The organism is Acinetobacter sp. YH12128 (genome assembly GCF_013418655.1).
GTDB lineage: Bacteria > Pseudomonadota > Gammaproteobacteria > Pseudomonadales > Moraxellaceae > Acinetobacter > Acinetobacter amyesii.
Genome location: NZ_VPBO01000005.1, coordinates 1 through 115,343 on the forward strand (window position 1 = coordinate 1; position 115,343 = coordinate 115,343).

The window sequence follows — 115,343 nt, forward strand, 5'->3', positions numbered from 1 at the left end:
GAGGAATTGCCACAAGATACGATAAGCTAAAACGTAACTATCAAAGCGCTGTTGCTTTAGCTTGTATATTTATATGGTTGCCTCTTTAGCTCAATTTATCGGCTGTAAATGTCAACACACCCTAATAATTTAGTTTTTGAAAAAAAGGAAGATTGGATCATAAAAAGAAATGAACTAATCGTTGATTTAAAAGATCTATATAAAGACAGTGGAAAAGTTTCTCTTTTACTTGGAGCTGGGGTTTCGTGTAGTGCTAATCTACCAAGTTGGGATGAGTTAATTTCAAGTTTATTTATCACCTACTTAGTTAATAGTAGTAGTGATAATAAAGAATTAAGCACTATGCGTGCAGGTGAATATGTTGAAATCATTAAACATATAAGTAAAACCTTTTCAGAAAAATATTTAAAATCTGCTTTACTTTCAGCTCGATATTTACGCACAGGATTCTCTACTCAGAATCAAGATTCAAAAAGCTTTATGAAGGAATTACAAAGAACTCTTTATAATAAAGAAAGAAAACAATCTGAATTAATTAGTACAATCGGAAAATTGTGCATTCCGACTAGAACTGGTGCAAAAGTTAAATCTATTATTACTTATAATTTTGACAACTTAGTTGAACAACATTTATATAATATTAATTTAAAATATAAATCAATCTATCTTGATAACGATAAATATAGTAATGAACAATTACCCATATACCATGTTCATGGATTTATTCCAGAGAATATAGAATTAGAAAATGATGACTCATTCGAAAAAATGGATCTAATTTTTTCAGAAGAAGGTTATCACCGCATGTACTCCAACCCCTATCATTGGTCAAATTTAATCCAATTATCAATATTAAAAGAAAATACATGTATGATGATTGGCTTATCAATGGATGACCCAAATCTAAGACGATTACTCGAAATTGCACAAGCAGGCAATGAAAACATTCAACATTTTGCCTTTTTAAAACGTATTAGCATTTCTGAAATTTCAAAAAAAACTAAGAGTTCATCACCATTAGAATCATCATTTCTCGAAAGACATCATAATTTACAGGAATTAATGTTCTCTGAACTAGGAGTAAATATTATTTGGTTTGAGAAATTTGAAGAACTGCCTGAACTTCTGAATCAACTTTTAAATTAACTTACCTCCTTGCGAAGCAGTGCTTCTCATCCAATGAGGGAGCGTCACTTGAACTTATATTTGCATGAGTTTAGTAATGAATATTCCCTCTCCTTTTAGGAGAGGGTTAGGGAGAGGTTTGTTTTAATTCAGAACATCTCCGCCACAAATCATCCAACACCATATCCGTCCCACCCAACACATCATGGTTCCAATACCGAATCACCTTTAACCCCAAAGCCTCTAAAAACTTAGTACGTTCAGCATCATATTCAATCGCATCATCCATTCCATGCTGACTGCCATCCAACTCAATCACTAAACCAATTTCATGACAGTAAAAATCCACAATATAAGGTTTGATCACATGCTGACGGCGGAATTTAAGATTCATAAAACGCTTGGCACGGAGTATTTGCCACAACAGGTTTTCTGCATCGGTGGCGGTATGGCGCATGGTTTTGGCGAATTCTAATAATGCAGGGTCTATTTTCATTTTTTATTTTTCTCTTAATTATATTGTGAATATGTGATACGCAAAGAAATTCCCTCTCCTTCCAGGAGAGGGCTAGGGAGAGGTGCTTTTAAATATTTTTCATTATAACTTCAACCCTCACCCCGTCCCTCTCCCAAAGGGAGAGGGAGAAAAGCAAAATCTAAAGCACCCCATTCTCCAACAACACCTCCAACCCTTTCACCTTCTCCATATATTTCAAACGTTCCTTTTCCCATTTCACTTGCTCTTTCAATACCGAAACATCGCCATCAATCACCTTATACACATCTTTCACCTGCATATTTTTCGGCTTCGGTTTTTCACTCCAGTGAAAGCTATCCGTGATGTCATCAATCTGACTGGCTAGGCGTTGGCTTTGTGCTTCTAGCGCCATTTGATAAAACTTTAAATGTTCATCAGTTAAGGCTTTAGGGCTTTTGCCTTTATTGGTTTCAAGCTGTAATTGCAGCTTTAATAAATAAAACAAATCCTGTGCTTCATGAGCTTGGTTCACCACTTGCAGCAACTCTGTTTTTTCTGCTTTTTTAGCTTCATCAGGCTCACGGTCAGGGTGAATCATGGCAGTGATTTTTAAATACACAGTTTTCAGTGATTGGTTCACTAACTTTTCAGCTTGCTCACGTTTTTGCGCAAGTCGTTTACGCTGATGCTCTTTTTTCTCACGTTGATATTGTTCGCTGTCCCATTCTTCATAAGACTCATGTTGTTCTGCAGCGTCCAGTTCTATATCAACATGACTATTTGTGTTTAGCTGTTCTGCTTGTGCTGACTTGCCCTTTTTATTTGGCTTTTGATTATGTGCATGATGCTGCTGATAAAAAGCATCTACTTCAGTGACTTTTTCAAGTTCGGCTGTATTTAAGTAATTGGATTTTTTCAACTGCTTTGCCAATTTCGCAAGCTTCACATCGAGCTGAGCTAAATCCGCTTTAGCAAAGTCTTCTTGCTGTAGATGCTGCCAAAGCTGCCCAAGCTGACGAAAGTAGACTACATGCAAATCACGATAGATCGGCACAAGTTTGAGTTGAATATAACTCTGAATTTCACTTTTGGCATTTTTCCAAAGCGTTAAATCTTGTTTTTGCTGTTCAATTTGCTCAATCAGTTTATTCAGCTTTTTATGCTGTGGGGATAAAGCTTCAGCACTCGGGAGTAGACTGACTTTTAGCTCAAAAGACATAAGCAAATTTAACGCAAAAAGAAAATTATAGCCGATCTAAGCACTAAACTTATGAGCACCTTGTATAAATCAACAATGGACTTTTATCCATTAACGCTCAAACCGTTGTAAATATTGACTCAACTCTTCTCGAACAACCACCTCATGTCCTGCATGACTTCGACTTTGCTCCAAGAGATGCTCTGAGTCGATCACTGCCACGCGATGACCATCTGCAATTAAACGATCTACGCCTTCAAAGAGCATTCGAACACCAACATCGTGTATCAAAGAAATATTGGTCAGGTCTAAAACGATATGGTTCTTCGCAACAGGTTCATTCTGCAATAGTCGCTGCCTCATTACAGATGAAGCGCTGTTGAACACATTTTTGTACCCACGCCGCTAAGCCATGATCAAAATGAATATTCCGTTGCTCAGTCTGAAAGTGGAGCTGCGCTAATCCGAGCTGAAATTGTAATTGCTGCATCGCTATCTTTTAAGTTTTTAATCTTCTGCCAAGTTTAACTCACGAAAGCTACGCACTTGGTTACGTCCTTGTTGCTTTGCCATGTACAGCGCTTGATCGGCCATACGCGTGACCACAGCAGACGGTGTCCCCTCAATCGCAGTTGCTACACCGAAACTTGCACTAATCTTCAACATTTGATGGTTGGCTATCATAGTTTCAGCTTCAGAAATGGCCAATCGACAGCGTTCAGCGACCTCTATCGCCTGCTCTAAACTCTGATTTTTTAGAATTAAAATGAATTCTTCACCGCCATAACGCCCAACCACATCTTGTACACGAGTATTGTCATTTAAAATTTGAGCAACACGTTGTAAAACGGCATCTCCTGCATCATGTCCATATTGGTCATTGATCAATTTAAAATGGTCGAGATCAAGCAAAACGACTGCAAATTCAGGCCGTGTCTGTTTGCTGAGCGTATCAAGTTCATGACTGACATAACGACGGTTAAACACATTGGTCAGGCCATCGACACGGCTGAGGACTTCCATCTTTTGTTCACGGTGTCGCCACTGTAAAAGCAAAATCTGAAAAAACACTGCACTCACAATCAATATGGGTAAATACAACTCCGCCATACTCATGAGCCAAAAGGCATTGTCGTAAAACTCACTCTGTTTTAAAGCCGGGCTGAAAATCGGTGCATATTCTAGATGGTCAATCGAAGTTTGATAGCAAATGTAGCCAATAAACAGTGTGATCGGAAATGTAATACTGAGCATAATTGCAGGACGATAAAAAACTAAACCGACCATCAACAAATTGACTGTTCCCGCCATGGTGGCAGGACTATAGATCCCGATCATATAGCCACCATAGATCATGCCGATCCCAAACAGGACGGGCGCAAAATAGCTAAAAAACAGTCTAAAATTTAAATATTTTTTGAAATAAAGACTGAGTACTGCCAATACGCCATAACTGAGTAGGACTATACAAGCGACGATGATCCTGAACTTGAGTTCACTCGGATTAAACCAAATCCGATTGGTCGAATAATAAAAATTCATGATGCACCACTTCAACACGCTAACTTGACTCAGCATGCCAAAGATGAGAAGTAAACGCCCTTTATCGTAGTCAGACCAATTGATAATGAGATAGTCCGATTCAAACAAAAGATGCTTCAACTTACGCCATTGTACGCCCCATTTCGTACAGACAGCATTGCCCCAATTTTTCCCCATTAATCTTCTTTTTTATTTTATTATTTCGCTAGTTATACAAGGTTTTAGCTTCAAAAAGAAAGCCTATTTCACAGTTATAAGTGCAACATTTGAAGCCTTTAAACTTCACTTGCAACACTATTCAAATTACTTTTCCGCTATTTTTTTAGCTCAATTGGTCATTTTTATATTTTGAAATAACATGGTTTATTATTCTAAACGCTCGGTGAATAAAATCCCATTCAGATGATCGACCTCATGCTGTACGATCCGTGCGGGAAAACCATTCAGGGTTTTCTCTTTGACTTCACCTTGAAGCGTCAAATATCGCACGTGAATTTGCTCGGCTCTCGGGACTTGTCCTCGTGCATTCGGCACACTTAAGCAGCCTTCTTCACCCAAAACCGTGGTCGTAGATCGAGATGTAATCACTGGATTGACCATCACGATCGCCTCCATTTCAGGCGCATCGGGATAGCGTAAATTTGCACGTGAAGCCACGATAATCACCCGCTTAGAAACATAAATTTGCGGCGCCGCAATGCCTACGCCTTGACGCTCAAGCATGGTGGCATGCAGTGTTTCGCTCAATGCAATTAACCATGCAGAACCTATTTCAGACGCTTGCACCTCTGCGGCAGTTAGCGTCAAAATCGCTTCTCCACGCTGCGCAACAGCAGCAATATGACTCATGTATTTATCCTTTTTTAAGTCTAGCGGGCTTAAATTATTTAACTGATGTAACGCACGTAAAAGTAATTTCACAATTTTAAAATGATATTTAAGTTTATTCGACGGAGTCTTACATCTAGGATTTAAATAAAGGGATTAGCCTTCGGCTGGAGGTACTCTTACGAAACGTTGTTTCTCATTCGGCAAAATGAGAAGCAAAGCTTCGCAAGGAAACCATCTTGCGGTGCAATGCACCTCACCGACAAAACTCGTTCACTAGTATCAAATTATTCAAAGTATCGCAAAAACTTTTTTGATTAGAAGGAGTCCTGTCTCAAACACTTGCGGATGACGTTACCGCTTATCATTCTTTCATTTGAATCAAATTACGCTTCTGATGTTACTGCGTAACATCAGTTATTTAAAAAAAAACAACCATGCAATATGCATTATTATCGGTTCTGAGTATAAAACAACGGCATGCTATGGCTTTGAATCTTTTATGGTTTATATAGAGCACAAAGTAAAATAGCAGATCACACCGCCCTATACTATTGATATTTATCATTTATATTCCAAGATTTAACGCCATCCATCACCAATCATTCTTTAAGTTAATGCGACTTTATCTATATTATTTTGTTCTTAATTCACGATATTTTCATAACTATAAGTTTTTAATAAGGCAACAAAGTTTGATTATTCAATAAAAATTTGAATCACTAAAATCCTCAAATGCTATTTGCTGCTGGAAAATATTTGCATGGAAGCTCAGCCACGCCTGACTCGTCAAGATAAACGTACCCTCGGACTGTCATCCCTCGGTGGCGCACTCGAGTTTTATGACTTTGTCATTTATGTGTTTTACGCCAAAATTATTTCGGAACTGTTTTTCCCCACTGGACTCAGTCCATTTTGGGCGATGCTGAATACTTACGGTATTTTTGCAGCCGGATATTTTTTCCGCCCATTGGGTGGTGTGGTGATGGCGCATTTTGGCGATTTGATTGGTCGTAAGCGTTTATTTAGTTTGTCTATTTTACTCATGGCTCTGCCTACACTGATGATCGGTGTGATGCCAACTTTTGAAAGTATTGGCTATGCAGCACCACTTTTGCTCCTACTGATGCGTGTGATTCAAGGCATCGCGATTGGTGGTGAAATCCCTGCGGCATGGACTTTTGTTTCAGAGCATGTGCCTGAGCAAAAAATTGGGATTGCCAATGGTCTACTCACTGCCGGCTTATCTTTGGGTATCCTATTGGGCGCACTGATGTCATTGTTTATTTCATTACAATTTACAGAGTCAGAAATCCATGACTGGGCATGGCGGATTCCATTTATTCTAGGCGGGATCTTTGGTTTTGTTGCGCTCTATCTCCGCAGTTATTTAAAAGAAACGCCTGTATTTAAAGCCATGCAAGAAAAGAAACAATTGGCTAAAGAGCTTCCAGTAAAACAAGTGCTGCAACAACACAAAACAGGCGTTGTGATTGGTATGCTGTTTACATGGTTCTTAACCGGCTGTGTTGTTGTGCTGATTTTAGCGATGCCAAATTTACTCACGGGCGCCTTTGGTTTTGAGCGTGCCGATGCCTTTAAAATGCAAAGTGCCGCTATTGTGATGCAAATGGTCGGTTGTATCTTGGCAGGTCTTTTGGCAGATCGCTTCGGTGCGGGTAAAGTGATGCTGTTCGGTTCACTCCTTGTCGCAATAATCGCGGGCGTGTTCTATAACAGCTTGGGTCATGTGGCAGCATCGACCGTGTTTGCGCTCTATATGCTGCTCGGTTTGGCATCAGGTACGGTTGGTATGGTGTCTTATAGTATGGTGAAAATGTTCCCTGCACAGATTCGTTTCTCGGGCATTTCATTTTCATACAATTTGGCCTATGCCATCGCGGGTGGTATCACCTTGCCATTGGTTCAATGGTTGAGTTTATACAGCAACATTGGCGCCATGTATTATATTTGGACCGTCTGTTTGGTGACCTTCTTTACTGCGATGCTCTATCGTCAACGTTTTGAAAAAACATCTCATTAAAATAATAAAAAAAGCGGTCAATGACCGCTTTTTTTAAATCTCTTTCAAATCAATTCAGGCTTTTAAATTTTTACGCAATTCATCTTCTACAATTTCAATCTCAAGCTGACTAAAACGACGAATTTCACCTTCTGCATGTTTTTCAAGTAATCCACCAATCAGTGGAACTTTGACTTTCACCGTCCAGTCCAAATTGAAACTCACTTGTGTTGCATCACCACTGACACTTCGTTTACAACTGGCTTCGAGCGGTAGGTTCGGATCTAGTTTGACGTCAGATGTTAATGCCGCCAAATTACTAATATCCGTACGTTTCAGACGAAACGCATCTTTTAAAAACTTCTTGGCAATATCTGGAATATTTACATCAAGGTTATAGGCACGTTTTAAGGTATACATATCGCCTGTTTTTTTTGATTCTAAAATTTCTAGATTTTCACCCGGTATGCGTTTGCACACCGCTTCATGCAAGCTGATATCTGCGGCTAGTCGTTTAAAATCTTCAAGTGAAACGCCATGAATTGTGGCATTGACGGTAAATTGATGTGCCATTCTCGTAATCCTTAAGGTCAATATTGGTTTTATTGTTTTATTTCGCCCAGTCTACAGTTGCTAAAACTGTGCTTTTAATTAAATCGAAAAGCGTTATGGCTGTCATTGACCTGAAACCAAGCTAGAAAAACAGAATTGCCATACAGCAACTCATTGGACTCTGCCTTAAAGGACTTTTTAATAGATTTGCCCATGCTTATCTTTAAACTCGAGCTGAAATTCCCAGCCCGCATCGATTTTTAAATACATCCCTGCATAGGACAACTTTGCGTACCAATGACCGAAGCCGAGGCTAAAAATATCAAAGCTGGCTTGTTCAGGCAGCTGTTGTATTGGTTTTGCATGTATCAAAGCGCTGGGTTCATAAGACGTGCAGTGCGAGCCATAATGATGAAAAAGTTCAATACATAGCTGATTAACTGATGTTATGCAGTAACCATCAAAGCGCAATTTACTTCAAATAAAAGAACGATACGCGGTAAGGTCATCCGCAAGTGTTTGAGACAGGACTACTTCTAATCAAAAATGTTTTTGCGATGCTTTGAATAATTTGACGGTAGTGAACGAGTTTTGTCGGTGAGGTGATTGCACCGCAAGATGGTTTCTTTACGAAGCACGCTTCTCATTTTGCCGAATGAGAAACAATGTTCCGTAAGAGTACCTCCAGCCGAAGGCTAATCCCTTTATTCAATCTTTAGATGTAAGACTCCGTCGAATAGACTTAAAAATCATTTTAAAAGTGCATAAGTACTTTTACGTGCGTAACATCAGTTGTTAATTTAAGATCATGCTATGCACCACACCATCCCGATCACGGTGTACCAATTTGATTACTTGTGAATAATCGATCAAAACGCTTTGGTGTTTGTAACTGATTTGGATGCCGTATTCATCTGCACCATCATCCAAACCGCTGATGCTACATTGCGTGCCTTGTGGAAATGCATTGAGCCATTCAGCGTTATACACATCTGCTATTTGTTCAAACTGAAAAAAGCTCGCTTTTTGCTGCAATAGAAACCCAGCTTGTCGATCAAAACGCAGTTGCTGCTCAAGTTGAAAGTCGATAATCATGACTCTGCACGCTCTTTACTTATTCATCGGGTTCGGAATCGGCTATTAAAAGTAGCTTTGCCATCACCCAATGATCCTTATAAAGCTTTCATCGCCTGTTGCTGCTGTTTATTTTTGACTTGTGTCCATTGCCACCAACCAAATGCCGCCAAGCCCACAAAACCAGCATACAACGCCGCAGTGAGATACAGGTCTTTGTATATAAACATACCCACATAGATAATATCGACAAATACCCAAAGCACCCAAGTGGCAATATGTTTCCGACTGGTCCAATACGTTGCAAGTAAGCTAAATGCGGCCAATTGTGCATCCAAAATCGGCACGGCTGCATCGGTAAAATAGTGCAGGCTTAAACCAAAAATCAAACCGCCCACCGCAGCTAAGAGCATTTGAACGATCACAATTTTGGTCGCAATCGGTTCAATACGAATGTCGTGGTCTTGTTGTTTGCCCTTCAACCAATGATAAAAACCATAGAAGTTCACCACTACAAAGAAAAACTGCAAAATGGTTTCGCCATAAAGTTTGTAGGTATAAAACAGGTAGGCATACAGCAAAAAAGCTGCAAAGTTAAACCACCAACACCACATATTTCGCTTAATGGTTAAAGTCACCCCGATTAAGCTAATAATGACTGCAAAAATTTCTAAGTTTGACATGGTTGATTGGGCCTTAAAAAAGCTGCAGCTATTATGGAAAAAATCAGCCCAAAGGCAAGCTCTACCCCACACTATTTCATATCAACTCTGTAAATTTTAAATCAAACCATTCATCCAACTTACTTTGATTTTGATGTATTGAACGCATCAGTTTTGACAGTTTTCTAACAATCGTTTAAAAACTTAGGTATGCCTAAAGAATAATCAGAAGGAATCATCCAAATGTCAGAACAACAAGGTCGTGTAAGTCGAGAAATCCATGGTCATCTTTATTTAATCGGTTTGGACCGTGCAGATAAACGAAATGCGTTTGACAGTCATTTAATTCATGACCTTTCACTGGCGCTCACTGAATATGAAGATGATCCAAATTTACGCTGTGCAGTGATTTTTGCTCATGGTGATCATTTTACTGCAGGTCTAGACTTGGTCGAACTACAACCCAAACTTGGCAGTGGACTGTTTAATTTTCCTGATCAGCAAATTAATCCGTGGGGAACCAACTCACGACAACGAAAAAAACCAGTTGTGGTCGCGGTACAAGGGTTCTGTTTTACAGCGGGTATTGAACTCATGCTGAATGCCGATATCGTGATCGCACAGCGTCACACGGAGTTTGCTCAAATGGAAGTGCAACGTGGCATTCTTCCCTTTGGTGGCGCAACAGTTCGCTTTGTGCAAGCAGCGGGTTGGAATAAAGCCATGCGCTATTTACTCACAGGTGAACGTTTCAATGCGCAAACGGCATATGACATGAACTTGGTGACTGAAATCACTGAGCAAGCGCCCTTATCTCGTGCAATAGAACTTGCAGAACAAATTGCACAGGCTGCACCACTGGCGGTTCAGGCAACACTCGCTGCAGCACAGCAAGGGGTGCATTTGGGAGCCGATGCTGCCTTTGCTCAATTGGATCAGCACTTACAACCACTACTAAAAACACAAGATGTACAAGACGGTGTGATGGCCATGCTACAACGTCGCGCAGCCAATTTTCAGGGCAAATAACCCTTTATTTAAACTGAATAAACCCTTTACGTCCTGCCTATCAAGAGAAAAATTATGTCAACGGATTTAGAACCAGCAGCGCAAGAAATACATAGTACACCCGTGAGTTTCCCTGCAACCGATGGTTATACGCTTTCAGGCGTTGAATATCGGCCTAATACTGCCGCTAAGGCCAATATTATTATTTCAAGTGCGACAGGTGTACCTCAACAATTTTACCGTCGTTTTGCCGAGTATGCCGCAGGACTCGGTTATCAAGTACTGACTTTTGATTATCGTGGTATAGGACGTTCTGCACCGTCAAAACTTAAAGGCTTTAAGATGTCTTATCTTGACTGGGGACGTTATGACCTTTCTGGTGCCATAGCTTATATGCAACAACACGGTCAGGAAACTTTTCTAGTGGGACACTCCTATGGCGGCCAAGCACTAGGACTTACCTCAAATCATGATCAGATACGTGCCATGTATTGTTTTGGCACTGGCGCAGGTTGGCATGGCTATATGCCCTTTAAAGAAAAAATGAAAGTTCATGTGATGTGGAATATCGTTTTTCCGCCGATGGTTGCCATCAAAGGGTATTTGCCTTGGAGCAAACTCAATATGGGCGCTGACCTTCCTGTCGATGTCTATAAACAATGGCGCCGTTGGTGTAAAAACCCAACCTATTTCTTTGCCGACCCTGAGCTGAGTGAGCTATCTCAACAATATGCTGCAGTTCAAACGCCGATTTATGCGGTCGCTGCACTTGATGATGACTGGGCATTACCTAATTCACGACATGCTTTTATGCAACATTATGCGCAAGCATCAATGCACTATATCAATATTGAAGCGCAAGATTATGGTCTAAAACAGATTGGTCATATGGGATATTTCCGCAAAGGTGCTGAACCCTTATGGCAGGAAGTGATTGGACGGTTTGATGAACTATTAGTCGCCTAGAGCAATTTACTTTATACACATCATATTGATTTATTCGAATAGAGAGATACATGCGTCCACGGAAAAATACCTCAGAACATCTATTACTACAGTCAGCACACGCCTTTAAACGCTATGGCTATATGGGCTGTAGCATGGGGAAATTGGCCGAAGCCTGTGGACTTTCAAAAGCTGCGTTTTATTATGACTATCCGAATAAAGACGCTTTATTAATGGAAATTTTAAACCTGACGCATGTAAAGTTACAACACAGTATTTTTCAGCAATTACAACAATCCACTACATCCCCTCAACAGACTTTCCCGCAAATCCATCAACTAGCCATCCAGTTTTTTAGCCAAGGCGGATTAGGTTGTTTGGTCGGGATTTTAAGTATGGAACGTCAACATTTGCCTACCGAGATTTTTGCAAAATTGCAGTCCATCTTTCACGAGTGGCAACTCGCCTTTGAAGTGTTTTTTCAGCGATGTATGAACATCGAACATGCCGCGCAACTTGCCAAAATCAGCTTGGCGGATTATGAAGGCGCAATTTTAATGGCTCGAATGAGTGATGATTTGAGTTATCTCGATTTAGTCCGAGACCGCATTTTGCTTCAACTTGCAGAGTCTTGATAGCGATATTCTATTTTATGTTCTTCGCCAAAACGGTCGACATGTGTATAAAACTCGCCGTATCGACCTAAATAATACTCGAGTGATTGATTGTAAAAATTCCAATAAATCGACCATTCATTCAGATCTAATTGTCGAATTTGAGTTTTACAATTCACTGGCATGCGACGTAAAAAGACTTCTTGTAACTGCTCGGCTGCCTGTAGCGAATCTAATTTGTATTGTTGTTGAAAGAAAATTTCCGCAATATCATCAAAAAGTTGCTGTTCATATTCATCAACTTCAATGACTTGATCGACTTGGCGTATAGCATCATCATTCGATGCCAAAGTGATACTGTTCGATTTTTCTGGTGCTTGATAGCGCGAATATTTTTGACGATATTTTTCTGTTTTTAGGATTTTTTTGACCACAATGCCCGCTGCAGACAACGCCATCAGAATACACAGCACAATGAGAAAATTAACCATAATGACAACCTACTGCCGATGACACGCCTTTACATCTTGAGCCATCGAATATTTTTATGAACTAATATAACGCACAATAACGCTTAAAATTCATACAGAATTATTTTAAAGCTGAAATCTGGCCTATTTTCATCGTTAATTTATTTCAAATTATTACTCCTTCTGCATTCATTGAATATGTATAGATTCATGTTGCATCTACTTTTAGTTTTAAAATCAGTATGAATGGATGAATTTATGTCGATTTCTCTCTGTATTTAGCGATTAATCCATAAATATACATTTGTAAATTTTGCAACAATTTTGAAATAAAAACCCAACCCAACGGCGCAATGGCAGCAAAAAAACATAAAACGCAACAATAAGCCTCTTTAAGCACAGGTCGATATCTTCTGAAATGGCAGGCTGTTGGAGTTTTTATAAAAAGAAAAAATTATGATACGCGAAGCACAAATCCAGGACATACCCGAAATTATTCACGTGATTCACAACAGCATTCGTTCATGTATCCAGGACCATCAACGTAATGAAAGTGTGATTCAAGCTTGGCTTGAGGAGGCAAATCAATCGAATATTTTAATGTGGATGCTTTACAACGACAGTTGGGTCTACGTCAGTGACAATCGAGTGGTCGGCTTTATTTTAGTCAGTGATCAGGGACAAATTTTACTGAACTATATCTGCCCTGAACGTCAGTACCAAGGCATTGGTAAGGCGTTATTGTTAAACATGATGCACTGCGTCCAGAAAAAGAATATTACCGAGATCAGTCTAGAAAGTACCCATACGGCACTCGCCTTTTACCAAAAATATGGCTTTGTCGCACATCAGGATTTTGAGCCTACTGATGTTCCGCTTAAATTGGTCAAACAACTCTGCTAGTAGAGAGATAAAGTTCGTAGAGGGATAGATTTTCAAATAAGATGATTGTATAGATGAATTTAAAGATAAATGAATCTAAATAAGTATTGGCAATGGATACTACCGATACCTCCACAAAGTTTTAAACCGTTTACGACTAGGTATCAAGGCTTAAGTTGATCGCGTCCTGCCTGTTTGGCCATATATAAATAATGGTCTGCATGTTTCATTAAAGCTTCGATACTGTCAAAGTCATTTTGCTTATCCATCCATGCCATGCCCAAACTTAGAGTGACGTAATTTTTGTCATCACCCCGATTAACATGTTCAAGCTGTTCATTACGCATGGCTTCGAGTACCAATTGTAATTGCTCTTGGGCAATCGCATACGGAACATCATGCATCAATATGGCAAACTCTTCTCCCCCGTAGCGAGCCACATAGGCTGAACTTGGCAGGGTATTTTGCATGGTTTTCACGATCTGCTGTAACACCTCATCGCCTTTGAGATGTCCATAGTGGTCATTATAATTTTTAAAATAATCAACATCTAACATGGCAAAGACCAGTGTTCGATGGCTATGAAAACGGACTTCCGAATATAAGCGTTGAATTTCAGCATTCAGTGCACGGCGGTTGAATGCCCCCGTTAAGGCATCAATACGAATTTGTAGCTCTAGCTTTTTATTCAGCTCGTGAAGCTGTAAGGTGCGCTCTTTGACTTTCTGATCGAGTGAACTGTTTAGCTCAAGCAAACTATTATTCAACTGTTCCGTATGCATCGACTGCTGTGCATAATGATGCGATTGCTGAAACATGATCAACAAGGCATACAAACTGGTTGAAATGAACGATAAATTGACTGAATCAATCAAATTCATCATCAGCAAAAAGTCGTTTAAAAAGGTAATGCACAGGAAAATAACCGCGATTAAATTTAATTTTGAATACGGTTCTTTCTTTTTCAGTGTTAGGTAAAAACCATAAGCAAAATTACTCAGAACAACGATCACATAAGCAAAGCTGTAGGTTGCCAAAGGCTGAAAAATCTCAGGCGTCGAAACAAAAGTCACTGAAATATTCAAAGACAATAGCAACATCGCGATCTGATAATTTAAGGTAAATAAATAGCGACGACTGAGCAAGTGGATATAACTTAAAAAGAAAATCGACGCCAAATAAGTAAATAAATATTCTAATCGCGTGCCCCACAACCAATTGATATCGGTAAAAGTGGTATAGGCATAAGGTGCTGAAAATAAATTATGGAATGCTAAAAAGACAATAAATAAGCCAAACACCAAATTACTTCGGCTATTGCGACCGCGTAAACCTCGGAAAACAGAAAATAGGATCGTAAATAGTCCCACACCCAAGACGGCGCCCGACACCATTCCAATACTCATCATTTGTTGTTGGAATTGGCGGTTTACTGTCTTAGCAATACCAATACGCATCGGGTTTTCAAACCCGCCGTGCATACTGTTAAAACTCGAAGCTTGAATGGTTAAAGTGAAATATTCATCTTGTGCCACAAAATAGGCAATTCGCGGTGCATTCTCCGTTTTTTGTTCTGCTTCAGTACGCCCCACCTCGCCCAAACGAACGATCACATCACCATTTAAAAATACCCGATACGCACCGTACTGATTTGGAATCAATACCGCGATACGTCGACCAATAAATTGTTTAGGGATTTGGAAATGTCCAGTAAATGTCCCAAAACCTTTACTGTCCCCTGTGATGTCTTTAAATGATGCAGGCAGATAGACCGTTTGACCGACTAGAACCGAACTCGGAGACGTTAAAAATTGATTTGGATAAAACAACCATTTGCCTTGTAAGAGGCTACTGGTGTCTTCCGTGAAGTAGATTTGGTTAACTTCGTTTTGATATTTTAAATAAAACGATTTAGGAGCAGTTTCATACTGTGCTTGAGCAGTCGATACAGTAAATGCCAGTGTAAAAATAATAAAGGTAAAAACCCAGAACAATCTGGTACAAGGCAACTGTAAATACAATGGCTTTGATTCCTGCGTTTATACTCGAGTAATTATTCTAATCTACGGTAAAAGACAAAAATAACAACTACTATTTTATCAAATTGATCAATAACGTCCATGTCATTGATCTAAAACTATTGATCTATTAATCGCGAGTTTTTACGTCATACAATTCAATCTCAAAAATAAGATTTGAATTGGCAGGAATTACATTACCCATTTTACGCTCACCATAAGCCAAATGTGATGGTACGATTAACTTACGTTTACCACCGACTTTCATCCCCATGATGCCCTGATCCCAACCTTTAATTACACGGCCTGTACCAATCACCGTTTCAAAATAATTACCACGATCCAATGATGAATCAAATTTAGTACCATCTTCTAACCAACCAGTATAGTGAGTTGTAATCAAAGCACCTTTAACCGCCTCTTTACCTTCGCCTACCACTAAGTCAATAATTTCTAATTCTTTGCTCATGCTCTCAACCTCAAATGCCGCAATCTAAATAAAGCACTATTATAAACAGGATTACTTTGGATGCCGTAGTAAATACGCTGTTAAAAATTGAGCTCCAGAATATCCTGATCATTCATTAGATCTTGAGTTAATTTTCTATGGTTTGTCGCAGAGCCAATTAAGATCCAACGCCCACTGATTTTATGTTCAGTTTTATGTCGCACACTACGAACCACTTGCATTTGATAGGTTTTAAACAGCTCTTCATAGTCATCCAGCGTTTGTTGTCGAAAGTGACAAACGATACGATAACTCCGTGCTTGGTTTTTCGCTTCAATCCACGCTTGAATATAAATCAAAACAATTAAAACGATCAGCACAATCACCGTACCAATCAAGCTCAGCATGACATAGCCCGCTCCCGCAGCCATGCCTAAGGCAGCGGTCATCCAAATGGTAGTTGCTGTGGTAATGCCTGAAATTCGATTTTCATCTTTAAAAATTACCCCCGCACCCAAAAAGCCGAGGCCAGTCAAAATATTGGCCGCAATTCGATCATGACTATCAACGCCGATACGTAACGATAAGATAGTAAATAAACATGAACTTAAACTGACCATAATCATGGTGCGCAGACCTGCCGACTTACTTCGGTACTCACGTTCCGCACCAATGACAGCGCCAATCATAAGCGCCACAAATAACAAATAAAAATCAGGGTACATCGGCTGCTCCCCATCTTTAAAATTTTCTCATTGTTTGTAGATATACCGAATTTTATAGTCAGGATGCAAGCCTAAACTCACACCCATCATGAAGAGTTAAATCAAATGATAAACTTATTGCAATTGTGTCCATTCAATAACAGCTTGAGCTTTATCACCTATCAAAGTCCATTCGCCGTCCATTACGTTTAATTGTAAAGACATGGTTCGTTCGGATAACTCTTGAATGGCAGCTGTACTCGCTTCAGATAATTGCCAAATCTCAACATTCTTCAGTGTTTTCAATTTGCTGTTGCGTTTATACCATTCATCTACTGATGAACCATAAGTAATCACAGCAACGTTTGGGCAACGTGCACTGGCTTTTTTGACTTTGTCTTCGTCAGGACAGCCAACTTCAATCCATTTCACCAATTGGCCTGTTAAATCTTTTTCCCACAGCGCTGGTTCGTCTGTTTCGAAAAGATCTTTGGTAAATTCTAAGGCTTCATCTGCATAGCGTGCATATGCCAAGACACGTACCATCAAACGTTCAATCGTTTCAGAAGGATGCAAAGCCATTGTCAATTGATAATCACCATATTGGTGTACATCCATATTGGCAATGTTCAAATCTGCTTTATAAATTGTAGCTTTTAGCGCCATAGTAAAGTCCTCAAATTTGGCGCCTAGCATATAAGATTTAGCAAGCTTTTGCTGCGCTGATTTACTTATTTCTCAGCTTTCTCGGCATCGATACGACACTGCATTAAACGATCTTCAAATTCGAGCCATTCACGTTCAGTCTGGTAAATAATTTCGACACGATTATCGATACTTTCCTCGCTCGACTGATAATTAAACTGATCGGGATTAAAGTTAAAGGTTTTCCACCCTTGGTCTGTCTGAAAAATACCTTTGATCCGTAGCCAATCTTGCTGCTCACAGAGTAAATCTAACAGCTCAAAAAAGTCGAAAATCCATCGTTTTGGGAGTTTCCAACCTGCGACACTATAGCCCTGAGCGGATTCAACATAATGATAAGGCAACTGTTTAATTTCTGTGGGTACATCGACCAACGTTTGCTTTTGTATCGCCAATAAAGGCTGAATTTTACGAGGACTTCCCACATAGGCGAGATCAATATTTGCCAATTTTAAATCACCTTTGACGACATTGATCCATTGCTGCTGATACGGTAAATACGTTTGTTTGAGTCGTTCCAAACCAGCTTGATCGGCATCACTCATGCAATCGACATGAGACACCACAACGATTTGTGCCACTTTGAGTTGATCGGCATACAGATTTTGCGAAGTCCACTCTTGATCATGTAAGCGTGAGCCATCAACCACGGTTACCAATGCCCGCATGGCTAAATGCGGATGCCAATGTGGCTCGGTCAATTGCTCCAATAGTTGTCCCGGATGCCCTAAACCTGTCGGCTCAATAAACAGTCGGTCGGGTTTCACCTCTGACAATAATCGTGACAACGCAATTTGCATCGGCAGTTGGCTGCTACAACATAGACATCCACCCAATAATTCCTTCACCGCAAAGCCCTGATCTTGCGGCAACATCTGTTGATCGACCCCGATTTGCCCAAACTCATTCATCAGTACGGCCCAAGTTTCGCCCGCTGGCTTTTGCTTTAATAACTGCTGTAAAACTGTGGTTTTACCCGCACCTAAAAAGCCAGAAATAATATGAACCGGAATCGCACCGTGGGTAGAAACTAATTTCAAAAGTGAGTCACTCAAATAAATAGCCAATGATTGATGGCCTTTACCATAATGATTTCAAAAAAATGCTGCAAGCCTAGTCTTCATTTCTCCGTCTTCATTTTCCTAAAGCATAGATCAGCCTAGTATCCGAGGCATTGAATGATGATCTGGCTGTTAAACAGCCTATTTATTCCATTTGCATGAATGCATGACATATCTGGTCACATTTTATTGGCAAAGTTAACTCTTATATTTAAAAAAATAGCCATATCGAAAAGAATCCTTACATTTGGATTTTAGTGAAAATTCTGGATTCAGCTTAATTACGACTTCGATGTAATCATCATGTAAACAATGAATGAATCATGAAGTCGATTTGGTCATTTTTTCTTGCAAAGTTAAATGAAGATTCCGATATTTTTTTACATTTAAAACACAGGATGGACGGTTATGTATTCATCCAGTTAACCAGTCTGTTTCACTTTGTTGCTCGCATTGATCACTCGGTTTTCTCGATTTAGCATGAGTTCTCTCCTGATGGACGTGATGATCTTTTCAGGACTTACTAAAATATATAAGGATGCTCAAAATGAAATTAACTCAAATTTTACTTGCTTCTACTCTAGCTGCTGCAGCTGCAACAAGTTTTGCTGCCAGCAAAGATAAACAAGAAGCACCTGAACAAGAAAAAGTAGTGGTTAGCACTCAAGAACAGCCAGCGACTGAAACAACTGCTGCTGAAGGTACTGCTGCTCAACCTGCTTCAGAAGCAAATGCTGAAGGTTCTGCACCAGCTCAACCTGCTCAGTAATAGACGGATAGCGTACTCCACACGCTAAATTCATTTAGTCTGCTGCTCAACATTTATCCCTCATTAATAGAATGTTGTGCTAAATGAATTAAAGTCGCCGGATCATTGAAAAATGGTTCGGCTTTTTTATGCTCAAAGCCACTGATTAATAGATTTTAATGATCGATAAATCATTCAAAATGATTGATGATTTTCATATAAATAAATATATATCATTCACTTAAAATAAAACCCTGCAAAAAACACGACAATTCGATTCATCGTTTCGACTTATGCCTAGCTTGTTGAAAGTCTCTGTTTAGAACTTAATAGTGGCATATGTGAAGTGATTGGATGTTTACGCATGAGCAATAAAGCAAATTACACAACGGAAGTTGCCATTCTGGGCGCAGGTCCTGTCGGCTTAACCATTGCAAACTACTTAAGTAAGCAAGGCGTCAATGTCACTGTGATTGAACAACTGGACAGCCTGATTGACTACCCACGTGCGATTGGTATTGATGATGAATCATTACGTACCATCCAATCATTAGGTTTAGTGGATCAAGTATTACCACATACAACACCGAACCACGCGATGCGTTTCTTAACCCCTAAAGGTCGTTGTTTCGCTGACATTCAACCGCTCACTCGTGAATTTGGTTTCTCACGTCGTAATGCCTTTATTCAACCACAAGTCGATAATGTACTACTACAAGGTTTAAAACAGTACGAAACCACAAATGTTTTATTCTCTCGTCAATTGTCTGATTTTAGCCAAGATGCCAATGGTGTAACGCTCAATATTCAAAATAAAGACGGTGAAGCTGAAAAAATTCAAGCGCAGTATTTGATTGCTTGTGATGGTGGTAACTCAGTGGTACGTCGTACCCTCAACATCGGCTTCGATGGTAAAACTGCACCGAACCAATGGATCGTGATCGATATCAATAATGACCCACTCGCAACGCCACACATTTACCTATGCTGTGACCCTGTGCGTCCTTATGTATCTGCTGCGCTTCCACACGGTATTCGTCGTTTCGAATTTATGGTGATGCCTGGGGAGACTCAAGAAGAATTAAGCAAACCTGAAAACATTGCCAAACTTTTGTCGAAAGTACTTCCAACGACCGATGGTATTGAAGTGATTCGTCAGCGTGTTTATACCCACAATGCGCGTATTGCAGATAAATTCCGTGTAGACCGTATTTTACTTGCAGGTGATGCTGCGCACATCATGCCAGTATGGCAAGGTCAAGGGTATAACAGTGGTATGCGTGATGCATTCAACCTTGCGTGGAAAGTTGCAATGGTTGTACAAGGTAAAGCTGGCCCTGCACTTTTAGATACGTACCAAGTTGAACGTAAAGATCATGCAAAAGCGATGATTGATCTTTCTGTAATGGCGGGTCATGTCCTTGCTCCACCGAAAAAATGGCAAGGTTTCGTCCGTGATGGTATTGCCTATGCACTCAATTACATCAAACCGATCAAGCAATATCTATTGGAAATGCGCTTCAAGCCAATGCCGAAGTACAACGACGGTGCATTGATCAATAACGGTGTTAAAGACTCACCTGTAGGTAAAATGTTCATTCAGCCACATGTGCAACTTGAATCTGGTGAGAAAGTCCTACTCGATGAAGTCATCGGTAACGACTTTGCAATCATTGCTTGGGGCGTCGATCCGAAATGGGGTCTGTCAGATGCGACCATGAAAAAATGGCAAAAATTGGGCGTTAAATTTATCCAAGTATTGCCTGCTGTTCAGCTCAGCAATGAAAATCGCACCAAGTACGACAATGTGATTACGATTGGTGATATTGGTACCGATATTCGTGGTTGGTTTGGTAAAACCACTGAATCTGTTACGATTCTTCGCCCAGACCGTTTTGTTGCAGCGATTGCAATTCCACAAACTTTAGACAGCGTGAGCCAACAATTGTTTGCAAAATTGCATGCTTAATAATCTAAATAGATCTGCAAGAATTAAAAATCACCATGCATAAAGCATGGTGATTTTTTCTATAATCACTATAAACATCGCATGCTATAATCGTTCAATACATAATTATAAGCTTCGCAAAATGCAAAAAAGATTTCAGAAATTATTCATTTATAGTTTGTTGGGCTTTATTTTTATCTGTTCACTCATTTTCGTAGAGATACATCATTTTCATGCCAATAGTTGGTTAGCTATTTTCGTTTTTTGCCTCTGTTTTCTTATTTCTTTGAATTGCTATTTATTACGCTTAGAAAAAGATGTGAACAAAAACGAAGAATCTAATTTTTTGTCCTTCCATTTATACATTTCATTTTTTTATGCAGTCATTGCCAGCTTTTTTCTCACCACAGTGATTCTTGCTTTATTTGCATTACAAACTCAATATTTTGGTCAAGATAAAAATATCATTCTAAAAGGCCAAGTCTATTCACCCACATTTACACTAGAAAAGAAGCCCTGCCGAACTCGCCTTAAATTTCCCGAAAGTGGTTGGTCTACCTTCGCCTATCTCTGTCTAGATACCAAGAAACACAACTTTTATGGTTATTACAAACTCCATTTGAAAACCAGTTTCGCCGGGTCTACGATTCAGGATTATGATTGGATTGATGATCAATTAACATATCAGCAGCATCGTGCCTTAGATATGGATCCACATCAAAAAAGACTGCTTGAAATATATGCCAAACTTGAAAGAGATTTAGGCCCACCTCTATCTGATGATGAAGCCGATGATTTTTTAAATAGACCCAACAACGATTGAGTCTATTTAATTTAGCGCAATATATGCCATACATTATCTAGGCAATAATTAAAATCGCTTTATCATCTTAGTGATTGATATTTAAAACTCTTTCTTTTTAATTCTCAAAGAAAGAGTTATATGAATAGACATATAGCAATACCACGTTCAGCCAACAATCAAATAAGCATCCAAGTTAAACCGACTGAAACCAATGCACATCTTTTACCGATTCACGTTGCTGAATCTGCTGAATAAAAGGTTTAAATTCATCTAAATATGGCAATATTTTGAATGAAATTGCATACACCATCCAATAAGCTAAATACAAATCTGCTGCGCTAATTTTATCCCCCAACAGATATGGCTGGACCTGCGCAAGCCCTGTTTTAATAAAATCTAAAAGTATTTTTTCATTACCAAAACTCAAACTGCCACGTTTTTCATCCATCAACTCTGTGCTAATGCCGACATTTTTCATGTCCATATATTCAGTCAGCGGACCATGACAGAAAAACATCCATTTCAAATATTCACCACGTTTTGGATTATCCAAGGCGGGTGCTAAACCTTTGTCACTGAATTTATCGGCTAAATAACTAAAGATGGCTGCAGTTTCACTGATCACGGCAGTACCATCGACCAAGCAAGGAACTTTGCCCATGGGGTTAATCTTGAGATATGCCGCTTGATGCATCTCTTCATATGGCACTTCAATAATGTCAACTTCTGACTCGATGTCTAATTCTTTTAATAAAGGCAGAATGGTATTACTGCGTGAGCGTGGATTGCTGTAGAGTTTCATTGCTGGGTTCATTGTAGATATCCTTATTTTCATCCTTGTTGTTCTGTCTATTACTATACGCGGCTTTATGTAGAATTATGTTGCGTTCATCCGTGCTTTAAACACTTTCCGATACAATACGCCCGACTAATAATTACGCTAAATTTGAATTTATATTTAAAGCAAAAAGTATTTACTCCGACTTTCTGATAATCAAACAATTGAGCTCTACATCGATGAAAAATAAATATTTAATTGCCATGTTTACGGTGATTTTAATTTCAGGCTGTTCCAAGAAAACCGAAGAAATGGCAACTGAAGCCAGCGCAGATGCACAACCTGCTCAAGTCAGTACACAGCAAGATCAAGCAGCGGAAAGCACTTCCAATGAGCCGTCTACCACGCCTGCAACAACACAAAAACCTGAAACTATTTTAAATGAGCAGGTCAACCCAGCCGAAGCCTCACGTAAAATGGTACGAGAAGCCAATGTCAGTTTTGAGTCGAAAGATGTCGTTAAAACGGCCTTAGAAATTGAAAAACTGACGCTAAGTTTAGGCGGCTTTATTGAACAGAAAAATATCGACTTTATGGTGCAAGAGAGTCAATCCTACCCGATTGCTGACGGCAAAATTAAAATCTTCGAAAAAGTAAATCCGCAAGCGGAAATGATCATTCGTGTGCCAAGTGAAAAAGCTGCACATTTCGTCAATCAACTGTTACCACTAATGCATTTTTTGAACCGTCAGCAATATTCGGCAAAACGCTATGAGCTAAAACTACTCGAAGAAAAAATGTCGCAAACACAGGTCGTGCCCGACCATGTTTCTGCAGCGCAAGTCAATGAAATCTCACGCCTGACCCGCTTAGAAGTTCAAGATCGTGTCCGCTATAGCACGATTGTGATTAGCTTTACTCAACCTGCCACTGTCCGTGAACATATCGATATTAACCTTGATGCTGTTGCGCAGTTAAATGGCGATAGTTTCTGGCAAAGAGCATGGTACGGTATACAAAAAGGGTAGCAATTTGTGTTGAGCCTGTTGGTTGTTCTCATTACGATTTGGCCACTCTATCTGATTATACTCATCGGTTTGATTGCCTACCGCGTGATGAAACCCTATTTACAAAAATGGTTTAAATAAATCAGAGTGACAAAGGCTATGTATCATTGAGTCTTTGATTAAAAATACGATAAATAAAAAAATCCCGAAACTCTTAATTCGAGATTTTTTGTTTAACTGATGTTACACACGTAAAAGTACTTTCGCATTTTTAATATGCATTTTAAGTCTATTCGACGGAGTCTTATATCTAGGGATTGAATAAAGGGATTAGCCTTCGGCTAGAGGTACTCTTACGAAACATTGTTTCTCATTCGGCAAAATGAGAAGCGAAGCTTCGCAAGGAAACCATCTTGCGGAGCAATGCTCCTCACCGCAAAACTCGTTCACTACCGTCAAATTATTCAGAGTATCGCAAAAACTTTTTGATTAGAAGTTGTCCTGTCTCAAACACTTGCGGATGACCTTACCGCGTATCGTACTTTATATTTGAATCAAATTGCGCTTCTGATGTTACTGCGTAACATCAGTTATTTAGATCTTACGGCAATATGTAAAAGCTTAGAAAAAGCCCATATAGAACTGCTCTTTTAAGACTTTTAAAATCAATTCGATTGCATCATTTTTACGATCTTTTCGATAGCTCGCATACAAACCAATGGTCGGCAAAGGTTCAACCGTACTTTTAACCAATATTTTATCACCGAGCAATGGAATGACATAAGACGGTACCAAACTCCACCCCACGCCCATACCGACCAAATTGACATTTAACAAAATATTGGTCGAATGCTGTACCAAGTTCACATTCAGTTTATTTTGCTTAAAGAAATCTTGAATAATTCGGTATAGCTCAGGTGATGAATGTTCATCACTAATAATAAAATCCTGATTATTCATGTTTTTAATGCTAATGTGCCGCTGTTCTGCCACAGGCGAATTTTTCGGTACAATCAGCGCCAAAGGCTCAGTAAAAATCTGAACAGATTCTATATCAGGGCTTTCTTCGACATAACGGGTAAAGGCAATATCAATTTCCCCTTTACGCACTGCACTGATCTGATCGACATCCATTAAACTATGAAAATGAATTTTTAACTCAGGAAACTGAGCACGGATATTCGGCATGATATAAGGAAAGACCTTCATTTCAGCCACAGGAACAAAGCCGATATTCAGTTGTTCTTTACTGAGCTGCGCAATTTGACGCGCATCTATCATGGCTTTTTCAGCATGTTCTAAACTCAAACGCGCTTCTTTTAAAAAGGCCTGACCTTCTGCAGTCAACTCAACTTTTCGGTTGGTTCGCATCAATAATTGCACCCCAACTTCCTGTTCTAAGTCTTTAATTTGCTGACTTAAAGAAGGTTGCACAGTACACATTCGCTGCGCAGCCTTGGTAAAATTTAGCTCTTCGGCAACCGCAACAAAATATCGTAGATGTCGTAATTCCATTATTCAGCTCCTAAAGCACTGCGTTTAAATTGGTTTGCCACGAATAGACGATACATCCACAAAGTGAACAGCACCATCACTGCACAAAATAAATAGGTTGCCTGAAATCCAAAGTATGCAATCAGCACACCCATAATGACCGAACCGACAGCAAGGCCAATATCAAACAAGGCAAAAAAGGTGGATATTGCATGTCCCATTCGGGCTTTTTCTACCGTTTGAATCGCGACCGTTTGCAGGCATGGGAACACTGAACCGTAGCCGATGCCCATAAAAACTGCCGATATCCAAAGCAGCCATTGATTCGTGAGAAAACTAACAATCACCAAACCAAGGGCAAAGCAAATAAAGGATGGATAGATGACTGCGCTCGGGCCTTTACGATCATAAACTTTGCCAACCCAAGGACGGACGATCAACATCGATACGGCAAAGACAATAAAAAAGATAGTGGTATAAGCAAGTAAATGCTTCAGTTCAGCATAAGCAGTGATAAAACTCATCACACTCGAATATGCAAATGCGGTCAGCAATGCCACAAAACTGATGGCAAGTACCCGTGTTTCGATCACATCACGCCATTGGATGGCTGCGGATTGGCTCGCTTGATCACTTGATTTAAGCTGTACGTGTTCTTGTATTTGAACTAACCACGTAAAAATATAGCCCACTGCAACCAATAAGGCTAATACTGCAAATAAGGTACTAAAACTGCTGAATTGAATCATACTCAGCGCTAAAAATGGCCCGATCACCACGCCTAAGTTGGTCGACATGACAAAGTAACCCATGCCTTCGCCTTTTCGGTGATCTGGGATGTAATCATTTACGATGGGAACATTGACCGTGGTTAATATACTGAACCAAAAACCATGTAAAAAACGAATGACCAACAACGACCACATGCTGTCAATCCACAAATAACTCAGCGCAAAAACAACAAAAATAAAGCCTGAAATACGTAGAGAATTGGCTTTACCAAAACGCTCAATGATCATGCCGGAAAAGGGGCGAATCGCAATGGATGACACCAAAAACAGCGTCAAAGCCATACCCGCTTGCTGAATCGAACCACCCAATTCTTTCATAATATAAATGGGTAATATGGTCAGCAGCGCAAAGTAATAGCTAAATAAAAACAAGTTATTACACAGACAAAAAACAAAAGACTTGTTCCATAACGATGCCTGATGTTGAGTAGTCATGAGGTCATTGCCTCGCTGCTACGCGTGGCTTGGTGCTCCGTAAAAATCGGGTTTAGCGCCAACTGCACCAGTCGCTTGATATAGTCTTCATCTGGCTGGGTATTAAAGAAAATGATCTGATAATGAATCGGGCCATACAACATATCCAACATGAGTTCGAAAGGATAATCCGCGCGAATTTCGCCTCGTTGAATGGCCAATTGGATCAGCTCACGTGTCGCTTCACGTCGAGGTAACAAATACTGTTTAAAAAACTCACCTGCTGCTTCACGATGCTCTGCCAAAACCACTAGCAATGCTCGACCCACGTGCTGATTTAAAGCCCGTGATAATTTGAGCAATTGTTGATTTAGATTGAACTCTAAACTTTGTGATAAATCGAGTTCAAACACCGAGGCGGTGTGCGCTTTAAAAGCATCGAAAACCAGATCGGACTTATGCTTCCACCAACGGTAAATCGTCGATTTTCCAACGCCTGCGCGAGCGGCAATATCTTCAATGGTCATGCTTCGATAATCACTTTCCGCCAAAGCATCTGTGACCGCTTGTAAGATACATTGCTTACGCCGAGAAGTTTTTTCAGTTTCACTCATAATTTAAAAACGAAACGCTACGTATCGTTTTATATTAAACAGTATTGGACTGAATGACTATCATTAACTGAGCTGTGAAGAATAAACTTTAGTCGCACACTCGGAATTCAAATCCCAACTGCACTCTCCAAACGAATTTCAGATTAAAAAAAGATCGCCTAAGCGATCTTTTCAAATATTCAGCCACCCAAGCGATTAGCTTTGTGTCGATTTTTTATAAATACTGCAAGAAGGATGATGATTTTCCTGTAAACGTGCCACTTTACGATGTTCCGCAGCTTCGAAACGACAACGTTTCCAGTCATTATCTAAATTCAATGCCGGAATTTGTTTCGGTTTACCTTGATCATCAACAGCGACCATTGTGAAATAGCAACTATTGGTATGACGCACTGTACGTTTTTGAATGTTCTGCGCTTCAACACGAATACCAATTTCCATAGAAGTACGACCTACATGGTTCACACTTGCAAGGAAAGTCACTAACTCACCCACGTGAATTGGTTCTTTAAAATTCACTTTATCAACTGATAGTGTCACCACGTAGCTACCAGAATAGCGACTTGCACAAGCATACGCGACTTGGTCTAACAATTTTAGAATCGTTCCACCATGCACATTACCCGAAAAATTCGCCATGTCAGGAGTCATTAAAACTGACATCGATAATTCTGACTGGTCGTCTAGTGCATTCGCAATTTGATCTAATGGGGACATCTTGTTTCTCTAGACTCGTGATATAACAATGATTAATGTGATTATTATATAGATTTTAATCAAAATTAAATGTTCAAATCGGCAAAAAAACCATCATTATTATTTATAGTGATCATACCATCATTCAGTAAAATATATATTGATAACGATATACACCCGATAAACAAGTAGTTATCGCGCTATCTATCAATTTTTTTTAATCCAAGCTATGCTGTGTTTTATATTTAAAACATATTCATTAAAACGCGTTGTTCATCGATTCAACATAGCACGGCATTAAACTTAATCTTCTAAGACTTTTAACATCTCGAAAGATACGTTGTCATAGCTGGTTTTTTGTCCACCATCATTGGTACTTTCTAGCGTGTAAGAGTTATCTACATGTACATGAGTGACAATAAATACGCTCTCTTCCATCATCGCAAGCTTTACTTTTTGTCCTACATCAAGCGTTTTCATCTACAGCCACCTTTAAAATATTTATTGGTTTTAAGTATTAATAACCTGATGATATTCTAAACACTTCAACAGTATTGGTAAACGTAAGCACATGAATAAAAACGCTAATATAGGTATATACTCTTAAAATCTACGTAAAACCAATTAATATGATTTTCTTAATTAATTTCAAATAATTAACTGTATATTTTCTTATTATTACGATTTTTATATTTGGCAAATCTTTTGATTAAGACCTAAAACCAATCAACATCCAATATATTAATGATTACTAGATACTATTGAGCATGGGAAGAGCTGAGAGCAAAAATTAAAATGCTTAGCTGAAATAAAAATGCACCCTGCTAGGTGAACAGGATGCATGTCAATTTACGGATCGTACCAACCTAGTCTTTGGCTGCTAAATAAGGAATATGATGTCCCTTGCTATATTGATGTTCAGCATAAACCCGAGAAATCTCTCCAAGTTTTTCTAAGGTTGCCTCTTCACCTGCAAGCATCGTCGCTTCACGACCTTTTACATCAAATATATGTGCTTTTTCACGTAAATCAGGTTGAATCACAATGTCTGCTCGCTTGAGTTCTTCTTGAGCTAAACGATTTTGCATAATATTGATATTTTGGTTAAACAAGCCCCAAACATTCGACGTTTCGGTATGAATCGGTCGTGCCAAAATATCCACCGCAATAATAATATCCGCCCCTAAATCGCGTGCAACGTCCACAGGAACAGGGCTGACCAAGCCACCATCGACATATTCTGTGTCTTCAATAATCGTTGGAATAAACATGCTCGGAATCGACACCGAAGCACGAACAGCCTGCCCCGTATTGCCATAGTTGAACACGACTTTTTTGCCATTCTTTAACTCGGTTGCCACCACATACATTGGGGTTTTTAGCAACTCTAAAGGCACGTCATCAACTTGCTCATTGATATAATCTTCAACTTTTTTACCGTCAAAAAAGCCTTTTTTGTCCAAGCGTATTTCTCGAACATCATTGGCTTTCATATTTAAGGCGATATCTCTTAACTCATTGGCACTTTTACCTGATGCATAGATTGAACCCACAATGCTACCCGCACTGGTTCCAACAATGAAATCTGGGTGTATTCCCTGCTGTTCAAGTATCTGAATGGCGCCAATGTGTGCATAACCACGTGCCCCACCACTCCCTAAAACCAAAGCAACAATCGGACGCTTTTCCTGCTTTTTCACTTTTTTAAAGTCAATGCGGTTATTCGCCACCTGTGCAGGTGCTGCTGTATAAGTCCGAATTTGTGCGGTTGTTTCAGCGCTGACCGTTTTTGAGCCCACACTTTGACAACCCACAAGGCTGATTGCGAATGCAGTCATCAAAACAGTTATGCTTTTCATTGAGAGATATTCCAAATGCAACTCGATATTTGAAGAGAAAAAGTAGTCTAATCAGTCCGCATTCACGTCACTGTTATTATTCGTTAATGCCTCTGACCGATGCACATTATATTGACATACAACCTAGAAAGTCATTGGCTGTCAAAATTTCAATGTCTAGCAGAATTTCCACATCAGGATTCAAGCCCTTATCTAGCAAAAAAAGCCCCGACAACGGAGCTTTTTAAAGTTAATTTTTGACTTTACCAAATATCGGAATTAACACGATCCTTATATTTTGGATGTTCATCCATCTTAAACACTGGCTCTTTTACACCACGTTTTAACTGTGAGGTGTAGTCTTTCATCAACATCAATAAGAATGGAGTCAGCAATAAAATTGCAAAGAGGTTAATACTCGCCATCACGCCCATGAAGAGATCCGCTAAGTTCCAAATCAGAGGCACACTCATGATTGAGCCAAAGTACACCATCATCAGGACGAATACACGGAATACAAACATGACCTTAGGATTGTTATTGATAAACTGCACATTACCTTCAGCATAAGCATAGTTACCGATTACTGAAGAATAAGCGAATAAGAACAAGATAATAGCAAGGAAGTCATCTCCCCATGCGCCAATCTGGCTTTCAAGCGCCATTTGCGTCAAAGCAACGCCTTCAAAGCCTGCATTTTCATACAAGCCAGATGCCAAAATAATGATCGCCGTACAGGTACACACGACAAATGTATCGACAAAGACACCGAGCATCTGAACTAGGCCTTGATTGACCGGGTGTTTAACATCTGATGCTGCCGCAGCATTCGGAGCAGAACCCATACCCGCTTCGTTTGAGAATAATCCACGCTTAATGCCTTGCATCATCGCCATAGAAACCATAGCACCGAAGAAACCACCAGCTGCAGCATCAAACTCAAATGCTTTGCTGAATATTAACTGGAAAATATCTGGGAGAATCGCAAAGTTAGCAAATGCAACATAGAAAGCAACTGCGAGATAAAGCAAAGCCATAAAGGGCACAAATCTTTCTGCAACTTTGGCGATCCGTTTAATCCCGCCAAAAATAATCAGCGCAGTTATGAGCACCAAGAATAAGCCCACCCAAGAGATTTCAAAACCGAAACCACCTAAGTCTAAAATGATGTTGGCTTTATCCCAGCCCCACGCATGTGAGGTCGCACCTGTAATCGCATTGGCTTGCACCGCATTAAAGACAAAACCATAGGTTGAAATCAGCGCGATGGCAAAAACCACACCCAACCACTTTTGCTTTAAACCTTGTGTAATGTAATACGCTGGTCCACCACGGAATTGCTGATTTTGCGTATCACGCACTTTAAAGAGCTGTGCAAGTGAAGATTCCACAAATGCTGAACTCATGCCTAAAAATGCGGTAAACCACATCCAAAACACCGCACCAGGCCCACCAATCGCAATCGCAATTGCAACACCTGCAACGTTACCTACACCGACACGACTGGCTAACCCTGTCACAAAGGCTTGGAATGGTGTAATCCCATGTTCATCATCGCCTTCTTTACGGCTAGATTTCATCACTTTAATACTATGAAAAAATAGACGAATCTGGACTGCGCCAGTGATTAAGGTATAGAAAATACCAACAGCCACTAAAAATACGACTAAGAAATCCCAAAGTGGATCATTAAAAACTTTGACCCAGCCCATGAGAGTTGCATTTAATTGTTCATCCATAATCAATACCTAAAATGCGAATACAAAAACAAAGGCTCTAATTTAGAGCCTTTGTAGAATTAAGCGAAAAATTTGAGAATTAACTGAATAACCGTCGCATTAATTAAGTCAACAAAGAATGCACCACATAGCGGTACAATTAAAAATGCCTTATGTGAAGGGCCATACATATTTGTAACCGCTTGCATATTTGCCACAGCCGTCGGCGTTGCACCCATACCAAAACCACAGTGACCTGCTGATAAAACAGCAGCATCATAGTTTTTACCCATGACACGGAAAGTCACAAAAGCAGCATACAAAGCCATCGTCAGCGTTTGTGCACCCAAAATGACTACAAGTGGGCCAGCGAGATCGGATAATTGCCATAACTTTAATGACAACAATGCCATCGCCAAATACAAAGATAGAGATGCATTACCAAATACATCGATAGCGCGGTCGAAAATTTGTATACGGAAAATACCTTCCAGTACATTTCGCAAAATTACACCACCAGCCAGTGCCCAAACAAATGTCGGTAATTCAAATACAGTACCTTTACTAAAACCTGTCATGAAGTCCGCAAATGCTAAACACCCTGCAAATAAACCTAATGTGGTAATTGCATTATCTGCTGTAATAAGACGAACTCGATGCGGATATTCAAACGGTACATATTCTGTTGAATTAATATCAGCTAGTGGTGTGTTATCACTACGCTCAATTTGCTCATTCGTGCGCGGAGTTGCTAGGCGATAACGATTAATTAGCAACTTAGCTAATGGGCCACCAATAATACCACCAATGATTAAACCAAAAGTTGCACTTGCCATACCTAAAGCTAATGCACCTTGTATACCGTGTTCAACTTCAAGAATTTCACCCCATGCACCAGCTGTACCATGACCACCTGTCAACGTAATTGAACCTGCAATCAAACCAATCAGTGGATCAATACCCAATAAAGTGGCAAGACTGATACCAACGACATCCTGCACAACAATGAAAGAAGCAACGGCTACCAGAAAAATAACAAGACCAATTCCTCCTTCTTTCAATTTGGCAAAGTTTGCGCTTAAACCAATGGATGCAAAGAAAATCAGCATGAAACTCGTTTGTAATTCACTACTCGTTGTAATGCTATAGCCCCAAAGACTGTGCACTACTAAAGAAATAATCGCTGCAACTAAACCACCGGCAACAGGCTCTGGAATGTTATATCGGCCTAAAAAACCAATACGATTAACAAGAAACCGTCCCAACAAAAGCACAATTACCGCTGCGATTAAGGTATAAAACGCGTTAAAACTAAATTCCATATAATTTGTCCAAAATTATTTGAATATTTTTAAAGCTCTTCTATCAGCATTAGCTGCCTTTATGGTCTGAAATACAACTACATTTTGTAATTTCAAATCAATAATGCAATTAAACGACTCAAGCTAAAGAGTTTGAAAAATATTCATCATCTGATTCAAATAAGTAAGTCTGAGCTTTAAAAATCAACTCAAAATGACTAACAAATCGCTAAAAGTTTTAAATTGAGAAACAGCCTCAAATGAAGCAAATTTAATGACAGAACATTGTGTATGTCTGTACTGTTTCGCACTATTTCTGAAAAGTCGCACATTATGCAGCCTGAACAATAAAATTTCAGTACTTTTTATTACAAAAAGTTAATTTTTCTATAATTTAAAGTTATATCCAATTGTTTTTATTTAAATGCATTCGTATTTTTTATCTATATAAAATATTAAACATTTAAGCGTGATCTATACACTGTACGTGGTTCAACGCCTGCCTTAACCAGTACGACATCATGACTCAGGCGATTTCGTGAATCCATCTACTTAGTACTGTGAGTTCATTTGCGTTGAAACATCCACCTTTTTAAACAAAAAAAGCCTGAACTGAGTCAGGCTTTTTTGATCGATTAGAATCGGAATTTGAGCTTAGAAGCTATATTTAGCCATTAAGCCAACGCGGTTATCTTTATATGTTTTCCCTGTAAACGCTTCACGTTTACCATTCACATATTCAACACCTAAATCAATTGGTTTCACTGGTGTATAAATCACATTTAACCAAGCTTGCTGTACTTCTTTGTTTGCAGAGTTATTTCCAACATCTTTAAATGCTTTTGCATAATCTGTATCTTCATCAGCAAATAATGCACCATAAGCTAAAGTTGAACGCAACTTTTCATTAAACTTATAGGTTGCACCGATTTGTACTGCGGTAAATTTATTCTGCTCAATATCCCCATTAGCATCAACAACATATGCGGTATTTGAGCCATATAAATAGTTGCTGTTCCCTTCTACATAAGATACATCACCATTAATTTTTAGCTGTTTCGTCACATCAAACGTTGTACCAGCTGCCAAACCCCACCCTAATTCATCATCATTACCGCCTTGAACTTTATGATGTTCCACAAGCGCACGTGCAGATGCATTCCCCTTACCATCCGCATAACCTTGAGTCAGTTTAGCTGTCAACGCTGGTAAGCTATATTTGACTGTTGAATCCTCAAGCGTTGTATTACTTACAGGAGGCGTGCCCGCTGTTTTGGTAGTCAGTGCTTGAGCTTTACTATCACCTTCTTCAGCAGCTACAAATAATTGTGTTTGCGGTGCAAGTTTTACGTTGTAACGCACTTGTGGCAAACGAGTTGTACCACCGCCCACGTTAGTAGCAAAATCAATCATTTCTGGTGCATGGCTAGACAAGAAGTTTGATGTGGTCTGACCAAATAACCAGTTGTTAAAGGTTAAATAACCATGACGTAGACGAATAGTTTCGCCACTTCCATTGAAATCGACCTCGATTTTACCGCCCACTTTATCATCACCACCGACGGGTGCTGTAAAATCTAAACCAAAACGTGTGGTTTTTGCTGTCGCACGTAGTTTATCTTTTGTATTGCCATCTGTAGACGCAATTTTGTTGAAGTCATCATCAGCACCTTCGATGATGTAGTTCGCATCACCACGAACAAAACCGTAAAGACTTACATCTGCACCTGTTTTAGATTTTAAGCTTGCAGCTGGAGTAGCTGGTGGTGATGGTGGTGCAACAGGACGCGCTTTAACTTGCTGAATCTCTGTTTGTTGCTGTTGTTGAACTTGCTGCTGCGCTTTAATCAAACTTTTCAGTTCTGCAACTTCTGCACGTAATTGTTCAATTTCAGAAGTATTGCTGCCTGCATGAGTCATTGAGACCGTTGCCAAACTCATGGCAACAACAAGGGTTTTCATTGGGTGGAATACAGTTTGAGTTTTCATCCTAAGCTCTCTATTGTCCTGTCATTGTTGTATGCCCTAACTCTGGGCGCTTTGTTATTCGCCTATTTGAGCGGACAAATTTCAAGCTGCATATCCGTGCTTTAGTCGCATTAAAGTCCCAACTTGCAGCCCTTAATAACGAAATACTTGAAAGCAAAAAGCAAAAACGCTGAATCCATCACTGAAAATAGACTGAAATATTTAGTTAAAATTCAGACTTAGCCGATTCAGATGGCAAAAAAGCTCAACCCCCATACCTTAAAGGTAAAAATCCATACCCTATAGGTATGTCATAAAAACGATAAAATCCGACATATTACCGATAGAAACATTCACAATATATTGATTCAGCATAAAGCACTGTGTTTAATGCAAATAATACTTATTTATCAGTTGCTCTATTTCATTCGAGTGGGACAACAGCGATCCACCGTTTCACTTTTTATTTTCAAGTGGATGATGGTTTAGAGATAAATTTCGAGCAAACAGCAATTGAGCTCAAGGTGCGATAAATAGCGCCCTCATTGAAAGTTATGAATGATGAACATTTATAATGAGTGACGCGGATATTTGATCAATAATACACGTACGTTGATGACCGACGTTTAAGTCAGACCTGCTAAACGTCATCACCTGCATTTAGTTCAACCCATGGCTGAAGCTTTTAAACTACGCATGGTGAACATTGCAACAACCACAAATAGCAGCATAATCAGAGCCATATTGATTAGCGCTGACCATACTAAAAAGTTCAAAAACACTCCGGCCAATAGACCACAGGCAAATTGCATACTTCCCATGATTGCACTGGCTGTGCCAGCTCGTGAGCCTTGTTCAGACATCGCCAATGCCATCGCATTTGGACCAGTGAAGCCGATTGAAGCAACACATAAGAACATGCCCAACATTACAACAATGATAGAGGAAAGATTAAATAATCCTGCCGCCAATAAGATCAGCACACCACACAATTGGAGTGCATTACCCAATTGCAAACGATGGCGAACATCCAGTCGATTTGCAAGTTTCTTATTGAGGGTTGAAAACACCATAATCCCTAAAGCATTCGCCCCAAATACATAAGCAAATTGCTGTTGGCTCAGACCATAACCATCCATTAAAATGGCAGATGAGCCACTGATATAACAAAATAAAATTGCGCCAGAAAAACAGCCTGTGAGCATCGGTTTACGGAAAGTTTCGTCCTGTACAATCGCACCATATAAACCTAAGACTTGTTTCAAACTTAATTTTAAGCGTCGCTCAACAGGCAGGGTTTCTTGAAAGAAAAAATGTACGCAGAAAAGACAAAAAATACCGACAAGTACCAATACCGCAAATATGTATTGCCATTCAAACACCTGCAATACCCATGCGCCTAAAGTAGGTGCAATGATCGGTGCAATTGTTGTCACGATCATCATACTGGCAAAGGCTTGAGCAGAAGCTTGCATACTTAAGCGATCACGAATTGCTGCACGGGCAATCACCACACCAACACAGCCACCCAAGGCTTGCAAAACGCGAGCCGCGATCAAGCTCCATTCACTTTTGGCAAAGACACACAGAAAACTGGCACAAATATATAAAACCAAACCGAAATATAGCGGTGTTTTACGCCCAATACGGTCGCTGACTGGCCCATAAATTAACTGCCCAATCGCCAAACCCAAGAAATACGCAGGAAGACTATTGGCCACTTGTTGGGTTGTGACACCAAAATCATCGGCCATTTGAGGTAAAGCAGGCAAATACATATCGATTGAAAGTGGCCCCAAAGCAGTCAGCAACGCCAATAAGACGATCCAGCGTTGAGAAAATTCCTTTTGTGATTCGACGCTTTTCATAAGAATAATTCATTTATCGCAAGCAAGTTTTGCAGACAAGTTTACACTGCACATAGTATTATTTCTTGGCTTCAATGTGAAAATTCACACGATACACATTGCTTACTGTCCCATCGCTTTAGCAAAGGAAAAATTTTGAACGCCTGGCTCGCACGACTGAAACAAGCAACCTATAACACGACCTTTATGTATAACTTGCGCATGGTCATTGCCTTCGCAGGAACAGCCTTTGTCCCATATTTTTTAGATCAGCAATTGATGACCATTCCCCTCACTTTGGGTGTGGTTGCCGCAGGTCTAAGTGATATCGATGACCGCTTTTCAGTCCGCGTGCTCAATCAAATTTATACCTATATTGGGTTCTTTGTTACTGCGGTATCCATTTATCTGTTGTTCCCGCATCCGATTTTATTTGCTTTGGGGCTGATCGTTTCTTGTATCGGTTGGATTCTTTTGGGTTCATTGGGTCGTCGCTATGCCACCATTTCTTATGGCTGTTTGGTGATCTCCGTGTATTCCATGCTTGGGGTCGAACTTTTTGAAAATTGGTATACACAAGCAGGTTTATTGGTCATCGGTGCGATCTGGTATGGACTGCTCTCTACCTTGAGCTTTCTACTGTTTCCTGTACGCCAAGTTCAGGACAAATTGGCGCAAAGCTATTCGTCTCTGGGTGACTTCTTATTTGCAAAATCTAACTTGTTTGATGTCGATATGACACCGGAAAGTTATCAGCAAAGTTTGATTGAGCTATCGCTAGAAAATGGCAAATTAATTGGCATTTTCAACGATATGAAAACGGCCTTATTAACGCGTTTAAAAGGTGACCGTGGACAAAAAGATACGCGTCGTAGCCTGCAATATTATTTTGTAGCGCAAGACATTCATGAACGTGCCGATTCCGCACATATTGATTATCAAAAATTGACCCGTATTTTTGAACATAGTGATATTTTATTTCGCTTTCAACGCGTGCTCTCGATTCAAGGCAAAGCCTGTAAAGATTTGAGTATTAGCATCTTACAGCGAAAACCCTATCATCATAATCAACGCTTTAAACATGCATTCCACAATCTAAAACTGTCACTCGAAAAGCTGCGTGAAGAGCAAAAATATGATGAAGTTTGGATCAACTCTTTATTTGCTTTATACCAAAACCTAAAAGGCATCGATGCGCAATTACGTAATGTCGAAACCGAGCGTTATATTGACCGACAAGCCCTGATTGAAAATCGTTTAAAAGATGATGATTTAAAAGGTTGGGACGACATCGTCATTCGATTCAAACAACATTTGAGCCCTGAATCGGTGCTGTTCCGTCATGCTGTGCGTTTATCGACCGTGTTATTTATTGGTTATATTTTTGTCCAAGTGACCAATATCAGTTATGGCTATTGGATTTTATTGACTGCCCTGTTTGTCAGCCAGCCGAACTTTAACGCCACCAAGCGCCGCCTCTATTTACGTATCATTGGCACATTGGTCGGGATTATTTTAGGTTATTCAATTTTATATTTTGTCCCTTCTGTCGAAGGTCAGTTATTACTGCTCATTTTAAGTGGCGTGCTGTTTTTTGAATTACGCAGTAAGCAATATGCACAAGCCACTGCGTTTATTACGATTTTGGCGCTGATCAACTTTAACTTAGATGGCATGGGTTTTGCCGCAGCTATGCCGCGTATGATTGATACACTGATTGGTTGTGCCTTGGCATGGTTTGGTGTGAGTTTCATTTTCCCAGATTGGAAATTCCGTCGCCTGCCTCGAACCATCAGCCGTTCGATTCAAGCGCAGTGTGATTATTTGGTCGAAGTGGTTGAACAATACAAATCTGGTCGTAATAACGGGTTGAATTATCGTGTGGTCCGTCGTGCAGCCCACAATACAGATGCAGAAGTGGCTTCACTGATTTCCACTTTAGCCACCGAACCCGATACCGATCCGACTCAAAAAGCTTTGGCCTTTGAGTTTTTGTGTCTCAATCATACCTTTATTAGTTATATCGCAGCCTTAGGTGCGCATCGTGAAAAAATTCAAGATCAACAGGTCTTAAATTTGCTGGATAAAGCCACGGATGACATTCAAGGTGCATTACTGCGAGACGAAGTACCGGACTTAACGGCGCAAAATATGTTGCAAGAAATCCGTCAGCGGTTGTCACAAAATAGTGAGGAAGATCAAAAATCCTTGATCGTGCTACAACAGCTTTCGTTGATGTTTAACGTGTTGAACCAATTTAGCCAATTGAAACAAAATCTCAGTCATGAGCATGATCAAGCATCGACTGAACTGGCTTCGCTATAATTTGGATGATTTTGGAACAATATACTCACTGAATTGGTATAAATAATGCTAAACTTTTTACAGTTTTAAATCTGTTACTTTCACTATGACCGCAAAAAATTTATACGCCTACACGCTAGAGCCAGTGGCTTATGAAATTTCTGAAGAAGAACAACGCTATGCTCAACTTGTTCTGTCTCGCAGTAACTTCAAAATTGGCAAAAAAGCATGGCTAATTATGGGTGCCATTCTTACACTGGCACTCTTGGGCCTCATCTTTATTAAGAACTATTCAACAGTATTTTGCTGGGTAGCTATTGTCTGTGTTGTGATTTACTTCCTTGTGCGTAAATTCGGTATCGAATGGTATGCGAAACGCAAACTGAATGAAGTCCCTGTACAAGAAATCAAAGGCATTCGTATGGGTGTTCAGCCGCATGGGATCTCTATGCAGCAACGTATGGGCGCAAACATGGGGACGATGACTGTCGGTTGGAAAGACATTCATGAATGGTATGACACCAAAGACTTCATCCTTTTAAACTTTAAAGTGAAGGGTCAAGACGGTGCATACATCTTGCCTAAACGTATGGATAGTAAGAAGTTTCCATTTTCAACCATTCGTAAGCACTTAAATGAAACTGTAGGCCCTGCTAAAGCTATTTAAGCCAAACAGACATTTGTGTATAAAAAACCTCCGTTTTTTGGAGGTTTTTTTATCTGTTTAATTTTCAAATGATCATTGATAATTACAATAATGAGAATGAATATTACTTACTTTTTCCACATTCTCTACTACATCATCGTTTATAATTCGTCGCAATTCAGCAACCTTTTATCAATATTAAATCCATCATGTTTAAGAAAACCCTTTTCCAGATTCACTGGTTCTTGGGGATTAGTGCCGGCTTAATACTCTCGCTCATGGGGGTTACAGGTGCCATTTATTCCTATGAACAGCAAATACTTAAAGCAATCAATCAGGACAGCTATGTGGTTCAGGCTCAACAGCAGCCCAAACTAACCCCTGCTGAGCTTTATCAGCACTTTAGTCAGTCTGATCCTGACATGAAAATTAACAGCATCTCTATTGCCTCAGATGCTACCGCCTCAAGTACCGTGAATATTGTCAAAGAAGGTGCTCGTCGTGGCTATAACATGATGGTTAACCCCTATACAGCCGAAGTTTTACCTGAAATCAAAGGTCAAAAATTCTTCCAGTTTGTACAGCAACTACACCGTAATTTAACTGTTGGCCCTGTTGGTAAACAAATTACCGGCGCATGTACACTGATGCTGATTTATTTTGTATTGAGTGGTTTATATCTGCGTTGGCCAAAGAGACATTCTGTTAAACAATGGCTTGCAGTTAAACCAAAGCTCAAAGGACGTAATTTCCTATGGGATTTACATGCTGTCGTCGGCACATGGGTGATTGTTTTTTATCTCATTTTGGCATGTACAGGCCTGTACTGGTCTTATGACTGGTGGCGTAATGGCATGTTTAAAGTCATGGGCGTTGAACGTCCACAGCCGCAATTACAAGAACGTCCAAAACCGAATGGACAACCTGCTGAACAGGCGGGTGCAAAGCAAAGTGGTGAAAAACAAGCCACTGAGGCAAAACAAACTCATGGCGAACACCAAGCACGTTCTGAAAGCAATCCTGCAACGTCAGGTCTCTCTGAACATGGCGCTCAAGAAAATAAACATGGTGCTGAAGGTCGCGGAGAAAAACGTGGTCTAAAACCTAAACAAGTAAATATTGCTCTTACGCAAAGTTGGAACGGCTTTAATCAAAATATTGGTCGTGAATACTCAAGTGTCACTTTTAATATTCCGAAAAAAGCCAATGGTGAATTAGAGATTAACTTCGTCGATGCAGTCCCTCAACATGAGCGTGCTCGCAACAAAGCGACTTATAACTACCAAACGTCTGCACTCACCGATATCGAGTTATACGAAGATAAAAAGTTGAATGAAAAAATCATGACCAGCATGTTGCCTGTGCATCGTGGTAGTTTCTTCGGACCGATTTATCAGTTCTTTGTGGTTATTGCATCCCTCATGATGCCGCTGTTCTTTGTCACAGGATGGATGCTCTATCTCAAACGTCGTAAACAGAAAAAACTGACACAGCAAGCCCGTCAAAGCTTAGCACCAGTTACCATCGACCCAAATGCACAGCCTTGGTTAATTTGCTATGCATCACAAACAGGTCAGTCTGAACAATTGGCATGGCGTACAGCAACAAGCTTACAAGAGGCTCGTCAGCCTGTCACAGTGAAAGCTGTTCAGCAACTTTCAGCAGATGACTTAACGCAAGCCGCTCAGGTTTTATTTGTTGCAAGTACCTATGGCACTGGGGAAGCACCTGACCTTGCTTCAAGCTTTGAACGTAAACTGATGGCACAAGGCCTCGATTTGAGTCATGTTCAGTTTGCCGTATTAGCTTTAGGTTCAGAAGAATATCCGGATACTTTCTGTAGCTTTGGTCATGCGATTCATCGTTGGATGCAGAGTAATGCTGCGAAGCCCCTGTTTAACACGATTGAAGTCAATAATGGCGACACCCAAGCCATTCAAGCATGGAATAGCGCTTTAGCCAAAGCGACTAAACTTGAACTTCAGCACATGCAAATTGAAAAAACTTTTGATGCATGGACATTGACCAAACGTGATTTACTCAACCCGAACAGTTTAGGTGCCCCTGCATTTAATATTGAGTTAAAACCGCAACATGAAGCCAATTGGCAAGCGGGTGATATTGCAGAGATTCAACCAGGTAATAGTGCTGAACGTATTGCAAACTTCATGCAAAAGTACCAAATACAAAGTCAGCAAGTGGTTGATTCTACTCAGCAACGTATTGAAGATGCATTATGGGATCGTAACCTAAATACGGATGTTGAACCATTTGCCAACCTTGATCATTTGCTTGAACAGCTTCCACCGCTTCCAACTCGTGAATACTCGATTGCCAGTATTCCAAGTCAGCAAGTATTACGCTTAGTGGTGCGTCAGCAATCCAATGCGGATGGTGAGCTCGGCTTAGGCTCAGGGTGGTTAACACAACATGCTGCGATCAATAGCACACTACAACTGCGTATTCGCACCAATGAATCATTCCACCTGATTGCAGATAATCGTCCTGTGATTTGTATTGGTAACGGTACAGGTATTGCTGGTTTACTCAGCCTGTTACATACACGAGTTCGTCAAGACTATACGCAAAACTGGCTGATTTTTGGTGAGCGCCAACGCGCACATGATTTCTTTTATCAAGACGTCATTGAAGCATGGCAAAACACAGGCTTAGTTCAACGCATAGACCTCACCTTCTCTCGTGATCAAGCGGAGAAACGCTATGTGCATCATGAGCTACGTGACCATGCGACCTTATTAAAATCATGGGTAGAACAAGGTGCCGTGATCTACGTTTGCGGTAGTATCAACGGTATGGCAACGGACGTTGACCACGCACTGATTGATATATTAGGTGAAGACGTTGTTGCTGAACTGCGTCAAGCTGGGCGCTACCGCCGTGATGTTTATTAATAAGATGTTTACTCATAAATAGTCCCAACTCAAAACCAGACCTCGTGTCTGGTTTTTTTCACGCTATACTTAGGCCAAATACGAATACTGCTTTAATTTTTTGCATGAAAAGAATACTACTGCTTTGTGTAGGCTTGCTGCTCTGCGTAGATGCCATTTGGTTACTTACATTAGATAAAATTCATTTAGGCATCCTTTTACCCTTAGTCATTGGGTATATTTTTATTTTATCCGGACTATTTTCAACCCAAATCCACAATATTTTAGATCAATACCCTAAACTCAAAAGGCTCTGGCGTGCTACATGGTGGTTGTTTTGGCTTTGGCTATTGAGCCTTTTACTGTTTTTTGCGTATTTACACTTCAATAGCCAGCAATCCAAGCCATTTACTTCCGTCCAAGCCATCATCGTTTTGGGTAGTGGTATTGAAAATGGTCAACCCTCTCCGACCTTAAAGGCGCGTCTTGATGCCGCAGCACCGTATGCCTTGCAACAACCCAATACTATTGTGATCATGACCGGTGGTTTAGGCTTTAATGAAAAAATGACCGAATCTTCTGTCATGAAACGCTATTTACTTCAACACTATGATATTTCAGCCGCACGCATATATGAAGAAAGCAGAAGTACCAGTACAGAATTCAATCTGATCAATAGTAAAATGATTTTAAAACGACATCAGATTTCGCTTGATGCCCCCATTGCGATTGCCAGTAGTGATTTTCATCTCCCACGTGCAAAAGCAATTGCACAAAAGCTAGGCTATACACAGGTGTATACCATTGCAGCGCCAACACCGCTGTACATCCGCTACAATTCTTGGCTACGAGAATATTTTGCCTTTTTGAGCGGATTTGTACTCAATGAGTATTAAAAAAAGCCCTTGTTCGATTAGTGAACAAGGGCTTTTTTATGCTGTAAATAAACCATTAATTTAAACGAATGCTACGTGGCAAAGGAATTTTAAGGTTTTCAAAGATTTCTGGTCGCTGCTGGTAGACTTGATATAAATAATTTTTAATATCTAACAGCATCTTTTCAGGTGCAACCAAAATATTTTGCCCTTCCGGGGTCAAATCTAAAGACACCGTAGTGCTCTCGCTACGTAAAAACGGAATGACTTTTTCGATAAAGTCTTTTAATGAAATTTCCTGAATTTCATAATTGGACCAATTGTCTTTAATTAATAAACGTGCCAAACCACGGTTTTGCCAAATGGCGAAGGAACGCTGACCTGTAGGTGTCGCACAAAGTGCCCAACCATCTTGATATAACGCAATCACGCCACCTTGAGCGACCATATTTTCAATAAATTGTTTATAGGTTTCTTGAGGATTGTAATTTGTAGTTTGAGTTTTAGACGCTGCCTTGCGCTGATATGGATTTCTCATAGATCACATACAATATTAAAATTATTATAGAGCGGATTCTATGTAAATCAGAAAATTTAGGCAAGCTTTTGGATAAAGAAGTTTCTATAGAAGAATATGGTGGGCGCTGACGGGATCGAACCGCCGACATTCTGCTTGTAAGGCAGACGCTCTACCAACTGAGCTAAGCGCCCTGAGCGAAGAGTAACAAAGCGAAGCTTTGTCTGAGCGCAAGAGAAAAATCGAAGATTTTTCTAAAGGCATTCTCTTGAACAGAGATTTTTAAGATAAATGGCGCAGCGGACGGGACTCGAACCCGCGACCCCCGGCGTGACAGGCCGGTATTCTAACCAACTGAACTACCGCTGCATCACGTAGTTTCTTTCGAAACACAACCAATATCATAAAGATATGGTGGGCGCTGACGGGATCGAACCGCCGACATTCTGCTTGTAAGGCAGACGCTCTACCAACTGAGCTAAGCGCCCTTAAAGGGTACAACAATTATATTCTTTGAAATGGCGCAGCAGACGGGACTCGAACCCGCGACCCCCGGCGTGACAGGCCGGTATTCTAACCAACTGAACTACCGCTGCATCGCAAAAAATATGGTGGGCGCTGACGGGATCGAACCGCCGACATTCTGCTTGTAAGGCAGACGCTCTACCAACTGAGCTAAGCGCCCTCAAAAGATCTATCATGTAAATGGCGCAGCGGACGGGACTCGAACCCGCGACCCCCGGCGTGACAGGCCGGTATTCTAACCAACTGAACTACCGCTGCACTTACACAATGTCGCTATTGTGGTTCAAACGAATTAAGATTTAAAGTGGCGCAGCGGACGGGACTCGAACCCGCGACCCCCGGCGTGACAGGCCGGTATTCTAACCAACTGAACTACCGCTGCACTCTAAATATCTTAACGCTGAAAAGGTTTGGTGGGCGCTGACGGGATCGAACCGCCGACATTCTGCTTGTAAGGCAGACGCTCTACCAACTGAGCTAAGCGCCCTTTTCAAAACATGTTCATCGTTTGATGAGGTGCATTATAGAGAATCCTCACGGTCTGTCAAACGCTTTTCTAACTCTTTTCCACTTTTTCTGTTTGAGTGATTAAAAAATAAGTTATATTGCGGAAAAATCAGTATTTTTGAACATTTTTTAGCTATAAACCTGTAAATTTATTACTAAAAATATGACTTATATTCTGCATCATTCACATAAAAACAGTTTTTCGCGTGGACTCATAGCTAATCGTTCAGCGAACCGACGATTAATTCACCACACACACTGCATTCTAAAACACCCTAGTGTACAAAATACATTCAAACACGACTTTCTGTTGGTTTGCGAGCATTAGTCCTGACAAAAGTCCTGACAAAAAAAACGCCTTTCAAACTCACTTTAATTTTTCAAATCTTTGTTTTGATGCCATGAACTTCGGTTTTCATGGCTTGTGCTTTTAACGACGTGTTCAATGTTCAGTGATGTAAACCAGCGCATTTAATGGAATCAATTGATAAAGTTCTACAACATCGCTGTTTCGCATGCGAATACAACCATGTGACATAGGTATACCCATTGGTTCAGTATCTGGTGTGCCATGAATATAAATATAACGCTGATAAGTATCACAGCCCTCACCCACATTAAAGCCGGGTTCCAAACCACTGAGCCACAATATTCGAGATAAAATCCAATCCCGCTCAGGATGTAATGCGGCAAGTTGCTCGTCGTAAACCTCACCTGTCCACTGACGTGCTTTAAAAACTGCATTTTGAGGTTGTTGTCCACCAAACTTTTCAGCGACTTGATGCCAGCCTCGTGGGGTCTTACCACTATTTTCCTGCTCACCAATGCCATTTTTACCCGATGAAATCAGGTAAAACTTATTCAGCTTCGGCAAAGTTAAAGTTTGATCTTTCAAGTTAATCAGGATATCGGCTTGATCTTTGGTATATTCAGACATGCTCTTGCTCTTTCTGCTTATCTTTATCTTCTTGTTTAGTCTGCGGCGATTGTTCAATAGTCCGCATCTGATTTGGCTCAGGTCGTGTCCATAACCAAATACCAACGATCAACATGGTTAAGTCCGTGAAAATCTTGACGGCAATCGGTGCAGAAGTAAAAAGCATAATCAGACCACTCACAAACATCATGATCGATGCAAACCATTTTGCTTTGCGGGGGACGGTGCCATTTTCGCGCCAAGCACGCAAGGTTGGCCCATATTTAGGATGATTCAACAACCACGCATCCATTTGAGGCCAACCTTTTGAAGCCGCCCATGCCGCTAATATTAAGAAGACTGTCGTGGGCATTCCCGGCAATAAAGCCCCTATAAAGCCTAAAATGACAAAGACAACCACTAAGCTTCGCCAAAACAACGTCTTCATACCGCTACCCTGAACTTTCAATTCAGGTAGTATAAGATGTTTTTAACAAATATCCGTTGTTATTCTGCATTATTCAAAAGGTTTCAATATGGCTGTAGCCCCGACAATGTCGTCTTATTTTGAGCCATGGTTGCAATTTAAACAGCCCTTAGTTCGCCAATTGGCTTTCTGTATTGCTAGCCCAAATATTCTGCAGCAAATTCCCAATGAACTCGAAATCCGCTATCCCTTTCATTTTCATCCAAACGAGCTTTGGCATAAATATTTTGAAGCCTACCTTCCCCGTTTAAAACAACTCGAACAACACCCAAGTGAATTAGTAGAATTTTTACAAAAATTAAAAAGTACTCGCCTTGGTTTACGTTTCGAAATGTTTATATGGTTTTGGCTTCTCGATCACCCATACCATCCCTACCAGTTACTCGGACATAGCATTCAAAAAATTGATGGCCCTCGTACAGTAGGTGAACTCGATTTTGTTTTAAAAAATACCGAAAGTGATGAAGTTGAACATTGGGAAGTGGCTTTAAAATACTATCTAGCAGAGCGTGATTTTCAATTACCCTATTGGTATGGCTTAAATCGTAGTGATACTTTGGCTCGAAAGCTCAATCATTTCACCCAAAAACAATTCCAATTTGATGAAGCACTTGGGCAGCAAATTCAACAGCGCTATTGTGTTTTAAAAGGTCAATTATATTTACCTATTCAGCGTACCAACACATTGCCAAACTGGGTCAATCCTGCGCGCAGAATAGGTCAATGGGGACATGTCATTCCATCTACGAGTCAAGGCTATTATCGCCTACAACGACATGAATGGATTTGCGTGCAGCAGCAACCGACAAGTAAAACCGCACATTGGTGGACAGATGGTTTATATAAAAAAGACAGTGAGGAAAGCTATTATATGTATAGACAGCCACGCTTGGTTTTGCCGCAAACAATTTAAGACTCAATGCACCATTTAGTAGAAATTTACATTTATTTACTCAACCACCGTAAAAACCACCTACTGTTTGATACGGCTATTTTTTAATCTAAATCTCACAACAGAATAATTTAGTCTTCTAAAAATTATTCTTTCATAATGGAGATTACATTCAATGAAAAAAATTTTAGCTGCATCACTTATGGTTGCTTTCGTACTGACAGGTTGTAATACAGTAAAAGGTGTTGGTAAAGACGTATCTAAAGCTGGAGATGCTGTAACCAATACTGCTGAGAAAACTTCGGAAGAAATTCGCCGCAATTAATTTCTTTCCCAAGAATTTATAAAAGAGCCCTATTTTTTTAATAGGGTTTTTTACGTCTAAATTTCCCTTCGCTTGTCGATTCGCCTATTATATTGCGACATTTTTGACTTCTGTATTTAGCATGACCTCAACAGCAACTCTTGATCTCAGCCTAGAATTACTGCGCCAACCTTCGGTAACACCGATTGACCATACCTGCCAGAACATTATGGCGGATCGTTTAGCCAAAATTGGCTTTAACATTGAAAATATGCGTTTTGATGATGTAGATAATCTTTGGGCACGTAAAGGGACTGAAGCACCAGTATTTTGCTTTGCAGGTCATACGGATGTAGTACCTACGGGTAACTTGGATGCATGGGGTTCTGACCCATTTCTTCCTGAAATTCGCGACGGTAAACTGTATGGTCGTGGCAGCGCAGATATGAAAACCGCGTTGGCAGCTATGGTTGTTGCTTCAGAACGTTTTGTTTCGAAGCATCCAAATCATAAAGGTTCGATTGCATTTCTTATTACCTCTGACGAAGAGGGTCCTTCGATCAACGGGACTGTCAAAGTTGTTGAAACTTTAGAAGCGCGTAATGAAAAAATGACTTGGTGTTTGGTGGGTGAACCATCTAGCACCAACACACTTGGCGATATTGTTAAAAATGGTCGTCGTGGTTCGCTAAATGCCAATTTAACGGTTAAGGGTAAACAAGGGCACGTTGCTTACCCACATCTAGCGGTCAATCCAATCCATACAGCATCAAAGGCACTGGCTGAACTTTGCGATACCGTGTGGGATAATGGCAACGAATACTTCCCTGCAACGTCGTTCCAAATTTCCAATATCAATGCCGGTACAGGCGCAACCAACGTTGTTCCGGGCACGATGAATTTACTCTTTAACTTCCGCTATTCAACAGAAGTGACGGCGGACGAACTCAAAGCACGCACCTTGGAAATTCTAGATCGTCATGGTGTTGAATATGACATCTCTTGGACGTTATCTGGTCTTCCATTCCTAACCCCAGTCGGTGAGTTAGTGAATGCCGCACGTGATGCCATTCGAGATGTTACTGGGACAGAAACTGAACTTTCGACCAGTGGTGGTACTTCTGATGGTCGATTCATTGCGCCTACAGGTGCACAGGTGCTTGAACTGGGTGTTTTAAATGCCACGATTCACCAAATCAATGAACACGTCAATGTGGCAGAGTTGGAACCACTTTCTGAAATTTACGAAAAGATTTTAGAAAACCTGTTGGCTTAAATATTCCCCACATAGTCAAAAAAAGGAACTCAATGGAGTTCCTTTTTTATATCTCGTTTTTACAAATACTAAGCCGCTTGAAGCCCAATGCTGTTTTGAATATTGGCTAAATTTGGAATATGAAATACCTGATCGGCCATGCGTACATATTGGAAAATATTGGCGTCTTTCACGGTTTTTTCTTCATCAACCACTTCAGAAATACGCAGACGAATGGTTTTCGGCATTTCATTACACATCAGTGCAAAACGCTGTCCAACATCATCGCCTTCAATCACCAAAGCCACGCCCTGATTTTTTGCAGGATCATTGACCGAGAAAACAGGCAATTTCAATTCATGCCATTCAACAAAAGGAACCTTGGTTGCACTATCGAGCGCTGAAAGCACAATATTTTGTGGCAACAACATTGGCTCTTTACCATGACAATCGATGATATACGCATCGATAAAACCGGTAGAAACCGTAATGAGATGTTGCAGTTCCTGCTGATCAATTTTATCGCTGACAACCTGAGAAACAGTGTTTTGGCTCATAAATTACCCCTGCTTTTCTGCAATTAAAGCTTCAATATTGGCAAGCAATTCAGCTTCTTGGAATGGTTTACCCATATAGTGAGTCACACCTAAGCTAAATGCACGCTCACGATGTTTTTCACCTGTACGCGATGTAATCATAATGATTGGCAAGTCACGGTGAATGTCGTGGTGACGAACTAAGTTTGTCACTTCGAAACCATCCATACGTGGCATTTCAATATCAAGTAGCATCAAGTCTGGACGGACATTTTCAAGCTGTTCAATTGCATCCACACCATCTTTCGCTGTCACGATGTCATAACCTTGACGTTCAAGTAAGCGTGAAGTCACCTTACGTACTGTCACCGAGTCATCGACAATCATCACTAAACGACGCGCATTGGCTTGGCGGCCCAAATCACGCTGTTCAGCTGAATGTTTAACACGCTGCGAAGTTTGAATCTGACGTGCAATATTTTGTCCATCCAAAATCAAACATACATGACCATCACCCAGAATCGTAGCACCTGCAATCGCGCCCACACTGGTAAATTGTTGACCAATTGGTTTCACCACGATTTGAGAACGTGATCCCACCAGCTGATCGACCAATAAAGCAATGGTTTGACCACTGTTGCCTTTTATTAGCAATACAGGCAATGAATGGCCGACATTATTTAAACGTGGAATTGGCTGATTACCCACAAACTCTGATAGATAACGTAGTTTGTAATTGGTGTTGTCAATTTTAAACACGTCATCCTTACTATTGAAGTAAGTTTCAAGTGCCGTAGGTGCAATACGGACAATACGTTCAATTTGCGCTAATGAAATCGCATATTGCTGATCGCCAGCTTTCACCATCAAGGCATCGCTGACCGCTACCGTCGTTGGTACACGAATGGTAAAGGTTGTCCCTTTACCTAACTCAGACTCTACGGAAACATGACCACCCAAGGCTTTAATTTCACTTTGCACCACATCCAGACCAACGCCACGACCCGAAATTTGCGTTACCGCTTGTGCCGTTGAGAAACCTGGATGGAAGATCAATTGCAAGATTTCTTGTTTATCGAGGAACTGATCCGCTTTGATTAAACCAAGTTTTAAGGCTTTGTCTTTAATTTTGGTTTCATCAATCCCTTTACCATCATCACTGAAAGACACCAGTACATCAGTACCCTGACGACTAATGTTCAAGACGATGCTACCTACTTCTGGCTTTTTTAAAGCCAAACGGTCAGCAGTATCTTCTAAACCATGGTCGACCGCATTACGCAGCATATGTTCAAATGGTGTCACCAAACGCTCTAAGATCGTACGGTCCAATTCACCTTCTGTATTTTGAACAATCAATTCTGCAGGACGGTTCAAGGTCGAAGAGGTTTGACGCACAATACGTTGTAAACGTGGTAACAAACGATCAAATGGCACCAAACGGGTACGCATCAGACTTTCTTGAATTTCTGACTGAATACGTGATTGTTGTAATAACAAACCTTCTGCATCACGGATTTTTTCTGCCAAAGTACTCTTGAAGTCAACCAAATCCGACGCAGATTCGGCTAGAGATTTTGACAATTGGTTAATCGATGAATATTGGTCCATCTCCAATGGGTCGAAATCCGCATAGCGTGAATTTTCAGAACCATGTTTGGCAATAATTTGTGACTCAAGCTCACCATCCATTCGACGTAACTGGTCAGCAAGTCGCTTAATTGCTAACTCCATTTCATTCAAGGTATTGCCTAGCTGACCTAAGTCCATCTCAATACGTGAACGGTTAATCGAGTTTTCGCCTGATAAGTCAATCATCTTCTCGACGAGATCAGCCGAGATACGAATCATCTCATTGCTGTTATCAGAAGAATTGGCTTCAGACCATTCACCCAACATAGATGGCGGTTCAACACCATCACCTTGAATAAATTCAAAGCCTTTGCTAACAATACCTTGTTCTAATTCTGCAACACGGTTTGGCAATTGAACCGTAACATCCACATACTGAATGGATTCTAGGCTCAATTTGATGCTATCAAAATTACTATAGTCGTGGTTGAAGATCGCTTCTTTTAACCATGCCAACGTCGTTTTGAGTAAGCCGTCATATGCATTTGAGTTGAAATGATGAACCGCGAAATGCTCAAACGTCGTCTCAAGTTGATACGCAATTGCGGCAACAGGTTCATTTTCAACCATACGCGCACCACCCTTAATACTGTGGGCAGCACGTTGTAATTGAAGCAATACGTTACGGTCACTACGTTGTTCAGTCCATTGATTTAATAATTGAACGGCTTGTTCAAGAATTTCCTCAGACTCTTCAAGGAAGGTTTCTTCCATGACAGAACGTAGATCGTCATCTGGATGCTCAACATGTTCAGCAACCGCATGTTCAAGATGTTCAACAGCAGACTCAGTGTGAGCAGTCGTTTGAGCTTCAACCACTGCTTCTGCAGTGTCTTCAGCAACATCCATCGGCTCTGACACCGATACATCTGGTTCTACTGCTGTTTGTTCAGTTTCAGCAGAAATAGGGGCCGAAGCCAATGCAACAGCTTCTGAACGCTCTCCTGCCACAATTGACTGAATATTCTTGAGAATATCGATCACATTATTCGCTGGGTAGTCGATCCCTTGGTCACGAATGGTTTGAATACGATCTGAAATATCATCCTGCACTAAACGAATAATTTGAATTAACGCAGGCGTAATCGAAATTTGCTGACGAATAATGCGCTCATAAATCGATTCTAATTCATGCGAAATTAAACCCACATGAGATGCGGCAATCATATTTGCACCACCTTTTAGGGTATGCAAATAACGCATTAAATTATTCAAAGCTGAAGTATTGGTCTGATCACGTGTCCAAGTACTGAGGTCTTGATCAATCCCCACCAATAATTCTTCTGCCTCTTCAATAAAGATCCCTAAAAGATCTTCATCAAAGTCATTATTCGCATCAGCCGCTTGCATCTGTTGATGATCAAGTTGAATACGCTGACTTAATTGTGCAAAGTCTACTGCTGTTGTATTTGCAACAGCGGCTTTATCTTCTACTGTGGCAACAGGTTCAGCAACTACATGAGCTTCTGGTGTAGTCGTCGCTGCAACTGCTTCAATGTCTTGTTGAACAAATGCAGTCAGCTCATTTAAGAAATGCTGAACCTCTTCACTTAACACTACACGCTGACCCGCAGCTAAAGTGTCAAATAAGTGAATGAACTCTTGATGTGCTTGCGCAAATAACTCATAGCCATAATCAGCATGGAGCAATTCAGGCTTTTCAACTAAAGACTGATACGCTGCACACAGTTGAGTTGTGAAATCATGAATACCAACAGACGCACGATTATCCGTATGTTTAATCAACTCTAAAGCTTGCTGACTAAGCTGTTGAATATAGTCTGGGAATTCAGCAAGTGCACGTTTATCAAACTCAAATTCAGCATCTAATAACTGATCAATATTTAATTCGATTAGTTTAGAAACCAAACCTTGTGGATTATCTTCAGGCGCCAATTGATCTTGGCTAGCAAAACCATAATCATCCCAAGCAGCTTTGAAGGTTTCATAAATAGATGCAAGATTTGCCTTATCCCCTGAACGCAGCACGTGTAAATAATCACGAACAAATTCAGCATATTGAATCAATAAAGCAGCTTCTTTCGAGCTCGATACGATTTCGTCTTGCAATAAGGTTTTGAATAAATTTTCAACTTTTGAACTGGCTTCAAAAATCTCTTCGATTTGTGCCATCGACGAACTACCACGTAAGGTGTGTAGCGCGCGAATCAAGCCATTATAGTCTTGTGATTTACTATCATCAGATTGGAGGAACTGATCAATCGTTTGTAGATGTTCTTCAGCTTCTTCAATAAAAATGCTCACAGTCTCTTCGACCAGTGATGCATCTGCATCCACTTGCTCAAGAGTTGTTTCTGATTCGGCCACTGCATCGATCGTGCTTTCAACTACTTCCACATGTTCTGTAGTTTCAACTTCAGTCAGCTCTAAACCAGTGACAGCATCTTCAGATTTTAATTGATCTGCCAGTTTTAATAATTCTTCGAGTGCAGGCTCAAGGCTAATATTTTGTTGTAATTGTTGCCCCATTAAAACCAATGGACGTAAGTCAACATCCAATTCGGCAACATTTTTAAACCGTGGATAGAGCTTATATTGATAAACATTTAAAACTGTTTGTGCAAACTTTTGAACGGTTGGCGTTAACTGTACTGAACCTGCAATAACACGATTCAGCGTATCTTCCACTGCCCATGCAGTTTCACCCGCCGATTTTGCCCCGACCATACGACCTGAACCTTTCAGGGTATGGAAATGACGACGAATCGTCGTTAAAGTGTCTTTATCTTGTGGATTTTCCAACCAAGTTGTAAATAAACCCGCCAGCTCTTCAAAGATCTCTTCTATTTCTTCAACAAAAATCTCTAAAATTTCTGCATCTTGATCAAGATAACTATCTTCAGGAAGCGTAGTTGTTTCAACTAAATTTTTTAATATTTCTTTCATAGCTAAGGCTTCTTATGTTTTGCCACCAAGAAGGTTGCTCAAACTTAATTGTAACCATCACCTAAGACTTAACTGTGACGTTAAGTTCACCTTATCGATGTGTTATCTGTAATCGGTGCAGTACCCTAACCGTAGCTAAGGTACTGCAGGTTTGCGCCTGACTTACTCTGGGAGTTTAAAGTCAGATACAGATTCACGTAATGATTCAGCCATGTTCGCCAATTCAGATACCGAACGTGCAGTATCAAATGTTGCACTGGTGGTTTGCGAGGTAATTTCTTGTACAACGTTCATCGTTGTCGCAATATGACCTGCTGAAGCAGACTGAAGTTTTGCAGCATCCGAAATGTTTGCAATCAGTTTCGCCAAGTTACCCGATACAGACTGAATTTCATCCAGTGCTACGCCGGCATCCTTAGACAAGTTCGCACCACGTACAACTTCCGAAGTCGTTTGTTCCATTGAAATTACGGCTTCGTTAGTATCCGTTTGAATGGTTTTTACCAAGCCTTCAATCTGTTTGGTTGCAGACGCTGAACGTTCCGCAAGACGCTGTACCTCATCCGCTACCACGGCGAAACCACGACCTGCTTCACCCGCCATCGACGCCTGAATTGCTGCGTTTAATGCCAAGATGTTCGTTTGGTCGGCAATATCGTTAATCAGTGCGACAATGTTACCAATCTCTTGAGAAGACTCACCCAAACGTTTAATACGTTTTGAAGTTTCTTGAATCTGCTCACGAATCGTGTCCATACCTTCAATTGAACGGTTTACAACATCTGCACCGTTTGCAGCAATTTGTACTGAACGTTCTGCTACGACAGCTGATTCTTCAGCGTTCGAAGATACTTGGTCAATCGACATTGCCATTTCGTTAATCGCGGCAGATGCACCAGCAATCTCTTGCGCCTGATGCTCAGATGCTTCTGCAAGCTGGTTGGTAATACCCTGCGTATTCGCCGTATATTGTGCAACTTCTTGAGAAGTTTCTGTAATACGCGATACAAGGTCACGTAATTGGTCGATTGCGAAGTTAATCGAGTCGGCAATCGCACCCGTAAAGTCTTCAGATACCGTCGCATACGAACGTAAGTCACCGTCTGCAAGATCGGCAATTTCATCGAGTAAACGTAAAATCGCGTTCTGGTTACGGTCATATTCTTCTTGAAGACGGGTTACACGGAATTTATCCGATTGACCACGTAAAGAAAGAAGTTTGAACACACAGATCAAGAAGGCTGTTAAAGCAAGAATCAACAGTACCGCAGGTAAAATGGTTTTCAAGCCTGTGCTAGAAGACAATTGATTTAAGTTGTCCAACAATTTGTCTGACTCAGCAAAAATTTGTGAAGATGCTTTACGTACGTTCACAATTTGCGTTGAGTTTTTCAAAATTGTCGCAGCCGCTGATTTTAATACATCGTCATATTCAGCTTTAATGCCTTCAAGTGACTCACGTAATTCAGGGCTTTCAATACGTTGTACACCAAGCTCTGTACTACCATCCAATTGAGCATTTAAGTACAAACCGAAGGTTTCAGTATCGGCACTGAAGTCATCTGCAGACTCACGTGAGCTATCAGAACCTGAAAGCACCGAACTGATCGAACGTAAAATACGTTCTGCAATGAATACCTGGTTTTTCGCAATCACCACCTGGTTCGAAGGCATGTCTTGACGTGCCATTTGGTCGACCATCAAGTTATATTCCGCCTGAATCCCCGGAATGGTTTCACCAATCGCGATGTTCGTGTCATATAACTTATTAATGATTTTTTGTTGCGAAGTAATCAAGTCAATACTTTTTGAAACCTCAGCCCACTGCGTATCTACAGATTTCAGCGCATCTGTATTTGCATGAATGTCTTTTACAGTTTCTAAGTTTTCTTTGAACGAATCTTGAGAGGCAATTAATTTTTTCATTGCATCTTCAGTACCTGAAGCAGTTGCCTCAGTTGCTTGACGCGAAATTGTTTGCGAAAGAAGACGGAGTTCACCCAAACTTTGCGTTAATTGGTTACCGCGAGGAACGCTATAGAATAGGTATAATAAAATAATCGTTGCCAGTACTAATGAACCAATCGCACCATAAATAAATGGTTTGGATTTTTCACTATCACCAAAAACTCGAGATAATTGATCTGTCTGTGATTGCAGTTTTGCCAGAAAAGCATTACCGCCTTTACGACCACTGGTGCTTTCACCCGTATTTTTCTTTTTAAGTTTAAAGCCCATTCAGCTTCTCCCCGATTACGCCTTCTTTCGTTCGTGCGCGACAATTAATTTATAAATTTTATAGATGCGTTCATGTATTTTGGATTTTGCAGTAAACGACTGAAGAGAAATACATTCCACTGCTGGTTATGCTGGTGGAAATACCCCTGACAATATTCCTGCAAATTTCGATCCAACTCATTATGTTTAGAAAAATAACTTTTCTTATTAAAGTGTTGAATACCCAAAACTTGATCGACTACCAAACCGACATAATGGTCATTATGACTAATACATAAAACTTTTTGAGTGGGTGAAAAACTACTTCGATGACCGGTTATATATTGTGCTAGGTCAGACAAAGAAAGTAAGCGTCCCCGAATATTGGCTAATCCCATCACCCAAGGTTGGGTGTTGGGAACTGGCGTATATTTTGGTGGGTAGATCACTTCAGCTACTTCACCTAAAGGAGCAACGTAATATTGCCCCATCATCTCAAAAGCAATGCCTGACCATCGGTTTACTTCATTTTCAGTGGAAACGTAGTTTTTGTTTCCTCGTTTTGCGATTCGAAGTAATTCGATAAATCCATTTGCTGCCATAGAGCTTTATCCTGCATTGAGGTGTTGCTTAATCACATCAATTAATTGTTTTTCGTCTACAGGTTTAGTCAGATAATCAGAAGCACCTTGGCGTTTACCCCAAACACGGTCAGTTGCCTGATCTTTGGTACTTACAATGACAATCGGGATATGTTTGGTGGTCGCACCACGTGCAATTTGACGTGTTGCTTGGAATCCATTCACACCCGGCATTACCACATCCATTAAGACCAAATCAGGTAACTCAGCTTGAGCCATTGTCACACCATCTGCCCCATTTGAAGCTTCAATCACTTCAAAACCGTGTTTACCTAAAATTTCTTTAAAACGGAATGTTTCTGTTGGTGAATCATCAACGATTAGGATACGTGCCATGCTTTTTCCCCAAAAAATAAAAAATCTAATTAAGCTGTAACGTGATTACGGATTGCATTCAGCAATTCATCTTTACTGAATGGCTTCGTTAAGTATTCATCCGAACCCACAACACGACCCTTCGCCTGATCAAATAAACCGTCTTTACTTGAAAGCATAATCACAGGAATATTTTGATAATTTTGAGAGTTTTTAATCAGGGCACAAGTTTGATAGCCATCAAGACGTGGCATCATAATATCGACAAATACGATATCTGGATTCGCATCTGCAATTTTTGAAAGTGCTTCAAAACCATCTACAGCAGTGACGACTTCACATCCTTCACGCTGAAGCAGCGTTTCGGCCGTACGACGAATGGTTTTTGAATCATCAATTACCATGACTTTTAGATTTTGGAATTTATCGTCCATTTATTGACCCTACCCATTGAGGATGTACAAACAATTAAGTTAGCAGCATTATTATTTACAAGTTGTGAACATTTTTAACATATCTTTACTTGCGTTTTCAATGAACATTTTCTGCGCAAACACACAAGATTTCTTGTTTTTATTAACTGCTTCACACTTTCCGATGACCAACGATTTTTTTTTAACTTGGAATAGTATTTAATTGTCTTAATTAAGCATATTATAGCAAGATTATTACTTTAAAATAAGTAATTTAGTCAACTTTAAACTGGGGAGTACAAGGTTGAGTCCGTTTACAAAAAAAATTCACTTGATTGGCCTTAAACATTTCTCAAAAAAAGTCATTCTGACGACTTGTTTACTGGCTTATACCCCGCTTTTATTTGCTGCACCAACCAATACGCAGCAACCACAAAAGGCGACTTGGTATCGTTACTATGACAGTAAAGGCATAGCAAACATCAGTACCAATGTGACACCAAATCACATCCGCTATGGTTATGAAGCACTTGATCAAAATATGCAAGTGATTAAACGTAACCGCCCCTACAATGCTGAAGCGGACGTTAGACAAGCTCCTCAGCGTGCTGCCCAAGCACGTCAGCAAGCTTCAGATATCAAACTTAAAAAAGCCTATACCAATAGCCGAACTGCGGCCATTAAAAAGCGTGATGCACTGACTGGTATACGTAAACAGATCGTGTTTGAACAAGAACAATTAAAACAATTACAAAATGATCGTGTATTATTTGTTCGCCAAGAACGTGAACATTTTCGAAAAGGTGAAACCGTTCCGGCAAAATTAAAAACAATGTTGGATAATAATCAAAAAAATATGGTAGCGAAAAAAGAATACATTCAATCGTTACAAACTCGCTATCGAAATACAGAAGCTGAATACGACAGAATTATTACGCGTTTAAAAGCGATGGAATAAACTTGTTATTCAATTGCTTTTGTAGACCGCTGATATAAGGACCATTATGCAATCTGCACAGCAATCATCCCCATTTTTAAAGCTTAGCCTGCTTTGCATAAGCCTGACTTTGGCTGCATGTCAAAAAGAAGATTCGCAGCAAAGTGTAAAACCAGAAAATAAGATTGAATTGATTCAACAAGATCTGGTCACGATCGAACAAGGCAACGCAATTTCAAAAACGGCCTTTACAGGCACCATTCGGGCGGTCAATCAGAGCAGTATTCAAGCCCAAGTCACTGCGACTGCAACCAATGTTAATGCAGAGGTCGGACAACGTGTCAGCAAAGGCCAAGTATTGGTGCATTTAAATAATCAAGACAACGCAGCACGTCTTGCTCAATCTCAAGCGAACCTCGCATCCACGCAAGCTCAAGCCAATCAAGCCAAACTAATGATGGAGCGCAAACAGCGTTTGCTGAATCAAGGCTTTATTTCCAAAGTAGAGTTTGAACAAAGTCGTGTCGATTACCAAGCTCAAATGGAAAATGTTCGTGCCCAACAAGCCAATGTCGATATTGCACGTAAAGCCAATCAAGACGGCACCATTTATAGCCCTATCCAAGGCGTGATTACCAAGCGTGATGTTGAACCGGGACAAACGGTTGCTGCCGGACAAACCCTTTTTGAAATCGTCAATCCAGACCAATTAGAAATTCAAGCCAAATTACCAAGTGATCAGCAAGCAGCGCTGAAAATTGGACAAAAGATTGAATATAACATCCAAGGCAATAGCAATTTACTCACAGCACAAATCAGTCGGATTTCACCAATTGCCGATCAGGCTAGTCGTCAAATTGAATTTTTTGCAGCCCCAAATGAAACCATTACATCATTAAGTATTGGTGCTTTTGTCGAAGGTCACATTTTAGGTACCGATAATATTTCAGGCCAAAAAATTCCACTCGATACCATTCAAAGTCTAAAAGACCAACCTTATGTCTGGGTCATTCGTCAAAATAAAATTGCCAAAGTGCCTGTACAAATTTTGAATCAGAATTATAGCAATAACACCGCGATTGTTCAGGGCTTACAAAATAGTGATCTGATCAGCCGAATTAAATTTAATGATTCAGATATCAAACAAGATGTAAGTATCAGCCAAAATTAAAAGAATAAGGCAGGACAGTTGTTATGTGGTTAACCCGAATTAGTGTGAAATATCCTGTTTTCACCATCATGATGATGTTCTGTCTGATGGTGCTAGGACTCGCTTCTTGGCAACGTATGGGCGTTGAGGAATTTCCTGATGTCGACTTCCCTTTTGTTGTGGTCTACACCAACTATCCAGGTGCTTCTCCTGAGTCTGTCGAATCTGAAATCACTAAGAAACTTGAAGATCAGATCAATACCATTTCTGGCCTCAAGCAAGTGATTTCACAGTCCAGTGAAGGTTTATCCACGGTCATTGTCGAATTTAATCTAGATGTCTCATCCTCGGTAGCTGCACAAGATATTCGAGATAAAATTGCACCAGTAACCGCACAATTTCGTGATGAAATTGATGACCCGATTGTAGAACGCTACGACCCTACTGCCAGTGCGATTATGTCGATTGTTTTTGAATCGAAGGACATGTCTTTACGTGATTTGAGTTCCTATCTGAATCAACGGATTGTGCCACAACTTAGAACAGTTCCTGGTGTCGGTACGGTCAATTTATTGGGCGATGCGCAGCGACAAATTCGAATACAAGTAAATCCACAAAAATTACAAAGTTTCGGGATTGGGATCGATCAAGTTATAAACACCTTAAAATCTGAAAATATTGAAGTTCCGGGAGGAACCTTAAAACAAAAGAATTCAGAATTGGTGGTCGAAATTAAATCTCGAGTTATTCACCCAAATTCTTTCGGAGATTTAGTGGTTGCCAATAAAAATGGCGCGCCGATTTATCTCAAACAAATTGCCGAAATAGAAGATAGTCAAGCCGAAATGGAGTCGAGTGCCTATCTGAATGGCAAAACTGCCGTTGCTGTCGACATTCTGAGAAGTTCGGACTCTAATGTGATTGAGGTGGTTGATAATACCCGTAAAACCTTAAGTAAAATTCAACAGCAATTGCCGCAGGGCACGACCGCAGAAATTGTGGTTGATTCATCTAAAGGTATTCGTGGCAGCATTAAAGATGTGGCACGTACCATAATTGAAGGTGCTGTACTTGCGGTATTCATTGTATTGTTATTTCTCGGCTCATTTCGTTCGACAGCCATTACAGGTTTAACCCTACCGATTTCGCTACTGGGCACCCTCACCTTTGTTTGGATTTTTGGTTTTACCATCAACATGATGACCCTACTGGCTCTCTCGCTGAGTATCGGTCTCCTGATTGATGATGCCATTGTGGTCCGTGAAAATATTGTCCGCCATGCCGATATGGGCAAGGACCACGTCACCGCTGCACTCGACGGCACGAAAGAAATTGGTTTAGCTGTATTGGCCACAACATTGACCATTGTCGCGGTATTTTTACCTGTGGCATTTATGGGCGGTATTATTGGGCGTTTCTTCTATCAATTCGGTGTAACCGTTAGTACCGCTGTACTGATTTCGATGTTTGTGAGTTTCACCCTTGACCCGATGTTGTCTGCTCACTGGGCAGAACGCCACGATCCAAATAAAAAGCCCGGCAAAATCAAACGCTTTTTTAACTGGATTTCGGGCAAGCTCGATAACTTAAGCCATCATTATGAAAAATTACTCAAGCTTGCTTTAAAGTTCCGTCTCATCACCCTTTTAATCGCCGTCACGTCTTTATTTGGCGCATTAGCTTTATCCAAAATGATCGGAACTGAATTTGTACCCGTACCAGACAAAGGTGAAATTCGGATCAAATTTGAAACACCAGTTGATGCAACCCTTGAATATTCGCAGGCGAAGCTTAAGCAAGTAGATCGTATCATTCGCCAACATCCAGAAGTCAAAGCCACTTATGGTGCAATTAATAGTGCCACTGATCGGGGTAAAAACCATGCCAGCATTCGTGTCACTGTTTCACCACGTACGGAGCGTAGTCAAACATTAACGGATCTCAACAATGAATTCCGTACCCGCTTAAAACATGTAGCAGGTATTACCATTACCTCGATTGCCTCAGCTGATGAAACAGTATCGGGCGGCCAAAAGCCGGTAATGATCTCGATTAAAGGACCAGACTTAGATGAGTTACAACGCATTTCAGATCGATTCTTGGTTGAAGTTGCCAAAGTCGAAGGTATTGTCGACTTAGAAAGCTCACTCAAAGAACCTAAACCGACCTTAGGTGTACATATCAATCGCGTTTTAGCCAGTGATTTAGGTTTATCCGTCAATCAAATCGCCAATGTGTTACGCCCTCTTCTTGCGGGTGATAATGTAACAACGTGGAAGGATGATAAAGGCGAAACCTATGATGTAAATTTAAGACTCACTGAAGATCAGCGTCGACTGCCAACTGACATTCAAAGCATGTACATCACATCACAAAAAACCGATGCTGCAGGCTTACCTATTTTAGTTCCATTGGCAAGTGTGGCAAGCTTTGAAGAAACACTTGGTGCTTCACAAATTAACCGTCGTGATCTGGCACGTGAAGTAATGGTTGAAGCCAACACAGCAGGACGTCCTGCGGGTGATATTGGTGCCGAAATCAATGAGATAGAGAAAAACTTCGACTTGCCACCAGGTTATAGTTTTGTCACGCAAGGTGCCAATAAAGATATGGCTGAGTCTGCGGGTTATGCAATGACAGCGATTACCCTCTCTATTGTATTTATTTATATTGTTTTGGGTTCACAATTTAATAGCTTCATTCACCCTGCAGCCATTATGGCTTCATTGCCCTTATCATTGATTGGGGTGTTCTTAGCCTTATTCTTATTTAATTCAACCATGAACCTCTTTTCCATTATCGGGATTATTATGCTCATGGGCTTGGTGACAAAGAACGCAATTCTACTCATCGACTTTATTAAAAAAGCCATGGATCATGGTGTAGATCGTTATGACGCAATTATTGAAGCAGGTAAAACCCGTTTACGCCCCATTTTAATGACCACCAGTGCAATGGTGATGGGTATGGTTCCGCTTGCACTTGGTCTAGGTGAAGGCGGTGAACAAAGCGCGCCAATGGCACATGCCGTGATTGGCGGAGTGATTACTTCTACCTTACTGACACTCGTGGTTGTTCCAGTGATTTTTACCTATTTGGATGATTTCCGAAACTTCCTTGCACGTCAGGCCAAAAAAATCATGTCATAATGACAAAATCTAAAATGAGGTGACTTTGGAAAATGTTCACCTCATTTTTTATTGTATACTCTCCACTTTAACGCTTAATTTTTTAGGACAGTTTCCATGCGCGCGAGTCGCTTTTTATTTGCAACGTTAAGAGAAACCCCAAACGATGCTGAAGTTATTTCACATCAGCTTATGCTTCGTGCCGGGATGATTCGTAAATTGGCTTCAGGTTTATACACTTGGCTGCCGATGGGCGTTCGCGTATTAAATAAAGTTGAAGCGATTATCCGCGAAGAGATGGATCGTGCTGGTTCACTTCAAGTCCTGATGCCTGTCACTCAACCCGCATCTTTATGGGAAGAATCAGGTCGTTTCGTACAATATGGTCCAGAACTTTTACGTTTTAAAGACCGTCATAACAATGACTTTGTACTTGGCCCTACACATGAAGAAGTGATTACAGATCTTGCTCGCAATGAATTGAAAAGCTATAAGCAATTGCCTGCAAACTTCTACCAAGTACAAACCAAATTCCGTGACGAAATCCGCCCTCGTTTCGGTGTGATGCGTTCACGTGAATTCATCATGAAAGATGCCTATTCTTTCCATGTTGACCAAGCTTCTTTACAAGAAACCTATGACAAGATGTATGCAGCTTATTGCAAAATTTTCACTCGTTTAGGTTTAAATTTCCGTCCAGTTCAAGCGGATACAGGTTCAATTGGTGGTTCTGGTTCACACGAATTCCACGTCCTTGCGTCTAGCGGTGAAGATGACATCGCATTCTCTACAGAGTCAGATTATGCTGCTAACGTAGAAATGGCGGAAGCAGTATTAGTAGGTGAACGTGCTGCTCCAACTAAAGCACTTGAAATTGTTGATACACCAAATCAAAAAACCATTGCTGAGGTTTCTGAATTCCTTAAATCAGACCCTACTCAATCTGTCAAAGCATTATTGGTTCAAGGTGTTGCTGAAGAAGGTAAAGCTGCACCAGTGGTTGCCTTATTCCTACGTGGTGACCATGAACTGAATGAAATTAAAGCAGAAAAACACCCATTAATTGCTGCTCCATTAACTTTTGCAACTGAAGCACAATTAGCTGACTTAGGCTTAACTGCTGGTTTCTGTGGCCCTCAAGGCTTAACCGAAAAAGGCATTACCGTTATTGTTGACCGTGCAGCGTCTGTACTTTCAGACTTTGTTGCTGGTGCAAACCAAGTTGATAAACATGCTGTAGGTGTAAACTGGGAACGTGATGCACAATACACCGAAGTTTATGACCTGCGCAATGTTGTTGAAGGTGACCCTTCTCCAGACGGTCAAGGTACGATCTTGATTAAACGTGGTATCGAAGTTGGTCATATCTTCCAGTTGGGTCAAAAATACTCTGAAGCACTTGGCTGTAAAGTCTTAGGTGAAGACGGCAAACCACTAGTTGTGACTATGGGTTGCTACGGTATTGGTGTAACCCGTGTTGTCGCTTCTGCAATTGAACAAAACTTCGATGACAAAGGAATTATCTGGCCGTCTGCTATTGCTCCTTTCGAAGTTGCTATTGTGCCAATGAATGCGCATAAATCACCGCGCACGTTAGAAGCAGCTGAAGCACTGTATGCAGAATTAACTGCTGCTGGTTATGATGTTCTTCTAGATGATCGTAATGAACGTCCAGGTGTTAAATTCTCTGATATCGAGTTAACAGGTATTCCACACCGTATCGTTATTGGTGAGAAAGGTTTGGATGCTGGTACATTTGAGTACAAAGGTCGCCGTGATGAAGAATCAAGCAACCTCAGTAAAGAAGACCTTTTAGCGAAAATTGCAAAATAATTTGCGCTAAATATAAAAAAATCCCGCTAAGTGCGGGATTTTTTTATATTAAATACTTTAAGCCTTAACAGAATTTCAGCCCGCCGAAGCAGTTAGAACGAAACTCCTGTCCAGAAAGTTTTAAATTGTTTAATGGGAAATCAATTAATGACGGGTTTTTAATTTCTTTAACATCTAAAGCCGAACCTGCAACACAACCAAAGATTAAATCTCCACAATTACGAACATTGGTACTTAAGTCATGGTTAATTCCAGCGATCGTTTGTTTCAACACTTCATCCGTAATCGCCACTTTATCTGAAGGTGTAATACTGCCCAAATCAACTTCATCTTCCATCGCCAACCACCAACCTCTTTCTGCTGCAACTGCAGCACCAGGCCAGAGTATTTTTTGAGCTTGTAAGGATAACGAAGCAGGGTTATTTAGATAAAGTGCATGGATCAAACCTAAACTTTGATTTACCGTAATATCGGTTTGTAGTCCAGTAAGATAGCCTGTTACGTCTTTATTCAAATTAATATTTAACCCAAGTAGAGAGATCTGAGCTTCTAATGGACCACTAAAATCTAGACGATCAACTGTACCTGTGCCTTTTAATACCGCAATATTATCCTTAATTCTATTCCCGCTCACGACAGTGGCTGGAATTGTAAAAGGTGCTGTGGTTGATTTTAAATTAAAGGAATAATTATCTGATTTGTAGTGAAGCGGTAGATCAACTTCAGCACCAAATAATGTCCCCTTAACAGCCCCTTCAATGTATTGCTGCGTAGAAGCATAGTCCATCACACGCTCGGCAGTTGTTGCAACACCCGCAGACGCTTTGGTTTTCATATACCCACTAAAGGTGTTGATACCATTGGGTATATTACTATTTTCTGTACCTAATGTCATTAACCCAGAAATTTTTTCAGCGCTCAGACGAAAGCCCATCACTTCACGAGTTGCAGCTGATTTGGGATCTTTAATTGCAATTTCGATAAAAGGATTGGTCAACAAAGCAGAAGTTGCCGCACGTTCATCAGACGTATAATTGCTATTTACAGGCAATCCACTCAATGAAATATGATCGATATCAATATCACAAGCACCTGAGCCATTTGCACCACCACAACCCAATTGCAGCTTTTTAATATTGGCATTGAGCTCCATTTCAGCTTCTAAACCAAGCTTATAAAAGCCGACATTGGATTGGTCTACGGCTTGTCCACTCTCATCCACAGAATTATACCCCTGCGTATATTCCATGGAGAGTAATGCTTGACCATCAACTTTTGATAAGCTTTCATCATCTAAAGCCATCATTGCATGAGATAAGCTACTCATCGCAAATGTCGAGAAGATCAAACCTCTGATTAACTTCTTTTTCATAACAAATTCCCTGTTCGTTATTTTATTTATTTGTTATTGATTTAATATTATTAGCGTGGAGTAATCCCCATGGTGCTTCGCATTGTTCCACCGGTTAGGGCTATATCCGCCATCTTTTGCATATTGCCATTTGTTAACATCGATACTTCTGCACGAAACGCTTTAGACATATTATTGGTTGGATTGAATTTCACCTGATTATCAAACTCTACCGAATCTTGTTTCATTTTAATTCGAGCATCAAAACCTAGATCGCCCTGCATTTTATTAATATTGATACTTGAAGCTGAAACGACACCGCTGGCATTTACATCTTCATTCATCAAACTTAAATAGCTTCCCATAACTTTTTGATCTTTCTTTTCAGCATCTGTTAATGCTTTAAATTCAAAGCTTCCACGAAAAGATAAATAATTATTTTCTGCACTGTCATTTAGGCCCGGTACTATAAATAGCTCACCTTTACCATCAAGTTTAAACGCAATATTCGTCAACACATCATCACGTTTAGAGAAATTATCTAAAGGTACTGTAGTCCCACATTTGGCAGAAGCTGTAGTCGCACAGTTATAGGTTGAACCCGGAAGTTGACCAATCGCTAACTCGGCATTAGCTGCAATCAATAAATTATCTGCACGTACATAGATGCCATCATTTTCATAACCAATCACACCATCAGATTGAATAAGGGCATTGATGTTTCGTAAGCCTGCATAATAATTGACTTCTTGACCATTAATACCTTTTTTACCATCAATCAAAATAATGGAAGTTGTACTTGGTGTTCCTGTTTTTTTATCAACACCATAACCATCTGTGCTCATTACAAGGTTATAGCCAATACCTGATTTTTCAGCCGCATTTTTATAACTGTATTTTTTCTCTGATAATGCAACATTGGCATTCATATTATAAATCGGGATACCAATCCCCCAACTGTTGTCATTACTTGCAATTGCAGCAATTGAGTTATCAGAAATAAATCGTGCGGTACGCGCGATGGACTGAAAATCCATACCACGAATCGCCACAAGTGCAAAATTTCCGCCCGCCGTTTGATTTGACAAGTTTTGGGTTAAAACATTATTGGTTAAACCTAATGTCGCTTTTAATTTATCATTTACCAGAAAATCAAGGCTTTTGGCTTGAATGGTATTGATATAAATATCGCCAAAATCAATATAGGCATTTTTATCAGCAACTAAAGACGTTAAATTTGAAAATTCAATGGCATAACTACCAATACCCGTATGGCCAATTTCTAAGGTTGTCGGTGCTTGACCTGCTACAAGACTCGGATCATCCTTTGAGGTAAAATCTGCACGTACACCGAGATGTAAACCACCTGAACCAACAGACTCATATCCTGAAGCTTTCGTTGCTAGACCAAAATCTTTGATTCCGTCTTGATTGGCATTTAAGGCCACTCGTGCATTAGTGACAGCACCCGATGCTCCCATACGAATTAAATTGCGCTGTGCACCACCATCGGTACCGTAACGTAGATCGATATTAACGCCGGGGTTTGTGGCATCGCTACGTGAGCTATGCACATCTGATGTGTCCTTGACCCGCCCCAAATTGACCGTATGATCTTTGCTCCCTGTGGATTTTGTGGTGAGAACAATGCCTTCATCAGCTGCAACATACATATAACCTGAACCAGCAAAGTTAAAGTTAAAGTCCTTTAAGGTTACGCTATGTCCATTCATACCATGACTAATACTGGCATTTTGCAATTGAAATTCCATATACGCCGTATCATTACGGTTAAATAGACCATTGCTGGTTTCAAGTAATACTTTTAAAGGTGAAGATGTTGCAATCGTAAGTGAACCTAAATTTTGCGTAGGCGTTTGGCACGTTGCACCTTGACACAGCAGCATAATATTTTGTGCAACAGCCGTAAATGGACTGACACTTGCAGCTATACGCATGCCTACACCAGCATCCGTAGTCCCAACATCAAAATCTAATTTTGATGTAATGGTGCTTTGCCCAACACCATCTATTTGTACATTGTGCAAACCCATTTTCATCTTATTTTGGTCAGTTGGGTCAACCCAATTTAACTGATCAACTTTGACTCTAGAAACTTCATAGGTAATCGAAATACCATCTTGGCCAGTAACTGCACCCAAGCTTTCATCGGTCATCGCTTCAAAAGCATATGCATGTTGAGCAAGTAAAATACTGGTTGCGAGTGCCGTTAAAGTTGTTATTTTTTTCATCACTATATCCTTATATTCAGTCACAGCTGATTAACAGCGACCTGCACCATTTCCAGTGCAGTTAAAACTGAAGATGTTTAACTTTCCACTCATGTGCATGTTGCCGTGCACATTAACACCCATAAATCCTTGTTCTGAACCACGATCAAAATCAGGCACAGCTAAAGTTGAAGTTGTTCCATCAGCTTTCTTTTCGGTATAGGTCGTATAAGTACTGGTATTTTCATACCCCTCCTTACCTGTCGTACCTGTTTCTACTGCCAAGGTAGCAAAACCTAAATTTCTAATTTTTAATGGCTTATCATCATAAAATGTCAACTGCATAGCCGTTTGTGGATTACCTTCACGATTGATAATCGTCACACCATCTAGTGAAAATTGATCGATCTGTAACGTTCCTTGAAACTGTTTAAACACCAACCATTTCTTATTACCATTTGCATCCACATGATTATTGGGTGCAAGAGCTAAGCGACAAAACTCATTGGATGAACATTGATATCCATAAAATGCTTGTGTTGTTTTACCATTCGCATCCATGCTTGATATATTGTTTTTTGACATATCATTGGCGTATTGATGGTTTAAGGAAAGTGTCCAACTGAGATCTGCACCGCCTTGGCCCGTTGCAGCGGTAAGTTCGCTATTATCCATAGACACTAAACCTGCATGAGTTTGTGTCAGTGCAGCACAAACAACAGCGCATAAAATTTTATACATGTGATTTCTCCTACAGCCCTGTTGTTCTTATTTTTAAGTGCTGAATCAAGACGCCATCTATGGCAACAGATCCTAAGTTCGTGCTTTGTCCATTGACACCTTTAAACACTACACCTGTCGCAGTATCCGTACTTTTTGCATTCAGCAGATTACCAGGCAAGCGTTCTACTGTACCGATCGCAATGCTACTGTGTGTTGCATTACGTCCTTGATATAGTGCTGTCGCATCTGAAGAGTTTGCTTTTAACTCCGTGCCACAACTATAGACATTACAGGTTGAACCTTTAAAGTCTGCAGCATTTAAACCCGATGTACCTGTGGTATTACCAGCGATATCCGTATAGTAAGTATAAATTTTACTGTAAATAGAAGGTACATTTGGAATACGTGTCACTTCCAAAATAATATTTCGACCTTCTGAACCCACAATAAAGGGCTGATACATATTTCCTAAAACTAAATTGATGTTTGGGCTATATAAGTATAGGCCTTCCGTTTCATGGAAAATCGGAGCTGCAGAACGATCCATCGCTGGTGTCGCTGCTGTTCCATCATCCAATTCAGGGCGTGCAGCTGTACTGATACGCATGCCGCGAGCATCCAAATCTCCATCATTGATACTCAGTGACTCAGCACGATCATTGGTATTAATACGAATTAAACTGGCTAAACCTAAGGTTTGGTTGTAATTTGTATTTGTAGATTTTAGGGTTTGAAAAATTCGAACTTGTGATCCATTAAAACTCAGGCCATTCGCAACAATTTGAGTACGTAAACGATAGTCTTTATCTAAGCCGCTAGTCGGCGCACCGGTAATCGGATCGACGACATTGCTTGAATTCAACGACCGTGAAAATACATCCATCCACAAACCAAGCTTGATGTTGTTAGATGCATCATCTGCCGCAATTTTCTTTAATGGTGCCTCAATCGCTAAGTAACCAACATTCCCCTTATTATCTTTCGCAAATTGTTCAACATCTTGATTTCCCGCATGGAAAAGCCACGGATTTTCAGCTGTCCCCCAATTAAACCCTTGGTCTGTATAGCGCGTCGCTAATGAACTTTTGCCATTTTTGTCTTTGCTATTGGATAATGCTAAACCATAAATAAAAACATCTGCTTTCGATCTGAGGCTCGATACGGTCGCAGTCGAGGCAATTTGTTTTGCTGTAATTTCAGCATTTTTTTTCACAGTTGCTAATGCTGAATCACTCGCCTTTTGAGCTTCAAGCTTGGCATAGTCCGTTGCCAACTGATTGAGGGTTTCTGCCGCTTTGGCATTTAACTGAGCATCTTTTGTTGGATCAATAAGATTTGAACGTGTAATTTTTCCTGAGACATAATTTTTATAAAACGTAGACCCAGTAGGTAAATTACCCGTACTATTGTTACCGTATAGTAACTCAATCATTTCATAGGTATTTTTTAAAGCAGCAGTTTGTGACTTTTCTTTTAGTCCTGGAGTAATTGATTCTTTCGTTGTTCCATCTTCCTCGAAATCCATTAACCACGATGACCCATTATAATAGTCTTTATAACGCTGATCGTAATATGCCTTCATCGTTGGTGATTCAAGATAAGACTGTACTAATCGGCCACGATATTCTGTTGAATATGTTGCTATGGTTTCATTGGTAATACGTGTAGCATTATTGGTCTCATAGGTGCTTTTAGAACTTAAGAAAGTGGAGTCATAAACACCGTTATAGCCCGTAACTCGGCCTTGCTGATAGGCATCAACATATGCAGCTTTATAGATTTTATCGTAAGCACGCTGGCCTAATTGTTCATAGTTTTCACCTGTAGGAATAATCCGAATAAAACCTGTATCGCTTTTCCCTGGATCAACCATACCAGACGCATAACTAGAAGCCGTAGAACGGTCATTTGGCCCTTGAAAGACCATTTTGAAATTTTCTAAAGTGAGTGCAACACCTTCACCTGTTGTGGCTGAAAGTGCTTCATCTGATAAATCTTGAAGCGCATAAACAGATGGTGCAGCAAACATGCTGACTGCGGCTGCTAAGCAACTCTGGCGGAATAACTTAGCCTGGGTGAATTGAGTCATCTCGACCTTCCTTTTATCAGATGCTCTGCATCTCTCTTATATTTATTCCTGAGAACTGGCTTTGATGTTATTGTCCATTTATTCCTTAAATGGAGACTTGTGATAGACCAGTCACTTAACTTTTTATTATGCTGAATAATTACTCAATTGCAAAAACTTCCCCACCGAATGGTCTATTTTCCGATGAATGACCCAACAAAAAAGCGGGCTAATTCGCCCGCTTTTTTAAACTCAATCCGAAGGATTAAGCTTTCGGTAAAGTCACACCGGTTTGACCTTGGTATTTACCACCACGGTCTTTATAAGAGGTTTCACACACTTCGTCTGATTCAAAGAACAACATTTGTGCGACACCTTCACCCGCGTAAATACGTGCAGGCAAGTTGGTTGTATTCGAAAATTCTAAAGTCACGTGACCTTCCCACTCTGGTTCAAGAGGCGTCACATTGACAATAATACCGCAGCGAGCATAGGTTGATTTACCCAAACAAACGGTTAACACATTACGTGGAATACGGAAATATTCGACTGTACGTGCTAGTGCAAACGAGTTTGGCGGAATGATACAAACGTCTGATTCGATATCAATAAAGCTTTTATCGTCAAAGTTTTTAGGGTCAACAATTGCTGAATGAACATTGGTAAAGACTTTAAATTCACGAGCACAGCGCACGTCATAACCATAGCTCGACACGCCATACGAAATAAGCTTTTCGCCATTTTCATCATAACGGACTTGGTTTTCTGCATACGGTTCAATCATGCCGTGTTTTTCGCTCATTTCGCGAATCCAACGATCAGACTTAATAGCCATTTATCTCTATCCAAAAACTTAAATCAATTATTGCGTGGTACTTTAACTGAAATCCGACTTAATGAAAATAAGCTTTGCCGAACTAAGCGGATTTAGTCATTTTCAAATCAATTTAGAGTTTTAAAATCGCAGAATAACTCAGTGGTATCGAAAAACTAACCAAGACTAGCGATGCTGTTCGTTGTAAATTGGCTTGATTGAGCCAACTAATTTTATTCGATGCCAAAACGGAACCAAGGAAGGTCCAAAAAAATGCAATAGGAACGATCAACAACAAAAAGATCAGCATGTGAGCTACATAATACTGCGCATTTTGCCAAGCCAATGCAGGAAAAATCGCAGATGCAAATAATAGTGCTTTAGGATTTAATAACGTCGCAACAAAGAGTTCGCGTGCACGAATGCCCTTTTGATTAAAATTTTCAGCAACAGTTGCTGTACGCCATAATCGCATAGCCAAAAATAGAATATAGCCAGCACTAAACAGTTTTAAAATGGTCGGCAGTAAAGGCAGATGTACGGAAATTTTACCAATGAGAAAACCCCATAGGCTAATCGAAATAAGATAACCAAAGGCTTCCGCTGGAATGAGTCGGAATGATTTACGTAGCCCAACTTGAATACCCGAAGATGCGAGTAAGGTATTGGTTGGTCCTGGCGTTAACAAAATACTGATAACTAGACCAATAAAAAACCATGAAATCATACTTTGACCTCAAACTTAATCCGCGAAGATTAATTCAGTTGTTTCGTATTAGCAAAATAAAAAATAGAAATGCTTATAAAAAACTCCTTATTTAATTATAAATTCAGTAACTTAAATAGAAAAACAAAACCTTAGCTGAACAGTCATTCAGAGCACCTTACAATTCAAAGAAATATCTTGAACTTATATTTATAAAAGAAATTTCACATGATTCCATGTATACCCTACAGTTTTTACACGTAACAAAATATTATTAAAATAAACGATATAGCTCCATGCCATTCTTACGCATAACCATTATTTATTGGAGACTAAAAAATCAAAAAAAAATACTTTTCAAAAATAATTGATTAAGTTATGTTCAATTGAGTAGTGGAAATTAAAATTAAAACTCATCAAATCAATATTCAAAATTTATGTGTAAAAGGACGTTTCTATGAACCAATGGACAAAACTCACGTTACTCTCGGTTACTTTGGCGTGTATTACTGCTTGCTCAAATGATCAATCTACTTCAAAAAATACCACGGAAGGAAAAAGCGCAGAAACTGCTACATCTGACAAACTTCAAACCAAGTTCGTAACCATTGCAACTGGTGGGGCATCAGGACCTTACAATGTGATTGGGACAAGTCTTGCAGAAATTTATAACAAAACCTTTGGTGTAAATTCTAAGACTCAAACTACAGGTGCATCCGTCGAAAACTTAAACCTTCTGAAACAGAATAAAGTTGAAATGGCATTTGTTATGAGTGACAGCTTAACAGAAGCACTGAACGGAACAGGAAGTTTCGCAAATGGTAAAGTTGAGAATGTCAGCCAAGTCGCAGCGCTTTATCCCAACTACGTACAAATCGTAACCTCTAAAAAATCAGGGATCAAAAATATCGAAGATTTGAAAGGTAAACGTATCGCTGTAGGTGCACAAAATTCAGGTGTAGAAGTAAATGCACGTACACTGTTGAATGGTTTTGGAATCACCTATAAAGATATTAAAGTTGATTATTTAGGCTATGCTGAAGCCGCTGATGCTTTAAAAGGTGGCAAGCTTGATGCAGCATTCCTGACTAGTGGCATTCCAAATTCATCACTCATGGAACTTCAACAAAGCTTTGATCTACAGTTGGTTTCAATCAATGCAGATAAAGTCAAAGAAATAGCTAAAGATCAAAGTTATTTCTTACCGATGATTATTCCAAAAGGCACATATGGCAATACTGCGGACATTCAAACTGCCGCAATTAAAAATGCATTAGTTGTTCGCACAGATATATCGGATGATGATGTCTACAAACTAACAAAAACTTTCTTTGACAGTTTGCCTCAATTGGCAACTTCACACCAAGCAGCAACAGAAATCACGCTTGAAGGTGCTCAACAAGGCCTTGTAGCGCCTCTACATCCAGGCGCGAAACGCTACTATGATGAAGTGGCTAAAAAATAATAAGCTTCAAAAAAATGCAGTTTATACTGCATTTTTTATATTGTTCTTCTTAATCTATGCTAGCTATCCAACACTGTATACGCAGGTTAGAGTTGAAACTGATATATGCAAAATTTCAACTGATCAATTTGATTTACAGTGGAAGCATTCAGTAGAAAAGACGGCTTGGTCTGAACAATATCAGCGTCAAAAGAATACGTTTTTACTGCGCCACACCGATTTGATTTCATTTGGTGCAGGTACACCCTCAAATTATCCCATTGAGTTTCAAAAAAATGGTGTGATTAGAATGCGGGTCAATCAAAATATAGATGAAATCAACTGGGTGATTTCTAGAAATATGCAAGGCACGATCCTCGCTGACCAAAAAATTTGGTCTATTTTTCAAAGTTACCCAGACTATAGTTTGGTCAACATCTCGGTTCAATATCAACCCAAATGGAAGTCTTGGTGGATTGGAGAATGCCTATGAATTCCAAAGAAGATAAAGTTGTATTAGAACAACTCGATGAGAAACAACAACAAGCCATATTAGAAAAATTTGATCGGGAATCTGTTACTCGAATCAATATGAGCAAATCTGTTACCTACTTTGTTGCATTTGTAGCGATCTTTTATTCATTATTTCATTTATTTATTACGTTTAATCCTTTACCTGAGTTAATACAGCGTGCAGCCCATGTCGCTATTGGCCTAGCACTCATTTTTTTACTCTATCCAGCTCGTCAAACAAGCTCCCGACAGCATATTTCACTTCTCGATTGGTTCTTGGCTTTGCTTTCCATCTTCAGTTTTTTATATTTATGGAAAGAATATCAATCTATTATGACCACTCGAGGTGGTATTCCAAATACCTTAGATATCGCGTTTGCAATTATGAGTGTGGTATTAGTCATAGAAGCAACTCGCCGGGTCATGGGGTGGATGCTGCCCATTTTAAGTTTAATTTTCCTGACCTATACATTTATCAGTCACTTTGATTGGTTGCCAGATCGATTAATTACTCGCCCTTATACCATCAGCGACATTTTCGGACATATGTATTTAAAAACCGAAGGCTTATATTCTTCGGCAATTGGTGCATCCGTCACTTTTATTTTCTTATTTATCCTTTTTGGTGCTTTTCTTGCAAAATCAGGTATGGGGAAATTGTTCAATGATCTTGCCATGGCATTGGCGGGTCATAAACAAGGTGGTCCTGCCAAAGTTGCTGTAATTTCAAGTGGATTTATGGGCAGTATTAATGGAACTGCTGTTGCCAATGTTGTTGGCACAGGCTCATTTACCATTCCATTGATGAAAAAAATTGGTTATCACAAGAATTTTGCTGGTGCCGTTGAAGCCAGTGCATCCGTCGGTGGACAAATTTTGCCGCCAGTCATGGGTGCGAGTGCCTTCATTATGGCCGAAACAACTGGCGTGAGTTATGGCACGATTGCACTAGCCGCATTATTACCTGCCTTATTGTATTACCTTGGCGTCATGGCTCAAGTTCATTTCCGTGCGGGTAAAGATGATCTGAAAGGCGTACCTAAAGCTGATTTACCTAAAGTAAAAGAAGTTCTAAAAGAGCGTGGACATTTACTTATTCCAATTTTGGCACTGGTCTTTTTCTTATTTCAAAATATTCCTGTGAGCTATGCTGCTGTCTACACCATCGTCCTGACCATCTTTGTAGCAGCTTTAAGAAAATCAACACGAATGGGTGTAAAAGATATTTTAGATGCGCTCGTTGATGGAGCCAAACAATCATTATCTGTGATGGCTGCTTGTGCTGTCGTTGGTATTATTATCGGCGTAGTAAGTCTGACAAGTTTTGGTTCAGTAATGACTTCTTCAATTATGAGTTTAGGTGCAGGTAGTCTCTTTCTCACTTTATTTTTGACCATGATTGCATCGATGATTTTAGGCATGGGGCTTCCATCTATTCCGGCCTATATCATTACTGCCACCATGGCAGCACCAGCACTCGCAAACTTTGATATCCCTGTATTAGTCGCGCATATGTTTGTGTTCTATTTTGGTTTATTTGCAAACATCACCCCACCAGTTGCCCTTGCCGCCTTTGCGGGCGCAGGAATTGCAGGCGGTGATCCAATGCGCACTGGGTTTCAGGCCTTAAAACTATCTCTTGCTGGTTTTATTGTTCCATTTTTATTCGTTTATAACCCTGCCATGCTGATGATTGATACCACCAATGTTGCAGTCAATGCTCGAGAATTTGCCTTTCCTGCATGGACAACTATAGTGAGTATTACTGTCACTTCAGTGATAGGAATTCTCGCTTTAGGCTCCGCAGTTGAAGGTTATTTCAAGACTTATCTCAACTGGTTCTGGCGTATTTTTTTAGGTGTGGGTGCGCTGTGTATGATTATTCCAGAAACCATTACAGATATTGTAGGCATTATCATGGTCATCATCGTAATTACGGTGAATATTATCACTGCTAAACGTAAAGCAAACCCGTCTCTTTCCTCCTAAAAAACCAATTAAAAAGCCCGGTAATTACCGGGCTTTTTAATTTCTTAGACTAAGGCGTACCCTCATTTGATGGGTGGGTTTTAATGACTTCAAATAATATTTAAAATTATTTGTTCCTCTATATTTTTTCAATGCTAAGCCCCTTGTAACAGAGGACATTTGGCAAAAAATCTAAGACACAATGCGTTTGTACAGTTACTGCCGTTCAAAGAATTGATCCTAGCCAAAATAATAGAAATATCGTGAAAGCTATTTTGTAAAAACTAAGTACAAACGCGACATCCTTTGATATGCCTCAAGAATTTTATCCTTGGCAGACGGCTTATAATCGCAGGAAAAATAAGAAATTGTGCAAATCGTTTTTTAGATGTGTAATTCATAGACATCGTTGAATGTCTAAAGTTCAGTACTCATAATTTTCAAACACTCCCAATACCACGTTATAAAAAATCTGGCACGAGGCCAGATTTTAATACGATCAACTTAAATTTCAGTTCACCCTTAGAAAATACGGTTTTTATCTTTTTCAGCCTGAGGTAATGCATCTGCAACTTTTTGTGCAATCGCCATGTAGCTTTCAGCAGCATCATCACCTGCTATCACAGATGGTTTCCCTGCATCGGCATTTTCACGAATTTGTACATTCAGCGGTAAACGACCTAAGAGCGGAATGTCGTATTGGGCTGAAAGTTGGTCGCCACCACCTGTACCAAAGATTTGCTCTTCATGTCCACAGTTCGAACAGATATGGGTCGACATATTTTCAACCACACCCATTACAGGGATGTGTACACGGTTAAACAACTCAATGCCTTTGGTCGCATCCATTAATGCAACGTTTTGTGGTGTCGTCACGATCACAGCACCTGTCACTGGTATACGCTGTGCAAGCGTCAACTGAATATCACCTGTGCCTGGCGGCATATCAATGACCAATACATCCAGATCAGGCCATAAAGTTTGGTTAAAGAGCTGCATTAACGCCCCCGTCGCTTTCGGCCCACGCCAAGCCACTGGCGTATTGTTATCCCCAGTTAAGTGACCAATTGAAAGTACAGCCATACCATATGCTTCGATAGGAACAAATTGCTCAGCTTCGATCATCGGCGTGCGGCCTGCGTTACCAAGCATCGTTGGAATACTTGGACCATAGATATCCGCATCTAAAACGCCAACTTTTAGCCCCAATTGCTGTAATGCCAAAGCTAAGTTAACTGTCGTGGTTGACTTACCCACACCACCTTTGCCTGAAGACACTAAAATTACATTTTGAATGCGTGGATGTTTCGGCACATCACGTTGCAGAGGTGCCGCTTTTTGAATTGGTGGATTGTTTGGATCTTCTTCAGCCTTGGCTTGAGTAGCAGATGCATCCACAACAGGTGGCAAATTACTCGTAGTAGACTTTTGCTCAGTTTGTTCATTAGCTTTAGGCTGTGTTGAACAGCTTTCACCTTCTGCATGGTGATGACCGCAACCACCCGATGTATGTCCAGTCTTTTGCTGAATCACGTGCATATTTAATTCTGTGATGCCACATTTTTCCAATGCATCGGCCAAATCATCATGGATTTTTTGTAAGTCATCGGCTTCTGAAGGAAAGGTATTAATCGTGATCTGCAAGATCTGACCTTGCACATTTACCTGTGTAATACGGTCTTTTAAAGCATTATTTGAATTGGGAAGTACGTAGTTTTGTAAAACCTGTTGGATTTCCTCTTCTTTCACCTCTTGGGAGGGTGAAAACACAGATTTTAGAGAAGAAAGCCACGACATTATGTTGTCTCCAAACAGGAACATCAAAAGATAATAGCGATAGTTTACCTGTTCATCTGCCACAGAGTAAGAGGGAGATGAATGACTTATCCCTATAAGCTTATAAAGTTGAGTAACTGATGTTACGCACCTAAAAGTAATTTCGCATTTTAAAAATGATTTTTAAGTCTATTCAACGGAGTCTTATATCTAGGGTTTGAATAAAGAGATTAGCCTTCGGCTGGAGGTACTTTTGTTTTGGCAAAAGTACCCAAAACCATTGTCATCCGCAAAACTCGTTCACTAGCGTCAAATTATTCAAAGTATCGCAAAACCATTTTTGATTAGAAGGAGTCCTGTCTCAAACACTTGCGGATGACCTTACCGCGTATCATTCTTTTATTTGAAGCAAACGGTGCGTCTGATGTTACTGCGTAACATCAGTGAGTAATTTAGTCAGCTTTCAAACAATTTTTCTAACGTGTGACGCTTAAAAATGCACCTGCAACTGATTTTTGCGGCTAAACCAAAGCCTTTAAATTTGAATTGATTACATATCAACCATACATTTTCAGCGTAATTTCAGTTTATATTTCAGTCGTTTCAACAGAATAATCAAAGCGATGGATGTGCAATCTAAAGGCACATTTTGTACTTTTAATTTTAAAAATGGGGATGACGATGTATCAGAAGACTGTGTATAAGAAGAATATGTATAAAACGGCTTTATGTGCCTTGATGCTCCTGACTTCAGCAGCCTATGCAGAAATTGCGACTGAAGCCATTCAAACACCTGACCGACAAACTGTGGCGATTGGTGATAGCCTCGATCTCATGCGCTCGCGTATGCAAGCTTCTCCGATGAAAATGGTGTCTTATCCGCTGCAAGAGAAAAATCAGCCTGCAAAATTGGCGGTAGATTACACCTATGAAATTGCCAATATGCGCTACGTGATTACCGTAGTCGATGATCAAGTCAAAAATATTAAGACTGAAAATTTAGATGGATTAAAGCAATGAAACCTAAAAAAGCCGCTCAAGATAGAGCGGCTTTTTTCATTAGACCCAATTAAGCTTGGTCATCTTTTTTAAACTTATGCAGTGTGTCAGAGGCTTTCTTTTTTAACTCGTCAAATTTCTCTGTCGCCTGCACCTTCAGTTCATCAAATTTTTCGACAGCCTCATGTTTAAGTTCAGCTGCTTTGACTTTGGCTTCATCAAATTTATGACTCGCTTCTGCTTTTAACTGCTCTAGACGGTCTTTGGTTTCTGCATGCTGTTCTGCATGTTCATGTTTGGCCTCATTTAAGGCTTTTTCACCCTCAAGCTTGAGCTCTTCAACTTTATGCTTTGCACCATCGAGTGCTTTTTCGCCTTCTAGTTGCGCCTCTTTGGCCTTGAGTTGTATGTCATCACCGAGTTCTGATGCTTTATTTTTTAAATCATTTAATGTGCTTTCTGTTGTCATCTCGCTCACCCTATTCTCAGTTATTGCCTAACAATAGTTATAACGCGATTTGAAGCAGATACCTGAAATAGACGCATTTAGAAACAAATCAACCACAGGAAAACGCCATGTGATTGCCTATTTTCACAATGGCTTGATACAAATATGTATGGTCGATTTTACTCTATGCTTTTAATTTTAAAGGATGATGTAATGCAAAGAGATCAATGCCACTCCTATGCATTGATCTCTTGAAATTAAACTTATTTGCTGACCGTACTCATAAAGCTCACTGCGGAAAACAGCCAAATAAACAGGATAAAACTCCGTCCCTGATTAAAATGCGCGACATCGGTACCATGCAAAATATTATGACGGGTCATCGCTACGGTAGAGCTGCTATCCATTTGATAGGCCGCCAATTCGGCAAAATACGGATTCAACTCATTGGCAATTTTAGATTTGTGCCAAAGGCTTTTAATTTCACTGCCTTTAAGTCCCGGTACAATTTTATAGACATCGACAAATTTAGTGCCGTTTTGATTTAAGAAACCGGTTTGAATCAGCACGTCAGTCAAAATACCTTCAAGCTGTGCATATAACACAGGGACACAGCCTGTATGGATGTCTAATTTATACAGTTTAAACGCATCTAGAAGCACCTGACGGCGCGGCGCTTTATGTTCACCAATATTCAAAGCATCAAAGGCTTTCAACATTTCAGTTTGGAAAAACTCGCTATTGATGACATTCAGAAAATCAAAGTCTGCATCATTTTCATGTTGATGAAGCAGTTGCCAAAAATACAATAAATTTAAAGCATCATTCGCTACTTTCATTTCTACCGGCTGATCTAATTCATCGGCCAAAATATCGAAGTAAGGCTCATCTTGTGCCAAATGACGCAGGGTTTGAATCAGTAAGGCATGCTCATCTGCAGAAATCTGTTCTAAATATTGCTGCGCATCTTTGATAATGTGATGCCCCAATTTATGACGCTGTTCATTTTGAGGAATACGAGTGATTGGCTGATCGTCTTCATAGTCATCTTCATACATGGGCTTGTTACTCTTAGGCATCACAGTTATGCCCTATTATCACTGTAATTGTGTCAGCAATATAGATTTTTTTACTTTTGCAAAGATTTCACCTATTCCCTTGTGCAAGTACTGGCTATCTCATGTAAAATTACAGCCCATTGCATAAATACGAATGAGAGAGTCATATCCGTGCGTAATATTTTAGTTACTAACGCCCTTCCATACGCGAATGGCCCAATTCATATGGGTCATTTACTCGGTTATATCCAAGCAGATATTTGGGTACGTGCGATGCGTGCAATGGGTCATAACGTGACTTATGTATGTGCGGACGATGCTCACGGTACAGCGATTATGCTACGTGCGGAAGCCAATGGTATTTCGCCTGAACAGCAAATTGCCAATGTGCAAAAAGAACATGAACGTGACTTTGCTGGCTTTAAAGTTGACTTTGACCATTACGACTCAACCAACAGCCCTGAAAACCAAGCACGCGCTTCTGAGATTTATATTAAGAACCGTGAAGCAGGCAACATTGCTGTACGCCCTGTTACGCAATTGTTTGACCCTGAAAAAGCGATGTTCTTGTCTGACCGTTTCATTAAAGGCACATGCCCAAAATGTAAAGCAGAAGACCAATACGGCGACTCTTGTGAAGTGTGCGGTACAACCTATAACGCAACTGAATTGTTGAATCCGAAATCGACTTTAAGTGGTGCGACTCCTGTAGAGAAATCTTCAGATCACTACTTTTTTAAACTGCCGAACTTTGGTGAATACCTACAAAAATGGACACGTGATGAAGGTCGTCTACCTGTGTCGATTGCCAACAAATTGGATGAATGGTTTGAAGCAGGTTTATCTGACTGGGACATCTCACGTGATGCACCTTACTTCGGTTTTGAAATTCCAGATGCGCCAAACAAATACTTCTACGTTTGGGTAGATGCACCGATCGGCTATATGTCGAGCTTTGAAAACTACATCAAGACCAAACGTCCTGACCTAAGCTTTGATGATTACTGGAAAAAAGATTCGAAAAATGAGGTGTATCACTTCATTGGTAAAGACATCGTTTATTTCCATGCATTGTTCTGGCCTGCAATGCTTGAAGGTGCAAACTACCGTACCCCAACAAGCTTATTCGTCAATGGTTTCTTGACTGTAAACGGTCAGAAGATGTCTAAATCTCGCGGTACGTTCATTAAAGCGGAAACTTATTTAGAGCATTTAAACCCTGAATATTTACGTTACTACTTTGCCTCTAAACTGTCTGATAAAGTTGAAGATTCTGACTTAAATCTTGATGATTTTGTTCAGAAAGTAAACTCTGACTTGGTTGGTAAAGTCGTGAACATCGCAAGCCGTTGTGCGAAATTTATCAATACTAAGTTTGATAACAAACTTTCTGCAACGTGTGCAGAGCCTGAATTGGTTCAAAGCTTTATTGATGCAGGCGCTTCAATCGCTGCGCAATATGAAGCGCGTGAATTCTCTGCGGCGATCCGTGAAATCATGGCACTTGCTGACAAAGCCAACCAATACATCGACGAGAAAAAGCCTTGGGCGCTTGCGAAAATTGAAGGCGAAGAACAGCAAGTTCATGACGTATGTTCAGTAGGTATTAACCTATTCCGTCAATTGGCTGTTTACCTTGCACCAGTACTTCCTACATTGGCAGCAGAAGTTCAGAGCTTCTTAAAATTAGAATCTTTCGACTTTGCTTCTGGTAAAACGATTTTGGTGGATCATGAAATTGCTCAATTCCAACCATTGATGCAACGTGTAGACCCAAAAGCGGTTTCTGCTATGGTCGATGCGTCTAAAGATTCTTTAGCTGCGCCTGCTGAAGCGCCAAAAGCGGAAAAGAAAAAAGAGAAGAAAGCTGAGAAAAAGCCTGAGCCTAAAGTCGGTGAAGCTGAAATTATCGGCATTGAAGACTTTATGAAAGTTGACCTGCGTGTGGCTGAAGTTTTAGAAGCTGCTCACGTTGAAGGTTCGGATAAGCTACTTCAATTGACTTTAAATGTCGGTGAAGCTGAGCCACGTAACGTATTTAGCGGTATTCGTGAGTTCTACCAACCTGAAGACCTTAAAGGTAAACTGGTGGTGATGGTGGCTAACCTTGCACCACGTAAGATGCGTTTTGGTATTTCTAACGGTATGGTTTTAGCTGCGGGTAATGGCGAAGGTGTTTGGGTAATTTCACCTGAAACTGGTGCTAAAGCTGGTGATAAAGTTTCTTAATTTTTTAGATTAAGATAAGAAAAGCCTCTACGTTGTAGGGGCTTTTTTATGCCTAAAAGTTCCCTCTCCTTTTAGGAGAGGGTTAGGGAGAGGTCTTCTTATAAATTTGAGATGATTTTATTCATTAGTTCTAATATTTTGAATTAATTCATATATAGCTTCTTGATCTGCTTTAGGTGCAACTAAAGATGGCTTAAAAACACCATCCATTATCATTTGATATTCAGCATTTAATAGCTTTTGATCCAACCAATTAAGATTCAAGTTTAACCATTGAACTAATTCAATAAAATCTTCTGCTAAATCATGTCCAACCTTTTCAATTAAATGTGTTCTTAAGTCAATTGGATACAAATTATTTTTAGCTTTTGTTAATACGTCAAATATTGTTAACAATAACCAAGCAACTGAGAACTTTGGAGTGTCATAAATTTCTTCTCTTAATCCATATTCTTTTCGTATAGATTTTTCATGTGAAAAATACCTTATTTCAAGTAGCCTTGCTCTTTGAATATATGTTTCTAAAATTTCATTTTGAATATAACTTTTAGTTTTAAAAATTAATTCATCTAAAGTGTAGAGTTCAATATTTGTATTTTTAGTAGCCTCTATTGCACCAGATTGGAAACCAATTTGTGAGATAATAAAACCCTTATCTGCTCCAATATCATCGACTATAGTGCGTAGGGCTAAAACTTTTTCTTTTGGAACTTTTGTTTTCCGATATTTTGCTTCTATCACCCATTTGATATTTGTACCTAAATATTTAGAAGTAACATAAACATCAATATCATGTTCGGTTCGAACACCAGTAATAGTCTCATTGGTAACAGCCTTTACTCCTAGACTACGAAAATGCTGTGCTATTTTTTCCTGAAAATCAAACCAATCTTTCGCCATTTTTTCAATTTATTAAATATGTACTACTATAGATTATATTTTTTAATCAAACCCGCATACAAATTTTAACTCTTTCAAATATATACCTCTCCCTAACCCTCTCCTAAAAGGAGAGGGAAAATTCATTGTGACCCCAATGAAACCATTCATTCCAAACAACTAAAAACTTTAAGCATTCACTATGCTAAAAAGAGCTAAAACTAAAATATTGACAAATCGCTCTATGAAAAAAACTACTTATTAAAATTAAAGTAAATTTAATTTATTGATATTTCACTATCTTTATATAAAATGTGCTCGCTTTTTATAATTTATTAATCTTAGGGGTACAACATGAAAAAATTATTGGTTGCAGCACTAGCAGTTTCGACAGTGGCTTTCACTGGCTGTTCAATCCGTATGGCGGATATGACTGTAGCTTCTACAAAAAACTATAATTTAAACTCAAATCAATTCGTAAAAGGTCAGCGCGTTACTGGTGAAGATAAAGTACCAGTTGTGTTATTCCCACTAGGTATTCCAAATTTCAAAACAGCAATTGACCGTGCTATCGAAAAAGACCGCTGTGCAGTTGCACTTTCAGACGTTGTTATCACTCAACTAAACCAAGCATTCCTTGTTGGTCAAATTGGCTATCGCGTTGAAGGTACACAAGTTATTGACCGTTCACAACCAGAATGCAACAAATAAAATTGCATAAAAAAGCTTCTATTCGTAGAGGCTTTTTTTTTCGTTCAATCACTTCATACCAAAAATCAACTTTAAACCCAGCACTGTCATCACTGCCCCAGCTGCCCGATCAAAACCCGCTTTAAACTTCAAATAGACTTTACGTGGTTTTTCTGCTGACAACGCCACAGCGACCAATGAGCACCACCCTGCATCGATAAAGAAACACAAAACTGGCAATACAAAGTAGAAATACGTCGGAATGTCTTTCGGTAAAAGTGCCGTAAAAATACTGGCTAACACAATTGCAATTTTAGGATTCGACAACTGAGTAATTAAACCAGTGGTAAATGCACGACGGAGTGACATCTGCGAGCTGCTGGCATCACCAACTTCAATCGGTTCTTTGGCATGTTTTATAATTTTAAATGCCATCCAAAGCAAATATAAACCACCGCAAATCTTTAAAGCCAAATAGGCCGAAGGCAATGCCAATAAAAATGCCTGTAAACCGAGGACTGCAAGCAAACCAAAAATTGCTGCACCAGTTCCTGTACCTAATGCAGTAAATAAACCGTGCTGACGTGAAATCGCAATTGAATTTTTCGCCACATATATTGACGTAGGCCCAGGGCTCATTGCACCTAACATCAACGCAGCCGCAATTGAGCCCAATACCCAAAATGATTCCACAGTTACACCGCTTACATATAATTTCGAGGCAATTTTACCGAGAGAAACTCTGAATTTCTCCCTATAATTTGCAAGGAATCATTCAATTGACCAAATTTTTCACTATAAATAACTTGAATACCGCATTAATCCATCGCATGATCGCTAAAAGTACAAATTAATATCAAGACAATGAAATTAGCCGAAGCCCTACTTTTACGCAGTGACTTACAAACTAAATTGGCATCGCTGCAACAACGAATCAATAACAACGTGCTCATTCAAGAAGGTGATGCACCTAGCGAAGAACCGAATGCTTTAATTCAAGAAGCATTTGCCGTAAATACAGAACTTTATGGCTTAATTGAAAAGATTCACGCCACCAACGCACAGGCTAAAACCAGTTCAGGACGCTGCATGCTTTCAGTGCTCAATGAACGTGATTTATTGACCCAGCAGCATCGAATCTTGCAACAAGCAATCGACAGCTCACGCCGTGAAAATGGTCGTTATAGCTCGAGTGAAATCCGTTGGATTAAAACCATTGCAGTGGCAGATTTACAGAAACAGGCCGATAGCATTAGTCAGCAACTTAGACAAAATAATTTAGAAATTCAGGCATCCAATTGGCAAATTGACCTGATAGATTGACCTGATTTAGTCATTTGAACCACGGTTCATTCCAGTTCGGGCATACTGGGCGAGTACAGAGCCTTTTTAAATGTTTGTAAGGCTTTAATCCAACAAACTAAACTGCAGAAGTAAGACGTCTACTTCAAAATGTTCACACATCTGACGTAGCACACTGCATCTGTGACTCTTTACATGTCACGTCTCACTACCGTGTACTGACAGTATGTCCACCCTATTTTTTATGCACCAATGTGCTAATCGTCATCTGCGGCGGCTTCATTGAGTGCAACATCGTCACGCGGTAATTTATAGTCATGGTCATTTACAGGGACACCGCCAATGATCATAGTGCGATGTTCATTTTGAGGACGATGCAATTCGTCAGTCGTATCACAGCCAACCATCCAAAAACTGCACAGGCACAGCATAGGCAGCACAGCCCGACTTAATTTGCGCATTGAATGCCCTCCATTTTTATAATTATCTTGTTTATAAATTCAGCATAGCATTTTTGTGTAGATATTCACCTTATTTATCTGCCGATTTAGGGTCAATTGTCAGGAATTATGTCTCAAAGATCTTACCAATGCGGATGAAAATTCATGTAGATATTAATATTTTTCCTTTAAAAATAAATAATTTATTCATTTTATTAAAACTACATAGCAGACAAGTTACAAAACTGCTATCGAATACGATTTTACTTCGGACACTTTTGTCCGTTTAATAGCAAGATAAATTTAAAATGATGATGCCAAAGAATAATGTCCACACGTCAACAACTCGCTGCACAAAATCGTGAAATCCTTTTAGAAGCTGCGATTGAGGTATTCCGTATTCACGGGATCAATGCGCCTTTACAACTCATCATGGATCAGGCTCAAGTTGGACGTGCGACGTTTTATCGTAATTTTAATGACCGTCGTGAGTTGGTACTCGCCTTAATGCAAGCTGCCTTGAACCGACTTGAACAGCGTGCGCTTAATTATGCACAGTTCGATGATGGATTTATTCGCCTCATTCAAGACCATATTTATAATATTCCCTATCTCACGGCTTTAATGGAATATTGGCGTGTGATCGATCGGGATGATCCTGCCATGGTTGAAATATACCAACGACGTGATGCCATATTACAACCGATGATTGATCAGGCCATTCAAAATGGTCGCTGTCGAGCAGACTTTAAACCGGCGGACTATGCCATGGTCACCTCTATTTTGCGTGCAGCTTTGCAAGGCCATACCGAAGCAGATCAGGAAAAACTCGCCAAACGTGCCGTGGAGTTTTTACTACATGGTATTTGCGGGTAATACGTCATGTCCAAATCTCCACGTTTATTGGAACCTGCTCCGGATTGGACACCCGAAGAAAAACCGACCCTGCCCGGCTCTCCCGCTGCCATTGCACATCCGACCTATAAGCGTTTTTTATACTTCTTTATCGGTTTATTTGTTGCGATCTCGGGCAGCTTAAGTAATGGATTCATTACGGCAAATTTACCCCTTCTACAAGGTGAATATGGCTTAACGCCTTCAGAAGCGGCATGGATCCCCGCGGCATTTGTTATGGCCAATGTCAGCTCCAACCTGATCTTATTTAAAGCCCGTCAACAATATGGACTTAGGCTATTTTCAGAAATTGGTTTGGTCTTATTTATCGCGGTGATGCTGCTGCATTTATTTGTCCATACCTATGAAATGGCAATTTTTGCACGGGTGATTAGCGGCTTACTTGCAGCTCCACTCAGTTCACTTGGGATGTATTACATCATGCAAGCGTTTAAACGTGCTCATTTTGGTCGTGGGCTTTATCTAGCCTTGGGCTTTCAGCAGTTGGGGATTCCGCTGGCATGGATCATGTCGCCCTATCTGGTCGATGTAAATGATTGGTCTATTTTTTACACCTTTGAATTAGGTCTAGCCTTATGTTGTTTGGCGATGGTGGTCTCTCTTAAATTGCCACGAAGTCTAAGAATCGAGGTGTTTGAAAAGCAAGATTTATTCACCTTTGCATTATTAGCACCCGGCTTTGCTTTGCTATGTATCGTGTTGACTCAAGGCCCGATTCTTTGGTGGTTTGAGGCTGAATGGTTGGCCTATGTACTCATCGCCGCTTTGATTCTTTTAGTTGTCGGTCTGACCTATGAACATTTTCGGGTCAATCCCCTGATTGTCACACGCTGGCTCGGAACATCGTCGACCGTGAGTTTTATTATCGGTGCCTTTGCCATTCGCTTTCTCATGTCTGAACAAAGCTATGCGGCCGTGAATTTTTTGAAAACCATGGGCATGGGACCCGACCAATTTGTTTCCTTTTATACCGTCGTGCTGATTGGGATTGTCTTAGGTACAGTGTTTAGTGCCCTGACCTTTTCCAAAGAAAAAATCGTGCTTCATCTGCTTGGTGCAGCAGGTCTCGTGCTCTTTGCCTGTGCGCTGGATTACCACCTGACCAGTGATGTTCGACCGCATGATTTTTATTGGAGTCAGTTTTTGGTGGGCTTTGCCAGTGGCATGTTTATTGGCCCACTTTTGCTTACAGGCATTGTCAGTGCTTTGCAAAAAGGCCCATCTCACATGGTGACGTTTATCGTGCTGTTTTCTGCAACGCAAACCTTTGGGGGACTGGTCGGATCATCGTTCTTTTCGACCTATCAGCAAATGCGTACTCAAACCTATCAGGCACAGATTTATAATGATTTATCGCAAACCTCCCCTATAGTCGAACAGCGCCTACAACAATTGGCGCAAAGTGCGCATCAATATTCTTTAGACCCCAATTTAGACCAACAACAAGCCATACGTAGCCTTAATCAAACCATCACACGAGAAGCCCAAGTTCGAGCCTATAACGATGTGATTTTTTTAAATGGCATATTCGCCGTTTTATTGTTGCTTTGGGGTTTATTGCTGATGGGCAAAAATAAATATCAATTACGCCAACAGCAACGCACGGATAGTAGCTAAAATTTTCCCGACTTAAACAACATAAGCAACCGCCAAATGACCTAATTGATATTGAGAACACCATGACCGAAGACCATAAACCCACTGAGCAAGCAGCACCGCAGCAACCACAAACAGCAACCGCTATGCCTGCGCCATCGAGCAAGCTTATTTCTACGCCGCAGCGCACCCTGATTTTCATGTTGATTATCCTCTTGTTGGGGATTGCACTGATCTTATGGGCGTGGCGGATTGGTCCATTTCATAACAGTATCGAGTCGACTGAAAATAGCTATGTCAAAGGCAAAACCACGGTGCTTTCATCACAAATTAATGGTTATGTGAAAGATGTTTTGGTGACGGATTTTGATCATGTGAAAAAAGGTCAAGTGCTTATGCATATCGATGCAACGACCTATGATCAAAAAGTCACACAGGCTGAATCTGGGGTGGAACAAGCACAGAACTCTCTTGCCAATCAAAGTCAAGCCATTGAACAACGCAGAGCAGATATTACGGCAGCCGAAGCGAAAGTGGACCAATCACGTGCGGCCTATGAATTAGCTCTTGCACAAATGACGCGCTACCAACAACTCGGCAATACTGGCGCTGCATCGAAATCAGAACAAGATAAAGCGATTGCAGACGCTAAAAATAGTTTGGCCCAACTTCATCAAGCAGAAGCCAATTTACTAGTTGCCAAAGAATCATTCAAAACTGCACAAGTTGCAGCGACAGGGCTTAAAGCGCAAGTGAATAGTGCCAAAGCACAATTTGATCAGGCAGTGACCACTAAAGACTACAGCACGATTGTGGCACCTATGGATGGTCAGCTTGGTGAAGTCAGCCCGCGTATTGGTCAATATGTTGCTGCAGGCTCTCAACTGATGTATTTAATTCCACAGCAGCGCTGGGTGACTGCTAACTTTAAAGAAACGCAAATTGCAGATATGCATATTGGTCAAAAAGCTTGGTTCAGCGTCGATGGTATGAAACATCAAAAATTTTACGGCAAAGTTGAGCAAATCTCCCCTGCGGCTGGTTCTGAATTTAGTGTATTGAAACCTGACAATGCTACAGGAAATTTCACCAAAGTCGTGCAACGCATTGCCGTGAAAATTGCAATTGATCCTAATCAACAAGGTTTAGAAAACTTAAGACCCGGTATGTCTGTCGTCACCTCCGTTGATGTTGCTAGTTAGTTGATGTTGCTAGTTAGCGGATGCTAGTAGTGAAGTGCTTTAAGTAAAGATGAATAGAACAAGATGCAAAGGATTTCATCTTCTGCAGCTCCCGTTTTACAATGCCTACCTATTTGAACTCTAACCACCAAGATAACGATCACCAACATGTTTGAATCTATCGCCCACGCCATTCCTGAGCAGACTATTCAATATCAAGGGGTTGATTTGTGTATTAAGCGTTTGGACTTGGTACACCCACAAATATCAGGCAATAAATTTTATAAACTCAAATATAATTTTATTGAGGCGCAGAAATTAGGCTTTAAACAGGTGCTTAGCTTTGGTGGTGCTTATTCAAATCACATTGCAGCCACTGCATTTGCTGCACATTTATTTGGATTCGGTAGTCTAGGCATCATCCGTGGGGAAGAATTACAACATCAAGCCCGAAATCCTACTTTAGCCACCGCCGAACGGTTTGGTATGCAGCTCAGTTTTGTCACACGCCAAAAGTATCGTGAACAGAAACAAGCTGACGCTTTAGCGCAATTACGACAGCAATATCCCGAACATTATGTCATTCCTGAAGGTGGAACCAATGCGTTGGCTATCCGTGGCTGTACGGAAATCTTAAATCACGAAAATCAACAAAATTTTGATCTCATCTGCTGTGCAGTCGGTACAGGTGGAACCATAACGGGCTTGATTGAAGCCAGTGCTGAACATCAACATGTTCTAGGTTTTTCAGCGCTCAAAGGCAATTTTCTTTGCGACGATGTTGCTCAGTTGACACAGAAAACCAATTGGAGCATCAGTGATGAATTTTGCTGTGGTGGCTATGCCAAAACAACGCTGGAACTTTTAGAGTTTATGCAGGACTTTGAACAACGCTATGCGATCCCATTAGAACAGGTTTATACGGCTAAAATGCTGCGAGGTATTTTCGGCATGATTGAGCGGGGTCAGATTACAAACCATCAGCGTGTTTTAGTGATCCATACTGGTGGCCTACAAGGTCGCTTGAAAGGTTCAACCGAAGCGCTAAAAAGCGTATAATCCTGCGTCCTTTCTTCCATGCGGAAACTTACCATGTCGCAAAATCAATATGATGTCCTTGTTTTAGGTGCTGGTGCATCAGGCTTAATGACGGCATATAAAGCGGCGCAGCGTGGACGCAAAGTTTTGGTGGTTGAAAAAGCTAATAAAGTTGGCAAAAAAATCCTAATGTCTGGCGGCGGTAAATGCAATTTCACCAATTTGTATGTCGAACCAGAAAATTATATTTCACATAATCCGCACTTTGTTATTTCGGCATTAACTCGCTATACCAACTGGGACTTCATTGGTATGGTCTGCGAATATGGCATTGAGTACGAAGAGCGCAAACATGGGCAGTTATTTACCCAAAATGGTGCAAAAGAAATTCTCGCCATGCTATTGGCAGAATGTGACAAAACAGGCTTGGTGGATATTAAAACCAACTGTGAAGTAAAAGCAGTCAATGCCTTGCCAGAACAAGGCTTTCAAGTGGCAACCAATCTAGGCTATTTTGAAGCAGAATCGGTGGTTATTGCCACTGGTGGTCTTTCTATTCCTACTTTAGGTGGTTCAGGAATTGGCTATGAGATTGCCAAACAATTTGGTCATTCTGTCTACCCCACTCGCGCTGGCTTAGTACCCTTCACTTTCTCCGATAGTTTTAAAGAAGTCACCACACGCTTGAGCGGCAATGCTGTTGAAGCCACGTTATCGAATGAGTTAAACAGTTTTACTGAGGCTCTACTCTTTACTCACCGTGGTTTAAGTGGCCCAAGCTCATTGCAGCTTTCAAACTACTGGGATGTCGGCCAACGCTTTAATATCAATTTCCTTCCAGCTTTAGATGTTTTAGATTTCCTCAAATCTAAGAAATCTAGTCAACCCAAAGTGTTACTGCGTACACTGTTCAATGAACACTTACCGAAAAGTGTAGTTATAGAATTACAAAATCTGATTTGGCCTGAACAAGCTGAATTAGCCATTGGCAATATTAGTGATGAAAAACTAGAACTTATTGCAAGCCGTTTAGAAAGCTTTGAAGTGAAGCCATCAGGCACTGAAGGTTACCGTACTGCTGAAGTTACACTCGGTGGTGTGGATACCACTGAAGTCTCATCAAAAACCATGGAAAGTAAAAAACAGAAAGGCTTGTACTTTATTGGCGAAGTACTTGATGTAACAGGTCATTTAGGTGGATACAATTTCCAATGGGCATGGGCTTCTGCACATGCAGCTTCTGAATACGTCTGATCTCGACATAGAATTAATTAAATATAACCTGCAGAAGATCTCTGCATAAAAAAAGGGCTGATTCATTCAGCCCTTTTTCTTGCCCGATCTGACTTATTCAAGATAGTCGGTTTTAAATAATGATACTGACGACGACGAAGTTCGTTGAATTGTCATATCCATTTTTTCAACGGCAACTGAAATATGTTGTGGTTGCACGCTTGCGGTTTGTTTGAGTGTCGATACTAAAGTATTGAGCATTGAAATTACCCCCATTTTGCCATTCCTTTGCACGGATCATAAGTGTCATTCATGACAGCAATATGAATCCTAAGTTTTTATATTTTAAGTAATATTCTATATATCACTATTACTTAAAATACCAATTTTCGAGTAAATTTCAATCATTATTTTTGGACTGATTGGTATAATTTTTTCACTTTTTTGGCGGTGATTGTTCTGCCTGCTCCAAATTAGTGCGTTTTGGTTTTGCAAAAATAAAGCGTCGTGCGCTTGCCAAAAAACCCACCGTGATCCCTGCAATAATCACTGGGGCTAAAAATTTATTCGGTGCTTTTGCCATACAATATTCCTTATAAAGCATTAAAATCGACCACTTAAGCGTGGCCGATTTTTTTAAAGACAGAATAGTTTAATTTGGATCATCTGGTTTTGGCGGGGTTAAAGGTGCCGAATTTTCAGCCTCGCCTGTCGATCCAAATGGATTATTTTGTGGTTGATCACTTGGGTTTACATCCAACTGATCTGGCGTGGCCGTTTCTTTTTCACTGACACCGGGAGCAGCCTGTTGAATGTTTGGATAGCCATCATCGGTTTTCACTTCAGAAGTCATCACAGATGTTGATGGCGTTGGACTCGCTGCAGACGATGTAGGCGTATTAAAGGTGGTTTTTGCCTTCGCCTGTTCCTGTACTGGATTCGGTTCGTTGGCTTCACGTTTTGCTTTATCAATAAGATCTGATAACAATCGTTCCGCCGGATTGCGACCACCTAAACCAAAGGCCAAAGCGAAAGCAACTGCAACCGCACCAAGCGTTAAACCAAAGGCCAAATTCACGATCGAGTCGGCAATACCCATGGCACGCAAGCCCATGGCTACAACCAAGCCCATAATCAGCACACGGACCAAATTACCTAACCAACGTGAACTGTTATATTCCCCTCGTTGCACCACATTTGCCACAATATTGGCAAGCCAGAAACCCACCACCAAGATTACAGCACCAAGTAAAATACTTGCACCGAACTGGATAAACATCGCAATTAAGGCACTGATTTGCTCAAAGCCTAAACGGTTAGCAGCTTCAGATACCGCAAACAACATTGTGAAAAATACAATGAGGCAACCGACAACATCCGACACTTTGGTTTTGCCCAAAAAGCGTTGAATGTCTAATTTTTCTGGCACAGTATCAACACCTGTACCCGAGATCACATCCACAACTAGACGCGCTACAAAGCGTGACACCACATAGGCCAAGATTAAGATTAAACCTGCGGCAATGATGTTCGGTATCGCATACATGATCTCATGTAACATGGCTGTTGCAGGCTGAGAAATCGCCTCGATACCAAGTGCTTCGAAAGCCACAATTAATGCAGTGATAATGACTATAGCAAAGACAAAATTACCCAAAACTTGAGCAAGTTTTGCGTTTTTAAACATGCCCACTTTTTCGACTTGCTGCTGCAAACTCAAACTGTTCACCAAGCCTTCCACGATACCTCGTACAATCTTCGCCAAAATATAACCCACAAAGACGATGACACCGGCAATAAAGATATTGGGAAGATAAGAAACAACTTCAGTGACCATATTTTGGATTGGGAACAAGAGACCATTCAAACCCAAGATCGATAAAACAATCGGTAGGAAAAGTAACAAGATTAGCCAATACACTATTTCACTGATATTTTGACTGATTGGGCTGACGCCAACCTCAGAACTGAGTTTTTCATCGAGTTGGGTTTTATCCAGCAGTTTCTTTGAACCGACTTTGACCAAACTTGCCACGATCCAACCAATAAAACCTACAGCTACCGCAGCCAAAAGCTGTGGAATAAATAACAAGAACTGCTGAATCATATTACTGAATGGGCCACTGACACTGGTCAAATTCAGCACATTGAGCGCACCAATGACGGCAATGATCAAAATAATCCAGAACACTACTCTGGAGACTATATTTTCAACATTGGAACGGTGCCCAGTTGCATTTGAAAGTTTTTGATTTGTACCTAATTGTTGCAGAACTTTTTTGACGCCAGCAGCAATCAATAAAGCAATGACCCAACCAATCAGGAGAATTGCTACTGCACTTAAAATGGGGTGAAACTGTTCCCAATAATACATGGCATCAAAACGGCCACGCGGACCACCCAGATAATCATTCATACGTTCGCCCTCATTGTTATACATGATCTGTTGTTATGTGCATTTTTACGTATGCCGCGATATCACACAGCATTGGTGCTTTAAACTTGAGCTTTCTTTTCCACCTTAGTTTTTGCGTATTTTTTAATCAACCAAAGTATGCATAACTCCAACAAAAGCTCACAATTGAATGTAAAAAAGCCTTGGCATAACCAAGGCTTTATTTGTGTCATTCTGATGAGATGCTTAAGGTTCAGATCTTGCAATCATGTAAATCTGACTCATGTATTTATCATCAATGATCTGTCGCAGTTGCAGTATTTGAATCATTGGCAACAGCTTCATCCCCCGCTGTACCGCTAGTCGTATCATTGGCAGTTGCAGTTTGTGCATTCGGTGCAGGATGATCAGGTGGTGCATCCGAAGCAGACGGTTTCATATCTGCAAACATATAAAACAATAACGCGATTAAGAAGATACCCACTAAAATTAGCATATACACTGGGATACGTTTTTTTTGTGTTGTTTCTTCTGCGCTGGTGGTATGGGGCGGTTTATTAAAATCGTGTGTCATATTCCCCTCGCTATTTTGTTGTTCGTCGTTCACTTTTTATACTAACAATACAATATCCTTTGTTGTGTGAAGAACAATTACAATCCGTGAAAACATGTAACTTGAAAGATCAGTTCAATTTACATCCGTCTTGCTGTTTAAATAGATGACTGATTTTTAGATTTAAAATCAATCGCTAAGGTAAAAATATCGGAGCATGAAATGAATGTACCATTTCAATCGTATTCATTTTCAGAGTATCAAGTGTTGCAAAAATAAATGCTTTTTTGAGCTAGATGGAATTCTCTGCTTTTGATGAATGAAATGAGCTATAATCATGCACCTTATTTTTCACCTGTTATCAAATCTATGGCGTACCATCAACAAGGTGTAACGCTTGATCTTGACACTGACGTCACTCATCAATGTTCCCTTCATTACACTCGTGATCAGCATCTTATTGGCATTATTGAATTTAGTAAGCCAAGTTATGTGTTGAAATGGGGTGATTTGGAATATTTCCGCCGACGTACTGAAGAGTTTTCAGTGATGCCATTCCCTGAATGCATCAATGCGATGGTGATTGATATTCGAAATATTGCGGCTTTTTTAGATAATGAAGTGCCTATTATTCCTTGGCGCTTGCTCGAAGAAGAATGCCCGATTCGCTTAGTTGTTCCCCAAGATCGACTGGAGCATTATGCTGGCTTTTTTGAACCGACTTGGTTGACTTCCGACGTAGACACAGCGATTCAAGAAATTCGTGAATTTATGGATATGTTTGTGCATTAACACGGAGATTAAACTAAAGTTTAATCCCGAAAACCTCCATTTGGAGGTTTTTTTATGCCCTTTTATTTTCATTATCTATTTCACAATAAATGTAATTCATTTAATATTCAATCGCTTATAACAAATTTACTTATAAAAAATCTTCATAACTTATCCCATTTCTTAGTAACAATTCGGCAATAAATTTTGCTTGAGCCTTGTTCGATTTATCACCTAAGATGTAGAAAATGATCTCTTTTTTATTGTTGAAACATTCTTAAAAACAGAGCAATAAAACTAAATACGTAACAAGATCATAAAAAGTGGATATTAAATCAGGGTAAAAGGAGTTTTAACGATGACGTCAAAAAAACATTTAGCAACTTTGTTCTGTGCAAGTGCGCTCACTTTAGGGCTTAGCGCATGTAGTGACAATAAAGCACCTACAACGGATAAAGCTGCAGGAAGTGAAGCTGCTGTTTCTGACTCAGGGACTTTAGATAAGATCAAAAAATCGGGCACGATTGTTTTAGGCTATCGCGATTCATCGATTCCATTTTCATATATCGCAGATAATCCAAACCAACCTGTGGGTTATGCACATGATCTTCAATTAAAAGTAGTTGAAGCAGTAAAAAAACAATTAAATCTTCCCGATTTAAAAATCCGTTATAACTTAGTGACCAGCCAAAACCGAATTCCATTAGTTTCTAATGGCACCGTCGATTTAGAGTGTGGTTCAACCACCAACAATAAAGAACGCCAACAACAAGTTGATTTCTCAACAGGTTTCTTTGAAGTGGGTTCACGCTTACTTACTGCAAAAGACTCTGGGATTAAAGACTTCGCTGACCTTAAAGGTAAAAAATTAGTCACCACGGCAGGAACTACATCTGAGCGTTATATTCGTCAACATGAAAAAGAGTTAGGTATTGGTGAAGTCATTTCTGCCAAAGACCACGCTGAGTCTTTCCTCATGCTACAAAATGGTCGTGCAGCGGCATTTATGATGGATGATATTTTGCTGGCGGGTGAAAAATCGAAAGCCAAAGATCCAAATAAATGGGAAATCGTGGGTACAGCACCGATTCAAGAAATTTATGGTTGTATGCTACGTAAAGGCGATACTGGCTTTAAACAAGTGGTTGATGATGCAATCAAAGCGACCTATAGCTCTGGTGAAATCAATGACATGTATAAAAAATGGTTCCAAACGCCAATTCCACCAAAAAATATCAATTTGAATTTCCCGATGTCTGATCAATTAAAAGCATTGATTAGCAATCCACATGACCGTGACGAATAACTTTCCCTAAACATTCTAAAGATGCTTAAGCCAAACGGATTTTGGCTTAAGCTCATTATAGGGAGTTCCTATGAATTATAGCTGGAATTGGGGTGTGCTGTTCCAATCTACTGGTGTAGGTGATTCGACCTACCTGAATTGGATTTTAATTGGAATCGGCTGGCTGTTTGTCATCGCTTTGGTGGCATGGAGCATTGCGATGGTGCTCGGCAGCATCTTGGGTATTATGCGTACCCTACCGAGTCCTGTAGCACGAGGTATTGGTACTGCCTACGTGACTATTTTCCGAAATGTACCCTTATTGATTCAACTGTTTATTTGGTTCTATGTTGTACCTAACTTCCTCCCTGCTGCGATTAAAAGCTGGTGGATGAATGACCTTGGAGCAAATACGACCGCCTTAATTTCTGCAAGTGTCGGTTTGGGTCTTTTTACAGCTGCACGGGTCTGTGAACAAGTCAGGACAGGTATTGAAGCGCTTCCTTTGGGGCAAACCAATGCTGGTTATGCCATGGGATTTAGCACGACTCAACTTTATCGCTATGTGATCTTACCGCAGTCGTTCCGCACGATTTTGCCACCACTGAGCTCTGAGTTGACCAACTGTGTCAAAAACACCTCAGTTGCGTCTTTGGTCGGTGTTGCAGAAATCATTTCACAGATGAAAACCATCAGTGAATACACGCAAAACACCATCGAAATTTATACCTACGTCACCATTATTTTCATCGTGATCAACATCTGTTTAATTGGTTTCATGAATTTTCTGGAAAAACGCCTACGCGTTCCTGGCTTAATTGCAGGAGATAAATAATGGAATGGCTCAGTTCTTTTATTCAAGACCTCCAAGCGTCTGGCCCTGCGCTATGGCATGGTTTCAGCATCACACTCAAAGTGGTGATCACGGCAACCATTGGTGGTGTCTTTATTGGGACTTTATTGGCGTTGATGCGCCTGTCCTCGATTAAGGCATTTAATATTTTTGCTAAAGGCTATGTGAACCTCTTTCGTTCTATTCCTTTGCTCTTGGTGCTGATGTGGTTCTACTTTGCCGTACCCTTTATCTACACAGGGATCACCGGTAACTATCTAACGATTGATACTGCCCTCGTTTCGAGTATCGTGGCCTTCATGCTATTTGAAGCGGCTTACTTTTCAGAGATTGTCCGTGCCGGGATTCAATCAATTCCTAAAGGTCAAACTTCTGCAGCTTATGCTCTCGGTATGAGTTATAGCCAAGCAATGCGCTTAATTATTTTGCCGCAATCTTTTCGCAAAATGACGCCACTTCTCTTACAACAAACCATCATTCTGTTCCAAGATTCAACCATGGTTTATGCCATCGGACTGTTAGACTTTTTCCGCACCAACTATGTTCGAGGCGACCTTATGTCATTGTTAACTCAATACATTCTGTTTGCTGGTTTGGTGTATTTCACTATTAGTATGATCGCTACCTATTCAGTTAAAAAATTACAACGGAGGTTAAGTGTATGACCGATCAAAAAACGATGATTGACCTCCAAAATGTCAGTAAATGGTATAAAGATTTTCAAGTGCTTACCGATTGCACGAGTCAAATTAAACAAGGTGAAGTGGTTGTGGTATGTGGGCCCTCTGGCTCAGGTAAATCAACGCTCATTAAAACCGTTAATGGACTTGAGCCTTTTCAGGCCGGTACGATTTTAGTCGACGGTATTTCCATTAATGACCCAAAAACCGATTTAAATAAATTGCGTAGTCGTGTTGGTATGGTGTTCCAGCACTTTGAACTGTTTCCACATTTATCCATTACAGAAAACCTGACCATTGCGCAGGTTAAAGTCTTGGGCCGATCAGAAGCCGAAGCCAAGAAAAAAGGCTTGGCTTATTTAGATCGTGTGGGTTTGAGTGCGCATGCCGCTAAATTCCCGGCACAGTTATCAGGTGGACAGCAACAACGTGTTGCGATTGCACGTGCGCTCAGTATGGACCCGATTGCCATGCTGTTTGATGAACCGACTTCGGCACTTGATCCAGAGATGATTAACGAAGTACTTGATGTGATGGTGGGTCTTGCCAAAGAAGGTATGACCATGATGTGTGTAACCCATGAGATGGGCTTCGCGCGTCAGGTTGCGGACCGTGTGATCTTTATGGATCAAGGAAAAATTGTGGAAGACTGCAGTAAAGATGATTTCTTTAATGCCCCTCGTGGTGAACGAGCGCAGCAGTTCTTAAATAAAATTCTGCATTAACATCAAAACGTATTTAGTTTTCAAAAATAAAAAAAGCTCATCCATCGATGAGCTTTTTTCATGGCACCTTACCAATAGTTTTCTACAGCAATATTACCTTCACCACGGCGGTTCATGGTCAAACCACGCGCCTTTAATGCTGCCTTGGTGTCATCAACCATTTGTGGATTACCACACAACATGACATGCGTCGTTTCCACATTAAACGCTAAGCCCGCCGCCTGTTCTAGCTCGCCATTTTCAATTAAAACTGGTAAACGATCATGCAGCGGTGCATTTGGATCACGTGTCACAATAGGTATAAATTTAAAACCCGTATGCCCTTCACCAAAGGTCTCGGCGATTTCTTGAATACGCTCGATATAAGCCAATTCTGATACGGTACGCACACTGTAGACTAGATTAATTTTTTCGTATTTAGACCACGTTTCAAAGTCTTGTAGCATTGATAAAAATGGTGCAAGACCCGTTCCTGTCCCCAACAGCCATAAGTCCTTCGGCAATGGCAACTGATAACGTGCCAAGGTAAGGAAGCCATAAGGGACTTTTTCTAAATACAGCTCATCACCCACTTGTAGATGCTGTAAATTCGAGGTAAACGCACCATCTGGAACGACGATAGAGAAAAACTCTAAAGTTTCATCAAAGGGTGACGACACCACAGAATAGGCACGAACCACCAATTCATCGCCCACTTTCAAGCCAATTCGTGCGAACTGACCAGCGGTGAATTTAAAATGTGCAGGGCGTGTCATGGTAAAACTGAACAAAGTATTGGTCCAACGGTGTACAGATAAAACCTTTTCTAAGCTAAATTTTTCAATTGACATGATTTGAACGTGGCGTGACAGACTGTGCTCATGTTAGCATGACAGCATAATTTATTAATATTTTTTAAATGTTAAGGCCTGATTCATGCGCATGACTTTACGCCAGTTGGCTGTTTTTGTAGCAGTCGCTCAAGAAGGTACCGTTACCAAAGCCAGTGATGCTGTCAAACTTACTCAAAGTGCAGCAAGTATGGCATTGGCAGACCTCGAAGATGGTCTCGGTGCTCCACTGTTTGACCGACTTGGTAAACGCTTGCAATTGAATGACTTGGGTCGTTTTTTATTGCCACAAGCTTTGGAAATTTTAGGGCGCTGTGAAGCTTTTGAACAAGCAGCCAAAGGCGAACTACAAAGTATTGATCTACGTTTGGGCGCGACCCTGACCATCAGTGACTACTTGATGCCAGACCTCATGGCAGATTTCTTACAAATTCAACCTCAAGCACATTTACAACTTCAAGTCGGCAATACCCGCCAAATGATTGAAGCGGTAAACCAATTTCAGTTGGATTTGGCCTTAATTGAAGGTTCATGCCATCTGCCACAGTTGCAATGTATTCACTGGCGTGACGATGAACTTGCCGTGTGCTGTTCACCAGAGCACCCTTTAGCGAAGTTGGATCGTGCACTCACTGCAGCTGACTTTGATAACGTGGAATGGATCTTACGTGAAGAAGGTTCAGGCACACGTGAAGTATTTGACAACGCAATTTTAAAAGACCTGCCAGATGCCAATATTCGTTTAACCTTGGGTCATAACGAAGCCATTTTAAAAATCGTGGCAGGTGGTCTTGGTATGTCATGTATTTCTAAACTGGCGATTGAGCCTTTACGTGAAAAAGGTCAATTGGTGGTTTTAGATACACCGTTCTGGCAACTTGCCCGTCCATTATTCATGTTGGTACATCGTCAGAAATACCAAGGACCAGGGCTCAAAGCCTTTATGCAATTTTGTGAAAAATCTGTATAAATAAAAAAGCGCCTAATGGCGCTTTTTTTGTGAATGCTTCCATTACCACCTAGAATCATTCTCACAAGCAATACCGTCATTATCACCATCCATCTTCGTGTTTGGACAATTCTTAATAAACCACTGAGCTTCATCTCTTGAGCGCATTTGACTGCAATGCTGTCGTCCATCACAACTAAACTGAGCTTTTTCTTCTGCCCTTGGCGTATCACTTGAAGAAGGTGCCTGCGCAGTGTCTTGAACACCAGACTGAGCTTGCGTTGAACCTGTGCCATATAGATTTTTTTCACCTTGCTCAGACAGCACCCGATCGGGTAAATCCCCCTGAGCTTTACGTTGTTCTTTTACGATGTTTTCATTTTCTTGCATGAGCTGTTGTAAATGTTGTTGCTTCTGTTCTTGGTACTGCTGATATTTACTATAGACGGCCACAGCTAAAACTAGAATCACAATGAGTCCAATCATGCTGATGATTTTACTGCCCCAAACTGTGCCTTTGGCTATATCGTGACGAGTAACTTGATCGTTCACTCGATCTGTCATTGATTCAAATGACGGATTTATCTGTTCATGAGTGGACTGCTCTTTTTTCAAATCTAAACGGATGATATTTACAGCTTTAAATTTACCTTGATCTTCTTCAATCCTGTATTTAAGATTTTCTCCAACACGTGGTTCGATGTGTCGGCTAGGAAAATCACGAATATGAAAAAATAAATCCTTTGCTTGATCTTGTTGTATAAATCCAAAGCCGCGCTCAACGTTATAGCTTTTGATTTTCCCCTCTTTAAACATAAAAATTGTCTATCATCTTTTCTTTTAATGCTCTTATGATAATAAAAAAAGAGGCCCTATAGACCTCTTTCGATTTCAAAGAAATCTTAAAATTACATTATTTACGCAAATTTGAAAGCAATGCTGAAGTAATCGACTGGTTATTTGCCACGACTTTAGATTTTTTAGCTTTTGCAGATTTGTCTTCTTCACGCTCAATGTTAATGGCCTTATAACGATCACCATTTTCCACCACATTAAATTTCACGCGATCATTACGTTTTGGTTCGACACCATCTGCGGGAAAGTCAGAGATATGGAAAAATACATCACCTTCTTCGCATGAAAGAAAGCCAAAGCCCTTTTCAGGATTGTACTGTTTAACTTTACCTTTATATTGTTCGGACTTCATAAAGTACCCTATTCCATTTATGCCAATGTCTTTAGTATATAAAAAAGAGGCTATAAAAGCCCCTTTTCTGTTCATGATGCAAAAATTATTCTTTTTGAACTGAACCGAAAATTTTATCGCCTGCATCGCCAAGACCAGGAACGATATAACCGTTTTCATTTAAACCTTGGTCTACAGATGCTGTATAAATGGTCACATCTGGGTGAGCTTCATTCACACGTTTAATGCCTTCTGGAGCTGCTACAAGCACCATGACACGAATATCTTTACAACCACTGGCTTTTAGAACGTCAATAGCAGCGACGAGCGATGAACCTGTTGCAAGCATTGGGTCAATAATCATGGCTAAACGGTTTTGTACGTCTGGTACTAATTTTTTGTAGTAAGTACGCGCTTCTAAAGTTTCTTCGTCACGCTCTAAACCCAATACAGATACTTTTGCACTTGGAATCAGGTTTAAGAAACCATCCAACATACCAATACCTGCACGTAAAATCGGTACGACTGTTATTTTTTTACCGGCAATACGATCTACAGTTACTTTACCATTCCAACCATCAATTTCATGATCGACCATTGGTAAATCTTTCGTTGCTTCATAAGTCAGAAGCATAGTCACTTCTTGAGCAAGCTCACGGAAGTTTTTAGTACTAATATCTGCACGACGAAGTAAGCCGAGTTTATGTCGAATAAGCGGATGACGGATTTCATGGATAGCCACGGGAGAACACCTAAAAGGTTAAGATAAAATTTCAACCATTATAAAGCTATTTAACAAATGATAAAAATAAAAAAGCCCCCTTTACAGGAGGCTTTTTTGTAATAAGCAAATTAATTGCTTAATTCATTAGTTAAAACCACTCTGAATTAAGCTAAAAATGAACTGTTGTAATTCAGGTGAAATCGCAAAGTATGCCACTTGAGATACTGCAATGATTGGATCTGGATATACACCGATCAACAACACAAGTGCAGCTGCGCCAAGCACCATAATACCACCCACTTTTTGACCCCAATGATCGACAGCATCGATACGTGGGTTTTCCGGTGGAGTCATGTACATCACAATCATCACACGTAGGTAGTAGTACAAACCGATACCTGAACCAAGGATCACCATCGCAGCTAAGAACCATGAACCACCAGCAACCGCTGTTTTGATCACAAGGAACTTACCAATAAAGCCAGCTGTTAATGGGATACCTGCAAGAGATAACATCATGACAGTCAGTGTTGCAGTCAACACTGGACGACGCCAGAACAAACCACGGTACTCCGCAAGGCTACCTGCTTCGTCTTTGTTGTTGTAAGGGCTAGACATCAGTGTCACAACACCGAACGCACCAATCGTTGTTAATACATAAGTAATCACATAGACGTTGACGCTGCTGAATGTTGCAAAGCCTTGTACTTGAACAAAGTCAGTATTACGTGCACTGACAATCGCAACAAGTAAGTAACCAAAGTGAGCGATTGAAGAGTATGCAAGGATACGTTTCAAGTTCACTTGACGTACTGCTAGTAAGTTACCCGCAAGGATAGACAATACTGCAATGATGGTCACGATCGTGATGAAGCTGTCAGAAAGGATTAAGCCAGAAGCCAAGAAGTAACGAACGAATAGACCGATCATTGCCACTTTAGCCACAGTCGCTAAGAATGTCGCGATTGGCGCTGGCGCACCTGCATACACGTCTGGTGTCCATTTGTGGAATGGCGCAAGAGACAATTTAAATGCAACAGCAAAAACAATCAGTGCAAGACCAAGGACTACACCCGGTTGGCTGAATGTTGTGAACATTTTGCCTGGTTCAGCAACGAATGCCATTGTACCTGTGTACGCATATACATAAGCCATACCCATCAACAACATCGCAGAAGCAGTTGCTGAAAGCACCAAGTATTTCACACCCGCTTCAAGCGACTGTGAACGTTGGTGTGTATAAGCCAATAGGCCGTATACAGGAATCGACATTAGTTCAAGGCTGATAAAGAATGACGCATAGTGAGAACTTGCAACCATTAACAATGCACCTGTTACAGAGCACAGCATCAAGATATAAAGTTCTTCACGGTTATCTTTATAGGTTTCGATATACGCATGTGACAATGTGCAGCAAGCAAGTGCTGCAATCAAAATCACGAATTGGTACAACATCGTAAATGGATCTACGATGAACAAATTCATTACGTTTGCAGGTGCATACTGCCCTGCAACGAAAACAAAAATAATATAAAAGGCTGCAAGGTTCAGACCGATAACGGAAGTCGTTGCAACTAAATTGTGGTTACGCTTGATTGCAATTAGCAACATCACGACGATCGCAGTTAAAGCCACGATCATCACAGGAGCTAATGGCATAAGCTCAGAAAATGACATTGTGAAGTCCATGGCTTATTGCATCTCCACATTTTCAGGTTGTACAGCAATCTGCTGCACAACATCAACGACTTCTTGAACTGGGATATAGCTATTTGCAATCCACGCCATGCTTGAATTTGAAATATCAAGGAAGCTTTGTGGGAATAGACCAAGCCATACTAGACCAAGAGCACAGATTAAAAGAATCACAACTTCACGCGCATTTAAGTCTTTCAACGGATTTGCGTAATGCTGTTTTTGTTCTTCGTTTGGTGTACCAAACAACGCTTTGTGGATCAGGATTAAACCGTAAAGACCGGCAAATACTAAGCTTACTGCAGCAAGGATTGTATACACAGGGAACTTGTCATAAGAACCCATCAAGATCAGGAATTCACCGATGAAGTTACCTAGACCCGGAATACCTACAAGTGCCGCAACAAAGAACATTAAGAAGAATGAAAGGTATTGGAACTGACCACGAATACCGCCCATCAAACGCATGTCACGTGTATGCAGACGTTCGTAAACCTGACCACACATAATGAACAATGCAGCAGAAGATAGACCGTGAGCCAGCATCATAATCATCAAGCCTTGGAATGTCAGGATGTTACCTGCATACAAGGCAAGAAGTACGAAGCCCATGTGCGAAATAGATGTGTACGCAAGCAGACGTTTCATGTCTGTTTGTTGGAATGCACACCATGCACCGTAGAAAATACCGATTAGACCAAGAATGATCGCGATGTCAGCAAACTGAGCAGATGCTACTGGGAAGAATGGTATTACGAAACGTAAAAGACCATAAGCCGCAGTTTTAATCAAGATACCTGCAAGGTCGACAGAACCCGCTGTAGGTGCTTGCGCATGTGCATCTGGTAACCAGCCGTGTAATGGGAAAACTGGAAGTTTTACCGCAAAACCAATGAACATACAGATCATGAATGCATAGGCAAGTGCTGGAGCTTTCGCCTCAACAGTGTGTGCAACACTCATCAAGAAGTCATAGTTAAAGCTGATTTGACCGTGAAGTTGGAAGCCAACAACCACTAGACCCAAGATACCGATCAACATGATCAGACCCGCAACCTGAGTATAGATAAAGAATTTAGTTGCAGCGTAAACGCGTGACTTACCTTCTGCCCCTTTATGACCCCAAAGTGCGATCAAGAAGTAGATTGGTACCAGCATCATCTCCCAGAAGAAGAAGAATAGGAACATGTCAATCGCTAAGAATACACCGATCACACCACCTAAAGACCACAGTAGGTTTAAGTGGAAGAAACCAACGTTCTTTTGAATCTCACCCCATGAACAGCCGACCGCAAGTACACCCAGTAATGCAGTTAAACCTACCATAAGCAGTGAAAGACCATCCACCGCAAGGTGAATGTTAATCCCTAAAGTGGTAATCCACGGTAGGTTAAATTGAGCGGCCCACTGTGGAGCTTGTGTACCCAACTCGTAGTTATAAGTACCGCTTTGCCATAAAACGACGGTTAACACCAACGTTAATAGCATACCAATTAAGGCAATATAGCGTGGTAAGTGCTTGTCGAGTTTATCGACAAGCCAGCATACAAAACCTGCAATGAACGGAATAAGGATCAGAGCGGGTAGAATTAAATTGTTTGGAGTTTCCATTTTATTTCCCCACGACCTGAATCACGACCAGGATCAATAGTAATGCAAACGTACCGAATGCCATACTAGATGCGTATTCACGCAATGAACCTGTTTGACGTGAACTTGTAAAGCTATTACCGCCTTTAACAAGTGCAGGCAATACAAGCCATAAGCCGTCAATTGGATCACGACCAAAGATTTTAGCCAGTAGCAAATAAGGCTTAACGAAAACAATGTTATACAAAGCATCGAAACCAAGTGCATTACGACAGATATTTGCAAGACCCGCGCCCAGTGAAGTTTTCGCGAACGATTTCACTGCACCATAAGCAAATGCAAATAAAACAACACCGACTACAAGACCTGCAAGTGCAATACCAACAGCTGTGTATTCAGCGCTATGCATACCATGTTCTAGCGCTTCTGGAATATTAAACGCTGGGATTTGTGCAGCATTTAAAATATTCGTTACTGGTGCTTTTAATACATAAGCTAAACCAGTTGAAAGCACTGCAAGAATCGCCAATGGCCCCCAGTAAGTAACACCTTTGATTTCATGGTAAGGCGTGTTTTCTTTACCAAAGAATACAACCCAAATAAGACGGAATGTATAAATTGAAGTTAAGAACGCACCTGCTACACCAGTCCAGTACAAGCAGTCATAAACTGCTATTGCTTGACCTTTCACCCATACCGCACCAAGAATCGCATCTTTCGAGAAGAAGCCGATCGTGATGAATGGAATCGCAGCCAATGCACCGCCACCAATCGCGAAACAAGCAAACAAGAATTTGTTTTTGTGGAATAGACCACCCATCTTGAAGATGTTTTGTTCATGATGGTAAGCCAAAATCACTGCACCAGAAGACAAGAATAATAATGCCTTGAAGAATGCGTGAGTCAGCATGTGGAATAGACCAGCTTGGTAAGCTTCAGCACCTACAGCCATAAACATATAACCCAACTGACTCATAGTTGAGTAAGCAAGAATACGTTTGATGTCTGTTTGTACCAATGCAGCAAAGCCTGCTACCAACAATGTCACTGCACCCGTGATTGAGATGAACATCATCACTTCTGGCGCTTGTTCAAACACGCTGAACATACGGCTACATAGGTAAACACCCGCTGTTACCATTGTTGCTGCGTGGATCAATGCAGATACTGGTGTAGGACCAGCCATCGCATCTGCCAACCATGTTTGTAATGGGATCTGAGCAGATTTACCTGCAGCCCCCAAGAACAACATCAATGCAGTCCAAATCGCAATTGAAGAACTCTGAGCCAAAACTGTTGGCGCAGCAGCTACAACTTCTGCAATGTTTAAAGTGCCGAATTGTTGGTAGATCAAGAACAATGCGATCAGTAAGAATACGTCACCCACACGTGTCACGGTGAATGCTTTAATTGCAGCAAAACCGTTTGCAGGTGTTTGGTAGTAGTAACCAATCAATAGGTATGAACATAGACCTACACCTTCCCAACCCAAGAATAACAACGCTAAGTTGTCACCCAACACTAAAAGCAGCATGCTTGCTACGAATAGGTTGAAGTATGAGAAGAAACGTGCAAAGTCTTCTTCGCCACGCATGTACCATGTTGCAAAGATGTGAATTAAGAAACCCACACCTGTGATCATGCCCATCATCAATAATGATAAGCCATCTAAATGAAGCGTGAAGCCCGGTGCTAAGTTACCTGCACTGAACCAAGTCCAAAGATGCTGAGTTGTTGCAACTGAACCATTATTAACAAAGTCGATACCGGCAATTAATGCAAATAAAGCTGAAAGACCAACTGAACCTGCACCAATAATTGCAGCAACTGATTCAGGAAGGTTTTTACGACCTGCCGCCAACAGGATAAAACCAATTAGCGGGAAAAGTACTGTTAAATATAAATAACTCATCCGCGCATCTCACTAGCAGCATCCACATCCAGATGATGGAAGCGATGATAGAACTGAAGGACGATCGCAAGACCGATACAAGCCTCTGCTGCAGCAAGCGTTAAGATCAAGATAAACATCACTTGACCATCTGGCTGTGCCCATGCGCTTCCTGCCAAAACGAACGCTAAAGCAGCAGCGTTCATCATGATTTCAAGGCTCATTAAAATAAATAGTAGGTTGCGTCGAACCATCACACCGTAAAAACCCAGTGCAAAAAGAATGGTTGCAACGATCAAACCATGTTCTAAAGGGATGTTGCCCATTATTCTTTGTCCTCTTCTGCACCTGGCTCACGTTTGCCAAGATGGAATGCAGCGACAAGTGCGCCAAGCAATAACATCGCAGCAACTTCAACCAGCAATAAGTACTGAGTAAAGAGTGAAGTACCCACTTCTTTCGGACCGACAACTTGAGCACCCATGACAGTGCCAGCAGTTGTGTAGTCTGACTTCAACATCCAAACAAGGATTAGACCCATTAGGAAGCTCATCAACGCAGGATATGCCCACGCTGAAGAAGTCAGCCATTTGCTTTCTTGTTCAACTGTATTTTGACCAAGATTCAGCATCATCACGACGAATACGAATAGCACCATGATTGCGCCAGCGTAAACGATAATTTCGAGGGCACCGGCAAACGGCGCACCCACGATCATGAAGATACCTGCAACTGCAAGTAAAGAAATAATCAAGCTTAATAAAGCGTGTACTGGGTTCGTGTTAGTTACAACACGAACGGTAGAGACGATGGCCACAAGCGCCATCAAATAAAATGGCCACATCATGGTAATAGACTCCGTACATCAACTGGTGTGCTTTCGCGTTGAGCCTGACCTTTATCTTTACCGGCAACAGCCATACCTGTTACGCGGTAGAAGTTATAGTCTGGGTATTTACCAGGACCTGAGATAAGAAGGTTTTCTTTCTCATATACTAAGTCCTGACGAACATACTCACCTAACTCAAAGTCAGGTGTCATTTGAATCGCAGTCGTAGGACATGCTTCTTCACACATACCGCAGAAAATACAACGTGAGAAGTTGATACGGAAAAATTCCGGATACCAACGACCATCTTCTTTTTCAGCTTTTTGTAGTGAAATACAGCCGACTGGACATGCAACCGCACAAAGGTTACATGCAACGCAGCGCTCTTCACCATCAGGGTCACGCGTTAACACGATACGACCACGGAAACGTGGTGGTACGATGTCTTCCGCTTTAACCTCTGGATATAAAATGGTGTCACGTTTACGTGTCGCGTGTGAGAATACCATCCACAACGAACGTACAATTGACCCAAATCCAGCTAGAAATTTAAACATTTTATTCTCCCTGCTGTCTTAGGCCTGATTCATCAGAATCACAGCACCAGTTACCAGAAGGTTAACCAACGCCAATGGCAAGCAAATTTTCCAACCAAAGTTCATCACTTGGTCATAACGTGGACGCATTAAAGAACCACGAGCCAAGACAAACATCATTACAAAGAATGCTGTTTTAATAATGAACCAGAATGCAGCTGGAATGAATGGAATATCTAGGTTGAAAGGCGCTAACCAACCACCGAAGAATAAAGTCACGATTAATGCAGAGATCAGTACTACGTTGACGTATTCCGCAACGAAGAACATACCCCATTTCATACCGCCGTATTCGACATGGTAACCTTCCGCCAATTCTTGTTCTGCTTCTGGTTGGTCAAATGGATGACGGTGAGTTACCGCAACACCCGCAACCACGAAGATCAAGAAACCTAAGAACTGAGGAATAACAAACCAAACATCACGTTGAGCTTCAACAATTTCACGCATGTTGAATGAGCCTGCAATCGCAACCACACCCATCAGTGAAATACCCAAGAACACTTCATAAGAAATGGTTTGAGCAGCAGAACGTAAACCACCAAGTAATGCGTATTTGTTATTTGATGACCAACCACCGAACAATACTGCGTATACCGCAATACCAGCCATTGCCATGAAGAACAATAGACCGATGCTCATGTCTGAAACACCTAGATAAGGTGAAACAGGAATAACCATGAACGATAGCACCGCAGTTGCCATCGCAACTGCTGGAGCCATACGGAAAGTCAATTTGTCAGCAAATTTTGGTGTCCAGTCTTCTTTGAACATGATTTTCAGCATGTCGGCAACAATCTGGAACATACCGCCCGGACCTACACGGTTCGGACCGTAACGGTCTTGCCACAAGCCGAGTAAACGACGTTCAATAAAAGACATCAACGCAGCGATCAATACCACAACCAGTAAGATCACAATTGCTTGAAGAACTGAATAGGCGATTGGCCAGTTTTCAGCCCACAGCGGCGTTTGACGGATTAATTCTTGTTCCATGAATTACACTCCTACCGCGACTGAAACAGGTTCTGCAAGCGATACTGTAGGTGCAAGACCCACTGGGTAACCGATATAACCTGTAGGTAAGTATTCAATCACTTGAACTGGAAGGATGATTTCTGCATCCCCTGCTTTCACAGCGATACGTTGACCATCTTGAACATTTAAGCGTGCTGCATCTTGTTCACCCACAGCAAACATTGCTTCAGGAATACGTGATTCCATCGCAGGTGTTTTCACTGTAAATTCACCAGAAGCGAAGATGTGATGCATCGGTACAAGACGGAAGCTCTCACCATTAACCGCAACAGGTGCAGGTGCAACGAATGTACGTGCTGGACGTTTCGCTAAACGATCGAATAAACGAACGCCTGCATCACCACCTTTTAAGTGACCACCCACGTTGTCTTGGAATTTGTTCCAAGCTTGTGGAGAGTTCCAACCTGCAGACCAAGCAAATGGTACAAGTGAAGCTGGAGTTTGGTTACCTACATAACCTTCCATAGAGAACGTCAACGCAGAGTCTTTATCGACTGGTTGTTTTGGTTCATGAATAGAAAGTGGTGCGCGCATCGCAGTACGACCTGAGTAACGACGTGGTTCACGTGCCACTTTCAGACCATGAACACGGAAGCCAGCATCTGGTGCTACATCTTGAATTGCTTCAAGTGCAGGAACGTTTTTCGCTACTGACTCGATCACATCATCAAGAAGTGTCCAAGAAATGGCTTTGCCTTTCACGCCAGTTTCAATGGCATGTAACCAGCGCCAAGATTCTTTGATCGCAAGTTCAGGTTTATAGTAGCTTGGGTCATACACTTGGTAGAAACGTTGTGCACGGCCTTCTTGAGAGACAACAGTACCGTCACCTTCAGCAAATGAAGCAGCAGAAAGTACGATGTTGGCTTTCTTCACAGTTTCAGTTTCAGAATGATCAAGTACAATCACTTCTTTACCAGAAAGTGCAGCATTCACCTGAGCGGCTGGTAAACGACGATAAAGGTCATTTTCCACCACGATCACGGTATCGTAATCTTGTGCAAATGCTTGTTCTAAGCTTTGACCACCAAAGATCGCTAAGCCCATTGAGTTCACTTCAGGAACAGTCAATGTTAAGCCCGCATTACCAAGGTTCTGTGCAACTTGTGCAGCAGCTTCCATGATTGATGCGTCTTGCAAGCTTGTACCAGAGATGATTAATGGTTTTTTCGCAGCTTTTAAAGTGTCAGCAATGGTTTGTGCAAATGCTTTTGCATCGTCATCCAAACCTAAGATCACTTCACCTTTGACAGCAGCAGCGACCGCAAAACCTAAACGTGCAATGTCGTTAGGTGATGCAACCACTTCACCTGTTGCAACATCAGCTAAACGTGTTTGAGTTGCAGCAAGGATGTAAATCGGAGATTTCGCATCTTGAGCAATACGTTGTACAGGCTCAGCCAACCACTCTTGCGTACGGCGCTCTGCAGCCATTTCTTTGGCTTTATTTTTCGCAGCTTGGCGAACAGATAGAGCCATACGTGGTGCAGTTTGAGTTAAGTCTTCACCCAAAATCAACACAGCATCGTAGCTTTCGATTTCACGCATACCTGGGTTATAAACACCTTCGGTTTGCATAATAGAAGCTGCAAGTTCAACAAGTTTTTGCTCTTTTTGAGCCATACCGGTTGAGAAGTTGTCTTGACCTACAAGTTCGCGAAGCGCGAAGTTTGATTCAAGTGACGCACGTGGTGAACCGATACCCAATACTTTTTTGCCTTGGATATTTTCAATTACGGTATCCAATGCTTGGTCTACAGAAACTGTAGTCACATTTGCACCAGAGCGGAATTGTGGTTGACGTGGACGATCTTCACGGTTCACATAACCTGTACCGAAACGACCTTTATCGCAAAGGAAGTATTGGTTCACGTCACCGTTAAAGCGGTTTTCTACACGACGTAGTTCACCATAACGTTCACCCGGAGAGATGTTACAACCTGAAGAACAGCCTTGGCATACGCTTGGCGCATACTGCATGTCCCATTTACGGTTATAGCGTTCAGAGTGAGTTTTATCTGTGAATACACCTGTTGGGCAAACTTCAGTCAAGTTACCAGAGAATTCAGATTCTAAAGTACCTGATTCTGGACGACCAAAGTAAACACGTGAAGCGTTTGCATACACACCAAAGTCCGTACCACCTGCATAATCTTTGTAGTAACGCACACAACGGTAGCACGCGATACAACGGTTCATTTCATGAGAAATGAAAGAGCCTAGCTCTTGGTTGTAATGCGTACGTTTTGTGAAGCGGTAACGACGACGGTCATGCTGAGTCATTACAGTCATATCTTGTAAATGACAGTGACCACCCTCTTCACACACTGGACAGTCGTGTGGGTGGTTGGTCATCAAGAATTCAACAACAGAAGCACGGAAATTCTTTGCTTCGTTATCTTCAATCGAGATGTAGGTATTGTCAGATGCAGGCGTCATACATGACATAACTAAACGACCGCGAGTATCTTCAGGATTCGCGTATTGAGTCACAGCACATTGACGGCAAGAACCGACAGAACCTAAGGATGGATGCCAACAAAAGTATGGGATGTCGATGCCAAGGCTAAGACATGCTTGTAGCAAGTTCTCTGAGCCGTTGACTTCATACGATTTTCCATCGACATGAATTGTAGCCATAGTCGAATTCCTTAAGCTTGTTCTACGTTGCTAGTTTGAGCTGCCGCATTTACGACTTTAGCTTCAAACTCGCCACGGAAATGTTTGAGTGCGCCCATTAACGGTTCCATCGCACCTGGAGCATGCGCACAGAAAGTTTTACCAATCCAAAGCTTACGAGTAAGTTCTTGTAAGTGATCGATATCTTCTTTCTTACCTGTGCCATCTTCCAAGGCTTTAAGCGCTTTAACCGCCCAAGGTAAGCCATCACGGCATGGTGTACACCAACCGCAAGATTCACGCGCAAAGAATTCTTCTAAGTTACGTGTCGCAGAAACCATACACTGAGTTTCATCAACCACCATGAGCAAACACGTACCTAAACGTGAACCTGCTTTCATGATGCTTTCAGCATCCATAGGAAGGTCAATGTGTTCAGCAGCAAGGAAGTCTGTAGAAGCACCACCCGGTAACCATGCTTTGAGTTTTAAACCATCACGCATACCACCGGCATGATCTTCAATCACTTCACGCGCAGTTGTACCAAATGGAAGTTCCCAAAGACCTGGGAAAGTTACCTTACCTGATGCACCGTAGATTTTAGTACCTGGATCTTTCGACTTACCTTCAGATAAACCGATATACCATTCAGGGCCACGAAGCATAATTGCGGGTAAGTTGTTGTAAGTCTCTACGTTGTTAACAATCGTAGGACGACCCCAAGCACCTGCAACTTGTGGGAATGGCGGTTTAGTACGTGGGTTCGCACGGCGACCTTCAAGCGAGTTAATCAATGCAGTTTCTTCACCACAGATATAACGACCCGCACCGGTATGCACGTGTAACTCAAAGTTCCAACCAGTACCTAGGATGTTTTCACCTAAGTAACCTTTGGCACGAATTTGGTCCAATGCTTCATTTAAGTATTGAGCCGCTTCGATGTATTCACCACGGATGAAGATATAACCTTGTGTTGCTTCTAATGTATAAGCAGCAATCAACATCCCTTCAATCAACTGATGAGGAAGTTTTTCCATCAACAGACGGTCTTTAAAGGTACCTGGTTCCATTTCATCGGCATTACAGATGAGATAACGAGGACCTGAGTTATCATTTGGTGCCATAAGCGACCATTTGATCCCTGCTGGGAAGCCCGCACCACCACGACCTTTTACAGTCGCAGCTTTGATTACTTCAAGAACTTCTTTCGTTTGCATGCCAACAGCTTTCTTAAAGCCAGCATAACCTTCAAGTGCTTCGTAATCATCTGCACTGCGTACGTGTTCCTGTTTGCTCAAACGCCAAGTTAATGGGTGAGTTTCTGGGTTACCGTCGCCATAAATTGGTTTTGGTTCAGTATTCATACATACTTCTCCAATAACTGTTTAATTGAAGTCACTTCAACTAGACCGTGAGTGTCTTCGTCAATCATTAACGTCGGACCTTTGTCACAGTTACCTAGGCAGCAAATTGGCAATAAAGTAAAGCGACCATCTGCAGTCGTTTGACCAAATGAAATGCCTAATTCACGCTGGAATGCTTCAGCAAGTGTTTCCGCGCCCATCAAGAAGCAAGCAATCGAGTCACATAATAAAATTACGTGGCGGCCAACTGGTTGACGGTAAATACGGTTATAGAAAGTAGCAACACCTTCTAGGTCTGCAAGGCTCATGCTAAGCAATTGAGCAATAGCATTCATCTGTGCATCATCTACCCAGCCATTACGGCGTTGTACACACTTCAACGCATCAAGACATGCTGCGCGTGGGTACGGATAGTGACCAATGTGATGTTCGATATCGTGGATTTCTTCCGCAGTTAAAATCCCTTCAACGTTCACACGTGGTTTTTTGTCAGTCAAAATCATCATAATGCGATTACCCCTTAGCGATCCACGTCAGCCATTACGACGTCAATTGTCGCTAAATAAATGATTAAGTCAGACATTAAGCTGCCGTTAATCACAGAAGGCATTTGCTGTAAGTGCGTGAAGGTTGGTGTACGGATTCGTGTACGGTAACTCATCGTTGACTTATCTGAAGTCAAGTAGTAGTTCGACGCACCTTTTACCACTTCCGCCATTACAGAGCTTTCGCCTGCTGGCATTACAGGACCCCATGACACGCTCAAGAAGTGCGTAATCAATGTTTCGATGTCTTGTAAAGTTTTATCTTTTGGTGGTGGAACAGCCAATGGATGGTCTGCTTTGTATGCACCAGAAGGCATGTTGTCTAAACATTGTTTGATGATTTTCAGTGATTCTTCAATTTCACGGAAGTGAACAAGAACACGTGCATAAGCATCGCCTTCGTACTCTAAAGGCACATCGAAGTCGTAGTTTTCGTAGCCGCTATAAGGACGGTATTTACGAACATCGAAATCAATACCTGTAGCACGTAG

At 40.7% G+C, this 115,343-nt stretch carries 106 protein-coding genes, 8 tRNA genes and 1 pseudogene (1 of these 115 running past the window's edge); 40 read left to right on the forward strand and 75 right to left on the reverse strand.

What is annotated here, in order from left to right; genetic code table 11:
• Both FTU64_RS04130 and FTU64_RS04135 read left to right on the forward strand, forming a co-directional pair.
• Nucleotides 1–89: pseudogene (locus tag FTU64_RS04130) on the forward strand (IS5/IS1182 family transposase); the annotation flags it as partial.
• Nucleotides 90–108: 19 nt separating this feature from the next.
• Nucleotides 109–1,146 carry an SIR2 family protein gene (locus FTU64_RS04135; RefSeq protein ID WP_180055492.1) on the forward strand — a complete coding sequence of 346 codons (1,038 nt, stop codon included), beginning with the start codon at nt 109–111 and terminating at the stop codon, nt 1,144–1,146.
• Nucleotides 1,147–1,252: 106 nt separating this feature from the next.
• Here the strand turns inward: FTU64_RS04135 and FTU64_RS04140 are convergent, their stop codons facing one another.
• The 6 genes from FTU64_RS04140 to def all read right to left on the reverse strand — a co-directional run bounded on the left by FTU64_RS04140 (nt 1,253) and on the right by def (nt 5,192).
• Nucleotides 1,253–1,621, reverse strand: a complete 369-nt coding sequence (locus FTU64_RS04140; RefSeq protein WP_180055493.1) for an endonuclease domain-containing protein — start codon at nt 1,619–1,621, stop codon at nt 1,253–1,255.
• Nucleotides 1,622–1,781: 160 nt separating this feature from the next.
• Nucleotides 1,782–2,822 (reverse strand): molecular chaperone DnaJ, encoded by a 1,041-nt coding sequence (locus FTU64_RS04145; protein WP_180055494.1) that lies wholly within the window; start codon nt 2,820–2,822, stop codon nt 1,782–1,784.
• A 90-nt stretch (nt 2,823–2,912) separates the two neighbouring features.
• Complete coding sequence (locus tag FTU64_RS04150) at nt 2,913–3,149, reverse strand: hypothetical protein (RefSeq protein WP_180055495.1); 237 nt, start codon at nt 3,147–3,149, stop codon at nt 2,913–2,915.
• The gene (locus tag FTU64_RS04155; protein WP_180055496.1) at nt 3,139–3,291 is read right to left on the reverse strand and encodes a hypothetical protein; all 153 of its coding nucleotides are present in this window, start codon (nt 3,289–3,291) and stop codon (nt 3,139–3,141) included. Before FTU64_RS04155 ends, FTU64_RS04150 begins: the two co-directional genes overlap by 11 nt.
• A 17-nt stretch (nt 3,292–3,308) precedes the next feature.
• Entirely contained in the window at nt 3,309–4,520 is a 1,212-nt protein-coding gene (locus FTU64_RS04160; protein ID WP_180055497.1) for a GGDEF domain-containing protein, read from the reverse strand.
• 189 nt (nt 4,521–4,709) lie between these two features.
• Nucleotides 4,710–5,192 (reverse strand): peptide deformylase, encoded by a 483-nt coding sequence (gene def, locus FTU64_RS04165; RefSeq protein ID WP_180055498.1) that lies wholly within the window; start codon nt 5,190–5,192, stop codon nt 4,710–4,712.
• 742 nt (nt 5,193–5,934) lie between these two features.
• Between def and FTU64_RS04170 the strand changes: the two genes are divergently transcribed.
• The gene (locus tag FTU64_RS04170; protein ID WP_180055499.1) at nt 5,935–7,215 is read left to right on the forward strand and encodes an MFS transporter; all 1,281 of its coding nucleotides are present in this window, start codon (nt 5,935–5,937) and stop codon (nt 7,213–7,215) included.
• Between the two features lie 54 nt (nt 7,216–7,269).
• Here the strand turns inward: FTU64_RS04170 and FTU64_RS04175 are convergent, their stop codons facing one another.
• The 4 genes from FTU64_RS04175 to pnuC form a co-directional block, all read right to left on the reverse strand.
• On the reverse strand, nt 7,270–7,767 hold the full coding sequence (locus tag FTU64_RS04175) for a DUF2505 family protein (protein ID WP_078192225.1): 498 nt from the start codon (nt 7,765–7,767) through the stop codon (nt 7,270–7,272).
• Between the two features lie 177 nt (nt 7,768–7,944).
• Nucleotides 7,945–8,118: a hypothetical protein gene (locus FTU64_RS04180; protein WP_180011477.1), complete on the reverse strand. Its 174-nt coding sequence runs from the start codon at nt 8,116–8,118 to the stop codon at nt 7,945–7,947.
• Between the two features lie 423 nt (nt 8,119–8,541).
• Nucleotides 8,542–8,841: a hypothetical protein gene (locus FTU64_RS04185; protein WP_180007552.1), complete on the reverse strand. Its 300-nt coding sequence runs from the start codon at nt 8,839–8,841 to the stop codon at nt 8,542–8,544.
• Between the two features lie 77 nt (nt 8,842–8,918).
• On the reverse strand, nt 8,919–9,503 hold the full coding sequence (gene pnuC, locus FTU64_RS04190) for a nicotinamide riboside transporter PnuC (RefSeq protein ID WP_180055500.1): 585 nt from the start codon (nt 9,501–9,503) through the stop codon (nt 8,919–8,921).
• Nucleotides 9,504–9,725: 222 nt separating this feature from the next.
• Here pnuC and FTU64_RS04195 point away from each other — a divergent pair, with 222 nt between their 5' ends.
• Genes FTU64_RS04195 through FTU64_RS04205 form a run of 3 tightly spaced genes read left to right on the forward strand, consistent with a single transcriptional unit; the run spans nt 9,726 to nt 12,070 of the window.
• A complete protein-coding gene (locus FTU64_RS04195) occupies nt 9,726–10,511 on the forward strand; it encodes a crotonase/enoyl-CoA hydratase family protein (RefSeq protein ID WP_180055501.1) in 786 nt (261 codons plus the stop codon).
• Nucleotides 10,512–10,565: 54 nt separating this feature from the next.
• The gene (locus tag FTU64_RS04200) at nt 10,566–11,456 is read left to right on the forward strand and encodes an alpha/beta fold hydrolase (RefSeq protein WP_180059277.1); all 891 of its coding nucleotides are present in this window, start codon (nt 10,566–10,568) and stop codon (nt 11,454–11,456) included.
• 50 nt (nt 11,457–11,506) lie between these two features.
• A complete protein-coding gene (locus tag FTU64_RS04205; RefSeq protein ID WP_180059278.1) occupies nt 11,507–12,070 on the forward strand; it encodes a TetR/AcrR family transcriptional regulator in 564 nt (187 codons plus the stop codon).
• On the opposite strand, the gene FTU64_RS04210 is transcribed toward FTU64_RS04205, so the two are convergent.
• The gene (locus FTU64_RS04210; RefSeq protein WP_180059279.1) at nt 12,052–12,540 is read right to left on the reverse strand and encodes a hypothetical protein; all 489 of its coding nucleotides are present in this window, start codon (nt 12,538–12,540) and stop codon (nt 12,052–12,054) included. The two genes, FTU64_RS04205 and FTU64_RS04210, sit on opposite strands and share 19 nt — an antisense overlap.
• Before the next feature lie 435 nt (nt 12,541–12,975).
• On the opposite strand from FTU64_RS04210, the gene FTU64_RS04215 reads away from it, so the two are divergent.
• On the forward strand, nt 12,976–13,422 hold the full coding sequence (locus FTU64_RS04215; protein WP_180059280.1) for a GNAT family N-acetyltransferase: 447 nt from the start codon (nt 12,976–12,978) through the stop codon (nt 13,420–13,422).
• Between the two features lie 143 nt (nt 13,423–13,565).
• Here FTU64_RS04215 and FTU64_RS04220 read toward each other — a convergent pair whose 3' ends face one another.
• The 5 genes from FTU64_RS04220 to FTU64_RS04240 form a co-directional block, all read right to left on the reverse strand.
• The gene (locus FTU64_RS04220; protein WP_180059323.1) at nt 13,566–15,362 is read right to left on the reverse strand and encodes a diguanylate cyclase domain-containing protein; all 1,797 of its coding nucleotides are present in this window, start codon (nt 15,360–15,362) and stop codon (nt 13,566–13,568) included.
• Between the two features lie 187 nt (nt 15,363–15,549).
• Complete coding sequence (locus FTU64_RS04225) at nt 15,550–15,888, reverse strand: FKBP-type peptidyl-prolyl cis-trans isomerase (RefSeq protein WP_180005310.1); 339 nt, start codon at nt 15,886–15,888, stop codon at nt 15,550–15,552.
• An 80-nt stretch (nt 15,889–15,968) separates the two neighbouring features.
• Nucleotides 15,969–16,592 carry an MgtC/SapB family protein gene (locus FTU64_RS04230; RefSeq protein WP_180005309.1) on the reverse strand — a complete coding sequence of 208 codons (624 nt, stop codon included), beginning with the start codon at nt 16,590–16,592 and terminating at the stop codon, nt 15,969–15,971.
• Between the two features lie 114 nt (nt 16,593–16,706).
• Complete coding sequence (locus FTU64_RS04235) at nt 16,707–17,237, reverse strand: YaeQ family protein (protein ID WP_180041946.1); 531 nt, start codon at nt 17,235–17,237, stop codon at nt 16,707–16,709.
• A gap of 65 nt (nt 17,238–17,302) precedes the next feature.
• A complete protein-coding gene (locus tag FTU64_RS04240) occupies nt 17,303–18,316 on the reverse strand; it encodes a GTP-binding protein (RefSeq protein WP_180059281.1) in 1,014 nt (337 codons plus the stop codon).
• A 568-nt stretch (nt 18,317–18,884) separates the two neighbouring features.
• Here FTU64_RS04240 and FTU64_RS04245 point away from each other — a divergent pair.
• The 3 genes from FTU64_RS04245 to FTU64_RS04255 all read left to right on the forward strand — a co-directional run bounded on the left by FTU64_RS04245 (nt 18,885) and on the right by FTU64_RS04255 (nt 21,856).
• Nucleotides 18,885–19,106 carry a hypothetical protein gene (locus FTU64_RS04245; RefSeq protein WP_078191424.1) on the forward strand — a complete coding sequence of 74 codons (222 nt, stop codon included), beginning with the start codon at nt 18,885–18,887 and terminating at the stop codon, nt 19,104–19,106.
• Between the two features lie 343 nt (nt 19,107–19,449).
• Nucleotides 19,450–21,054, forward strand: coding sequence for a bifunctional 3-(3-hydroxy-phenyl)propionate/3-hydroxycinnamic acid hydroxylase (locus FTU64_RS04250; protein ID WP_078192235.1), 1,605 nt, complete (start codon nt 19,450–19,452; stop codon nt 21,052–21,054).
• A 298-nt stretch (nt 21,055–21,352) separates the two neighbouring features.
• Complete coding sequence (locus FTU64_RS04255; protein WP_180005306.1) at nt 21,353–21,856, forward strand: hypothetical protein; 504 nt, start codon at nt 21,353–21,355, stop codon at nt 21,854–21,856.
• A 175-nt stretch (nt 21,857–22,031) separates the two neighbouring features.
• Here the strand turns inward: FTU64_RS04255 and FTU64_RS04260 are convergent, their stop codons facing one another.
• Nucleotides 22,032–22,640 carry a glutathione S-transferase family protein gene (locus tag FTU64_RS04260; protein WP_180005326.1) on the reverse strand — a complete coding sequence of 203 codons (609 nt, stop codon included), beginning with the start codon at nt 22,638–22,640 and terminating at the stop codon, nt 22,032–22,034.
• Nucleotides 22,641–22,855: 215 nt separating this feature from the next.
• Here FTU64_RS04260 and FTU64_RS04265 point away from each other — a divergent pair, with 215 nt between their 5' ends.
• On the forward strand, nt 22,856–23,644 hold the full coding sequence (locus FTU64_RS04265; protein WP_257222189.1) for a DUF4349 domain-containing protein: 789 nt from the start codon (nt 22,856–22,858) through the stop codon (nt 23,642–23,644).
• A gap of 600 nt (nt 23,645–24,244) precedes the next feature.
• Here FTU64_RS04265 and FTU64_RS04270 read toward each other — a convergent pair.
• From FTU64_RS04270 to FTU64_RS04315, 10 genes are all read right to left on the reverse strand, one after another.
• Nucleotides 24,245–25,138: a LysR substrate-binding domain-containing protein gene (locus tag FTU64_RS04270; protein ID WP_078191428.1), complete on the reverse strand. Its 894-nt coding sequence runs from the start codon at nt 25,136–25,138 to the stop codon at nt 24,245–24,247.
• Nucleotides 25,138–26,343 (reverse strand): MFS transporter, encoded by a 1,206-nt coding sequence (locus FTU64_RS04275; RefSeq protein ID WP_180059282.1) that lies wholly within the window; start codon nt 26,341–26,343, stop codon nt 25,138–25,140. The genes FTU64_RS04270 and FTU64_RS04275 overlap by 1 nt, the downstream gene beginning before the upstream one ends.
• On the reverse strand, nt 26,340–26,936 hold the full coding sequence (locus FTU64_RS04280; RefSeq protein ID WP_168379283.1) for a TetR/AcrR family transcriptional regulator: 597 nt from the start codon (nt 26,934–26,936) through the stop codon (nt 26,340–26,342). Before FTU64_RS04280 ends, FTU64_RS04275 begins: the two co-directional genes overlap by 4 nt.
• 195 nt (nt 26,937–27,131) lie before the next feature.
• Nucleotides 27,132–27,653 carry an acyl-CoA thioesterase gene (locus FTU64_RS04285; protein WP_078191431.1) on the reverse strand — a complete coding sequence of 174 codons (522 nt, stop codon included), beginning with the start codon at nt 27,651–27,653 and terminating at the stop codon, nt 27,132–27,134.
• A 282-nt stretch (nt 27,654–27,935) separates the two neighbouring features.
• On the reverse strand, nt 27,936–28,112 hold the full coding sequence (locus FTU64_RS04290; RefSeq protein WP_171262670.1) for a hypothetical protein: 177 nt from the start codon (nt 28,110–28,112) through the stop codon (nt 27,936–27,938).
• 386 nt (nt 28,113–28,498) lie between these two features.
• Nucleotides 28,499–29,491 (reverse strand): patatin-like phospholipase family protein, encoded by a 993-nt coding sequence (locus FTU64_RS04295; protein WP_180005304.1) that lies wholly within the window; start codon nt 29,489–29,491, stop codon nt 28,499–28,501.
• A 242-nt stretch (nt 29,492–29,733) separates the two neighbouring features.
• Nucleotides 29,734–31,209, reverse strand: a complete 1,476-nt coding sequence (locus FTU64_RS04300; protein WP_180025826.1) for a sodium:alanine symporter family protein — start codon at nt 31,207–31,209, stop codon at nt 29,734–29,736.
• 59 nt (nt 31,210–31,268) lie between these two features.
• Nucleotides 31,269–32,510 carry a sodium/glutamate symporter gene (gltS, locus tag FTU64_RS04305; protein WP_180059283.1) on the reverse strand — a complete coding sequence of 414 codons (1,242 nt, stop codon included), beginning with the start codon at nt 32,508–32,510 and terminating at the stop codon, nt 31,269–31,271.
• A 633-nt stretch (nt 32,511–33,143) separates the two neighbouring features.
• Entirely contained in the window at nt 33,144–34,478 is a 1,335-nt protein-coding gene (locus tag FTU64_RS04310) for a DcaP family trimeric outer membrane transporter (RefSeq protein WP_180059284.1), read from the reverse strand.
• 644 nt (nt 34,479–35,122) lie between these two features.
• The gene (locus tag FTU64_RS04315) at nt 35,123–36,325 is read right to left on the reverse strand and encodes a multidrug effflux MFS transporter (RefSeq protein WP_180059285.1); all 1,203 of its coding nucleotides are present in this window, start codon (nt 36,323–36,325) and stop codon (nt 35,123–35,125) included.
• A gap of 135 nt (nt 36,326–36,460) precedes the next feature.
• Between FTU64_RS04315 and yccS the strand changes: the two genes are divergently transcribed.
• The 4 genes from yccS to FTU64_RS04335 all read left to right on the forward strand — a co-directional run bounded on the left by yccS (nt 36,461) and on the right by FTU64_RS04335 (nt 43,041).
• Nucleotides 36,461–38,629, forward strand: a complete 2,169-nt coding sequence (yccS, locus tag FTU64_RS04320; RefSeq protein WP_180059286.1) for a YccS family putative transporter — start codon at nt 36,461–36,463, stop codon at nt 38,627–38,629.
• Between the two features lie 85 nt (nt 38,630–38,714).
• Nucleotides 38,715–39,275, forward strand: coding sequence for a YcxB family protein (locus FTU64_RS04325; RefSeq protein ID WP_180059287.1), 561 nt, complete (start codon nt 38,715–38,717; stop codon nt 39,273–39,275).
• A 188-nt stretch (nt 39,276–39,463) separates the two neighbouring features.
• On the forward strand, nt 39,464–42,166 hold the full coding sequence (locus FTU64_RS04330) for a sulfite reductase flavoprotein subunit alpha (protein WP_180059288.1): 2,703 nt from the start codon (nt 39,464–39,466) through the stop codon (nt 42,164–42,166).
• Between the two features lie 104 nt (nt 42,167–42,270).
• Nucleotides 42,271–43,041, forward strand: coding sequence for a YdcF family protein (locus FTU64_RS04335; protein WP_180059289.1), 771 nt, complete (start codon nt 42,271–42,273; stop codon nt 43,039–43,041).
• Between the two features lie 55 nt (nt 43,042–43,096).
• Here FTU64_RS04335 and FTU64_RS04340 read toward each other — a convergent pair whose 3' ends face one another.
• From FTU64_RS04340 to FTU64_RS04390, 11 genes are all read right to left on the reverse strand, one after another.
• Entirely contained in the window at nt 43,097–43,558 is a 462-nt protein-coding gene (locus FTU64_RS04340) for a DUF2750 domain-containing protein (protein ID WP_078191441.1), read from the reverse strand.
• Between the two features lie 97 nt (nt 43,559–43,655).
• Nucleotides 43,656–43,731 (reverse strand) — tRNA-Val (locus tag FTU64_RS04345).
• 98 nt (nt 43,732–43,829) lie between these two features.
• Nucleotides 43,830–43,906 (reverse strand) — tRNA-Asp (locus tag FTU64_RS04350).
• Between the two features lie 43 nt (nt 43,907–43,949).
• Nucleotides 43,950–44,025, reverse strand: a tRNA-Val gene (locus FTU64_RS04355).
• Between the two features lie 31 nt (nt 44,026–44,056).
• A tRNA-Asp gene (locus FTU64_RS04360) sits at nt 44,057–44,133 on the reverse strand.
• 13 nt (nt 44,134–44,146) lie between these two features.
• Nucleotides 44,147–44,222, reverse strand: a tRNA-Val gene (locus FTU64_RS04365).
• 21 nt (nt 44,223–44,243) lie between these two features.
• A tRNA-Asp gene (locus FTU64_RS04370) sits at nt 44,244–44,320 on the reverse strand.
• Nucleotides 44,321–44,367: 47 nt separating this feature from the next.
• Nucleotides 44,368–44,444: transfer RNA gene (locus FTU64_RS04375), tRNA-Asp, on the reverse strand.
• A 29-nt stretch (nt 44,445–44,473) separates the two neighbouring features.
• Nucleotides 44,474–44,549, reverse strand: a tRNA-Val gene (locus tag FTU64_RS04380).
• Between the two features lie 462 nt (nt 44,550–45,011).
• Nucleotides 45,012–45,506 carry a cell wall-recycling L,D-carboxypeptidase ElsL gene (gene elsL / locus FTU64_RS04385; RefSeq protein WP_180059290.1) on the reverse strand — a complete coding sequence of 165 codons (495 nt, stop codon included), beginning with the start codon at nt 45,504–45,506 and terminating at the stop codon, nt 45,012–45,014.
• Nucleotides 45,499–45,933, reverse strand: coding sequence for a YbaN family protein (locus FTU64_RS04390; RefSeq protein ID WP_180039707.1), 435 nt, complete (start codon nt 45,931–45,933; stop codon nt 45,499–45,501). Before FTU64_RS04390 ends, elsL begins: the two co-directional genes overlap by 8 nt.
• Before the next feature lie 88 nt (nt 45,934–46,021).
• Between FTU64_RS04390 and FTU64_RS04395 the strand changes: the two genes are divergently transcribed.
• The 3 genes from FTU64_RS04395 to dapE all read left to right on the forward strand — a co-directional run bounded on the left by FTU64_RS04395 (nt 46,022) and on the right by dapE (nt 48,444).
• Nucleotides 46,022–46,885, forward strand: a complete 864-nt coding sequence (locus tag FTU64_RS04395; protein ID WP_180059291.1) for a DUF1853 family protein — start codon at nt 46,022–46,024, stop codon at nt 46,883–46,885.
• A gap of 154 nt (nt 46,886–47,039) precedes the next feature.
• Complete coding sequence (locus FTU64_RS04400; RefSeq protein ID WP_078191053.1) at nt 47,040–47,189, forward strand: entericidin A/B family lipoprotein; 150 nt, start codon at nt 47,040–47,042, stop codon at nt 47,187–47,189.
• Between the two features lie 121 nt (nt 47,190–47,310).
• Nucleotides 47,311–48,444, forward strand: a complete 1,134-nt coding sequence (gene dapE / locus FTU64_RS04405) for a succinyl-diaminopimelate desuccinylase (RefSeq protein WP_180059292.1) — start codon at nt 47,311–47,313, stop codon at nt 48,442–48,444.
• A gap of 68 nt (nt 48,445–48,512) precedes the next feature.
• On the opposite strand, the gene FTU64_RS04410 is transcribed toward dapE, so the two are convergent.
• From FTU64_RS04410 to pilG, 6 genes are all read right to left on the reverse strand, one after another.
• Complete coding sequence (locus FTU64_RS04410) at nt 48,513–48,980, reverse strand: hypothetical protein (protein WP_168379297.1); 468 nt, start codon at nt 48,978–48,980, stop codon at nt 48,513–48,515.
• A 3-nt stretch (nt 48,981–48,983) separates the two neighbouring features.
• Nucleotides 48,984–53,498 carry an Hpt domain-containing protein gene (locus FTU64_RS04415; RefSeq protein WP_180059293.1) on the reverse strand — a complete coding sequence of 1,505 codons (4,515 nt, stop codon included), beginning with the start codon at nt 53,496–53,498 and terminating at the stop codon, nt 48,984–48,986.
• Nucleotides 53,499–53,660: 162 nt separating this feature from the next.
• Complete coding sequence (locus tag FTU64_RS04420) at nt 53,661–55,736, reverse strand: methyl-accepting chemotaxis protein (protein WP_078192256.1); 2,076 nt, start codon at nt 55,734–55,736, stop codon at nt 53,661–53,663.
• A gap of 44 nt (nt 55,737–55,780) precedes the next feature.
• Nucleotides 55,781–56,317, reverse strand: a complete 537-nt coding sequence (locus FTU64_RS04425) for a chemotaxis protein CheW (RefSeq protein WP_078191058.1) — start codon at nt 56,315–56,317, stop codon at nt 55,781–55,783.
• 6 nt (nt 56,318–56,323) lie between these two features.
• The gene (locus FTU64_RS04430) at nt 56,324–56,692 is read right to left on the reverse strand and encodes a response regulator (RefSeq protein WP_078191059.1); all 369 of its coding nucleotides are present in this window, start codon (nt 56,690–56,692) and stop codon (nt 56,324–56,326) included.
• A gap of 29 nt (nt 56,693–56,721) precedes the next feature.
• Complete coding sequence (pilG, locus tag FTU64_RS04435; protein WP_078191060.1) at nt 56,722–57,105, reverse strand: twitching motility response regulator PilG; 384 nt, start codon at nt 57,103–57,105, stop codon at nt 56,722–56,724.
• A gap of 343 nt (nt 57,106–57,448) precedes the next feature.
• Here pilG and FTU64_RS04440 point away from each other — a divergent pair, with 343 nt between their 5' ends.
• The 4 genes from FTU64_RS04440 to FTU64_RS04455 all read left to right on the forward strand — a co-directional run bounded on the left by FTU64_RS04440 (nt 57,449) and on the right by FTU64_RS04455 (nt 64,132).
• On the forward strand, nt 57,449–58,042 hold the full coding sequence (locus FTU64_RS04440; protein ID WP_373683064.1) for a hypothetical protein: 594 nt from the start codon (nt 57,449–57,451) through the stop codon (nt 58,040–58,042).
• A 46-nt stretch (nt 58,043–58,088) separates the two neighbouring features.
• Nucleotides 58,089–59,192, forward strand: a complete 1,104-nt coding sequence (locus FTU64_RS04445) for an efflux RND transporter periplasmic adaptor subunit (RefSeq protein WP_180059294.1) — start codon at nt 58,089–58,091, stop codon at nt 59,190–59,192.
• Between the two features lie 23 nt (nt 59,193–59,215).
• The gene (locus tag FTU64_RS04450; RefSeq protein WP_180059295.1) at nt 59,216–62,320 is read left to right on the forward strand and encodes an efflux RND transporter permease subunit; all 3,105 of its coding nucleotides are present in this window, start codon (nt 59,216–59,218) and stop codon (nt 62,318–62,320) included.
• A gap of 96 nt (nt 62,321–62,416) precedes the next feature.
• Nucleotides 62,417–64,132 carry a proline--tRNA ligase gene (locus FTU64_RS04455; protein ID WP_180059296.1) on the forward strand — a complete coding sequence of 572 codons (1,716 nt, stop codon included), beginning with the start codon at nt 62,417–62,419 and terminating at the stop codon, nt 64,130–64,132.
• Nucleotides 64,133–64,196: 64 nt separating this feature from the next.
• On the opposite strand, the gene FTU64_RS04460 is transcribed toward FTU64_RS04455, so the two are convergent.
• The 6 genes from FTU64_RS04460 to FTU64_RS04485 form a co-directional block, all read right to left on the reverse strand.
• Nucleotides 64,197–65,504 (reverse strand): hypothetical protein, encoded by a 1,308-nt coding sequence (locus FTU64_RS04460; protein WP_180059297.1) that lies wholly within the window; start codon nt 65,502–65,504, stop codon nt 64,197–64,199.
• A 50-nt stretch (nt 65,505–65,554) separates the two neighbouring features.
• On the reverse strand, nt 65,555–67,735 hold the full coding sequence (locus tag FTU64_RS04465) for a DUF6160 family protein (RefSeq protein WP_180059298.1): 2,181 nt from the start codon (nt 67,733–67,735) through the stop codon (nt 65,555–65,557).
• A gap of 30 nt (nt 67,736–67,765) precedes the next feature.
• A complete protein-coding gene (locus FTU64_RS04470) occupies nt 67,766–68,455 on the reverse strand; it encodes a hypothetical protein (RefSeq protein WP_180059299.1) in 690 nt (229 codons plus the stop codon).
• A gap of 10 nt (nt 68,456–68,465) precedes the next feature.
• Nucleotides 68,466–70,526 (reverse strand): hypothetical protein, encoded by a 2,061-nt coding sequence (locus tag FTU64_RS04475; RefSeq protein WP_180059300.1) that lies wholly within the window; start codon nt 70,524–70,526, stop codon nt 68,466–68,468.
• A 244-nt stretch (nt 70,527–70,770) separates the two neighbouring features.
• Nucleotides 70,771–71,340 carry a dCTP deaminase gene (gene dcd, locus FTU64_RS04480; protein ID WP_005008040.1) on the reverse strand — a complete coding sequence of 190 codons (570 nt, stop codon included), beginning with the start codon at nt 71,338–71,340 and terminating at the stop codon, nt 70,771–70,773.
• 112 nt (nt 71,341–71,452) lie between these two features.
• Complete coding sequence (locus FTU64_RS04485) at nt 71,453–72,046, reverse strand: LysE family translocator (RefSeq protein WP_078192265.1); 594 nt, start codon at nt 72,044–72,046, stop codon at nt 71,453–71,455.
• A 436-nt stretch (nt 72,047–72,482) separates the two neighbouring features.
• Here FTU64_RS04485 and FTU64_RS04490 point away from each other — a divergent pair, with 436 nt between their 5' ends.
• Genes FTU64_RS04490 through FTU64_RS04500 form a run of 3 tightly spaced genes read left to right on the forward strand, consistent with a single transcriptional unit; the run spans nt 72,483 to nt 75,971 of the window.
• On the forward strand, nt 72,483–73,490 hold the full coding sequence (locus tag FTU64_RS04490) for a TAXI family TRAP transporter solute-binding subunit (RefSeq protein ID WP_168379308.1): 1,008 nt from the start codon (nt 72,483–72,485) through the stop codon (nt 73,488–73,490).
• Nucleotides 73,468–73,962: a DUF1850 domain-containing protein gene (locus FTU64_RS04495; protein ID WP_257222191.1), complete on the forward strand. Its 495-nt coding sequence runs from the start codon at nt 73,468–73,470 to the stop codon at nt 73,960–73,962. Before FTU64_RS04490 ends, FTU64_RS04495 begins: the two co-directional genes overlap by 23 nt.
• Complete coding sequence (locus tag FTU64_RS04500; protein WP_180059301.1) at nt 73,959–75,971, forward strand: TRAP transporter permease; 2,013 nt, start codon at nt 73,959–73,961, stop codon at nt 75,969–75,971. Before FTU64_RS04495 ends, FTU64_RS04500 begins: the two co-directional genes overlap by 4 nt.
• A gap of 501 nt (nt 75,972–76,472) precedes the next feature.
• Here the strand turns inward: FTU64_RS04500 and apbC are convergent.
• Complete coding sequence (gene apbC, locus FTU64_RS04505; RefSeq protein ID WP_180004976.1) at nt 76,473–77,747, reverse strand: iron-sulfur cluster carrier protein ApbC; 1,275 nt, start codon at nt 77,745–77,747, stop codon at nt 76,473–76,475.
• Between the two features lie 660 nt (nt 77,748–78,407).
• Between apbC and FTU64_RS04510 the strand changes: the two genes are divergently transcribed.
• Nucleotides 78,408–78,746: a hypothetical protein gene (locus FTU64_RS04510; RefSeq protein ID WP_180059302.1), complete on the forward strand. Its 339-nt coding sequence runs from the start codon at nt 78,408–78,410 to the stop codon at nt 78,744–78,746.
• 49 nt (nt 78,747–78,795) lie between these two features.
• Here FTU64_RS04510 and FTU64_RS04515 read toward each other — a convergent pair whose 3' ends face one another.
• Both FTU64_RS04515 and FTU64_RS04520 read right to left on the reverse strand, forming a co-directional pair.
• Nucleotides 78,796–79,194, reverse strand: coding sequence for a hypothetical protein (locus FTU64_RS04515; protein WP_168379312.1), 399 nt, complete (start codon nt 79,192–79,194; stop codon nt 78,796–78,798).
• A gap of 242 nt (nt 79,195–79,436) precedes the next feature.
• On the reverse strand, nt 79,437–80,231 hold the full coding sequence (locus FTU64_RS04520; protein ID WP_180059324.1) for a hypothetical protein: 795 nt from the start codon (nt 80,229–80,231) through the stop codon (nt 79,437–79,439).
• Between the two features lie 171 nt (nt 80,232–80,402).
• Between FTU64_RS04520 and metG the strand changes: the two genes are divergently transcribed.
• On the forward strand, nt 80,403–82,460 hold the full coding sequence (gene metG, locus FTU64_RS04525) for a methionine--tRNA ligase (RefSeq protein WP_180059303.1): 2,058 nt from the start codon (nt 80,403–80,405) through the stop codon (nt 82,458–82,460).
• A 117-nt stretch (nt 82,461–82,577) separates the two neighbouring features.
• Here the strand turns inward: metG and FTU64_RS04530 are convergent, their stop codons facing one another.
• On the reverse strand, nt 82,578–83,360 hold the full coding sequence (locus FTU64_RS04530; protein WP_180055533.1) for a restriction endonuclease: 783 nt from the start codon (nt 83,358–83,360) through the stop codon (nt 82,578–82,580).
• Between the two features lie 333 nt (nt 83,361–83,693).
• On the opposite strand from FTU64_RS04530, the gene FTU64_RS04535 reads away from it, so the two are divergent.
• Nucleotides 83,694–84,050 (forward strand): hypothetical protein, encoded by a 357-nt coding sequence (locus tag FTU64_RS04535; protein WP_067764607.1) that lies wholly within the window; start codon nt 83,694–83,696, stop codon nt 84,048–84,050.
• Between the two features lie 48 nt (nt 84,051–84,098).
• Here the strand turns inward: FTU64_RS04535 and FTU64_RS04540 are convergent, their stop codons facing one another.
• On the reverse strand, nt 84,099–84,722 hold the full coding sequence (locus FTU64_RS04540; protein WP_180059304.1) for a LysE family translocator: 624 nt from the start codon (nt 84,720–84,722) through the stop codon (nt 84,099–84,101).
• Nucleotides 84,723–84,893: 171 nt separating this feature from the next.
• Between FTU64_RS04540 and FTU64_RS04545 the strand changes: the two genes are divergently transcribed.
• Complete coding sequence (locus FTU64_RS04545; RefSeq protein WP_168378581.1) at nt 84,894–85,352, forward strand: DIP1984 family protein; 459 nt, start codon at nt 84,894–84,896, stop codon at nt 85,350–85,352.
• A gap of 236 nt (nt 85,353–85,588) precedes the next feature.
• Here the strand turns inward: FTU64_RS04545 and FTU64_RS04550 are convergent, their stop codons facing one another.
• The gene (locus FTU64_RS04550) at nt 85,589–85,792 is read right to left on the reverse strand and encodes an NF038215 family lipoprotein (RefSeq protein WP_078192274.1); all 204 of its coding nucleotides are present in this window, start codon (nt 85,790–85,792) and stop codon (nt 85,589–85,591) included.
• Between the two features lie 306 nt (nt 85,793–86,098).
• Between FTU64_RS04550 and FTU64_RS04555 the strand changes: the two genes are divergently transcribed.
• From FTU64_RS04555 to FTU64_RS04575, 5 genes are all read left to right on the forward strand, one after another.
• On the forward strand, nt 86,099–86,647 hold the full coding sequence (locus FTU64_RS04555; protein WP_180059305.1) for a TetR/AcrR family transcriptional regulator: 549 nt from the start codon (nt 86,099–86,101) through the stop codon (nt 86,645–86,647).
• A gap of 6 nt (nt 86,648–86,653) precedes the next feature.
• Nucleotides 86,654–88,303 carry an MFS transporter gene (locus FTU64_RS04560; RefSeq protein ID WP_180059306.1) on the forward strand — a complete coding sequence of 550 codons (1,650 nt, stop codon included), beginning with the start codon at nt 86,654–86,656 and terminating at the stop codon, nt 88,301–88,303.
• 62 nt (nt 88,304–88,365) lie between these two features.
• Complete coding sequence (locus FTU64_RS04565; RefSeq protein WP_180025846.1) at nt 88,366–89,484, forward strand: HlyD family secretion protein; 1,119 nt, start codon at nt 88,366–88,368, stop codon at nt 89,482–89,484.
• A gap of 147 nt (nt 89,485–89,631) precedes the next feature.
• Nucleotides 89,632–90,522: a 1-aminocyclopropane-1-carboxylate deaminase/D-cysteine desulfhydrase gene (locus FTU64_RS04570; protein ID WP_180004752.1), complete on the forward strand. Its 891-nt coding sequence runs from the start codon at nt 89,632–89,634 to the stop codon at nt 90,520–90,522.
• A gap of 33 nt (nt 90,523–90,555) precedes the next feature.
• On the forward strand, nt 90,556–91,755 hold the full coding sequence (locus FTU64_RS04575; RefSeq protein WP_180059307.1) for an NAD(P)/FAD-dependent oxidoreductase: 1,200 nt from the start codon (nt 90,556–90,558) through the stop codon (nt 91,753–91,755).
• A 93-nt stretch (nt 91,756–91,848) separates the two neighbouring features.
• On the opposite strand, the gene FTU64_RS04580 is transcribed toward FTU64_RS04575, so the two are convergent.
• The 4 genes from FTU64_RS04580 to FTU64_RS04595 form a co-directional block, all read right to left on the reverse strand.
• The gene (locus FTU64_RS04580) at nt 91,849–92,010 is read right to left on the reverse strand and encodes a hypothetical protein (RefSeq protein ID WP_180059308.1); all 162 of its coding nucleotides are present in this window, start codon (nt 92,008–92,010) and stop codon (nt 91,849–91,851) included.
• Nucleotides 92,011–92,170: 160 nt separating this feature from the next.
• Nucleotides 92,171–92,317 (reverse strand): hypothetical protein, encoded by a 147-nt coding sequence (locus tag FTU64_RS04585; RefSeq protein WP_180059309.1) that lies wholly within the window; start codon nt 92,315–92,317, stop codon nt 92,171–92,173.
• A gap of 69 nt (nt 92,318–92,386) precedes the next feature.
• Nucleotides 92,387–94,150, reverse strand: coding sequence for a mechanosensitive ion channel (locus FTU64_RS04590; RefSeq protein WP_180055539.1), 1,764 nt, complete (start codon nt 94,148–94,150; stop codon nt 92,387–92,389).
• A 274-nt stretch (nt 94,151–94,424) separates the two neighbouring features.
• Nucleotides 94,425–94,703 (reverse strand): hypothetical protein, encoded by a 279-nt coding sequence (locus FTU64_RS04595; RefSeq protein ID WP_078191085.1) that lies wholly within the window; start codon nt 94,701–94,703, stop codon nt 94,425–94,427.
• A 348-nt stretch (nt 94,704–95,051) separates the two neighbouring features.
• Between FTU64_RS04595 and FTU64_RS04600 the strand changes: the two genes are divergently transcribed.
• The 5 genes from FTU64_RS04600 to FTU64_RS04620 all read left to right on the forward strand — a co-directional run bounded on the left by FTU64_RS04600 (nt 95,052) and on the right by FTU64_RS04620 (nt 98,996).
• Nucleotides 95,052–95,474, forward strand: coding sequence for a hypothetical protein (locus FTU64_RS04600; RefSeq protein WP_078191199.1), 423 nt, complete (start codon nt 95,052–95,054; stop codon nt 95,472–95,474).
• A 337-nt stretch (nt 95,475–95,811) separates the two neighbouring features.
• Entirely contained in the window at nt 95,812–96,759 is a 948-nt protein-coding gene (locus FTU64_RS04605; protein WP_180004747.1) for a transporter substrate-binding domain-containing protein, read from the forward strand.
• A 70-nt stretch (nt 96,760–96,829) separates the two neighbouring features.
• Nucleotides 96,830–97,573 (forward strand): amino acid ABC transporter permease, encoded by a 744-nt coding sequence (locus FTU64_RS04610; protein ID WP_168378571.1) that lies wholly within the window; start codon nt 96,830–96,832, stop codon nt 97,571–97,573.
• The gene (locus tag FTU64_RS04615; RefSeq protein ID WP_180059310.1) at nt 97,573–98,256 is read left to right on the forward strand and encodes an ABC transporter permease subunit; all 684 of its coding nucleotides are present in this window, start codon (nt 97,573–97,575) and stop codon (nt 98,254–98,256) included. The genes FTU64_RS04610 and FTU64_RS04615 overlap by 1 nt, the downstream gene beginning before the upstream one ends.
• Nucleotides 98,253–98,996, forward strand: a complete 744-nt coding sequence (locus FTU64_RS04620) for an amino acid ABC transporter ATP-binding protein (protein ID WP_373886569.1) — start codon at nt 98,253–98,255, stop codon at nt 98,994–98,996. Before FTU64_RS04615 ends, FTU64_RS04620 begins: the two co-directional genes overlap by 4 nt.
• Nucleotides 98,997–99,064: 68 nt before the next feature.
• Here FTU64_RS04620 and FTU64_RS04625 read toward each other — a convergent pair whose 3' ends face one another.
• Nucleotides 99,065–99,826: a ferredoxin--NADP reductase gene (locus tag FTU64_RS04625; RefSeq protein ID WP_180025850.1), complete on the reverse strand. Its 762-nt coding sequence runs from the start codon at nt 99,824–99,826 to the stop codon at nt 99,065–99,067.
• Nucleotides 99,827–99,911: 85 nt separating this feature from the next.
• On the opposite strand from FTU64_RS04625, the gene gigC reads away from it, so the two are divergent.
• A complete protein-coding gene (gigC, locus tag FTU64_RS04630) occupies nt 99,912–100,796 on the forward strand; it encodes a LysR family transcriptional regulator GigC (RefSeq protein WP_078191091.1) in 885 nt (294 codons plus the stop codon).
• Nucleotides 100,797–100,838: 42 nt separating this feature from the next.
• Here the strand turns inward: gigC and FTU64_RS04635 are convergent, their stop codons facing one another.
• The 14 genes from FTU64_RS04635 to nuoC all read right to left on the reverse strand — a co-directional run.
• Nucleotides 100,839–101,591 carry a cold shock domain-containing protein gene (locus FTU64_RS04635; RefSeq protein ID WP_180059311.1) on the reverse strand — a complete coding sequence of 251 codons (753 nt, stop codon included), beginning with the start codon at nt 101,589–101,591 and terminating at the stop codon, nt 100,839–100,841.
• Nucleotides 101,592–101,688: 97 nt separating this feature from the next.
• Entirely contained in the window at nt 101,689–101,982 is a 294-nt protein-coding gene (locus FTU64_RS04640; RefSeq protein ID WP_168378567.1) for a cold shock domain-containing protein, read from the reverse strand.
• 85 nt (nt 101,983–102,067) lie between these two features.
• Entirely contained in the window at nt 102,068–102,703 is a 636-nt protein-coding gene (upp, locus tag FTU64_RS04645; protein ID WP_180009325.1) for a uracil phosphoribosyltransferase, read from the reverse strand.
• Nucleotides 102,704–102,829: 126 nt separating this feature from the next.
• On the reverse strand, nt 102,830–104,374 hold the full coding sequence (gene nuoN / locus FTU64_RS04650) for an NADH-quinone oxidoreductase subunit NuoN (protein WP_078191095.1): 1,545 nt from the start codon (nt 104,372–104,374) through the stop codon (nt 102,830–102,832).
• 3 nt (nt 104,375–104,377) lie between these two features.
• Nucleotides 104,378–105,991, reverse strand: a complete 1,614-nt coding sequence (gene nuoM / locus FTU64_RS04655) for an NADH-quinone oxidoreductase subunit M (protein ID WP_078192291.1) — start codon at nt 105,989–105,991, stop codon at nt 104,378–104,380.
• A gap of 1 nt (nt 105,992) precedes the next feature.
• A complete protein-coding gene (gene nuoL / locus FTU64_RS04660) occupies nt 105,993–107,882 on the reverse strand; it encodes an NADH-quinone oxidoreductase subunit L (RefSeq protein ID WP_180059312.1) in 1,890 nt (629 codons plus the stop codon).
• The gene (nuoK, locus tag FTU64_RS04665; RefSeq protein WP_067665227.1) at nt 107,879–108,187 is read right to left on the reverse strand and encodes an NADH-quinone oxidoreductase subunit NuoK; all 309 of its coding nucleotides are present in this window, start codon (nt 108,185–108,187) and stop codon (nt 107,879–107,881) included. The genes nuoL and nuoK overlap by 4 nt, the downstream gene beginning before the upstream one ends.
• The gene (nuoJ, locus tag FTU64_RS04670; protein WP_171262661.1) at nt 108,187–108,705 is read right to left on the reverse strand and encodes an NADH-quinone oxidoreductase subunit J; all 519 of its coding nucleotides are present in this window, start codon (nt 108,703–108,705) and stop codon (nt 108,187–108,189) included. Before nuoJ ends, nuoK begins: the two co-directional genes overlap by 1 nt.
• Nucleotides 108,705–109,247 carry an NADH-quinone oxidoreductase subunit NuoI gene (gene nuoI / locus FTU64_RS04675; RefSeq protein ID WP_078191099.1) on the reverse strand — a complete coding sequence of 181 codons (543 nt, stop codon included), beginning with the start codon at nt 109,245–109,247 and terminating at the stop codon, nt 108,705–108,707. The genes nuoJ and nuoI overlap by 1 nt, the downstream gene beginning before the upstream one ends.
• Before the next feature lie 18 nt (nt 109,248–109,265).
• On the reverse strand, nt 109,266–110,282 hold the full coding sequence (gene nuoH, locus FTU64_RS04680) for an NADH-quinone oxidoreductase subunit NuoH (protein ID WP_078191100.1): 1,017 nt from the start codon (nt 110,280–110,282) through the stop codon (nt 109,266–109,268).
• Nucleotides 110,283–110,285: 3 nt separating this feature from the next.
• Nucleotides 110,286–112,964: an NADH-quinone oxidoreductase subunit NuoG gene (nuoG, locus tag FTU64_RS04685; RefSeq protein WP_180059313.1), complete on the reverse strand. Its 2,679-nt coding sequence runs from the start codon at nt 112,962–112,964 to the stop codon at nt 110,286–110,288.
• A gap of 11 nt (nt 112,965–112,975) precedes the next feature.
• On the reverse strand, nt 112,976–114,307 hold the full coding sequence (gene nuoF, locus FTU64_RS04690) for an NADH-quinone oxidoreductase subunit NuoF (protein ID WP_180059314.1): 1,332 nt from the start codon (nt 114,305–114,307) through the stop codon (nt 112,976–112,978).
• Complete coding sequence (gene nuoE, locus FTU64_RS04695) at nt 114,304–114,813, reverse strand: NADH-quinone oxidoreductase subunit NuoE (RefSeq protein WP_078191103.1); 510 nt, start codon at nt 114,811–114,813, stop codon at nt 114,304–114,306. Before nuoE ends, nuoF begins: the two co-directional genes overlap by 4 nt.
• A gap of 14 nt (nt 114,814–114,827) precedes the next feature.
• Nucleotides 114,828–115,343, reverse strand: partial view of an NADH-quinone oxidoreductase subunit C/D gene (gene nuoC, locus FTU64_RS04700; RefSeq protein WP_078191104.1) — the final stretch only. Its footprint extends 1,272 nt past the window's final position; 516 of the gene's 1,788 nt are visible here — the last part of the coding sequence; the start codon falls outside the window, past its right edge; its stop codon occupies nt 114,828–114,830.

What these genes read in the sequence shown, in the direction of transcription:
- FTU64_RS04135 (WP_180055492.1), top strand. Translation starts at nt 109, where the DNA reads ATGTCAACACACCCTAATAATTTAGTTTTTGAAAAAAAGGAAGATTGG.
- FTU64_RS04140 (WP_180055493.1), bottom strand. Translation starts at nt 1,621, where the DNA reads ATGAAAATAGACCCTGCATTATTAGAATTCGCCAAAACCATGCGCCAT.
- FTU64_RS04145 (WP_180055494.1), bottom strand. Translation starts at nt 2,822, where the DNA reads ATGTCTTTTGAGCTAAAAGTCAGTCTACTCCCGAGTGCTGAAGCTTTA.
- FTU64_RS04155 (WP_180055496.1), bottom strand. Translation starts at nt 3,291, where the DNA reads ATGCAGCAATTACAATTTCAGCTCGGATTAGCGCAGCTCCACTTTCAG.
- FTU64_RS04160 (WP_180055497.1), bottom strand. Translation starts at nt 4,520, where the DNA reads ATGGGGAAAAATTGGGGCAATGCTGTCTGTACGAAATGGGGCGTACAA.
- def (WP_180055498.1), bottom strand. Translation starts at nt 5,192, where the DNA reads ATGAGTCATATTGCTGCTGTTGCGCAGCGTGGAGAAGCGATTTTGACG.
- FTU64_RS04170 (WP_180055499.1), top strand. Translation starts at nt 5,935, where the DNA reads ATGGAAGCTCAGCCACGCCTGACTCGTCAAGATAAACGTACCCTCGGA.
- FTU64_RS04175 (WP_078192225.1), bottom strand. Translation starts at nt 7,767, where the DNA reads ATGGCACATCAATTTACCGTCAATGCCACAATTCATGGCGTTTCACTT.
- FTU64_RS04185 (WP_180007552.1), bottom strand. Translation starts at nt 8,841, where the DNA reads ATGATTATCGACTTTCAACTTGAGCAGCAACTGCGTTTTGATCGACAA.
- pnuC (WP_180055500.1), bottom strand. Translation starts at nt 9,503, where the DNA reads ATGTCAAACTTAGAAATTTTTGCAGTCATTATTAGCTTAATCGGGGTG.
- FTU64_RS04195 (WP_180055501.1), top strand. Translation starts at nt 9,726, where the DNA reads ATGTCAGAACAACAAGGTCGTGTAAGTCGAGAAATCCATGGTCATCTT.
- FTU64_RS04200 (WP_180059277.1), top strand. Translation starts at nt 10,566, where the DNA reads ATGTCAACGGATTTAGAACCAGCAGCGCAAGAAATACATAGTACACCC.
- FTU64_RS04205 (WP_180059278.1), top strand. Translation starts at nt 11,507, where the DNA reads ATGCGTCCACGGAAAAATACCTCAGAACATCTATTACTACAGTCAGCA.
- FTU64_RS04210 (WP_180059279.1), bottom strand. Translation starts at nt 12,540, where the DNA reads ATGGTTAATTTTCTCATTGTGCTGTGTATTCTGATGGCGTTGTCTGCA.
- FTU64_RS04215 (WP_180059280.1), top strand. Translation starts at nt 12,976, where the DNA reads ATGATACGCGAAGCACAAATCCAGGACATACCCGAAATTATTCACGTG.
- FTU64_RS04225 (WP_180005310.1), bottom strand. Translation starts at nt 15,888, where the DNA reads ATGAGCAAAGAATTAGAAATTATTGACTTAGTGGTAGGCGAAGGTAAA.
- FTU64_RS04230 (WP_180005309.1), bottom strand. Translation starts at nt 16,592, where the DNA reads ATGTACCCTGATTTTTATTTGTTATTTGTGGCGCTTATGATTGGCGCT.
- FTU64_RS04235 (WP_180041946.1), bottom strand. Translation starts at nt 17,237, where the DNA reads ATGGCGCTAAAAGCTACAATTTATAAAGCAGATTTGAACATTGCCAAT.
- FTU64_RS04245 (WP_078191424.1), top strand. Translation starts at nt 18,885, where the DNA reads ATGAAATTAACTCAAATTTTACTTGCTTCTACTCTAGCTGCTGCAGCT.
- FTU64_RS04250 (WP_078192235.1), top strand. Translation starts at nt 19,450, where the DNA reads ATGAGCAATAAAGCAAATTACACAACGGAAGTTGCCATTCTGGGCGCA.
- FTU64_RS04260 (WP_180005326.1), bottom strand. Translation starts at nt 22,640, where the DNA reads ATGAAACTCTACAGCAATCCACGCTCACGCAGTAATACCATTCTGCCT.
- FTU64_RS04265 (WP_257222189.1), top strand. Translation starts at nt 22,856, where the DNA reads ATGAAAAATAAATATTTAATTGCCATGTTTACGGTGATTTTAATTTCA.
- FTU64_RS04270 (WP_078191428.1), bottom strand. Translation starts at nt 25,138, where the DNA reads ATGGAATTACGACATCTACGATATTTTGTTGCGGTTGCCGAAGAGCTA.
- FTU64_RS04275 (WP_180059282.1), bottom strand. Translation starts at nt 26,343, where the DNA reads ATGACTACTCAACATCAGGCATCGTTATGGAACAAGTCTTTTGTTTTT.
- FTU64_RS04280 (WP_168379283.1), bottom strand. Translation starts at nt 26,936, where the DNA reads ATGAGTGAAACTGAAAAAACTTCTCGGCGTAAGCAATGTATCTTACAA.
- FTU64_RS04285 (WP_078191431.1), bottom strand. Translation starts at nt 27,653, where the DNA reads ATGTCCCCATTAGATCAAATTGCGAATGCACTAGACGACCAGTCAGAA.
- FTU64_RS04290 (WP_171262670.1), bottom strand. Translation starts at nt 28,112, where the DNA reads ATGAAAACGCTTGATGTAGGACAAAAAGTAAAGCTTGCGATGATGGAA.
- FTU64_RS04295 (WP_180005304.1), bottom strand. Translation starts at nt 29,491, where the DNA reads ATGAAAAGCATAACTGTTTTGATGACTGCATTCGCAATCAGCCTTGTG.
- FTU64_RS04300 (WP_180025826.1), bottom strand. Translation starts at nt 31,209, where the DNA reads ATGGATGAACAATTAAATGCAACTCTCATGGGCTGGGTCAAAGTTTTT.
- gltS (WP_180059283.1), bottom strand. Translation starts at nt 32,510, where the DNA reads ATGGAATTTAGTTTTAACGCGTTTTATACCTTAATCGCAGCGGTAATT.
- FTU64_RS04310 (WP_180059284.1), bottom strand. Translation starts at nt 34,478, where the DNA reads ATGAAAACTCAAACTGTATTCCACCCAATGAAAACCCTTGTTGTTGCC.
- FTU64_RS04315 (WP_180059285.1), bottom strand. Translation starts at nt 36,325, where the DNA reads ATGAAAAGCGTCGAATCACAAAAGGAATTTTCTCAACGCTGGATCGTC.
- FTU64_RS04325 (WP_180059287.1), top strand. Translation starts at nt 38,715, where the DNA reads ATGACCGCAAAAAATTTATACGCCTACACGCTAGAGCCAGTGGCTTAT.
- FTU64_RS04330 (WP_180059288.1), top strand. Translation starts at nt 39,464, where the DNA reads ATGTTTAAGAAAACCCTTTTCCAGATTCACTGGTTCTTGGGGATTAGT.
- FTU64_RS04335 (WP_180059289.1), top strand. Translation starts at nt 42,271, where the DNA reads ATGAAAAGAATACTACTGCTTTGTGTAGGCTTGCTGCTCTGCGTAGAT.
- FTU64_RS04340 (WP_078191441.1), bottom strand. Translation starts at nt 43,558, where the DNA reads ATGAGAAATCCATATCAGCGCAAGGCAGCGTCTAAAACTCAAACTACA.
- elsL (WP_180059290.1), bottom strand. Translation starts at nt 45,506, where the DNA reads ATGTCTGAATATACCAAAGATCAAGCCGATATCCTGATTAACTTGAAA.
- FTU64_RS04390 (WP_180039707.1), bottom strand. Translation starts at nt 45,933, where the DNA reads ATGAAGACGTTGTTTTGGCGAAGCTTAGTGGTTGTCTTTGTCATTTTA.
- FTU64_RS04395 (WP_180059291.1), top strand. Translation starts at nt 46,022, where the DNA reads ATGGCTGTAGCCCCGACAATGTCGTCTTATTTTGAGCCATGGTTGCAA.
- FTU64_RS04400 (WP_078191053.1), top strand. Translation starts at nt 47,040, where the DNA reads ATGAAAAAAATTTTAGCTGCATCACTTATGGTTGCTTTCGTACTGACA.
- dapE (WP_180059292.1), top strand. Translation starts at nt 47,311, where the DNA reads ATGACCTCAACAGCAACTCTTGATCTCAGCCTAGAATTACTGCGCCAA.
- FTU64_RS04410 (WP_168379297.1), bottom strand. Translation starts at nt 48,980, where the DNA reads ATGAGCCAAAACACTGTTTCTCAGGTTGTCAGCGATAAAATTGATCAG.
- FTU64_RS04415 (WP_180059293.1), bottom strand. Translation starts at nt 53,498, where the DNA reads ATGAAAGAAATATTAAAAAATTTAGTTGAAACAACTACGCTTCCTGAA.
- FTU64_RS04420 (WP_078192256.1), bottom strand. Translation starts at nt 55,736, where the DNA reads ATGGGCTTTAAACTTAAAAAGAAAAATACGGGTGAAAGCACCAGTGGT.
- FTU64_RS04425 (WP_078191058.1), bottom strand. Translation starts at nt 56,317, where the DNA reads ATGGCAGCAAATGGATTTATCGAATTACTTCGAATCGCAAAACGAGGA.
- FTU64_RS04430 (WP_078191059.1), bottom strand. Translation starts at nt 56,692, where the DNA reads ATGGCACGTATCCTAATCGTTGATGATTCACCAACAGAAACATTCCGT.
- pilG (WP_078191060.1), bottom strand. Translation starts at nt 57,105, where the DNA reads ATGGACGATAAATTCCAAAATCTAAAAGTCATGGTAATTGATGATTCA.
- FTU64_RS04445 (WP_180059294.1), top strand. Translation starts at nt 58,089, where the DNA reads ATGCAATCTGCACAGCAATCATCCCCATTTTTAAAGCTTAGCCTGCTT.
- FTU64_RS04450 (WP_180059295.1), top strand. Translation starts at nt 59,216, where the DNA reads ATGTGGTTAACCCGAATTAGTGTGAAATATCCTGTTTTCACCATCATG.
- FTU64_RS04455 (WP_180059296.1), top strand. Translation starts at nt 62,417, where the DNA reads ATGCGCGCGAGTCGCTTTTTATTTGCAACGTTAAGAGAAACCCCAAAC.
- FTU64_RS04460 (WP_180059297.1), bottom strand. Translation starts at nt 65,504, where the DNA reads ATGAAAAAGAAGTTAATCAGAGGTTTGATCTTCTCGACATTTGCGATG.
- FTU64_RS04465 (WP_180059298.1), bottom strand. Translation starts at nt 67,735, where the DNA reads ATGAAAAAAATAACAACTTTAACGGCACTCGCAACCAGTATTTTACTT.
- FTU64_RS04470 (WP_180059299.1), bottom strand. Translation starts at nt 68,455, where the DNA reads ATGTATAAAATTTTATGCGCTGTTGTTTGTGCTGCACTGACACAAACT.
- FTU64_RS04475 (WP_180059300.1), bottom strand. Translation starts at nt 70,526, where the DNA reads ATGACTCAATTCACCCAGGCTAAGTTATTCCGCCAGAGTTGCTTAGCA.
- dcd (WP_005008040.1), bottom strand. Translation starts at nt 71,340, where the DNA reads ATGGCTATTAAGTCTGATCGTTGGATTCGCGAAATGAGCGAAAAACAC.
- FTU64_RS04485 (WP_078192265.1), bottom strand. Translation starts at nt 72,046, where the DNA reads ATGATTTCATGGTTTTTTATTGGTCTAGTTATCAGTATTTTGTTAACG.
- FTU64_RS04490 (WP_168379308.1), top strand. Translation starts at nt 72,483, where the DNA reads ATGAACCAATGGACAAAACTCACGTTACTCTCGGTTACTTTGGCGTGT.
- FTU64_RS04495 (WP_257222191.1), top strand. Translation starts at nt 73,468, where the DNA reads ATGATGAAGTGGCTAAAAAATAATAAGCTTCAAAAAAATGCAGTTTAT.
- FTU64_RS04500 (WP_180059301.1), top strand. Translation starts at nt 73,959, where the DNA reads ATGAATTCCAAAGAAGATAAAGTTGTATTAGAACAACTCGATGAGAAA.
- apbC (WP_180004976.1), bottom strand. Translation starts at nt 77,747, where the DNA reads ATGTCGTGGCTTTCTTCTCTAAAATCTGTGTTTTCACCCTCCCAAGAG.
- FTU64_RS04510 (WP_180059302.1), top strand. Translation starts at nt 78,408, where the DNA reads ATGTATCAGAAGACTGTGTATAAGAAGAATATGTATAAAACGGCTTTA.
- FTU64_RS04515 (WP_168379312.1), bottom strand. Translation starts at nt 79,194, where the DNA reads ATGACAACAGAAAGCACATTAAATGATTTAAAAAATAAAGCATCAGAA.
- FTU64_RS04520 (WP_180059324.1), bottom strand. Translation starts at nt 80,231, where the DNA reads ATGTATGAAGATGACTATGAAGACGATCAGCCAATCACTCGTATTCCT.
- FTU64_RS04530 (WP_180055533.1), bottom strand. Translation starts at nt 83,360, where the DNA reads ATGGCGAAAGATTGGTTTGATTTTCAGGAAAAAATAGCACAGCATTTT.
- FTU64_RS04535 (WP_067764607.1), top strand. Translation starts at nt 83,694, where the DNA reads ATGAAAAAATTATTGGTTGCAGCACTAGCAGTTTCGACAGTGGCTTTC.
- FTU64_RS04545 (WP_168378581.1), top strand. Translation starts at nt 84,894, where the DNA reads ATGAAATTAGCCGAAGCCCTACTTTTACGCAGTGACTTACAAACTAAA.
- FTU64_RS04550 (WP_078192274.1), bottom strand. Translation starts at nt 85,792, where the DNA reads ATGCGCAAATTAAGTCGGGCTGTGCTGCCTATGCTGTGCCTGTGCAGT.
- FTU64_RS04555 (WP_180059305.1), top strand. Translation starts at nt 86,099, where the DNA reads ATGTCCACACGTCAACAACTCGCTGCACAAAATCGTGAAATCCTTTTA.
- FTU64_RS04560 (WP_180059306.1), top strand. Translation starts at nt 86,654, where the DNA reads ATGTCCAAATCTCCACGTTTATTGGAACCTGCTCCGGATTGGACACCC.
- FTU64_RS04565 (WP_180025846.1), top strand. Translation starts at nt 88,366, where the DNA reads ATGACCGAAGACCATAAACCCACTGAGCAAGCAGCACCGCAGCAACCA.
- FTU64_RS04570 (WP_180004752.1), top strand. Translation starts at nt 89,632, where the DNA reads ATGTTTGAATCTATCGCCCACGCCATTCCTGAGCAGACTATTCAATAT.
- FTU64_RS04575 (WP_180059307.1), top strand. Translation starts at nt 90,556, where the DNA reads ATGTCGCAAAATCAATATGATGTCCTTGTTTTAGGTGCTGGTGCATCA.
- FTU64_RS04580 (WP_180059308.1), bottom strand. Translation starts at nt 92,010, where the DNA reads ATGGGGGTAATTTCAATGCTCAATACTTTAGTATCGACACTCAAACAA.
- FTU64_RS04585 (WP_180059309.1), bottom strand. Translation starts at nt 92,317, where the DNA reads ATGGCAAAAGCACCGAATAAATTTTTAGCCCCAGTGATTATTGCAGGG.
- FTU64_RS04590 (WP_180055539.1), bottom strand. Translation starts at nt 94,150, where the DNA reads ATGAATGATTATCTGGGTGGTCCGCGTGGCCGTTTTGATGCCATGTAT.
- FTU64_RS04595 (WP_078191085.1), bottom strand. Translation starts at nt 94,703, where the DNA reads ATGACACACGATTTTAATAAACCGCCCCATACCACCAGCGCAGAAGAA.
- FTU64_RS04600 (WP_078191199.1), top strand. Translation starts at nt 95,052, where the DNA reads ATGGCGTACCATCAACAAGGTGTAACGCTTGATCTTGACACTGACGTC.
- FTU64_RS04605 (WP_180004747.1), top strand. Translation starts at nt 95,812, where the DNA reads ATGACGTCAAAAAAACATTTAGCAACTTTGTTCTGTGCAAGTGCGCTC.
- FTU64_RS04610 (WP_168378571.1), top strand. Translation starts at nt 96,830, where the DNA reads ATGAATTATAGCTGGAATTGGGGTGTGCTGTTCCAATCTACTGGTGTA.
- FTU64_RS04615 (WP_180059310.1), top strand. Translation starts at nt 97,573, where the DNA reads ATGGAATGGCTCAGTTCTTTTATTCAAGACCTCCAAGCGTCTGGCCCT.
- FTU64_RS04620 (WP_373886569.1), top strand. Translation starts at nt 98,253, where the DNA reads ATGACCGATCAAAAAACGATGATTGACCTCCAAAATGTCAGTAAATGG.
- FTU64_RS04625 (WP_180025850.1), bottom strand. Translation starts at nt 99,826, where the DNA reads ATGTCAATTGAAAAATTTAGCTTAGAAAAGGTTTTATCTGTACACCGT.
- gigC (WP_078191091.1), top strand. Translation starts at nt 99,912, where the DNA reads ATGCGCATGACTTTACGCCAGTTGGCTGTTTTTGTAGCAGTCGCTCAA.
- FTU64_RS04635 (WP_180059311.1), bottom strand. Translation starts at nt 101,591, where the DNA reads ATGTTTAAAGAGGGGAAAATCAAAAGCTATAACGTTGAGCGCGGCTTT.
- FTU64_RS04640 (WP_168378567.1), bottom strand. Translation starts at nt 101,982, where the DNA reads ATGAAGTCCGAACAATATAAAGGTAAAGTTAAACAGTACAATCCTGAA.
- nuoN (WP_078191095.1), bottom strand. Translation starts at nt 104,374, where the DNA reads ATGGACTTCACAATGTCATTTTCTGAGCTTATGCCATTAGCTCCTGTG.
- nuoM (WP_078192291.1), bottom strand. Translation starts at nt 105,991, where the DNA reads ATGGAAACTCCAAACAATTTAATTCTACCCGCTCTGATCCTTATTCCG.
- nuoL (WP_180059312.1), bottom strand. Translation starts at nt 107,882, where the DNA reads ATGAGTTATTTATATTTAACAGTACTTTTCCCGCTAATTGGTTTTATC.
- nuoK (WP_067665227.1), bottom strand. Translation starts at nt 108,187, where the DNA reads ATGGGCAACATCCCTTTAGAACATGGTTTGATCGTTGCAACCATTCTT.
- nuoJ (WP_171262661.1), bottom strand. Translation starts at nt 108,705, where the DNA reads ATGTGGCCATTTTATTTGATGGCGCTTGTGGCCATCGTCTCTACCGTT.
- nuoI (WP_078191099.1), bottom strand. Translation starts at nt 109,247, where the DNA reads ATGTTTAAATTTCTAGCTGGATTTGGGTCAATTGTACGTTCGTTGTGG.
- nuoH (WP_078191100.1), bottom strand. Translation starts at nt 110,282, where the DNA reads ATGGAACAAGAATTAATCCGTCAAACGCCGCTGTGGGCTGAAAACTGG.
- nuoG (WP_180059313.1), bottom strand. Translation starts at nt 112,964, where the DNA reads ATGGCTACAATTCATGTCGATGGAAAATCGTATGAAGTCAACGGCTCA.
- nuoF (WP_180059314.1), bottom strand. Translation starts at nt 114,307, where the DNA reads ATGAATACTGAACCAAAACCAATTTATGGCGACGGTAACCCAGAAACT.
- nuoE (WP_078191103.1), bottom strand. Translation starts at nt 114,813, where the DNA reads ATGATGATTTTGACTGACAAAAAACCACGTGTGAACGTTGAAGGGATT.